Below are 113,587 nucleotides of genomic sequence, written 5' to 3'. Positions count from 1 at the left end.
TGAAGCCGGACGGGAAATCCGCGTCGCCCAGTTTCCCTTCACGGCCAATGGCCGCGCCATGACCATGCAGGCGGAGGAAGGCTTCGTGCGGATCGTGGCCCGCGCGGACAATCACCTGGTGTTGGGCATCCAGGCGGTCGGCCACGGGGTTGCAGAGCTGTCGTCCGCCTTCGCGCTCGCGCTCGAGATGGGCGCGCGGCTGGAAGACATCGCTGGCACGATCCACGCACATCCCACGCAGGGCGAGGCCTTTCACGAGGCGGCCCTGCGCGCTTTGGGCCACCCGCTGCACATCTGAGCTGTCTGGCCGCGCCTCTATTTCTTGGCGGTGCCGTCCTTGTTGAACAGGCCAGGCACCATGCTCGCCAGTTCCATCGGGAAGGGGAAGACGATGGTCGAGTTCTTCTCGCCGGCGATGAAGTTGAGCGAGGAGAGATAGCGAAGCTGCATGGCTTCGGGCCGCCTGCCGAGGATTTCGGCCGCTTCCAGAAGCTTGGCCGCGGCCTGCTGCTCGCCCTCGGCATTGATGACCCGGGCACGCCGCTCGCGCTCGGCCTCGGCCTGGCGGGCAATGGCGCGGATCATGCTCTCATTGATGTCGACATGCTTGATCTCGACATTCGCCACCTTGATGCCCCAGGCATCGGTCTGCGCGTCCAGGATCTCCTGAATGTCGTTGTTGAGCTTGTCGCGTTCCGACAGCATTTCGTCCAGCTCATGCTTGCCCAGTACCGAGCGCAGCGTGGTCTGCGCCAGTTCCGATGTCGCCTGCATGTAGTTCTCGACCTGGATGGTCGCTTTTTCCGGGTCGATGACGCGGAAATAGATCACCGCATTGACGCGGACTGAGACGTTGTCCTGGCTGATCACGTCCTGGCTGGGCACGTCGAGGACCAGCGTGCGCAGGTCGATGCGGACCATCTGTTGGATGTAGGGGATCAGCAGGATCAGGCCGGGGCCTTTGGTGCCCGTGAAGCGGCCGAGGGTGAAGACGACGCCGCGTTCGTATTCTCGCAGAATTTTGACGGCCGAGCCAAGGATGGCCAGCAGAATGACGAGTATGACGACGTAGAAGATGAGGTCGCCGAAAATATCCATGGTGTCGCTCCTGTCGGTCTGGTCCGGCAGTTCGTCAGCCGGTCGGGGTCTCTTGCGCCCCTTGGGTGTCTATCTTGAGGGTCAGCCCGTCGAGTGCGACGACGCGCACCGGCTGCCCGGGAATCATCGCCTGATCGGCAGTTGCCTGCCAGCGTTCTCCGTGCACGAAGACGTGGCCCTTCTGTCCCTTCCAGTCGAGGACTTCGGCCATTGCGCCGATCAGTTCCTCGCGGCCGCTGACCACCTTTGAGCGGGTCGAACGCAAGGCGAGGCGTGCGATAATGAGCGTCAGGATGAGGCTCGATGCCGCGACGCCGCCGATGACGGCCCAGGAGATTTCGATTCCGGGCACGTCGGTGTCGAAGAGGATCGCCGCGCCGAGCACGAAGGCGATCGCGCCACCGATGCCCAATATCCCGAACGAGGGTGCGAAGGCTTCCGCTACCATCAGTATAAGGCCCAGGATGAGAAGCCCGACGCCGGCATAGCTGACCGGTAGGACGGCGAGCGAGTAGAGGCCCAGGATGAGGCTGATGCCGCCGATCGTGCCGGGCACCAGTGTCCCGGGATTCATGAACTCGAAGATCAGCCCGTATACACCCACCATCATGAAGATCAGGGCCACATTAGGGTTCGTTATGATGGCCAGAAGCTGCGTTCGCCAGTCGGGCTCCACCACTTCGATCGTAAGCCCCCGGGTCTCGAGCACCGTCTCCGCCTGCCCGAGCTGGATCGTCATCCCATGTGATTTCTCGAGCAGGTCCTCGACCGAGGTTGCCGTGAAGTCGATGACGTTTTCCCGGCTGGCAGCGCTGGATGTCAGCGTGGCCGCCTCGCGCACGGCGCGTTCTGCCCAGTCGGCGTTGCGACCGCGCATCTCGGCCAGCCCGCGGATATAGGCAACGGCATCGTTGATGGCCTTGGCCTCCTGCGCGCTGGCCGGCGGACGGGCGGTGCCACCTGAATCATCCTCACCCTCGTCGTCCCTGCCGCCGAATGGCATGCCGCCACCGCCGATCGCCACCGGCGTGGCCGCGCCCAGATGCGTGCTGGGCGCCATGGCGGCGACGTGGCTGGCATAGAGAATATAGGTTCCGGCACTCGCCGCCCGCGCGCCGCTCGGGGCGACATAGGTCGCGACTGGTATGGGAGAATCGATAATTGCCCGGATGATCTGGCGCATCGAACTGTCGAGGCCGCCTGGCGTGTCCATTTCGATGATGACGATGCCTGCGTCACGCTCTGCCGCGCCATTAATACCGCGGATGATGTAGTCGGCACTGGCTGGCGTAACGGCGCCTTCGAATTTGAGAACTACGGCCGTCCGTTCGCTGCCTGAGGCCACTATGCCCCAGGCGCCCAGCAACGCCAGCATCGCCAGTACGAGGATGCGCGAGACCCTGAGAACGGACATGGGTCTTTGCATGGTCCGGACAGTGTTCGTCATGCTCACTATATATTTCAGTTGCCGCCAAATATAAGGGGCTGCGACCGTATGGGCTTGCCGACAGGGCAACCCTCCCGATACCAGCATGCCTGGACGGTCTGGGAGAAGTGAATGCTGGAGGCCCTTGAGGGTTGGTGGCCTTACATCGTGGCGATGGCGAGCGGCGTGATCGGAATCACCGCTGCCATTCACGCCGCCATGACGAAGGAGGACCCTCGCGCCGCCATCGCCTGGGTCGGCGTGATTCTGCTTTCGCCGTTTGTGGGCGCGGGGCTCTATCTCGTGGCCGGCATCAATCGCATCCGCCGCGTGTCGATCGGCAATAAGCGTTTCCGCGCCGAAAGCAGGCATCATCGTGCCCTCCATGGCGCGGGGGCTTCGACGGGCCTTATCCCGCCCGAGGCACGCTTCCAATCCATGAAGAAGCTGGGCGACCGGGTCGCGCCCTTTCCCCTGATCGGGGGGAACCAAATCGAGCCTCTGGTGGGAGGCGATGCGGCCTATCCCGCGATGCTGGAGGCCATCCGCTCGGCCAGGCGGCATATCGCTCTTTCCAGTTACATCTTCGACAATGACGGGATGGGGCGGCAATTCGCCGACGCGCTCGTGGCGGCTCGGCAGCGAGGCGTCGAGGTGCGCGTGCTGATCGACGCGGTGGGCGCGCGCTATTCGCGGCCGCCCATTATTGGCGCCTTGCGTGAGGGGGGCGTTTCAGCCGAACTCTTCCTCGGCGCATTGCTGGGGCTGAGGCTGCCCTATGCCAATCTGCGCAATCACCGCAAGATCATGGTTGTTGACGGTGAGACAAGCTTCACGGGTGGGATGAACATCCGGGCAGGATTCCACAGCGACTTCGCTGGCGCGGCGGTCGGTCGCGACATGCATTTCAGGGTGCGCGGTCCCGTCGTCGATCAGTTACTCGCGGTCTTCGCCGACGACTGGAGTTTCACCACCGGCGAGACGCTGGAGGGCGAGGCCTGGATGGGGGGGACAGCCAGACCGGTGGGCAAGTCGGCTGCGCGCTGCATCGTCTCCGGTCCCGACAGCTATCTCGCCGCCACCCACACGATGGTGATGGGCGCGATCTCGGTTGCCCGCCACCGTATCGCGATCTGCTCGCCCTATTTCCTGCCCGATCAGCAGCTCATTGGCGCCATCGGTGTCGCGGCTCGGCGCGGCGTGGAAGTGGACATCGTCATACCGGCTGCCAACAATCTGCGACTGGTCGACTTCGCGATGACGGCGCAGCTCGATCAGGTGGTTGCGGCGGGCTGTCGCGTATGGCGCACGCGCGGCACCTTCGATCATGCCAAGCTCATGACAGTTGATGGAAACTGGGCTCTGCTCGGCTCGTCGAACCTCGATCCTCGCAGCCTGCGGCTGAACTTCGAACTCGACATGGAGGTCTTCGACGCGGACCTCGTTGCGGGGCTCGACGCCCATATCAGCGCGCGCATGGGCGATGCATGGCAGGAGACCCTGGAAACTCTGGGCGCGCGGCCATTCTGGAAGCGGCTGAGAAACCGTGTCGTATGGCTGGCCTCTCCCTATCTTTAGGAACCCGGAACCTTTCCCGCGAATTGGACCAATTGTGACTACGATTTGAGGCAACAATCAGCTTAGGCTCGCGCATGCAACGGATTCGCCACGGACGGAATGAATGAAGAGGACCAAGCGGTTGACGCCGCGGCTGCTGACCGCATTGCAACCCATGCAAGGCCCCTATCTTCGCGCTCCGGAGGAAGGTGGCCACCGCGGCGACTTCCTCATCGCTTCCTACAACATCCATAAATGCGTCGGCTCGGATGGCCGGTTTGACCCTGGCCGGATCGCGGAGGTCATCGCCGAAATCGATCCGGACGTCATCGCTCTGCAGGAGGCCGACAAGAGATTTGGCCGCCGCGACGGACTTCTCGACATGGAAGCGATCGAAAAGCGCACGGGCCTCGTGCCCGCCTCCGTCTCGACGCTCGCCAGCGGCCATGGCTGGCACGGCAATGCGCTTCTCTACCGCTCGGGCGCGATCACCGGTGTGGAGCGGCTGAAACTGCCGGGCGCCGAACCGCGCGGTGCCATCATCGTCGATCTGGAACTGGAAGCCTCGCCCCTGCGCATCATCGCGGCCCATCTCGGCTTGCTGCGCCATTCGCGCAAGCGTCAGCTGCAGGCCATCAAGGCCCAGGTGAAGACCGATGGCCCGCCGACCCTGATCCTGGGCGATCTCAACGAGTGGCGCATTGGGGATCGCTCATCGCTGCTCACGCTCGATCCGCATTTCGGTCCGGTGGGCGCGCCAGTGCCAAGCTTCCCGGCACAGTTCCCGGTCTTTGCCCTCGATCGCGTGTTGAGCAGCCCCGGTGGGCTGGTAACGCGCATTGAGGCGCACGATTCGCCGTTGGCACGCGTCGCCTCCGATCATCTGCCGATCAAGGCCACGATCGATCTCGCGCGGATCACGTCAGGAAACGGCCAGTTCCCTCGCGATCCCGCCCTGTAGGGCAAATCTTACAGGGGCCGTTTCACCCACTTTGAGATCACGCCGACGATGCCTTCGCGGAACAGCAGGACGGCGATGACGAAAATCGTGCCCTGCACGATGGTCACCCAGGCGCCCCACGTCGCGAGATAGTTCTGCATGGTCACGATGACCGTGGCGCCGACGATGGGGCCAAAAACGGTACCCATGCCGCCGATCAGGGTCATCAGCACCACTTCGCCAGACATCGTCCAGTGGACGTCCGTCAGCGAGGCGAGCTGGAAGACAAGCGCCTTGGTCGCACCCGCAAGTCCGGCGAAGCCTGCCGAGAGAACGAACACGGCAAGCTTGTAGCGGTTGGTGCGGTAGCCGAGCGAGATCGCGCGCGGCTCGTTCTCGCGGATCGCCTTCAGCACCTGCCCGAAGGGGGAGTGGATGATCCGGTAGATGAACAGGATGCCACCGAAGGTGATGGCCAGCACCACGAAATAGAGCGTGAAATCCGGGCGCAGATTGAGGAGCCCGAACAGATGGCCGCGCGGTACGGCCTGGATGCCATCCTCGCCGCCCGTAAAGGGCGCCTGAAGGGAGAAGAAGAAGACCATTTGCGCGAAAGCCAGCGTGACCATCGCGAAATAGATGCCCTGGCGGCGAATGGCGAGCGAGCCGATGAGCACGCCGAGGATCAAAGCCGCCCCGGTGCCGGCCAGGATGGCGAGTTCCGGCGTCAGGCCCCATACCTTTGCGGCATGGGCCGCGACATAGCTCGCCGCGCCGAAATAGGCAGCGTGGCCGAATGACAGCAACCCGCCGAAACCGAGCAGCAGGTTGAACGCGCAGGCAAACAGCGCGAAGCACAGCACCTTCATCAGGAAGACAGGGTAGAGGAAGAAGGGTGCGATCAGGCCGGCAACAAGCAGGGCGGCGAAGATCGCCATGTGCAGGGTCGACATGCCTTTCGCGCCCCGCTGGGCGACGGGTGCGACATTTGAGGTAGTCTGAACATCGACGGCCATCAGGCGGTCCTCCCGAACAGTCCGGCTGGCTTGATGAGCAGCACGATGGCCATGATGACGAATATGACGACGGCCGAGCCTTCAGGGTAGAAGACGCGGGTCAGACCCTCGACGAGCCCGAGGCCGAAACCGGTCACGATGGCGCCCAGGATCGATCCCATTCCGCCGATGACGACCACGGCGAACACCACGATGATCAACTCGGCACCCATGTTGGGGTTGAGCGAATAGATCGGCGCGGCAAGCACGCCGGCAAGCGCTGCCAGCGCCACGCCGAAACCGTAGGTGAGGGTGATCATCAGCGGCACGTTGAGGCCGAAGGCGCCCGTCAGCGTGGGGTTCTCGGTGGCGGCACGCAGATAGGCGCCGAGCCGCGTCTTCTCGATGACGAACCAGGTGCCGAAACAGACGATGACGGAGACGAGGATGATCCAGGCGCGATAGTTGGGCAGGAACATGAAACCGAGATTCTGGCCGCCGGAAAGTTGAGGCGGTATCGAGTAGGGCAGGCCGGATATGCCGAAATTGTTGCGCAGCACGCCCTGGATGATGAGCGCCAGGCCGAATGTCAGCAGCAGGCCGTAGAGATGGTCCAGGTGGTAGAGCCGCGATATGAAGAGTTTCTCGATCACGATGCCGGAGGCGCCGACGATCAGCGGGGCCAGGGGGAGGGCCCACCAGTAGCTCAGGCCGAAATAGTGCAGCAGCGCCCAGGTCACGAAGGCGCCGAGCATGTATTGCGCGCCATGGGTGAAGTTGATGATGTTGAGAAGGCCGAAGATGATCGCCAGGCCGAGGCTCAGCATCGCATAGAACGAGCCGTTGATCAGGCCCAGAAGCAACTGGCCGAAAAGGGCCTGTGGCGTAATTCCCAGTAGCTCGAACATGGCTGCGTCCTGCCGGAAGGATGACTTTGGGGCAGGGCGCGCCGTTCAGCGCGCCCTGTTCGTGTTGTCAGTCGGTCACTGCACCAGCGGGCAATTGCCGTCTTCCATGGGGCGGAAGGCCTGAGCCGCAGGGATCGTGGACAAGGTCTCGTAATAGTCCCAGGGGCCCTCGGACTCCTCGGGCGTCTTCACTCTGAAGAGGTACAGGTCGTGGATCTTGCGCCCGTCCTGGCGCACCTCGCCCGGGCCGAACAGCGGATCGTCGGTCGGCATTTCCTTCATTGCCGCCACGACTTCTTCGGCATCCTTGCTGCCGGTTTCCTCGACCGCCTTCAGGTAGTGGAGTACGGAGGAATAGACGCCGGCCTGAACCATGGTCGGCATGTTGCCGGTGCCGAGTTCTTCAGCGAAGCGCTCGGACCATTCACGCGTGCCTTCGTTCAGATCCCAGTAGAAGCTTTCGGTCAGGACGAGGCCCTGTGCGGTCTCCAGCCCGAGCGCGTTGACGTCGGTGATGAAGACGAGCAGGCCCGCAAGTGCCTGGCCGGCCTGGGTAATGCCGAACTCCGCTGCCTGCATGATCGAGTTGGTGGTGTCGCCGCCTGCATTTGCCAGGCCGATGACGCTGGCGCCGGAGGCCTGCGCCTGCAGCAGGAAGGACGAAAAGTCCTGGCCGGGGAAGGGATGGCGGACGGTGCCGACGACCTCGCCGCCGGCTGCCTCGACCACCGCGGAAGTGTCACGCTCCAGGGCGTGGCCGAAGGCGTAGTCCGCCGTCAGGAAGAACCAGGTATCGCCACCCTGTTCCACCATCGCGCTGCCGGTGCCGTTGGCGAGCGCCCAGGTGTCGTAGGTCCAGTGGATGGTCGTCGCGTTGCAGGCGGGGCCGGTCAGATCCGACGTCGCGGCTCCGGATACGAGGAACACCTTGCCACGCTCGGCAGACAGTTCGTTGACGGCAAGCGCCGCCGAAGAGGTGGGAACGTCGACGATCACGTCCACGTCTTCCTCGTCATACCACTGGCGGGCCACGGTGGAGGCAACGTCAGGACGGTTCTGGTGGTCGGCCGAGACGATCTCGACATTGATGCCTTTCTCGGCGGCGCCGAAATCCTCGACTGCCATGCGGGCGGCAATCACGGAGCCTTCGCCCGAAAGGTCGGCATAAAGACCGGATCGATCGTTGAGGACGCCGATCTTGATGTTGATGTCGTCGGCATAGACAGCCGTGCTCATCAGCGATGCCGCCAGCGCGGCCAGGACGAAACCTGTCTTGTTCATGCTCTTCTCCTCCATTTTTGGCACCTTTTGGCGCCTGTTTGATCGCTGCTACACACCGAGATAGGCGTGCAGCTTATCGATATTGGCCTCCAGCTCCGCATTCTGGATCGTGTCGATCACCTTGCCCTGCTCGACGACGTAATGGCGGTCGGCGACCGACGAGGCGAAGTGGAAGTTCTGCTCGACCAGCACGATGGTGAAACCTTCGGCCTTCAACCGGGCGATTGTCGCGCCAATCTGCTGCACGATGACCGGGGCAAGGCCCTCGGTCGGCTCGTCCAGAAGCAGGAGGTTTGCACCTGTGCGCAGAATACGACCGATGGCCAGCATCTGCTGCTCGCCGCCCGAGAGCTTTGTACCCTGGCTTGACAGCCTTTCCTTGATGTTGGGGAACAGCTCGAAAATCTGATCGAGGCTCAGCCCGCCCGGCTTGACCCTTGGCGGCAGCATCAGATTTTCCTCGACGGAAAGCGAGGAGAAGATGCCGCGCTCTTCGGGCACGTAGCCCATGCCGAGCTTTGCGATCGCGCGCGCTGGCAGGCCGATCGTCTCGTGTCCGTCGAACACGACCGATCCCTTGCGTTTGGTCAGGATGCCCATCAGGGCCTTCATGGTCGTCGTCTTGCCGGCGCCGTTGCGCCCCAGCAATGTCACAACCTCGCCGGGTCTCACCTCGAAATCGATGCCGTGCAGCACATGGCTTTCGCCATACCAGCCTTCGAGGTTCGACACCTTCAGCAGCGGTGTCGCGACGTCCGTCCCCTGTACCTTGAGCGCTGCCTCAGCCATGTCCACCTCCGATATAGGCTTCGACCACGCGCGGGTCTTTCGATACGGTCTCGTAATTGCCCTCGGCCAGAACCTTGCCGCGGGCGAGAACCGTGATCGTGTCGGAAATGGTCGAGACCACCGAGAGATTGTGCTCCACCATCAAGATCGTCCGGTTGGCCCCGATGCGCTTGATGAGGGCTGCGACACGCTCCACGTCTTCGGGCGTCATGCCGGCCGTTGGTTCGTCCAGCAGCAGCATCTCGGGATCGAGGGCTAGCGTCGTCGCGATTTCCAGCGCGCGCTTGCGGCCGTAAGGCAGTTCCACGGCCTGGACGTTGGAGAATTCGGTCAGTCCGACATCCGCCAGAAGTTCCGCTGCCCGTGAGTTGAACTCGTTGAGCACCCTTTCGGACCGCCAGAAATCGAAACTGTCGCCGCGCTGGCGTTGCAGCGCGATGCGCACGTTCTCGATCGCGCTCAAATGGGGGAAGACCGCCGAGATCTGGAACGAGCGAACCATGCCGAGCCGTGCGATGTCGGCGGGCGACATGGCAGTGATGTCTTGGCCCTTGAAGGTTATCCGCCCCCGCGTCGGTGGCAGGAACTTGGTCAAAAGGTTGAAACAGGTGGTCTTGCCGGCGCCGTTCGGTCCGATCAGGGCGTGGATCGACCCCCGCTTGATGGACAGGTTCACGCCGTCCACCGCGAAGAAACCCTTGAATTCCTTCGTCAGATCCTCCGCCTGGAGAATCGTGCCTTCGCTTGCGGTCAAATTATCCTCCTCCATGGCCTCATCCGAACTCCCCTCTGGTCGGCCTCTCTGGGCAGATCCCGTGGTTCGCATGCGACACTGGTGAGAATGATGCACGGCTGGCTTGGAGATTCAAGCTAATGAAATCGCCACTCCGCTCGCCTGCCTGGCTTATCGAAGCGTGGAAAGGCCTGGAGTTCAGTATTCCCCTGCGGCATTCAACTTAAGTCTAATGCCGTCGGGCAGGCGCGACTTTCACTCCTGGCGTGTAGCTGGATCGATCCGCTCACCGTCCTCCTTGGTGAAGGTGCCGATATCGGGATTCGAGAGAATTTCCAGAACGGCTTCCGACGGTCTGCAGAGCCGGACGCCCTTCTCCGTGACCACGATCGGGCGGTTGATGAGGATGGGATGGGCGATCATGAAATCAATCAATTTGTCATCGCTCCATTTCGGATTGTCGAGACCGAGTTCATCATAGGGCGTGCCCTTGCGGCGCAGGAGATCGCGGGGCGAGATGCCCATAGCAGTGATCAATTCGACAAGCTTGTCGCGAGTCGGCGGCTGCTTCAGATACTCGATCACCTCCGGCTCCTCACCGGCTTGGCGGATCATGGCCAGCGTGTTGCGGGACGTGCCGCATGCGGGGTTGTGGTAGATGGTGACGGTCATTGGCCTTCACTTTCCTTGGGAAACCAGTGCTGTGTGCGGTTGGCGAAGGCGACGAGGGAAAGCATGACCGGCACCTCGACGAGCACGCCCACCACGGTGGCGAGCGCGGCACCCGAATTCAGCCCGAAAAGCCCGATCGCCACCGCTACTGCCAGCTCGAAGAAGTTCGACGTGCCGATCAGCGCGCAGGGCGCGGCGATGTTGAAAGGCACCTTCCAGGCCTTCGCCGCCGCATAGGCGACGAAGAAGATACCATAGGCCTGGATGAGGAGCGGTATGGCGATCAGCAGGATGACGAGCGGTCGTTCGAGGATAACGTTGCCCTGGAAGCCGAAGAGGATCACCACCGTTGCAAGAAGGCCGATTACCGAGGCGGGCTTGATGCGTGCGGTGAAGTCGGCAACGGTCTGGTTGCCTTCGCCGGCCGGCGACTGGGCGATGATCCGCTGACGGGTGATGATGCCGGCGAGGAGTGGCAGGAGAACGTAGAGACCCACCGACAAAAGCAGCGTTTCCCATGGCACCGTCAGGTCGGTCACGCCGAGCAGGATGGCCACGATGGGCGCGAAAGCGAAGATCATGATGACGTCGTTCACCGACACCTGCACCAGCGTGTAGGTCGGGTCGCCGCGCGTCAGCTGGCTCCAGACGAACACCATGGCCGTGCATGGCGCGGCGCCGAGAATGATCAGCCCGGCGACATATTGCTGGGCATCGGCCGGGTCGATCAGCGGGGCGAACACGTAGTCGAAGAACAGGACCGCCAGCGCCGCCATCGTGAAGGGCTTGATCAGCCAGTTGACCACCAGCGTGATGACCAGCCCCTTGGGCTTGGCGTTGACCTGGGCGAGGCTGGCGAAGTCGACATTGACCATCATCGGATAGACCATCGCCCAGATCAGGATGGCGACGACGAGGTTGACGGAGGCATATTCCATCGCCGCCAGCGTGCCGACGAGGCCCGGCGCCAGATTGCCCAGCACGATCCCGGCCGCCATGCAGATGGCCACCCAGACTGAAAGCCATTTCTCGAAGAAGCCTATGCCCGCGGGTGGTATGGGGGCGGCGACTGTTGCGTTTTCCTGGCTCATGCGCAAATCGGTCCTTGAATATGAGTGCCAACGTCAGGCGGCGTCGCCGTCTGCCCGGTCGTCCGTGCGGCCGATCGCGTCGAGCCGCGCCTTCAAGGCAAGCCGGTCGATAGTCGCAATCGGCAGGCTGAGGAAGATCGAGATGCGCGCCGAAAGCATGCGCCACGCCTCGGCGAACGCGAAATGGCGTTCGGCCTCCGTTCCTTCTGCCGCCGCCGGATCGGGCACGCCCCAGTGCGCAGTCATCGGATGGCCGGGCCAGACGGGGCAGGATTCGCCTGCGGCGTTGTCGCAAACGGTGAAGATGAAATCCATTTCCGGCGCGCCTTCTCCCGCGAACTCCTCCCAGCTCTTGGAGCGGGCAAAGCCGGTATCGACATGAAGCCGTTCCAGCAGTTGCAAGGCATAGGGGTGAACCTCTCCCTTGGGCTGCGAGCCGGCCGAAAAGGCGCGGAAACGGCCACCACCCAGCTTGGTCAGAATGGCTTCGGCGAGGATCGAGCGCGCCGAATTGCCGGTGCAAAGAAACAGGACATTGTAGACGCGCGCGCTCACGGCTTTTCTCCGATCAGTTGCTGCAGGTGATGGCTTCGATGACGGGCTGGCAAAGCTCTGGCGCGCCCTGACAGCAATCCTCCATGAGGAAGGCGAGGAGGTCGCGAAAGCCCGTCATGTCGGCCACGTAGCGGATCGAGCGCCCGTCCCGTTCCGCCCGGACGAGCCCTGCCGTTGAGAGGATCTTCAGGTGGGCGGACATGGTGTTCTGGACGGTGTCGAGCCGCTGGGCGATCTCGCCGGCTGGCAGGCCCGGTGTGCCGGCGCCGACAAGCAACCGGAACACGTCAAGCCGCGTCTCCTGTCCGAGTGCCGCAAGGGCGGCAAGTGCATCTCTCTTGTCCATATATCCAAATATCTAGATTAAACAGGAATTGTAAACCCCCGATGGTCGTCCGCCCTTGATCGTCATCACCGAGCGTGTATGTCCTTCCCGGCGGCACAGGAGCCTTCGCATGGATTTTCTCCCCCTGATCGATCTCTTGGACGAGAGCGGCGCGGCGATTGTCGGCGGCGCCGCCATCGGGCTTGTCTTCGGGGTCCTGGCCGAACGCAGCGCTTTTTGCACGCGAACTGCGGTTCTGGACATGGCCCGGGGCAGGGGGCTGAAAGCCATGGCCACATGGGCCCTCGGCTTCGCCTGCGCGCTTCTGGCGGTTCAGATCCTGATCGGGCAAGGCGATTTGCGGCTCGCCGAGACCCGCTTCTTTGCGACCCCTCAAAGCCTGTCGGGCGCCATGATCGGCGGTCTCCTCTTCGGCGTCGGCATGGCGCTGGCGCGCGGTTGCGTCTCGCGTCTCGTGGTCCTGACCGGCACCGGCAATCTGCGCGCGCTGTTCTGCCTGGCGGTCGTGGCCTTTGTCGGGATGGCCACCTTGTCGGGCTTCCTTGTTCCCGCGCGCGACCCGATCGCCGCCCTGTGGAGCACGGCAGCGATCGGCGGGAACGATCTTCTGGGTCATCTGCGTCTCGGACCCGTCGCCGGCATGGCGATGGGGGGCGTCGTCCTGGCGCTCGCCGTGGTTATGGCCTTCCTCGCCAGGATATCGGTCTGGCGCGCACTGGGGGGCGCAGGCATCGGCCTCTGCGTCGCCGCCGGTTGGTACTTCACCTACCATTTGTCGGCCCAGCTCTTCGACCCGATCCCGGTCGAGAGCCTGTCGTTCGTGCGGCCCGTTGCAACCACGGGTGCGTTGATCGTCGACTGGTCGCTCATGCCGGCAATGGACCAGGGGCTGGTGGCGGGCGTCATTCTTGGCGCACTGGCCGGGGCGCTGATCGGAGGCAAGTTCCGCCTCCAGTCCTTTGCCGAGCCGGGGACGCCTTCGGTTTTTCGTTATGCCGCCGGGGCGGCGTTGATGGGGTTCGGCGGTGTTCTGGCCGGCGGCTGCACGGTCGGCGCGGGACTTTCCGGCGGCTCCATCCTGGCTGTCACCGCGTTGCTGGCCCTGCTGTCCATGGCCCTGGGAGCCGTGGTGGCGGACCGCATCGTCGACCGCGAATTGCCGGCCGACGAGAAGCAGAGCTCCAGGGCGGCTTGACGTCTTTTCGAATGAAAGCGGCGGGCCGAAGCCCGCCGCAAGTCGCTGCCTGAGATGTGGGAGCCTGACGGCTCAGCTGAACATGTCCTCGATGATGCCGTCATACCAGCCGAGGCTTTCCTCGTAGGTCTCCTTGCGCAGTTCGTCGCTCTCGCCGGTCTGCGAGATGAAGGAGGAAACGCTTTCGATCTTCTCGTCGGTCGGCTGGTACTGCGCACCGACCTTCACACCATCGTCGGTCTCGATCAGCGACCAGCAGGTGTTGGCGTAGCGGGCCGGGAACACGTTGGCATCTGTCAGGTCGCCGCGAATGTTCATGGCAGCCACCTTGGCCTGGCTGTTGGCCGAGAAGCCGGATTTCGGCATGTCGCCGGCCACCGTCGCGTCGCCGAGCACGTAGACCTCCTCGTCCTCCTGGCTGCGCATCGTATAGGGGTCGATCGGCACCCAGCCGGCTTCGTTCGTCAGGCCCGCCTCGTGGGCGATGGCGCCCGCGCGCTGAGCCGGAATGATGTTGAGGAGCGCGCCTTCGAACGTGTCGAAGTCCGTCTCCACGATGCCGGCTTTCGCATCGACATTGAGAATGCCGCCATGGATGTCGGGGCCGTACCACTCGACCATGCCGGGGTAATGGCGGGCCCAGCCCTCTTCGAACAGCGCCTGCTTGGAAAAGGCCTCCTTGGGATCGATCACATAGATGCGCGAGTTCTCGAAACCCTTGCGCTTGAGCACATGGGCGAACATCGAGACGCGCTCGTAGGGGCCGGGCGGGCAGCGATAGGGGTTGGGCGGCGCAACCATGACGATGTGCTGGCCGTCTTCCAAGGCGTCCAGCTTTTCCTTCAGGATCTGCGTCTGGCGGCCGGCGCGCCAGGCGTGCGGCGCGATCTCGGAGACCTCTTCGGAATAGCCAGGGACTGAGTCATAGACGATGTCGATTCCGGGCGAGAGAACGAGCCGGTCATACTCGACCGTATCACCATTATCGAGCGTGACCGTCTTGGCCGCGCGGTCGACGCCGGTTGCGTAGGCCGTGATCTTGGTGATGCCGTGATTGGCGACAAGCTGGTCCCAGTTGTGGGTGATGTCGTCGAAGGATTGGAAGTCACCCAGATAGAGATTGGAAAAGAAGCAGGTCGTGAAGGTCTCGTTGGCGTCGATCAGGGTGACGTCGATCTCGCCATTGGAATCCTTGGCGATGTAGCGCGCCGCCGTCGCGCCACCCGGACCGCCGCCGACCACCACGACGCGCGGCCGCCCCTGCGCCCTCAGATAGGCCGGCATGGCCAGCGTCGCCGCGCCTGCACCCAGCAATGCGCCGAAATGGCGCCTCGTGATGCTGGTCTTGAATTTCTGCGTCATGGTCGGTTCCTCCGGAACATCTTGCCTGAATGATTACGTCTGTCAGCGTGCCGCACGGTCGGTGAAATGCGCGGCCAGCGCCGCGATCTCTTCGTCGGAAAGCCGCGCTGCGGTCGTGCGCATGACTTCGTTGGTGCGGATTCCCTCGCGATATTCGACCATGGCATGTACGAAGTGTTGCGGGTCGATCCCGCTGATCTGGGGAATTCCTTCGGCCGGTGCGCTGCGGCGATGGCAGGTCGCACATTCGCCGCCCAGATATTCGCCGAAGGCCGGGTCCCCGTCGATCGCCAGTATGCTCTCGACAATGACCTCGATCTCGGTCGCGTCCTCGGCCGCCACGGCTGCGGGAATGCCGGCAGCCAGCGCGGGCAGGACGATCGCCATGATGGCCACATTGAAACGCAGTCGCGGCACGCACTTCCTCCCTCGGGTCGTTCCGCCCAAGTCTTGCCTGATCCCGGCAATTTCCCACGGCCAGAGTTGGAATGCAGGGCAGAAGATACTCTATTTCGGCAGTTTTGCGCCAGATGGTTCTGGAAACACTGTCGATATGGGAATGGTGTTCCGCATTGGCGGTTCGTCAGCCCACGCTGATGGTACGCTCGTCCGTATAGACCGACCCATCGTCGTCATGCCACTCGAACTGGAAGGTGCCGCTTTCGGGCACCTTGGCGGTGAACTCGAAATACGGGTTGGCCGCGATCGCGGTATCGAGATCGCAGGCGAAGACCGGCTCGCCGTTAAACGCACAGGTGAAGCGGTGGATGATCTGGCGCGGCACGGTTTCGCCACTCGAATCGCGCCGCTGACCGTTTTCCATCACATGGCTGATGAGTGCGCGAATGGTGATGATTTCCCCTGCCTCGGCGGTGTCGGGAAGACTCACGCGGGGTCTGGACATGATTTCTCCTTCTCGTGGTCAGGTCACGCAACCGCCGATGGCGACATCGACGTCGCGGTCGGCGCGCCAGACGCTGCCGTCGGCCATGCGTGCGACCGCAACGACTTTCTGCGACGCGGCCAGGCGGACGCGGGTGGAAACGACCGCCGATCCGCTCAGCGCCGAGAAATGGAAAGTGGCCACGACGGGGTTCGGGTTCCCTTCACCGAGCAGCATGACGGATTCGACACGGTCGTCGCCTTCCATGGCGCTGTCGACCTCGATGGTCACCGGGACGGCGCTACCGTTTTCGACGCGGTCGGAGATCAGGAGGCGCACCTTGCCGCTCTGCGGCGTTTGCCCCTCGGCAAAGGTTGCGATTTCGTCCGCCACCGCTTCGGGGCTGGCAAGCGCCCGCGCGAAGGGCAGCAGCGCAAAACCGGTCGCGGCTGCGGTTAGTCCCAGCAAATGGCGTCGGGAAATCGATCCTGTCATGTTGCGTCTTTGTCCTGTCTCACCGTTCAAGCTGAAAGATAGGGCGCATCGCGCGCAAGCTCAACGGCTGAGCCCGGAACGGTTTCGCGGACGGGAAGGCGCATGTCGAACTCGCTTCCCATGCGGGCGGCCATTGTGGAACGGATTGCCTCGCAGGCTGTTTCTGTCGCATCCTGCCCGCCTGAAGCCCCCGGAGCCTGCAATCGACGTGGATGAACCCGAAGAACCCATCACGGAGGCCGAGCGCGCAAGCCTGGCATGGCGCACGGCCACGGTCGTCGGCGTCGTCCTTGCCATCACCATCTCGGTCTTCATCGTCATCTATGCCGCCAGCGGGTTCCTGCTCATCTTCGCCGGCATCCTGTTCGCGGTGTTCCTCGACGCGTTGACGACAGCGCTCGAGCGCGTCCTGCCGGTGCATCGCGCCATACGCCTGACGCTTGTCTGCCTGGTCACGGCCGCGGCCTTCGCAGCCTTTCTGGGCAGCGTGGGCACCGTCGCCGTCGGCCAGACGCCCGACCTCCTTGCCACGCTTGAGGAGGAACTGCGCGAATTGCAGCGGATGGTGCGCGAATTCGGTGCGGTCGACGAAAACGGCAACGAGCCAGCAGCCGATGAGAACGATTCTGACGGTGGTTGGTCAGACTGGCTGCCTGATCCGGCCGGGCTGTTCGGCCAGGTGAGGGTGGCGTTCGAAATGACCTTCGGCGTGTTGGGCAACATGGCCGTCGTCGTCGTGCTGGGCGTGTTCATCGCCGCGCAGCCGCCGCTCTACCGCGACGGCCTCGTCAAGCTCGTCTCTCCGCGCAGCCGCCGCCGCTTCGGCCAGGTTCTCGACGAGATCGGCACCACGCTGCGCTTCTGGCTTATCGGGCAGTTCGTTACCATGACGATTATCGGGCTGGTGGTGTGGGGTGCACTCGCCGCCGTCGGCCTGCCGGGAGCAATCCTCCTCGGCCTGACCGCCGGTATTCTCAATTTCGTGCCGATCATCGGCCCCATCCTGGCGGGCATCCCGATCGTCCTGGTCGCGATGGCCCAGGATTGGTGGATCGTGTTCTATGCGGTGGGCGTCTACCTGTTCATCCAGTTCCTGGAAGGAAACATCCTCACGCCGCTTATCCAGAGGCGCGCCGTCAACCTGCCGCCGGCTCTGATTATCGGGGCGATCGTCATAATGGGGCTCTTGTTCGGCCTGCCCGGCATCATCCTCGCCACCCCCTTTGCGGCGGTTGTGATGGTCGCGGTCAAGCGTCTCTACATCGAAGACGTGCTCAACGACTGGGGTTGATCGGCAATCCGCCCCCTCAGCAGGCGATCACGGCGTAGCCACCGCACGACCAGCATCACGGCAACCGCCGCAAGCCCGATGCAGAGGCCGAGCCAGATGCCGGCCCCGCCGAATCCCGCCCAGAAGGCAAGCAGGATACCGCTCGGCATGCCGATGCCCCAGTAGCCGATGGCAGCATAGAACATAGGGACCTTGGTATCGTGCAGGCCGCGCAGCATGCCGCCCGCGACCGCCTGTGCACCATCGACGATCTGGAACAGCGCGGCGATGGCCAGGAAGATCACGGCCAGGCTGATGACCTCGGCATTGGCCGGATCGTCGAGTTCGAGGAACGCGGAAATGAGTAGATGCGGCAGCGTCACCATCACGGTGGCGGCGACGGTCATGAAGGCGATGCCCAGCCCGAAGGCCGCCCATCCAGACAGGGTGATGCCCTGACGGGAGCCGGCGCCATAGGCCCGCCCGACGCGCACCGTCGCCGCCTGGGCGATGCCCATGGGCACCATGAAGGCGAGCGAGGCGAGCTGGATCGCAATCGCATGGGCTGCGAGCGAAGCCCCACCGATGAGGCCCATCAACAGCGCCGATGCGCCGAAAAGGCCGACCTCGAAGGTCAGGATGCCCGAAATCGGCAGACCGATGCGCAGCATCTCGCGGAATCGCGGCCAGTCCGGCCGCCAGAATCGGCCGAATACCTGATAGCGCCGGAACTTCCTGTGCAGGAGCACGACGAGTATCAGGCCGCCGCACATCAGTGTCGCCGACAGGGTGGTCGCGACCCCGGTCCCCACGATGCCAAGTGCGGGGAAGCCCAGATTCCCGAACATCAGTACCCAGTTGGCGAAGCCGTTGAAACTGACGGCCACAAGCATGATCGCGAGTGCCCAGCCCGGCCGCTCCAGCGCGGAGACGAAGGAACGCAGCACCACGAAGAAATAGAAGGGCAGAAGTGCCCACTGCATGGCGCGCAGATAGCCGCCCGCTGCCGCCGACAATTGCGGGTCTTGCCCCATTGAGACGAGGATCGCCTCGCCGTTCCACATGAGTACCCAAAGCGGCAGGGCAACCATCAGTGCGACCCAGAAACCCTGGCGCACGGTGCGGCGAACGTCGCGTACCGAATGGGCCCGGCGCCCGATCTCGAAGGCGACCATGGGTGCGACGGCCAGGAGCAGACCCATCCCGAAGATCATCGGGGTGAAGTAGATGTTGAATCCCAGCGTGCCGGCCGCCAACGCCTCCGGCCCCAGCCAACCCATCATCAGGACGTCGGTGGTCTGCATGGCGTTCTGGGCGAGGTTGGTCAGCACGATGGGCCATGCCAGCACGGCCATGGCCCGTATTTCGCGCCGCCAGGCCTCGCCGCCCGCGCCGATTGTCGTCGGTGACATGGTCATGGGCCTGCAATAGGCCGCACGCTCGATCGCGACAGGACCACCTGCGCCTTTCCGCTTGGCGCAGCCTTTACCCGGTCGGGATAATCAGTGGGTCAGGCGGGCGCGTTCGTCGGGACAAACGTCATGGCCAGGCCGTTGATGCAGTGGCGCTTGCCGGTCGGCGCTGGCCCGTCATCGAATATGTGGCCCAGATGGCCGCCGCAACGGCTGCAGTGGCACTCCGTGCGCACCATGAAGAAGGAGGAATCCTCCATCGTGCCGATGGCGCCTGGTTCTCCATCCCAGAAGCTCGGCCATCCCGTGCCGGAATCGTATTTCTTCTCGGAGGAGTAGACGGCCTGGTCGCAGCCGGCGCAGTGATACATGCCGGGTCGCGTCTCCTTGTCGAGCGGGCTCGAGAAGGCGCGTTCGGTGCCGTGGTCGCGCAGGATTGCATATTGCTCTGGCGTTAGGCGCTCTCGCCATTCCGCTTCGGAAAGGACGATCTCGAAATCGCCCTCGGGCGCGGCCTTGGCGGGGCTCGTCGTTCGCCAAAGCGCGGCGCCGCCGAACAGCGCCGCCAGCGCGGCGGCCCCGGCCGAGAATGCATGACGTCGGTTCATCGTATTCTCCTCATCTCGTGCAAATCTAGCATGACTGCGCGCCAAACCGGCAATCAACTCGTCTTGAGCCTGTCCGCCGGCTTTGGCTATGCGCGCCATCGGCGCGGTGTTAGACATCACCTCCTTCTACGAGACGATTGCCGGAAGAGTTTGCAATGGCCGCCGATTTTTTGAACCATCTCGCAACCGAACTGGACGGTCTGAAGGCTTCGGGGCTCTTCAAGAGCGAACGGGTCATCACGACCATGCAGTCAGCCGAGATCGAGGCCGATGGCAGGCGGGTGCTGAATTTCTGCGCCAACAATTATCTGGGCCTCGCCGACAACGCGGAACTTCGCGAGACAGCCAAGGCCGCGCTCGACCGCTACGGCTACGGCATGGCCTCGGTCCGCTTCATCTGCGGCACCCAGGAAGAACACAAGCAGCTCGAGGCACGCATTTCCCGTTTTCTCGGCTTCGAGGACACGATCCTCTATTCGTCCTGCTTCGATGCCAATACGGGGCTTTTCGAGACCCTTCTCGGTGAGGAGGATGCCATCATCTCGGATGCGCTCAACCATGCCTCGATCATCGACGGGGTGCGGCTCTGCAAGGCAAGGCGTTACCGCTACGCCAACAACGATATGGCCGATCTGCGCGCGAGGCTCGAGGAGGCCCGCGACGCGCGCTTCAAGCTGATCGCCACCGACGGCGTGTTTTCCATGGATGGCATCGTCGCCAATCTGAAAGGCATCTGCGATCTCGCGGAGGAGTTCGGTGCGATGGTCATGGTCGACGACAGCCATGCGGTCGGCTTCGTTGGCGAGAACGGGCGGGGCACGCCGGAGCATTGCGGCGTCGAAGGCCGTATCGACATCATGACCGGCACGCTCGGCAAGGCGCTCGGCGGCGCTTCGGGCGGCTACACTTCGGCCAGGCGCGAGATCGTCGAATGGCTTCGGCAACGCTCGCGGCCCTATCTGTTCTCGAACACGCTGGCGCCCGTCATCGCCGCGACCTCGCTCAAGGTCTTCGACATGGTCGAGGAGGGTGGAGACCTTCGCCGGCAGCTCTATGCCAATGCCGAGCGCTTTCGCGACGGGATGGGCCGCCTCGGCTTCTCGCTCGGCGGCGCCGGCCATCCCATCATCCCGGTCATGGTCGGCGATGCGGCGCTGGCGGGCCAGATGGCGGAGCGACTGCTCGACCACGGCATCTATGTGATCGGCTTCTCCTTCCCCGTGGTGCCCAAGGGCAAGGCGCGCATCAGGACGCAGATGTCGGCGGCGCACAGTTTCGAGGACATCGATCGCGCGGTCACGGCGTTTGGGCAAGTGGGGCGGGAATTGGGTGTGATCTCGTGATGCGTGTGGGCACGATACATCGGCCGCGAGCCTGGCTCCCATCCTCTCCCCCGGGCAGGGGGAGAGGTGGCACGCGAAGCGTGACGGAGAGGGGGTGCTTCAAGCAGCCCTGCGCCTTCTGCGGAATCACCTCATGAGCAAGACTATGCGCGCCCTTGTCAAAGCCCGTGCCGAACCCGGCATCTGGATGGAAGATGTGCCGGTTCCCGAGATCGGCCCGAACGAGGTGCTGATCAAGGTGCGGCGCTCGGCCATTTGCGGCACCGACATCCACATCTTCAACTGGGACCAGTGGGCGGCCAGGACCGTGCCCGTACCGATGGTGGTGGGGCATGAATTCGTCGGAGAGGTGGCCAAGCTCGGCTCTTCCGTTACCGGCTACCGCGTTGGCCAACGTGTCGCCGGCGAGGGCCACATCGTCTGCGGTCAGTGCCGCAACTGCCGCGCGGGCAGGGGGCATCTGTGCCGCAATACGCTCGGCGTCGGCGTGCAGCGCCCGGGTTCCTTTGCCGAATATGTCGCCCTGCCGGCGCATAATGTGGTCGCCATCCCAGACGACGTGCCCGACGAGATCGCCGCGATCTTCGATCCGCTCGGCAACGCCGTTCACACCGCGCTGTCCTTCGACCTGGTCGGCGAGGACGTGCTCGTGACCGGGGCCGGGCCGATCGGCATCATGGGCGCGCTGGTCGCCCAGGCCGTCGGCGCGCGCAAGGTGGTGATCACCGACATCAATCCCTACCGGCTGGATCTGGCCCGCCGGCTCGGCGTCCACCACGTCGTCGATGCTGCGCGCGAAAACCTGCGCGACGTCATGCGCGAGGAAGGCATGACGGAAGGCTTCGATGTCGGGCTGGAGATGTCGGGTTCGGCGGTCGCCTTCCGCGACATGATCGACGTCATGAACAACGGCGGCAAGATCGCCATTCTCGGCATCGCTTCGACTGCCTTCGAGATCGACTGGAACAAGGTCATCTTCAAGATGCTGACGCTCAAGGGCATCTACGGGCGGGAGATGTTCGAGACCTGGTACAAGATGATCGCCCTGGTGCAGGGGCCGCTCGACGTGTCGGGCATCATCACCCACCGGCTCGGTATTGATGACTACGCGGAAGGCTTCGCCGCCATGAAGAGCGGCGAGTCGGGCAAGGTTGTGCTGGAGTGGTAGGAGGCGTCCACACATGGCGCGTGGTCGTCGCATGACATTCATCATTCGCCGATAACCGGTGCGATCATGAAGCCCTTGGACGCCTACATGATCTGCACGGCGCCACGCAGCGGGAGCACGCTGTTATGCAGGATGCTGGCCGCCACCGGGGTGGCCGGCAAGCCGGAATCCTATTTCTTCGGGACCTCGCTGGAGGGCTGGCTTGAGGATCTCGACATCAAGCCCAAACGACCTGCCGGGGAGGCCGAACTCATTGCGGCTGCAGTCGACGCCGCCATTCGAGAGGGCCGGGCGGGAACCGGCCTGTTCGGGCTGCGCATGCAGAGCCACAGCTTCGGTTTCTTCCTAGAAAAGCTCGCCGTCATCCATCCTGCCGAAAAAGGCGCGCGTGAGCGGATCGACGCTGCCTTCGGCACCACGCTCTATATTCACCTCTCGCGGGTCGAGAAGGTGGAGCAGGCGGTCTCCTATCTTCGGGCGCAGGAGACCGGGCTGTGGCACGCCGCACCGGATGGCACGGAAATCGAGAGGATCGAGCCGCGCCGCGAGCCCGGCTACGACCGCGATGCGATCCGGGCCACGGTCGCGGAGATGATCGGCCAAGACCGGGCCTGGGAGGCATGGTTCGGCGAACAGGATATCGAGCCGCTGAGGATCACCTATGAGGAACTGTCGGCCGATCCTGCCCGTGAAATCCGCCGGGTTCTGGAGGCGCTGGGCGCCGATTCCGCTGCCGCCGCCGGCATGGCCCCCGCACTGCGCAAGCTGGCGGACGACACGAATGCCGATTGGATCGCCCGATACCGAGCCGAAGACGCTCTGGGCTGAGGTATTCGTCGGACTGCGAAGGGCGTGGCGGATGCGCGAAGACGGCGACAGTCAGGTTGCGTCGGCCTGTTGCACTTTGCACGCCTTGCCGCTATAAGCCGCGCCTGTCGAGCCGTCCGGCAGGGCATGCCGTGGCGGTTCCTAATGCTGAAAAGCTCACACTCATAGCGCAAGGCGTGGAGCGGTCTTTTGTCCGCAGCCGTGAAGACGGCAGCCCGCCGAGCCGTCCGCCAGGCGGACATGGCGTGGGCACGAGAAGAACGGAGTAGCAAAATGCCCAAGATGAAGACCAAGTCTGCCGCCAAGAAGCGGTTCAAGATCACAGGCACCGGCAAGGTCAAGGCGGCCGCTGCCGGCAAGCGCCATGGCATGATCAAGCGTTCCAACAAGTTCATCCGCGACGCGCGCGGCATGATGGTTCTGGCCGAGCCCGACGGCAAGAAGGTCGTAAAGAACTATCTGCCGAACGGCGGCGGACTTTGAGCCTGAGACGAATTTAAGGAGATCATGACATGGCACGCGTAAAGAGAGGCGTTACCTCCCACGCCAAGCACAAGAAGGTTCTCGCTCAGGCCAAGGGTTTCTACGGCCGCCGCAAGAACACCATCCGCATCGCCAAGCAGGCGGTCGAGAAGTCGCTGCAATACGCTTATCGCGACCGCAAGGTTCGCAAGCGCAATTTCCGCGCGCTCTGGATCCAGCGCATCAATGCCGCCGCCCGCGAGCACGGCCTGACCTATGGCCGCCTGATCGACGGTCTGGGCAAGGCCGGCATCGAGGTCGACCGCAAGGTCCTGTCCGATATGGCGATTCACGAGCCTCAGGCCTTCGCTGCCATGGTCGCCAAGGCCAAGGACGCGCTCGCCTACCTGAAGGACACGACCCCGAACGCTTTTGAGAGCGCTGTCAGAGCCTGACCAGCGCTTCCCAAGCATTCGAAAACTGTTATTGGGAAACCCGCGCTGGCAGGGCTGGCGCGGGTTTTTCCTTGTTCGCCGAAAGGACACGAGACAGGTGACCGAACAGATGAGCGACCTGAAGACACTCGAGGCCACGCTGATGGCCGAGATCGAGGCAGCCGGTGACGAGGCCGCGATCGAGGCGGTCCGCGTTTCCGCGCTCGGCAAGAAGGGCTCGATCTCCGAGCGGCTGAAGACGCTGGGTTCGATGTCCCCCGAGGAGCGGCAGCAGGCCGGACCCGCCATCAATGGGCTGAAGACCCGCGTCACCGATGCGATTTCGACCCGCAAGGCGGCACTGCGCGACGTGGCCATAGAGGCGCGGCTGGCCGCCGAGAAGCTCGACGTGACGCTGCCCGTGCGCCAGTCGCCGGCCGAGCGCGGCCGCATCCACCCGATCAGCCAGGTGATCGACGAGATCACCGCGATCTTCGCCGACATGGGGTTCTCGGTCGCCGAAGGTCCCGACATCGAGACCGACCACTACAATTTCACCGCGCTGAACTTCCCCGAAGGCCATCCGGCGCGCGAGATGCACGACACCTTCTTCTTCCCGCCCGACGAGACCGGCGAGCGCAAGCTCCTGCGCACCCACACCTCGCCGGTTCAGATCCGCACCATGGAGGTCCAGGAACCGCCGATCCGCATCGTCATCCCCGGAAAGACCTACCGGCAGGATTCCGACGCCACCCACACGCCCATGTTCCACCAGGTCGAGGGGCTCGTCATCGACAAGACGGCCAATGTCGCCAACATGCGCTGGGTGCTGGAAGAGTTCTGCAAGGCCTATTTCGAGGTGCCGTCCGTCAAGATGCGCTTCCGGCCGTCCTTCTTCCCCTTCACCGAGCCGTCGCTCGAGGTCGACATCCAGTGCGACCGTTCGAAGCCCGGCGAGGTGCGCTTCGGCGAGGGCAATGACTGGATGGAAATCCTCGGCTGCGGCATGGTTCACCCCAACGTTCTGCGCTTCGCCGGGCTCGATCCGGACGTTTATCAGGGATTTGCCTGGGGCATGGGCATCGACCGCATCGCCATGCTGAAATACGGCATGCCGGATTTGCGCGCCTTCTTCGACGCCGACGTGCGCTGGCTCCAGCATTACGGCTTCCGCCCGCTGGACATGCCGACCTTGTTTGCGGGGTTGAGCGCGTGACGGACCAAGCGCCCGACTGGCTATCCGTTGTTCAGGCGGCGATGCCATTGGTCGCGGCGCTCATAGCTGCCATTTTGGCAATTCCAGCGTATTTGATTAACGCCCGTATCAACAGAAACGAAACGCTACTGGCAAAAAGGCGAGAAGTATTTGCGACCTACGTCACCGCCGTGCAATTTAATATGATCGGCCAAAGAGAGCCCGCGATCTACCAAGAGGCCTATGCCAATATCTTCATCTACGGTACCGATGATGTCATCCGTGCCGTCAGCGCATTCCACGAGCAGATGGCAGATAAGGTTGGGCAGATTGACGGTACGCGCGCTGCGGATGCGTATGCACACATGGTGCTGACAATGCGCGCAGATTGCTTTGCCTCGTCCAAACTTAGTTTGCCCGAACTTAAAACCCTTCTGCCGTTCAAGTACCAGTAGGCTAACAATGAAATTCACCCTCTCCTGGCTCAAGGAACACCTCGAGACCGACGCCTCGCTCGATCAGATCGTGGAAAAGCTCACCATGATCGGGCTCGAGGTCGAATCCGTCGACGACAAGGCGGCGCTCAAGCCTTTCGTCATCGCGCGCGTGCTGACGGCGGAAAAGCACCCCGACGCCGACAAATTGCGCGTGCTTTCGGTCGACACGGGCTCGGGCGATCCTGTCCAGGTCGTTTGCGGCGCGCCGAACGCGCGGGCGGGACTGGTCGGCGCCTTCGCCGCACCCGGCACCTATGTCCCGGGCATCGACACCACGCTCTCTGTCGGCAACATTCGCGGCGTGGAAAGCCGCGGCATGATGTGTTCGGAGCGCGAATTGATGCTGTCGGACGAGCATGACGGCATTATCGACATCGTGGGCGACGCCCCCGTCGGCACGCCGTTTGCGACATGGGCCGGGCTCGACGATCCGGTGATCGAGATCGGCCTGACGCCGAACCGGCCGGACGCCACGGGCGTTTACGGCATCGCACGTGATCTGGCCGCCGCCGGCCTTGGTATGCTCAAGGACGGCGCGGTCGCGCCCGTGTCAGGGCAGGGGCCATGCCCAGTGAAGGTGACCATCGAGGCGCCCGATCTCTGCCCCGGCTTCGCCCTGCGTCTCGTGCGCGGCGTCAAGAACGGGCCGTCGCCCAAATGGCTGCAGCAGCGGCTGCTCGCCATCGGCCTGCGTCCCATCAACGCGCTGGTCGACATCACCAACTACATCACCTTCGACCGCGGCCGGCCGCTGCACGTCTTCGATGCCGCCAAGGTCAAGGGCAACCTCGTCGTCCGCCACGCCAGGAATGGCGAGAAGGTGCTGGGCCTCGACGAACGCGAATATGAGCTGACGTCGGAAATGTGCGCCATCGCCGACGAGAACGGAGTGGAATCCATCGCCGGCATCATGGGCGGCGAGCATTCGGGCTGCGACGAGAACACGACCGACGTGCTGATTGAATCGGCACTTTGGAACCCGATGGTCACTGCCAAGACCGGCCGCGAACTCGGCATCGTGACCGATGCGCGCTACCGTTTCGAACGTGGCGTCGATCCCGAATTCATGGTGCCGGGCCTGGAGCTGGCGACCAGGATGGTGGTGGAACTCTGCGGCGGCGAGCCGTCGGAGGCCGAAGTGGTCGGCTATGAGGGCTACACGCCGAACACCGTCTCCCTCCCGCTGGCAGAGGTCGAGCGCCTGACAGGGCTCGACGTGCCGCGCGCCGAAAGCCTGTCGATCCTCCAGCGGCTGGGCTTCACGCCCTCGGGCGAGGGCGACACGGTCGAGGTGTTTGTTCCCTCCTGGCGGCCGGATATCGAGGGCAAGGCCGATCTGGTCGAGGAGGTCATGCGCATTCACGGTGTCGACGAGATCGCGCCGCAGCCGCTGCCGGCCCACAACACGGTCAATGGCAAGGTGCTCACCACGCTGCAGAACCGCACGCGTGCGGCGCGTCGCGCGCTGGCCGTGCGCGGCATGATGGAGGCGGTGACCTGGTCCTTCATCCCGCACGAACATGCAAAACTCTTCGGCGGCGGTGCCAGGGCGCTCCAGCTCGCCAATCCGATCGCCGCCGACATGTCCGACATGCGGCCCTCGCTCCTGCCGGGCCTCATCGCTGCCGCCCAGCGCAACGCCGATCGCGGCTTCGCCGATGTCGCCCTGTTCGAGGTCTCGGGCGCTTATGAGGGCGATCATCCGGAAGGCCAACGTCGGCTGGCCGCCGGTGTCCGGCGCGGCACGGCGCGCATGGAAGGCCAGGGACGCCACTGGGCCGGCAATGCGGGCAATGTCGGCGTCTACGACGCCAAGGCCGATGCCATTGCAGTGCTGGAAGCCTGCGGCGCTCCGGTCGACAAGCTGATGGTCGAAGCCGGCGGCCCGGACTGGTATCACCCGGGCCGTTCCGGTTCGATCAAGCTAGGCCCCAAGGTGGTGCTCGCCACCTTCGGCGAGTTTCACCCCAGGGCGCTGGAGACGCTCGACGTGTCGGGCCCGCTTTGCGGCTTCGAGGTCTTTGTCGACGCGATCCCTGAGCCCAAGGCCAAGGCCACGCGCACCAAGCCCCGTCTCGACATTTCGCCCTTCCAGGCGGTCAAGCGTGACTTCGCCTTCGTGGTCGGCCGCGAGGTCGAGGCGCAGACCTTGGTGAAGGCCGCCGCCGGGGCCGACAAGAAGCTGATCACCGGCGTGCGCGTCTTCGACGTCTTCGAGGGCGCATCCCTTGGCGCTGACAAGAAGTCGGTGGCCATCGAGGTTTCCATCCAGCCCACCGACAAAACGCTGACGGACGAGGATTTCGAGGCGCTGGCCGCCCGCATCGTCGAGAATGTCGGCAAGCAGACAGGCGGTGAACTGCGCGCCTGACCAAACAACAGCGCCGCCGGGGCATGGCCACCGGCGGCGCTGTTGTTTCAACTGCTCAATCGATCAGAAAAACGCCTGTATCCCCGTCTGCGCCCGACCCAGGATCAGCGCGTGGACGTCGTGGGCACCTTCATAGGTGTTCACGGTCTCCAGATTGGCCGCGTGGCGCATCACGTGGTACTCGATCTGGATGCCGTTGCCGCCATGCATGTCGCGGGCCTGGCGGGCGATATCGAGCGCCTTGCCGCAATTGTTGCGCTTGACGATGGAGATCATCTCCGGTGCCATCTTGCCTTCATCGAAGATGCGCCCGACCCGAAGCGAGCCCTGCAGCCCCAGCGCGATGTCGGTCTGCATGTCGGCCAGCTTCTTCTGGAAGAGCTGGGTGGCGGCCAGCGGCCGGCCGAACTGCTTGCGGTCAAGGCCGTACTGGCGGGCGCGGAACCAGCAATCTTCCGCTGCGCCCATCACGCCCCAGGAGATGCCGTAGCGGGCGCGGTTGAGGCAGCCGAAGGGGCCCTTGAGGCCCGACACGTTGGGCAGAAGCGCGTCCTCGCCGACCTCCACGCCCTCCATGACGATCTCGCCGGTGATGGAGGCGCGCAGGCTCAGCTTGCCGCCGATCTTCGGCGCCGACAGGCCCTTCATGCCCTTCTCGAGCACGAAACCGCGGATCTGGTCGTCATGGGCGGCCGACTTCGCCCAGACGACGAAGACGTCGGCGATCGGTGCGTTGGAGATCCAGGTCTTGTTGCCGGTCAGCCGGTAGCCGGTGGCGGTTTTCTCGGCGCGGGTCTTCATGCCGCCCGGATCGGAGCCGGCATCGGGCTCGGTCAGCCCGAAGCAGCCGATCAGCTCGCCGGCGGCCAGCCCCGGCAGGTACTTCTTGCGCTGCTCTTCCGAGCCATAGGCATGGATCGGGTGCATGACGAGCGAAGACTGCACGCTCATCATCGAGCGGTAGCCGGAATCCACCCGCTCGACCTCGCGCGCGACCAGGCCGTAGGTGACGTAGCCGGCTCCCAAGCCGCCATATTCCTCAGGGATGGTGATGCCGAGCAGGCCGGCCTCGCCCATCTCGCGGAAGATCGCCGGGTCGGTCTTCTCCTCCATGTAGGCGTCCTGGACGCGGGGCGCGAGCTTGTCGGCGGCAAAGGCCGCCGCCGCATCGCGGATCATGCGCTCGTCTTCCTCCAGCTGGTCCTCCAGCAGGAAGGGATCGTTCCAGACGAAGGAGGCCTTGGCGCTCTGGGCTTTGACGTCGATGTTCATCGGGGTCTTCTTCTTCCTTCTTGGTGATGCGCCTACATTAGGGCGTCGCTTGCCCCCGCCAAAGCATTTTCGTCACGTGACGTCAAACCGTCGCGCCGATCACACCCGCAACGCGTATCTCAACCCGTCATAGATCGCGGCGTGGATGTTGCGCGAGGCGATGGCGTCGCCGATGCGGAAGAGGTCGAAGCGGCCTTCCGGATTGCGCTCCGGGCAGAGGCGCCCGCCGCCGATCAGCGCGGCGTGGTCCACCTCGCCCCAATTTCGCGATCGGGGCTTGAGCGCGAAGTACAGCTCGTCATTGGGCATGGTGCCATGCTCGACGACGATCTGGTTGACTTCTCGCTCGTCGCGCCAGCCCGGCGCATAGTCGGAGGCGAGCGTGGCCACCAGACGGTTGCCGTTGCGGCGGACCGCGATCAGGCGCGTATTGATGGTGATTCGCACCCCCGCCTCGTGGAAGGCGCGCATGTAGGGAACATGGTTCATGCCGCCCATTTCCGGCGCGAAGAAGCGTTCCGGCGACAGCAGTTCGAGCGTGACGCCGGCATTGGCGATCGCCTCGGCCGCCGACATGCCCTGATGGCCGCCATTGTCGTCGTAAAGCAGCACGCTGCCGGCGGGCTTGGCCGCGCCCGACAGGATGTCCCAGCTCGAGACGACCAGATCCGCGCCTTCTTCCAGTGGCGGCGATTGCGGCAGGCCGCCGGTGGCGATCACCACCACGTCGGGTTGAAGTTCCAGGACGTCGGAAGGCTCGGCCCAGCAATCGTAGCGGATCGGCACGCCCAGATGCTCGAGTTCGGCCAGTCGCCAGTCGACGATGCCGGCCAGTTCGCGGCGACGCGGCAGCTGGGTTGCGAGGTTCAGCTGGCCGCCAGCCTTGCCAGACGCCTCCAGCACGCTGACGACATGACCGCGTTCGGCCGCCACCCGCGCGGCCTCGAGCCCCGCCGGCCCGGCGCCGACCACGACGACGCGCCTGGGCACGCCCTCGGTCCTCGCGATGACATGCGGCATGGTGGCCTCGCGGCCGGTGGCGGCGTTGTGGATACACAGCGCCTCGCCGCCCTCATAGATGCGGTCCAGGCAATAGGTCGCGCCGACACAGGGGCGCACCCGGTGTTCGAGCCCGTTTGCCACCTTGCGTGCGATGTGCGGGTCGGCCATGTGGGGCCGCGTCATGCCGACCATGTCGAGTTTTCCTGCCGCCACCGCATGGCGGGCGGTCGCCACGTCGGCGATGCGGGCCGCGTGGAACATCGGGATCTGTGTCGCCTCGCGCACCTCGCCGGCAAAATCGAGATGCGGCGCCGAGCGCATGCCGGTGATCGGGATCACGCCGGTGAGTGCGGCGTCGGTGTCGATGCGGCCGCGGACGATGTTGAGGAAGTCGATCTGGCCCGATCCGGCCAGCCGCCGGGCGATCTCGACGCCCTCACTGCGGCTGAGCCCCGCCTGGCTGTCTTCGTCGGCGACCATGCGGATGCCGACGACGAAGTCGGGTCCGACGGAAGCGCGCACCGCGTCGATCACCCTCCAGGTGAAACGCAGCCGGTTGTCCAGCGACCCGCCAAAGGCGTCGTCGCGGCGATTGGTGGCCGGCGACCAGAAGGCATCCATCAGATGGCCATAGGCCTCGAACTCGATGCCATCGAGCCCGGCGGCCTGGCAGCGCTGGGCGGCACTCGCGTAGTCGGCCACGATGCGTTCGATGTCCCATTCCTCAGCTTCCTTGGGAAAGGCGCGATGGGCCGCCTCGCGCACCGGCGAGGCGGAGAGAACCGGAAGCCAGTCTGCCTTGTTCCAGCCGGTGCGGCGGCCGAGATGGGTGAGCTGGATCATCACCTTGCAGTCATGCGCGTGGCAGGCGTCCGTCAGCTCCGCCAGCCAGGGCACGATCTCGTCGCGATAGGCGTGGAGATTGCCGAAGGCCGCTGGGCTGTCGCGGCTGACGAGCGCGGAGCCAGCGGTCATGGTCAGCGCGATGCCGCCCTTGGCCTTTTCTTCATGATAGAGCCGGTAGCGCTCTTTGGGCAGGCCGTCTTCGGAATAGGCCGGCTCGTGCGCCGTCGACATCAGCCGGTTCTTGAAGGTCAGATGCTTCAGCTGGAAGGGCTGGAGCAGGGGGTCGCGGGAAGGGGATTGCGTCATCGATCTGCCTCTCGATCGCGCGATTGACAGAGCCGGCGCGCCGACGCTTTCATGCGGCTGCGTCCCAAGGAGGAAATCGATGTCACGGCTGCCACTCGCATTCTCGCTTCTCTTCCTGGTCGGGCTTCGCACGGCTTCCGGTTCCGACTGGTACACCGGCGACTATGAAAGATGCGGCGATCTGACGTCCACCCTGGAGATCGTCGAATGCGTGACCGAGCTTTACGATGAATGGGACGCCCGGCTGAACGCGATCTACAAGGTGGCTCTGGACGCCCAGCAGGGCGAACGCCGGACGGCTTTGCGTGACGTTCAGCGGGCCTGGCTGGCCTATCGGGACGCCAGTTGTACATTCTACCGTTCCGGGGAGGGCTCAATTGCCGCCATCGAGGGCAACACCTGCATGTTTGCGCTCACCAGGGACCGCGCGCTTGAGCTTGAAGCGATCTACGGCAACTAGGCCGGCACGGGAGACGTCGTGGCGGCGCGGTCCGGATCTCAATACCACGCATCCTCCATTCCGGCCTTGCGCCGAGCCATGAAGTCTTCGAGCCCGTCGGCAATGCCCGGGTCGAGCGGCGGCGCTTCATACTCGGCCAAGGTCTTCTTCCACTGCCGGTTCGCGCGTGTTGCGGCATCGTCTTCGCCAGCCTCGGACCACGTCTCGAACGGGTCGTTGTCTGCCAGACCCGATTCCCAGAAGGCGGTCTGGTAGTTCGCCATGGTGTGGGCGCAGCCGAAGAAGTGGTTGCCGGGGCCGACCTCGCGAAAGGCGTCGAGAGCGAGTTCGTTGTCGTCGATCTTGATCCCGTCGAGATAGGTGTGCAATGCGCCGCACAGATCGCAGTCGAGCACGAATTTCTCGTAGGACATGGACAGGAGCCCGTCGAGGAAGCCCGCCGAGTGCAGGATGAAGTTGGCGCCGCAGTGGATGGCGGCCAGCATCGACATGGTGCCTTCCGTCATGGCCTGGGCGTCGGGCAGCTTTGAGGTGGTGAAGTTTCCCGAGCAGCGCAGCGGCAGGGCGAGCCGCCGCGCGAGCTGGCCGATCACCATCGATCCGATGGCCGGCTCCGGCGTGCCGAAGGTCGGCGATCCCGATTTAAGCGCCATGGAAGACAGGAAATTGCCGAAGATCACCGGCGCGCCCGGCCGTTCCAGCTGGGTCAGTGCGCATCCCGCCATGGTCTCGGCCAGCGACTGGGCGATGGCACCGGCATTGGTCACCGGCCCCATGGCGCCGCCGAGGATGAAGGGTACCACGACGCCTGCCTGGTTGGCGCGGGCATAGGCCCTCAGCACCTTCGTCATGGTGCCGTCCCAGACGAGCGGCGAGTTGACGTTGACATTGCCGAGAATGACGCAGTTTTCCTCGACGAAGTCGCGGCCGAACAGGATGCGGGCCATGTCGATGGAATCTTCAGCCCGTTCTTCCGCCGTCACCGAACCCATGAAGCCGCGGTCGGAATATTTGATGTGGCTGAACACCATGTCGAGATGGCGCTTGTTGACGGGCACGTCCACGGGCTCGCAGATCGTGCCACCCGAATGGTGCAGCCAGGGCGAGGCCTGGGCGAGTTTCACGAAATTGCGGAAATCCTCGATCGTGCCGTAGCGGCGCCCCTGGTCGAGATCCATCACGAAGGGCGAGCCATAGGCCGGCGAAAAGACCACGTTGTTGCCGCCGATCTGGACCGAATGCGCGGGATTGCGCGCATGCTGGGTGAACTCGGCCGGCGCGGTCTTGAGGATTTCGCGCAGCATGCCGGGCTCGAACCGCACCAGCACGCCGTCGACATGGGCACCGGCACGTTTCCAATGGGCGAGCGTGTCGGGATCGTCGCGGAACTCGATGCCGATCTCGGCCAGGATGCGATCGGCGGTCGCCTCGATGCGGAGAAGGTTCTCCTCCGAGAGAATGTCGTAATTGGGGATGTTGCGAATGATGTAGGGCCGGCCAAGCCCTTGCGGTCCCTGTTCCCGCTCGGCGCGGCGCGCGCTGCGACCTGATCGCTGCGGCCTTGCATCTGTTGCCATAATGCCTGCTTCTGTCATCGAACACCGCTCCAGCACCAAATGCAGACTAGGCATGGGCTGGCGCCGTGTAACGCTGGAAAAGATTCATCGAGTTGATAAGCTGAATTTATGGAAACGCTCCGTCATCTCATCCCGTCGATCAACGGTCTTGTCGTGTTCGAGGCGGCCGGTCGGCTGGCAAGCTTCAGTGCCGCCGCGCGCGAGCTTGGCATGACGCAGGCGGCGGTCTCCTACGCGATCGGTCGGCTGGAGGTGCAGCTTGCCACCACGCTCTTCCTGCGCGAGCACCGGCGGGTGCGGCTGACCGCGGCCGGGCAGCGTTTTCATGCCGACGTGTCGCTGGGCCTGTCGCATATTCATCGCTCGGCGCAGGGCCTTCGTGCGGTCGCCGTCGGTGGCCATGTGACGCTCTCGGCATCGACCGCCTTCGCCGCGTTCTGGATGGTGCCGCGCCTGCAGCGCTTTCGCGAGGACCTGCCGGAGATCGACTTGCGCATCCAGACGGCCGACCGCGACCTGGACCTGGTGGGCGAGGGGATCCCGCTCGGCATACGCGGGGGCGAGGCGGGGGAATGGCCCCACTACAAATGTGAAATCCTGGCCCCGGAAGAGATCTACCCGGTCTGCGGCGTGAGCTACGTCGCCCGCTTCGGTCGCCCGGAGACAGTCGAGAATCTGCTGTCCCACCGCCTGATCCACCACGAGGAGCCTTTTCGTTCGACGGTCACCTGGAGCGAGTGGTTCGCTTCGGCGGGCATTGCCGGCGGCAACGCGCCGAAGGGCCTGCAGATCAACGACTATGTCGCCGTGATCCAGTCGGTCATCGAAGGTCAGGGGATTGCCCTTGGCTGGGGGCATCTTACCGACGGCCTGGTCGAGAAGGGCGTCCTGCTGCGCCTCACCGACCACAATCTCCTGACCGGCAAGAGCTTTCACGTAGCCTGGCCGAGGGGCAGGCCGCTCTCACCCTTGGCCATCCAGGTGCGCGACTGGCTCACATCGCCCCACAATCGATGAGGCGGGGATCGTGGCGGCCAACAACTTCCTGTCGATGCCGCCCGGTCGACCTATCGCAGCCAGGGCGAATCCGCCTATTGTGGTCCCATGCCCATCCGCCAGCTCCCAGAGACCACGGTCAACCAGATCGCCGCCGGCGAAGTGATCGAGCGACCGGCCAGCGTCGTCAAGGAACTCGTCGAAAATGCGCTCGATGCGGGTGCACGGCGCATCGAGATCGCGACGGCTGGCGGCGGGTTGTCGCTGATTCGCGTCACCGATGATGGGGCAGGCATGCCGATCGGCGAGTTGCCGCTGGCGATTGGCCGCCATTGCACCTCCAAGCTCGATGGCGGGATCGATGCCATCCACTCGCTCGGTTTTCGTGGTGAGGCACTGCCGTCGATCGGATCGGTGTCGCGGCTGACGATCCGCTCGCGCCCGCGTGACGCCGTGGAGGGTGCCGAGATTTCGGTCGAGGGCGGGCGGGCGATCGCGCCGCGCCCTGTCGCCGCCAATCCCGGAACGCTCGTCGAGGTGCGCGACCTGTTTTTCGCCACGCCGGCACGTCTGAAATTCATGAAGAGCACGCGCGCCGAGGCCACGGCCATCACGGAGGTGGTCAAGCGCATCGCCATCGCCTTTCCCGCCGTGCGCTTCATCCTGACCGGCACCGACCGCTCGACGCTCGATCTGGCGGCCGGCAGGGACGATGCGACAGGCCTTCGCGATCGGCTGGCCGACGTGCTCGGGCGTGAATTCGTGGAGAATTCTGTTGAAATCGCGGCCGAGCGGGAAGGTGTCCGCCTCACCGGACTGGCATCGATCCCGGCCTTCAGCCGCGGCAACGCGATGCAGCAATTTGCCTATGTGAACGGCCGGCCGGTGCGCGACCGTTTGCTCGCGGGCGCGGTGCGCGGGGCGTATGCGGATATGCTCGCCCGCGACCGGCACCCGCTGACGGCCCTCTTCATCGAACTCGATCCCGCGCTGGTCGACGTCAACGTGCACCCGGCCAAGGCCGATGTGCGCTTCCGCGATTCAGGTCTTGTGCGCGGCCTGATCGTCGGTGCTGTACGGCAGGCGCTTGCGGGGGAGGGAATTCGCGCCTCCTCGCAGGCAGGCGATGCCATGGCACAGACCTTTCGTACAGGGTCTGTCGTTCCCTTCGCCCAGAGACCGCCATCCGGGCCCAGCCGGGAGGCCGCCCACGCCTTCCACGCGCCGCTCGATCGCGGCTTTTCGGCAGGGCCGCAGGCCGCCTTCGACATCGGCGCGGTCGTCAGTGCGGATGTCCGGCCCCCGCCCGAGGCCGAGACCGCCGTCCTGCAGGCGCCACTCGGTGCCGCGCGCGCCCAGATCCACGAGAACTACATCATCGCGCAGACGGGCGACTCGCTCGTCATCGTGGACCAGCACGCCGCCCATGAGCGCCTCGTCTACGAAGCGATGAAGGAGGCGCTCTACGCCAGGCCGCTGGCTTCCCAGATGCTGCTGATCCCCGAAATCGTCGATCTGTCGGAAGAAGATGCCGACCGACTTGCCGCGCATTCCGGGTTCCTGTCGCGTCTGGGTCTGGGGCTCGAACGTTTCGGGCCGGGCGCCGTCATCGTGCGGGAGACGCCGTCGATGCTGGGCGAGGTCGATGTCCCCTCGCTGGTGCGCGACCTGGCCGATGAGGTTGCCGAGAACGACAGCGTGGACAGCCTCAAGGCGCGGCTCGACAGCATCGCCTCGACCATGGCCTGCCATGGCTCGGTCCGGTCGGGACGTCAGCTTAGGCCTGAGGAAATGAACGCCCTTCTGCGGCAGATGGAAGCGACGCCGGGTTCGGGCACCTGCAATCACGGCCGTCCTACCTATATCGAGCTGAAGCTTGCCGATATCGAGCGGCTGTTCGGCCGTCGATGACGGTTGCTTGACCTCTCCGGCATTTTGTGGCGGAACCGTTCCGCAAAGAGGCGATTGTCGATGAACCGTTTTGAAGGCCCGGGTGGGCGGGAAGCGCATATACGCTATCTGGATGGCGACTTTCAGGTGGTGACGCCCGGCGCATTCGTGCGGTGTGCCGTGACGGGCCGCTCCATTCCGCTCGACGAACTCAAATATTGGAGCGTTGCGCGCCAGGAGCCCTATGTGGACGCCGCTGCCTCGCTCAAGCGCGAGAACGAAACACTCGCACGCGACTGAGCCTGCGGCTTCGGCTGCTTCAGACCCGCTGGTCCTTGCGTTTCTGCCAAGCCGCGAGCGTCTCGCGAATGATCGTGGCCGGCGTTCCGGCCAGCTCGAAATTCGTGTCGATCTCGATCACCGTCACCGCCGCCGCCAGTTCCTCAAGAGCCTTGGAACCGTGCAGCAGCCTCACGGCATCCTTCTGCGTCGTCACCAGACGGCCGCCCAGCCGCTCGGCAGTGCGCAGGAGGTCGCGCGCTTCCTCGTCGGTATAGTGGTGATGGTCCGAATAGCCGCGTCTGAGCGCGATGTTGCCTCCCATCTTTTCGACCGTGCGGAAGAACTTCTCCGGATGCCCGATACCGGCAAAGGCGATCAGCGGAGCGTCGGTCAAGCCGGCGACGTGGCGTGGCTGCGTGGCGGCCTGGTGCACGGGCCGGCCCGCGCGCGCGGCCTGACGGACCACGTCGTCGGCGGCATCGCCCTCGCCGATCTTCACGATGGCATCGACGTGGCGCATCTGGTCCACCAGGCTGGCGCGCATCGGCCCGCCCGGCAGCGTGTGGCCGTTGCCGATCCCGCGATGCGCGTCGACCACGATGAGGGCGTAGTCGATATGGATGCGCGCGCTCTGGAAGCCGTCATCCATGATGATGAAGTCGCAGCCATGAGTGATCAGCAATTCTGCACCTGCGACACGATTGGGCGTGACGACTGTGGGCGCGGTGCGGGCCAGCACCAGCGGCTCATCCCCTACATGGCGCACGGTATCGGTGTCGGCATCCACCAGATGGGGTTGATAGACAGCCCCGCCATAGCCGCGCGACAGGAAACCGGGCTTGAGATTCTTGGTCTCGGCCTGCTTGGCGAGAGCGATGGCGACAGGTGTCTTGCCGGCGCCGCCGACGGTGAAATTGCCGACGCACAGGACGGGAGCCGAAACCGGGTGCCGTTGGGCCGTTTCCAGGCGGTGGCGCGCAGCTGCCCCGTAGAGGCGCGATGCCGGATAGAGCGCCCAGGCGCGCCAGTCGGCTTTTTGCCACCAGAAGGGAGGAGCCTCGCTGACCACGTCGCCTCCGACTAGCCGTCGTTGCCGTTGCGGCCATGCAGGCGCGACTTGACGACCAATGGTTGGATGAATGGTTCGAGCGCTTCGGTCGTGCGGGCAAGCGCGCCGCGCATGTCTTCGACCGTCTGCGCGCCGGAGCGCATCATGGCGCGACGCACCGGATCGTTGCCGAGGAGATAGTTCACCGCGCCGGCCAGCATCTCTTCGTCGCGCACCAGCTTGGCGCCGCCGCTTTCGAGAAGTTTCTGGTAGGAATCACGGAAGTTCTGCACGTTGCGGCCCGCAAGCACTGCCGTTTCCAGCATCGCCGGTTCGAGGGGGTTCTGTCCGCCCTCCCAGGTGAGCGAGCGGCCGACAAAGGCAATCTCGGTCAAGCGCAGATAAAGGCCCATTTCGCCGATCGTATCGCCAAGAAAGACGTCGGTATCGGCTTCGATGGGCGCACCGGAAGTGCGGCGCACGACCTTCAAACCCAATTGGGCCAGATCGCTTGCGATCGTCTCGGCCCGTTCGGGGTGACGGGGAACGATCACCGTCAGGATATCGCGATGGCGCGCCTTGAGGCGCGCGTGGACGCGGCCGGCAATCACTTCCTCGCCATCGTGGGTCGATACCGCCGCCCAGACGGGACGAGGCCCGATCTGGTCGACAAGTTGATCGAGCTGCGCCTGATCGACCGGCGGCGCAGGCGCATCGACCTTCAGATTGCCGGAAACCGTGACCGGTCGCGCCCCCAGGACCCGGAATCGCTCCGCGTCCACCTCGGATTGCGCCACCACATGCGAGAGGTTCTCGAACAGGGCCTCGGCCAGATAGGAACGCTTCTTCCAGTTGGCGAAGGAATTGTCCGACAGACGGCCATTGACGAGAATCTGGGGCACGCGCCGCGCGCCGAGCTCCAGAATGGTCATGGGCCAGATCTCGGATTCGGCAATGATGGCGAGATCGGGCACCCAGTGGTCGAGGAACCGGCTGACGGCGGGCTTTAGGTCAAGCGGCACATATTGGTGGATGACCCGCTCGCCCAGCCTCTCGCGCGCCACCTGCGCGGAGGTGACGGTCCCCGTGGTCAGCACGATGTTGATGCGATGGGACAGGATGTGCTCGATCAGCGGCACGACGGAGACCGTCTCTCCGACGCTGGCCGCATGCATCCAGATCAGCGGGCCCGGCGGTCTGGCGAATTGCGTCTTGCCGTAGCGCTCCTTGCGCCGTGACGTCTCCTCCTTGCCGCGGCTGGCGCGCCAGGCGACATAGCCGCCGATCAGCGGATAGACGGCCGCGCCCATCCAGCGATAGGTCGACAGCATGGCGCGGGCCCAGCGCTCGCTCATCGCGCGTCCACCAGGCGATAGGCCTCGGCCGTCGTCTCGTTGAGCCTGGTCGTGACCAGTTGCCGGAAGGTCTCGAGCGCTTCGGCATCGGCGTCGGCAGGAACGCTGATCGGATCGCCCATCAGCAAGGCGCACCGGCCGAATGGCAGGTTGATGGTGGTTTTGTCCCAAGTCGATTCCAGCACCTTGCGGCGACTGGTGGCGACGGCAATCGGGATGATCGGCCGGCCCGACAGTTTGGCTAGCGTGACGACGCCCAAACCCGCCTCGCGGGGCTTGCCGTGCGGGATGTCCGCGATCATGCAGACGCTGGTCCCGCGATCGAGCGTCTTCTTCATGGCGATCAGGGCCTTGGCGCCGCCCTTGTCGAGAACACTGGTGCCGGGCCTGCCGCCCGAACCGCGGATGACGGTGAGGCCGAGTTTCTCGGCGGCGAGCGCATTCAGTTCGGCGTCCGCGCTGCGCGAAAAAAGTGCGGCCAGGGGCAGGTTCTTCGGCTTGGCGATCGGCGCCATGAGGTGCTGGCCGTGCCACAGGGCGCCGATGGCGGGTGCAAGCTTGGCTGCCTCCTCATCGGCATTGTGCGAGCCTTCCACCCGGCGATTGGTCAGGTCGATAAAGCGCACGGCAAGGGCGATGCCCGAGGCGACCGCCTCCCTCACGAAGCGGGATTTGCCCAGAGGTCCGCGGATCGACTTCCACATCGCCTTGAGGGGCTGCGGCCGGCGGGCGGGGCGCGCTTTCCGGCGGTGTTGTGGGGAGGCGACCGGTTTTTCCTGCATCGATTTCAGGACTGACCGTCTTTCGGCGTCTCCGGGTCGAGCAGGCGGTGGAGGTGGACGATGAAGTAGCGCATATGCGCATTGTCCACGGTCTGCTGCGCCTTGGCGCGCCAGGCCAGTTCGGCCGATTTGTAGTCCGGGAAAATCCCGACAATGTCGAGATCCTCGAGATTGCGGAAATCCACGCTCGTCAGCGACTTGAGCTCGCCGCCGAAAACGAGGTGCAGGAGCTGCTTTCGTTCGGTGTCTTGGGTCATGGTGCCTATCTTCGCGCGCGGCGGGTCGTTTCCCGCTCACCCTCCCGAATTCTACTGCGTGGGCTGTAGATGAGTTCGCGCCATTTTGGAACCACGTATGCGGCGATTCAATGGTCCAGCGCGGCGATCGTGAGCGACAATCTGCTCAGCAGTTCGCCGCTGCCGGCGACGAGCGTACCGTGCCGGGGATCGGTGTCGAAATAGAGCGGTGGCCGACCTTCACGTGTCAGAAGGCTGCCGCCGGCCTCGGCGAGGATGAGATCTGCAGCTGCCAGATCCCAGTCGTGGGAGTTCGGCCGCACGAAGCTGGCATCGAGACGCCCGCTTGCCACCATCGCGATGCGGTAGGCCAGCGAGGGGACATAGGGCGCACGGTCGATCTCGCCCGGCGCCATGCCCAACCTGTCGACGAGTTCCTTGGGGCCGGTGATGCGGGCCGGGCCGCGCGGCGGAAGGACTCCCAGGACCTCGCCATTCTTCCAGGCGCCGCGTCCCCGGACCGCCCAGAAACGCTCCTCGCGGGCGGGGCAATCGAGCACGCCGGCGATGGGGCGCCCATCCTCGACGATGGCGACACTCACGCACCACGTCTTGCGGCCTTCGATGAAGGCGCGGGTGCCGTCGATCGGGTCCACGACGAATGCCCGACCGGACTGCCCGTTGGTCCGCGCATCCAGGGTTTCTTCCGACAGCCAGCCATAGTCGGGCCGCGCCTTCAGAAGCGCTTCCCGCAGGAAGGTGTCGACGGCGATGTCGGCCTCGCTGACCGGCGAATCGCCCACCTTCATCCAGACGCTGGGATCGCGCCGATAGTAGCGCATGGCGATGTCGCCCGCCCGTGCGGCCGCGTCCGAAAGAAGCGCGATCTCGCCTTCCAGAGGTTTTGCCAGGTCATTCACCGGCAATGGTCATTCCTTCCACGAGCAGAGTAGGGGCTGCGGTCCCATGGTTGCGGTCGACATCACTGGCAGGGACCATGTTGAGGAACATGTCCTTCATGTTTGCCGCAATCGTGATCTCGGAAACGGGGTAGGCGAGTTCGCCATTCTCGATCCAGTAGCCGGAGGCGCCGCGGCTGTATTCGCCGGTGACCATGTTGACTCCCTGCCCGAACACCTCGGTCACGTAGAACCCGGATTTCACCGAGGCGATAAGATCCTGCGGGCTGGTCTCGCCCGGCTCGATGGCAAGATTGGTCGAGGACGGCGAGACCGAGGAAGCCGAGCGCGAGCCGCGCCCGTTGGTCTCGAGACCCAGTTCCCGGGCCGTGGCATGGGACAGGAACCAGTGCGCAAGCACCCCTTTCTCGATCATGACCAGGGCCTCGCCCTCTACGCCCTCGCCGTCGAAGGGGCGCGACGCCAGTCCCCGGCGGCGCAGGGGATCGTCGGTCACCGTGATGGCCGACGAAGCCACCGGCTGGCCCATGCGGTCGCGCAGGAATGACGTCTTGCGCGCCACGGAAGCCCCGTTGATGGCGCCGGCCAGATGTCCGGCGAGCCCGCGCGCAACGCGCGGGTCGTAGATCACGGTCGCGGGGCCTGTCTTGGCCTTGCGGGCGTTCAATCGGCGGACTGCGCGCTCGCCGGCGCTGCGGCCGATCGCGGCGGGCGCCTCGAGGTCGGTCTGGTGCAGCCGCATGGAATAGTCGTAGTCGCGTTCCATCGCCGTGCCTTCACCCGCGATCACGCTGACGGATCGGGAGAAGCGGGAGCGCGTGTAATGGCCGACAAATCCTTCGGAGGTGGCCAGCACCAGCCCGCCGAGGCCCGAACTTGCCGACGCGCCGCCGGAGTTCTTCACCCCCTCGACCGCGAGTGCGGCCTCTTCCATCTCCAGCGCCGCGGCGCGTAGTGCTTCCGCCGAGATTTCGGTCGCGTCGTAAAGGTCGAGGTCCTTCGGCGCGCGGGTCAGGCGTGTCGGATCGACGAGGCCCTGGAACGGGTCTTCCGGCGAGACCCGCGCCATGGCGACGGCGCGCTCGGCGATCGCGGCGGGATCGGAGGTGGCATTGGCCGAGACGCTTGCCGTGCGCTGGCCGACGAGCACCCTGAGGGCGACGTCGTCGCTTTCGGCGGCTTCCGTGCTCTCGACCTTGCCGAGCCGGACCGTCACGCCCTGCGAGCGGGAGCGCAAGGTCACGGCATCGGCTGCATCGGCACCGGCGCGGCGCGCCGCCTCGACCAACCGTGTCACGATGTCGGTCAGCCGGGTCGTGTCCGTCATGTCATTCATGGAAAGCCGTTCGTCTTTTTTCTTGGGATGGAAGCCATCGTGGATACCCACCACATCTATTGTCCGCGGACGCGCCGTGCAATGGTCGGGGCGCCCGACCCACTGGATCACTTTGAGCCATGACGCCATTTCACCTTGCCTTCCCGGTCCGCGACCTCGATGAAACCCGACGCTTCTATGGCGAGGTGCTGGGCTGCAGGATCGGCAGGTCGTCCGAAACATGGGTCGATTTCGACTTGTTCGGGCACCAGATGTCGGCGCATCTGCGGCCGGGACAGGGCCTTGCCGAAGGGGGCGGGAAGGTAGATGGGGTCGAGGTGCCGATCCCGCATTTCGGGGTCGTGCTGCAAATGGAGCAGTGGCGCGAACTGGCCGCCAGGCTTCAGGCCGAGCCCGGCATCGCGTGGATCGAGCGGCCGATGGTGCGCTTCGAGGGCCAGCCCGGCGAACAGGCGACGCTCTTTATCCGCGATCCCTCGGGCAATGCGCTCGAGTTCAAGGGTTTCGCCGACATGGCGGCAGTCTTCGCCAGCTGAGGGGCGCAATCAGTTCCGAACCGCCTTCTCCTTGGTTGATGGCGACTGGCGGTCTTCGCGTTGCCTGCGCAGTTCCAGCCTCTTGCGGAAGCCAGACCGCGTCGTCTCCTCCCGGTCGAGTATCTGGGCACCCCAAGGCGTCCATATGGTGACAGTCTTGCGCTCGATGGGCCGCATGTTCGTGTTCATCCTCGTTTCCTCCATGACCATCTGGAACGAGATTGTGGCGATAGTCGCAATTTTAAAGATTAAATCGCGGTAATGTGAGTTTCGGCGTCACGCTTGTTCGATCTCTTCTTGCAGGGCTTCCATGTGTGCGGCGGCGGCCTCGTTGGCGGCGCGTTCAATGGCGCGGTAGCGCGTGATCACCGCCATGCCAACGGGCGTGAGTTCCGCGCCGCCGCCGCGCCGGCCGCCCTTCTGCGCTGCAATCACCGGCTTGCCGAAGATGCGGTTCATCTCGACCACCAGGCCCCAGGCCTGCTTGTAGGACATGTTCATGCGCCGTGCGCCCGCCGAGATGGAGCCGAAGGCGGCGATATGCTCGAGAAGTTCGATCTTGCCCGGGCCAATCCGGCCATCGGGATCAAGGTCGATGCGCAGGCTGAGCTGGGGCATGGCGCGACAATCCTCCTCAGGTCGCCGGGTCGGCGCGGACATCGTCGCGCGCGACCGCCATGGATTTGACGACGGCAAAGCACGGCGTGCCGGGCGCGAGCGCCAGGACCCTGACCGAGCGCGCCGTCAGCTGCGCCAGGATCGGGCTGCCGCCGACATCCAGGCGCACGATCACACCGGGCCCGTCGCCGCCGTCGATGGCGGTCACGGTGGCCGGGAGCATGTTGAGCGCGGAGATGCCTGCTGGTTTCTCGCGGGCGATGATGACGTCATGCGCCATGATGCGCAGGCTGACGGCGGTGCCGGGTTCGCCTTCAACGCGTGGCAGCCAGACGGGGCCTGCCGCGGCTCTGAGACGCGTCAACTCGTCATCCTCCTGCGCCTCGATGACGGCCGGCAGGCCGGAGCCGAGTTCGCGCAGCCCCATCGCGCGAAGGGCGACGGGGTCGGACATGATCTCGGCCGTCGAGCCGGCGCCCGCGACGCGCCCGTCCTCGATCACCACCATGCGATCCGCCAAGAGGCGGGCTTCCTCGAGATCGTGGGTGACCAGCACGGTAGGCATGGCGAGATGGGCGCGGAGCTGCCGGATTTCCTCGTAGAGACGGTCGCGTGTGGCGCGGTCGACGGCGGAGAACGGCTCGTCCAAGAGCAGGGCAGACGGCTCGCGGGCCAGAGCGCGTGCGACCGCCACGCGCTGCTGCTGGCCGCCGGAGAGCGTGGCCGGCTTGCGGGCTTCGAGCCCCTCGAGATTGACGAGGCCGAGAAGTTCGCGGGCTCGTCCCTGGCGATCGGTTGACGGCAGATGCCCCATGGCGGCCATGACGTTGGCCAGCGCGCTCATGTGCGGAAAGAGTGCATAGGACTGGAAGACGATGCCGACCCGGCGCCGGTGCGGCGCCAGATCGATCCCGCTGGACGTATCCAGCCATGTCTCGCCATTCACGCTGACACGGGCCTCGGTCGGGCTCCACAGGCCGGCGATGGTGCGCAGCATCGTCGATTTACCCGAACCGGAGTGGCCGACGAGCGCCAGTAATTCGCCGGGCTCCACGCGGAAGGCGATGTCGAGCGGGATGGGCGTTGTGGCCCTGGCCATGACCTCCAGCGCCATCAGGACAATCTCCGCCCGATGCGCGAGGACAGCCAGAAGGTGATGGAGATCGTGGCCAGCGATATGGCCAGCAACGTGGCCGACATGATGCCCGCTGAACGGTCGTCGAACGCCTGGACGCGGTCATAGATGGCGATGGCGATGGTCTTGGTCTCACCCGGAATCGATCCGCCCACCATGAGCACGATACCGAATTCGCCGAGCGTGTGAGCGAAGGTCAGCACCATCGCGGTGAGCACGCCGGGCCAGGCCAGCGGCAGCTCGACCCTCGCCAGAGACTGCCACGGGGAGAGCCCGGAGCATTGAGCGGCCTCACGGACCTCGACCGGTATCGCCTCGAAGCCACGCTGGGCGGGCTGGATCGCAAAGGGCAGGTTGAAGATGACGGAGGCGACCATCAGTCCCTCGAAGGTGAAGACCAACTGATGCCCGAAGGTTTCGCGCCAGAACTGGCCGATCGGGCTGTTGGCGCCGAAAGCGACCAGCAGGTAGAAGCCGAAGACGGTAGGGGGCAGTACCAGGGGCAGTAGTACCAGCGCCTCGACCAGCCCCTTTGCGCGGAACTGGCGATAGGCGAGGAAGCGGCCCATCAGGACCGACACCGGAAGCAGGATCAGAACCGTCCAGCCGGCCAGCCCGAGCGACAACCAGAGCGCTGTCCAATCCATGCCCTATTCGTCCTCAGGCAGGCCGAAGCCGTAGCGGACCATGATCTCTCGCGCCGACGGTCCGTTGATGTAGTCGTAAAAGGCTTCCGCCACGGGTCCGGCATTGTTGAGCAAGGCCATGCGCTGGCGCAAGGGCGCGTGCCAATCCTCGGGGATCAATTCGTAGGTGCCGAGTTCCTGGACATTTGGCGCAAGCGCCAGCGAATAGGCGATGATTCCGCCATCGGCATTGCCCGATAGCGCGAATTGCGCGGCCTGGCTGACGTTTTCGCCCAGCACCATGAAGGGCTGGAGATCGTCCCACAGTCCCTTGTGGCGCAATGCCTCGGCAGCGCGCATGCCGTAGGGGGCGTGCTCGGGATTGGCGATGGCGAAGCGGTTGATCTCGCCCGCTTCGAGGGCCGCCGCCAGTGTGTCGAGCTGGCCGTCGGTGACGAGAGACGAGCCGTGAGGGACCATCATCACGATGCGACCGATCGCATAAAGGTCGCCTTCGTCACGCGTGAGCCCGTCGGCATGCAGATCGTCGATGAATTTTTCGTCGGCTGCCATGAAGATCTGGAACGGCGCGCCCGCGCGAATCTGGCGAGCGAAATTTCCGGTCGAACCCATCGACAGACGAACCCGCATGCCGGTTTCCGCAGCGAAAGCGGCGGCGATCTCCTCAACCGCGAATTGCAGATCAGACGCTGCAGCGATCACCGGAGGGTCGTCTTGGGCGCTTGATGCAGTGATCCCGGTAGCAAATGCCCACCATGCAATCAGCCCGATTGCCGCTCTCCTGCGGATTTCGTGAAGCATTGTTGGTCCTGCCGATATGTCTGGTCGGACATATCAAGATGACGGCCGGCAGATTGGCAAGCGTAAAGTGAAAGCGCGGAGAGGATGGCGACGCTTTTGCCGGCGCAGACCCTTCATCCTATGTCTCCTCATCCACCCCGCGAAATGCGAAAGACCCACACCGGCCCGGTCTTCTCCTGCGACAGCATCTTGTGGCCGTCTTCGGTCACGAAATGCGGCACGTCGATGGCCGAGACGGGGTCGGTGCATTCGAGCACCAGCACGTCGCCGTGCGACAGCGACCGCATGGCCTTGCGCGCCTTGAGCACGGGCAGGGGGCAGTTCAGCCCGCGCAGATCCAGCCGTTTTTCCGTCATTCTTTCGCGACCCTCGCCCGCACTGGCCGTGATCTAAGGCAGTGCGGGCGGCGGAGCAACGATGTCGCTCACGCCTTGCCGTAGCCGCCGGCGGTCGGCGTGACGACGGTGACAGCCTCGCCGGCCTCCAGAATCGTCTGGTCGCAGGCCCTGAGGCGTTCGACCGTGCCGTCCAGCCGCCTGACCTCGGTGCGGCCCGGCAGGCCCTCGCCTCCGCCCTCGATGCCTTGCGGGGCAAGGGTACGGTGGGAGGAGAGGATGGCGCAGTCCATGCGCTTGAGGAAGCGCAGGGTGCGTGTCGTTCCGTCGCCTGCCGGACAGGCGCCCTTGCCGCCGGATCCGGCCCGCAACGCGAAATTTTCCAGCATGACGGGGAAACGCATTTCGAGAATTTCCGGGTCGGTCAGGCGCGAATTGGTCATATGCACATGGACGCCCGAGGTGCCCCGGAAACCGCGGCCGTCGTTCATGCGACCGGCGGGCGAGCCCGAGCAGATGGTCTCGTAATACTGGTACTCGTCATTACCGAAGGTCAGGTTGTTCATCGTGCCCTGGCTGTTGGCAATCGCCCCCAGCGCACCGAAAATGGCGTTGGTGACGTGCTGGGAGGTCTCGACATTGCCGGCAACGACCGCGCGCGGATAGGCGGGCTTCAGCATGCAGCCCTCGGGGATAACGATCCGGATTGGCCGCAGACAACCGGCATTCATGGGAATCGGGGATTCCACCATGACGCGGAAGCAGTAGAGCACCGCCGCACGCGCGACCGGCTCGGGCGCGTTGAAATTGTTCTCCATCGCGGCGGACGTGCCGGTGAAGTCGACGGTCGCCTCGCGCTTCTTGCGGTCGACGGTGATTTTCACCTTGATCACCTGGCCGGTATCGGTCGGGTATTCGTATTCGGCATCCTCCAGCCGCCCGAGCAGACGGGCGACCTCTTCGGCCGCGTTGTCCTGCACATGGCCCATATAGGCCTGCACGACATCAAGGCCGAACTCGCTCACCATCTTGCGCAGTTCGGCGATGCCGCGCTCGTTGGCGGCGATCTGGGCCTTGAGATCCGCAATGTTCTGCGCCGGATTGCGGCAGGGGTAGGGGTGGTCGGTCAGGAGGTGGTGCAGCTCCTTCTCGCGGAACGAACCCTGGTCGACGAGGCGGAAATTGTCGATCAGCACGCCTTCCTCGTCCACCGTGGTGGCGAGTGGCGTCATCGAGCCGGGGGCCGTGCCGCCGACATCGGCATGGTGGCCGCGCGAGGCGACCCAGAAGAGGATCTCCTTGCCTTCTCCATCGAAGACCGGGCTCACCACGGTGATGTCGGGCAGATGGGTGCCGCCATTATAGGGGGCGTTGAGCGCGAAGACGTCGCCGGGCCGTATCTGGCCCTCGTTGAGGCGGATGATGGTTTCCACCGAGCGGTCCATGGAGCCCAGATGCACCGGCATGTGCGGCGCGTTGGCCACCAGCGCGCCGTCGGCGTCGAAGACGGCACAAGAGAAGTCGAGCCGCTCCTTGATGTTGACCGAATGCGCCGTGTTCTGCAGCGCCACGCCCATCTGTTCGGCGATGTTCATGAAGAGGTTGTTGAAGACCTCGAGCAGGATCGGGTCGGCCTGTTTCGTGCCGATGGCCTGGCTGCGCTGCATCTTCTCGTGGCGGGACAGGACGACATGGTCGGCATCGGTGATGCGGGCGGTCCAGCCGGGCTCGATGACGATGGTCTGGTTGGCCTCGATGATCAGGGCAGGGCCCTTGACGCGGTTGCCAGGGGCTAGCCCCTCGCGGCGGTAGATGCCGGCCTCGCGCCACTCGCCGCCGGAGAAGATGCGGCGCGTGGTGTCGGTCGACGCATCGGCTTCCTGCAGGTCCGACTTCGTTTCGGCAGCCGCCGCATCGGCGATCTCGGCGCCCTCGACCTCGACCGCCTCGACGGTGATCGGCTTGTCGGGTGTGATGAAGCCGAACTGCGCCTTGTGCATCTCCTCGAAGATCTTGCGCACGGCATCGAGATCGCCGTCGAAGACGACGTCGAGCGTGGTGTCGGTGCCGTCATAGCGCAGATGCAGCTTGGTGCGGGTCATCACCTCTTTGTCGGAGATGCCCTGCTCGGCGAGTTCGGTGCGCACGGCTTGCGTCAGCTCCGCCTCGAGGGCCGACATGGCTTCACTGCTTTGCGGCGACAGCGGCTGGACGAGACCCTGCTGGCGGCTGGCGGTGACTGTGGCAAGCCCCATGCCGTAGGCCGACAACAGGCCGGATAGCGGATGGATGAGGATGTTCTCCATGCCGAGCGAATCGGCCACCAGGCAGGCATGCTGGCCGCCGGCACCGCCGAAGGAGTTAAGCAGATAGCGGGTGACGTCGTAGCCGCGCTGGACCGAGATCTTCTTGATGGCGTTGGCCATGTTCTCGACGGCGATCTTGAGGAAGCCTTCGGCGACCTGCTCGGGCGAGCGGCCTTCGCCGACATCGCGCGCGATGTCGGCGAATTTCCCGGCAACCGCCTCGCGGTCGAGCGGCTGGTCCTGGTCGGGGCCGAAGATGGCGGGGAAGAATTCCGGGTTGAGCTTGCCCAGCATCACATTGGCGTCGGTGACTGTCAGCGGGCCGCCCCGACGGTAGCAGGCGGGACCCGGATCTGCCCCGGCCGAATCCGGGCCGACGCGGAAGCGGCCGGGATCGGCGTGCAGGATCGAGCCGCCTCCGGCTGCCACGGTGTGGATGCGCATCATCGGCGCGCGAATGCGCACGCCGGCAACTTCGGTGTCGAAGGCGCGCTCGAACTCGCCCGCCGAATGCGCTACGTCAGTCGAGGTGCCGCCCATGTCGAAGCCGATGACGCGCGGGAAGCCGGCGAGCTCGGCCGTGCGAACCATGCCGACGACGCCGCCGGCAGGGCCAGACAGGATCGCGTCCTTGCCCTGGAACTTCTCGGCCGCCGTCAGCCCGCCCGACGACATCATGAACTGCAGCGTCGGGCCGGGCTCGCCGGGCGGGGTGGCGCCCAGCGTGTTTGCCACGCGCTCCACATATCGGCGCAGGACCGGCGAGAGATAGGCATCGACTACCGTCGTGTCGCCACGCCCGACCAGCTTGATCAGCGGCGAGACCTCGTGGCTGACCGAGACCTGCGCAAAGCCCATTTCACGCACGAGCTTGGCAAGGGCCGCCTCGTGCTGCGGGTTCTGCCAGGCGTGCATCAGCACGATGGCGACGGCCTCGATTCCGTCCGCACGGGCCTTCTCCAGGGCAGGGCGCACGGAATCCAGGTCCAGCGGCACTTCGAGCGTGCCGTCGGCCATCAGACGCTCCTCGACCTCCTCGACGCGCTCGTAGAGCTGTTCGGGAAGCACGATCTCCTTGGCGAAGATGTCGGGGCGGGCCTGATAGGCGATCCTCAACGCATCGCGGAAACCGCGCGTGATGAGCAGCAGCGTGCGGTCGCCCTTGCGCTCCAGAAGCGCGTTGGTGGCGACCGTCGTGCCCATGCGCACCGTGCCGATGATGTCGGACGGCATGGCGGCGCCGGCCGCGACGCCGAGCAGGCGTCGGATGCCCTCGATCGCGGCGTCCTCGTAGGCCTCCGGGTTCTCCGACAGGAGCTTGAGGGGCTGGATGTCGCCGGCCGGATCGCGGCCGATCACGTCGGTGAAGGTGCCGCCGCGGTCGATCCAGAAATCCCAGCGTCCGTGCGTGCCCTGACCTGAACTCGACATAAGATTCTCTCCGATCCCACCCCCGCGACACGTCGTTGCATCGCTCACTTACAAATCGTTGACAAATTGCGAATGAGCAGTCAACCTCCGATTTGACGCCACGTAATGGCGCCGCGAAGGAACAGCCTCCTTCGCAACCAACAGAGGGAGACTTCAGGTCATGAAACACTTCACCAAGGCCGCACTGACGGGAGCCGCCATGGCCGCGCTGATGGCGGCGCCGGCAATGGCACAGACTGCCTGGGACATGCCGACCCCCTATGGCGACGGCATCTTCCACACCCAGAACATCATGCAGTTCGCCGACGATCTCCGGGAGAAGTCCGACGGCGCGATCGACATCACCGTCCATTCGGCCAATTCGCTGTTCGGCCATGCCGAGATCAAGGACGCGGTGCGTGATGGGCTCGTGCCGATCGGCGAGATCCTCCTGTCGCGTCTTGCCAACGAGGATCCGATCTTCGCGCTCGATTCCATCCCCTTCCTTGCGTCGTCCTATGACGAGGCAGAGGCACTGTGGGAGGTCTCGCGTGAGGCCGTCTCCGAGGCTCTCGCAGAGCAGGGCCTGACCGTCCTCTACGCCGTGCCGTGGCCCGGTCAGAGCCTCTATCTGCGCCAGGAGGTCACCGACCCCGCGCAGATGGAAGGCCTCTCCTTCCGTGCCTACAATGTCGCCACCGAGCGGCTGGCCGAGCTGCTGGGCGCCACCCCGACCCAGGTCGAGGAGACCGACATCCCGACCGCCTTCTCGACGGGCCGCGTGGAAGCCATGATCACTTCGCCCTCGACCGGCGCCAACGCGCAGGCCTGGGATTTCGTCACGCACTACATCGACACGCAGGCCTGGCTGCCCAAGAACATCGTCTTCGTGAACACGGATGCCTTCGAGGCGCTGTCTGACGAGGAGCGCGCGGCGCTGCTCGAGGCAGCGGCGGAAGCAGAGACCCGCGGCTGGGAGATGTCGCGCGCCGAGACCGAAGAGAAGATCGCGGCGCTGGAAGAAGGTGGCATGGAGATCATGCAGCCCTCCGAGGCGCTTTCGGCCAAGCTGCAGGAAGTCGGCGCGACCATGACCGCCGAGTGGGAAGCGCAGGCCGGCGAGACCGGTGCTGCGGTTGTCGAGGCCTACCGCAGCCGATAGTCTTCCAACACGGGCGGGTCCTTCGACCCGCCCGAACTCTTTCTGGGACAAGCCGATGCGCAAGGCTCTGGACGGTCTCTATGCGGCCGCGCTCGCGGGCGCGTGCCTGGCGATGGTGATCATCGCTTCACTCGTATTCGTACAGGTTCTCGGCCGCATGGCAGACCGCGTCGGCGTCTGGCTCGGTGTCGGCCGGTTCGGCCTTGCCGTGCCGTCGCTGGCCGAACTCGGCGGCTTCCTTTTCGTGGCCGCCGCGTTCCTGGCGCTGCCCTACACGCTGCGGGCCGCGGGCCACGTGCGCGTGACCCTCATCCTGAGGTTCCTGCCGCCTGCCGCTGACCGCTGGATTTCGGCGCTGGTGCTGCTCGTCGCCATCGGCCTGATGTGTTTCGCGACCTGGTTCATGGGATGGCAGACGGTCGCCTCGTATGATCGCGGGTCGGTCTCGTACGGGCTCATCCCGATCCCGCTCTGGCTGCCGCAAACGGTCATGACGCTGGGCCTCGTCATCTTCGTGGTGGCGCTTGTCGACGAATTCGTCGCCGTCATGCGTGGCGAGGGGGCCGCCTTCCGCAAGGCCGAACTCGAACGCGAGCAGGCGGAGGGCTACCGCTGATGGATATGGGCCTCCTTTCCATCATTCTCGTCGTCGTGCTGTTCGGCTTCCTCCTGTCCGGACTGTGGGTCGGCTTCGCGCTGATGGCGGTCGGGCTGGTCGCCATGGAACTGGCGACTTCCGCACCCGTCGGCCAGGTCTTCGCCCGCCGCGTCTGGGGCGCGCTGAACAGCTGGGATCTCACCGCGCTGCCCATGTTCATCTGGATGGGCGAGATCCTGTTCCGGTCGCGATTGTCCTCCGACATGTTCGCTGGGCTGGCGCCGCTGACGCGCCGGCTGCCAGGGCGGCTGCTGCACGTCAACGTCTTCGGCTGCGCGCTCTTTGCCGCCGTCTCGGGCTCGTCTGCCGCCACAACGGCGACGGTGGGCCGCATGTCGCTGCCGGAGCTTAAATCGCGCGGCTACGATGCCCGCATCGCCATCGGCACGCTGGCGGGTTCGGGCACGTTCGGCTTCCTCATCCCGCCCTCCATCATCCTGATCGTCTATGGCGCGGCGACCGAGCAGTCGATCGCACGGCTGTTCCTGGCCGGCGTCATACCCGGCATCATGCTGGCGGCGATGTTTGCGGGTTACATCATGCTGTGGGCGCTCCTGAACAAGAACAAGATGCCCGAGCCGGAGCCCGCGCCGAGCTGGCGGGAAAAGATACACGCCTTCACGCTGCTCCTGCCGACGGTGGGTCTCATCATCGCGGTGATCGGCTCCATCTATGGCGGGCTGGCCTCGCCCACGGAGGCGGCGGTGGTCGGCGTGGTGGGCGCGCTGGCGATTTCCTGGGCAACCGGCGGGCTGGACCGGTCGAGCTTCGTGGCCTCGCTGCGCGGATCGGCGATCACCACCTGCATGATCGCCTTCATCCTGGCTGGCGCCTCCTTCCTGACCGTCGCGATGGGCTTTACCGGCATCCCGCGGGCGCTGGCGGCCTGGATCGGAGACCAGGGCTATTCGCAGTTCGCGCTGCTGGCGGCGCTGCTCGTCTTCTTCATCGTGCTTGGCTTCTTCCTCGACGGTATTTCGATCGTGGTGCTGACGACGTCGGTCATCCTGCCCATGGTGCTGGCGGCGGGCATCGATCCGATCTGGTTCGGTGTCTTCCTGGTGCTGGTGGTGGAGATGAGCCAGATCACGCCGCCGGTTGGCTTCAACCTGTTCGTCATCCAATCGATCACGGGGAGGGGCATCTTCGAGATCGCGCGTTATGCGCTGCCCTTCTTCCTGATCCTGGTGCTGGCAACCGCTATCCTGTCCATCTTTCCGGAGATCGCGCTATGGCTTCCGAGCACGATGATGAACCGATGATCGCGCCCGGCATCGGGCCGGTCGTCTCCTCGGCGCATCTGGCCAATTCCAGCCTGCCGGCCCTCTCGGAGGTGGAGTTCGCGCTGACGATGGCCAACAACGCCTTCCAGCGCTGGATCGTGCGCTGCATGGGGGCGGCCGGCGGGCCGGCCATGTCACCGCTCGAAGTGCTGATCGTTCATCTCGTCCATCATCGTGAGCGGCCCAAGACGCTGGCCGACATCTGCCTCGTCTTGAACATCGAGGACACGCATCTGGCCAATTACGCCATCAAGAAGCTGGTCGAGCACGGGCTGGTGAAGGCAGGACGCAGCGGCAAGGAAAAGACCATCTCGATCACCGAGAAGGGTGCAAAACTCTGCGCGCGCTATGCGGAGGTGCGGGAGGCGCTGGTGGTGCGCGCGGCCCGCCAACTCGGCCACGACCCTGCCGACATCTCGCGCATGGCGGCGCTGATGCGCACCCTGTCCGGTGCCTACGACCAGGCCGCCCGCGCCGCCGCCTCGCTCTGATCGATGCTGGCGGCTCTCCGCTTCCTGTCGCGCCACGGCAAGCTGGTGCTCATCGCCGGCTTGGTGGCCGGGGCGGGCCTGCCCGATCTCGCACAGGCGCTGAGGCCGGCGATCGCGCCGATGATCGTCTCGCTGCTTTTCCTGGCCGTGTTGCGGCTGGGACCCGAGGGGCTGAAGGCCGGCATGAAGGGCATGCACCGGGCGGCAGGCCTGGCGCTCGTCCTGCAACTGGCTCTTCCGGTGTCGGCGGCACTGGGTTTCGCCGCACTCGGCTGGCTGGCCCATCCGCTGGCGATGGGCGTGATCCTGGTGCTGGCGGCTGCCCCCATCACCGGCAGCCCCAACATCACGCTGATGGCGGGCGGCGATCCGGCACCCGCCTTGCGCCAGCTCGTCATCGGCACCGCGCTCCTGCCGCTGACCGTCATCCCCGTCTTCTGGCTGATGCCGGCCTTCGGCAGCCCGGTTGCGGTGGCGCGCGCCGCACTCGAATTGCTGGGGCTGATCGCGCTGGCGGGCGGGGCGGCGCTGGCGCTGAGGCACTTTCGTATCGTGCCGGGGAGCCAGAACGCCTATGACGCCATGGACGGGCTGGCGGCGCTGCTTCTGGGGCTGGTCGTAATCGGGCTGATGTCGGCCATTGGTCCCGCGATCCTCAACGACCGGCGTGACCTCCTGCTCGCGATGGCGGCGGTGTTCGCGCTCAACATACCGCTGCAGATGGTCACGAGCCTCGTCGCGCGCCGGGCCGAACCGCGCGCCGCGCCCGCGCTCGGCGTGGTGGCCGGCAACCGCAATGTCGCGCTGTTCCTGAGCGTGCTCCCGGCGCAGACAGCCGAGGAACTGCTGCTCTTCATCGGCTGCTTCCAGGTGCCGATGTATGTGACGCCCTTCCTGCTCGCCCGCTGGTACCGCTGGACGGCCAGGCCCTAGCCCCAGGGACCGACGAGTTCGTGGCGGGTCTCGCGCAGGATCTGCTTGTCGTCCTTGGTGTAGATCGGATCGGACTTCGGATCGAAGCGCGGGTCGAGTGCGCGGATGCGCTGGTCGAGCGGCGGATGGGTGGAAAACAGCCCCACGAAAGAGCCGGTGGCCTGCGCGAAGAACATGTGGCGCGCCTCTTCGGCATGCCCGTTCTCGACATGGCTGCCGGCTGCCGTCGCCCCAATCTTCTTCAGCGCGTTGGCAAGCCCTTGCGGGTTGCGCGTGAACTGCACGCCGGTCGCATCTGCCAGATATTCGCGCTTGCGCGACACCGCGCTCTGCAGGATGCGTCCGCCGAGCACGCCCAGCGAACCCAGCACCACCATGGCGATCCCGATGGCCAGCATCGGCGCCGCGCCCCTGTTGTCGCGGCTGCCGCCGCGCGACAGGGCCGCGCTGCGCAGCACGACGCGGCCGATCGTGTAGAGCGCCACGAGCCCGAAGACCATGCCCATCAGGCGCACGTTGAGCCGCGTGTCGAGATTGGCGATGTGCGCCATCTCGTGGGCGACGACGCCGGCAAGCTCCTCGCGGTTCAGCTTGACCAGCGCCCCATGCGTCACGCCGATGGCGGCCTTCTCGGGCGAACCGCCTGCGGCAAAGGCGTTGATGCCCTGCTCATGCTTGACGACGAAGGCCCGTGGGCGCGGCAGGCCGGCGGCGATCGACATCTCGTCTATGATGTTGAGATAGCGCTTCTTGAACGGGTTCTGGGTGTCTTCCGTCACCTCCTCGGCGCCGAGCGACTGCGCGACGCGCGCGCCGTCCGAGCCCAGGCTGGCGATCTTGAAGAAGGAGACGGCGAAGATGACCGCCATCACAACGAGCGAGACGCCGATGGCAAGTTCAGGCACCACCCGAAGCTCGTCAACCTGGGCCACCTGTTCCTCGACGAGGAAGATCGAGGCAAGCGTGCCCAGAATGCCGGCGATCAGCGCCACCATGACCACGAACAGCGCCACGAGCACGAAGCTCATGCGGCGAGACCGCTCCTGCTGGGCCCTGAAATCAAAGCTGGCCATGTGGGGTCAGGTCCGCCGGGTCAGCTGAACGACACCTTCGGCGCCTGCTGGATCGCCTCGCGGTCCTCGAATTCCAGCATGCCGACCTCGCGGAACCCGAAGGTGCTGGCCACGAAGTTGGAGGGCACGCTCTGAACGGCATTGTTGTAGGACATGCCTGCGTCGTTATAGGCCTGCCTTGCATAGGCGACACGGTTTTCCGTCGAGGTCAGCTCTTCCTGGAACTGCATGAAATTCGCGCTGGCCTTGAGATCGGGATAGGCCTCCGACAGGGCGAAAAGGCGGCCGAGCATGCCGCCGAGAGCGCCTTCCGCCTGGCCGAGCTGGGCCATGGCCTTCGGATCGCCGACCGCATTGCCCACCGCCTGGCGGATCTGTTCGGCCTGGTTGCGGGCCTGGATCACCGCCTCGAGCGTCTCGCGCTCGTGCTTCATGTAGCCCTTCACGGTCTCCACCAGCTGGGGGATCAGGTCGTGACGACGCTTCAACTGCACGTCGACCTGGGCAAAGGCGTTGATGTAGGCGTTCCGGAGCCGGACGAGGTTGTTGTAGAGAACGACAACAAAGACGACCAGCGCCACGATGACGAGCAGGACGATGATGAGTTCCACGCTGGGTCTCCTTGAAATGGGCTGGGCCGGCGCCGAAGCGTGCGACGCATGTTGGCGCGAACATAATCGCGGCGCAGCAGCGCGTCCAGACGTCGGGGCGGAAGTCCGGCTTCAGGCGAGCCGGCGCGGCGCCTCGGGGTCGCAATAGATGCCGTAGAGCGTCTCGAGAACGCGCTCCACCTCGCTCGAGGCCAGCGAATAGAAGATCTGCTGTGCCTCGCGGCGCGTGGTGACGAGCTTCATGGCCCTGAGCTTGGCCAGTTGCTGGGAGACCGCGGTCTGGTTCATGCCCAGGCGCTCGGCCAGGGTGCCGACGGTGCATTCGCCGTCCAGCAGATAGCACAGGATCATCAGGCGGTTGGTGTTGGCCATCGCCAGAAGCAGTTCGGAGGCTTCTCCAGCCACACGCGTCATCTGCGCGGCATCCATCTTGCGTTTATTCATATCTTCGCATATATGCAGTTTCGTTGATTTGTACAACTGCATTCTGGCACCCCCCGACCCCGATGACCATGGGCGATTCCGGAACGGTGCCGGAAAAGGCACCAGCGCTTGCGAGAGGAGACCGACATGAACCAGATCCTGCCCTTTGCCCCGCACACGAGCCTCAAGCCGGAGGTCGTCGCCTTCTTCGACGAACCGACCAACACGATCTCCTACATCGTCAAGGATCCCGGTTCCGACGCCTGCGCGGTGGTGGATTCGGTGATGGACATCGACTACGCAGCGGGCCGCATCACCTATGATGGCGCCGACGCGATCATCCGCTACATTGAGGAGAAAGGCTGGAAGCTGGAGTGGATCATCGAGACCCACGTCCATGCCGACCATCTCTCGGCAGCGCCCTACATCCAGCAGAAGCTGGGCGGCAAGCTCGGCATTGGCGAAAACATCACCATCGTCCAGGACACGTTCGGCAAGGTCTTCAACGAGGGCACGGAGTTCCAGCGCGACGGCTCGCAGTTCGACCGCCTGTTCAAGGATGGCGATTCCTACACGATCGGCACCATGACCGCTTATGCGATGCACACGCCTGGCCACACGCCGGCCTGCATGACGCATGTGGTGGGCGATGCGGCCTTTGTTGGCGACACGCTGTTCATGCCCGATGGCGGTTCCGCACGCGCCGACTTCCCCGGCGGCGATGCGCGCGAGCTCTACCGCTCGATGAAGCGTGTTTTGGCGCTGCCCGATGAGACGCGGCTCTTCATGTGCCACGATTACGGGCCGAACGGGCGCGACATCGAGTGGGAAACCACGGTCGCCGAAGAACGCGCGCACAACATCCATGTGAAGGACGGGGTCAGCGAGGACGAGTTCGTGGCCATGCGCGAGGCGCGAGACGCCACGCTCGCGATGCCCAAGCTCATCATCCCGTCGCTGCAGGTCAATATGCGCGCCGGTCAGCTGCCGCCGAAGGACGAAGGCGGCAAGACCTTCCTCAAGGTGCCGGTCAACACGCTCTGACCGGCACGCCCCAGCCCCCCGAAAGGAACCACGAAATGAGCATCACCAAGATCAGCGACGATTTCTTCGTCGGCCCCCAGATCGAACCGTCGGACGTGGCCGCGCTGGCGCAAAACGGCTTCCGGTCCGTCATCTGCAACCGGCCGGACAACGAGCAGGCCGGCCAGCCAAGCGCCGAGGCCATGGGCAAGGCGGCTACGGAGGCGGGCCTGGCTTTCCACTACATCCCTGTCGTTCCGGGCCAGTCCGGCCGGGCGGAGGTAGAGGCCATGGCCAAGGCGCTGAAGGCGGCCGACGGACCGGTCTTCGCCTATTGCCGCTCGGGCGCGCGCTCGGCCGGCCTGTTCCAGGCCGCGCGTGCGGCCGTGACCTGACGGGAAACCGTCCCGTTCGCGAAGGCGCGGTTGACGGCGATCAAGGCGATTGCCGGCCGGCGGGGCGAGAATGAAGCGAGAGAGCGGGCGGCGCCCACGGGAGGAGACCATGTCAGACATCCATAGTGATCACCCCATGCCCAGCCGGCGTGCGTTCCTGAAGCTCGCGCTGGCGGCGGGGGCCTCGACGGGCCTTCTGGGATTGGGGCAGGCCCGGGCCGCCATCCGGTCCAATGCCCGCATCGTCATTGCCGGGGCAGGGGCCGCCGGTCTCGCCATGGCCAACCGGCTCAACTCCATGCTGGACGGCGCCAGGATCACGCTCATCGACGGGCGCAAGGCGCATTACTACCAGCCGGGTTTCACGCTGGTGGGCGCCGGTCTCAAGCCGGCATCCTACGTCGAATCCACCACCGGCGAGTTCGTGCCCCGCAATGCCGAATGGATCGAGGAGGCGGTCGCCGAATTCGATCCGGACGGCAATGCCGTAGTGACTTCCTCCGGGCGACGGGTCGAATACGACTTCCTGGTGATCGCTACCGGCCTGTCGCTCGACTACGAGGCGATCCAGGGCATGTCGCCCGACCTCATTGGTCGTGACGGCATCGGCTCGGTCTATGCGGGGCCGCAGGCGGCGGCAGCCACCTATGCCGAGATGTCGCGCTTTGCCGATACGGGCGGCGTGGGTCTGTTCGGCCGGCCGGCCACCGAAATGAAATGCGCCGGCGCGCCGCTGAAATATGCCTTCATCACCGAGGACACGCTTACGCGGCGCGGCAACCGCTCCAAGGCGGAGCTGATCTATGCCGCCCATGGCGGCGCGCTGTTCGGCGTGCCGATCGTGAGCGAGAAGGTGCGCATGCTCTTTGCCGAGCGCGGCATCGATACGGTCTACCGCCACGTGATGACGGCGATCGATCCGGTGCGCAAGATCGCCACCTACGATACGCCGGACGGCACACGCGAACTCGGCTACGACTTCATCCATGTCGTGCCGCCGCAGCGTGCGCCGCAGGCGGTTCGCAACAGCCCGCTTCCCTGGCAGGACGGGCCGCTGGCAGCCGATGGCTGGGTCGAGGCCAATCGCCAGACGCTGCGCCATCCCCGATATGACAACGTCTTCGCCGTCGGCGACATCGCCGGCGTGCCGAAGGGCAAGACGGCGGCCAGCGTGAAATGGCAGGTGCCGGTGGCGGCCGACCATCTCGTCGGCACCATTACCGGCACACCCGCCACCAGCGTCTACAACGGCTACACATCCTGCCCGCTGATCACCCGCATCGGCCGCGCCATGCTGATCGAGTTCGACTATGACGACAACCTCGTCCAGTCCTTCCCCGGGCTGGTCGCGCCGCTCGAGGAATTGTGGGTGTCGTGGGTGATGAAGGAAACGGCGCTGAAGCCGACCTATTACGCGATGGTTCGCGGTCTGGCCTGAGGAGGATATCATGCAGGAACTTGATCCATTCGTCTTCTTCGCCGTCTTTCAGGAGATGCTGGGCTTCTGGCTCTGGCTGCTCCTGGCGGTCGCGGCTCTGGGGATCGGAAGCTTCGTCTATGCGCTGGTCAAGGACCGGGGCATCCGGGCCGGGCGCTTTGTCTATGCCCAGATCGTCGGCATCGCCGGCGGCTTTGCCGCGCTGTTCTTCATGTGGTGGATCACCAGTTCGTCGATCCGCGATGTCGGTGGTGCGATCGACGTGGTGCTCGTCCTGGCGATCTGGGTGGGTGGTTTCCTCGGCGGAACCATTCTGAGCTACGGGCTGATGGGCCTGACCGGGAGATCGCGCCGCGAGACGCCGGTCGTTACCCGCATCCCAGCAGATACAAAGGCGGCCTGAAATCAGGCCGCGGCGACGAAGAGAAGCGTTGCCGCGGCCAGCCCGGCGCCGATCGACAGGAACCCCAGCGTCCGGCGCCGGTCCTGGCGCGATGCGGCGCCGCCGCCATAATCGAACCGCTCGTAGACGATGTTTGCCATCGGCAGGCCAAGGTCGAGCAGCGTGTCGGACACCGCCGTCACCATCGGGCCGGGCCCGCAGATCAGCGCGACCGTGCGCTGGCGGTCCAGTCCCTCCAGAAGCTCGCCGAGACGGTCGCGGTCGAGACGGCCGATCAGGCCCTGCCAATCGGGGCCGTCCTCCTCGCTCAGATACATCGTGCGCAGGTCGAGCCCGGACTTGGTTGCCTCGATCTCGTTGAGGCAGGCGAAGTTCTCCGGGATACCCGCCGCATATGCCAGCCTCACCGGCCGGCTGTCTGCGCGCGCGTGCATGTCGCGCAACAGCCCCATGATTGGCGCGATGCCGACCCCGCCCGCAAGCAGCAGCACCGCGTCGCAATCATGCGATTCAAGGGTGAACTCGCCATAGGGACCGTCGATGCCGATCGGCGTTCCCGGCGGGATCGACCCTATGGTGCGGGTAAAGTCGCCTGCCTCCTTGATGATCAGGCTGAGGCCTGGCCTTTGCGGGCTGTCGGCGATGGAGAAGGGGTGGTCGAAGATCGGCGCGCGCCGCGACCCTTCCGTCATCCAGACGAACTGGCCGGCATGATAGCGTCGCGGCGGCGTTTTCGGCTCTGGCTGGATATCGAGTTCCCACATGCGGTCGGCTCGCTTCGTGACGCTTGCGAGACGCCAGGGGTGGCGGTGCAGTTTCCACCAGCGCCAGCCATGCAGGATGAGGATGATGACGATGACCGCCACGCCGAGCGCCAGCCAGTAGGCATTCAGCAGACCGTGCATGCTGAACCGTCCCACGGAGACGGCATGGTGCAGCCCGCCGACGACGGCCACGAGTGCCAGCAGCACATGGCTCAGCCGCCAGGCCTCATAGGGCCAGGGCAGGCGGTCGCGCAGGATCGAACTGACGATCAGAAGCAAGAGCGCGCCCAGCGCCACAAGCCCGCTGCGATAATGCGGAAGCGTCAGATAGGCGACCAGGCGCTCGGTGCCGAGGGCGGGGTTCTCGAGCCAGGTCGGAAGCACGTAGAGGAAGGGGTGCAGGACCAGCGCCAGCAATACCCAGACCGCCGCCTGCTTGTGAAAGGCCATGATCTTGTCGATACCGAGCCTGCCGGAGACGGCCTCGAAACGGCCGGAGGTCACGAACTGGACCGCCATGGCGGCAAGTCCCACCAGACCGAGCGCAGCTGCCGCCTTCTCCCAGGCATCGAAAGGCGCGACCGCGCGGCCGACCGCCAGCATCAGCGCCGCGCCGCAAAAGGCAATATAGACAAAGGCAAGCGCCATTCCCGGCAAGCGAAAATGCGCGCCGCGCGTTGGCTTTTCCTTGCCGATTTCGGTTTCAGGAAAGGTCATGGGTTCCAACATTACCGGGGAAATGCCAGCATAGTCCAATGGGGTCGGCCAATATGCCTTGATGCTCGTCAAGGCGGACCTCGATTTGATTGCGCATGCTTTGCTGCTGCGATCAATGACCGGAGGAGATATCATGCCGAATGCACGAACCATTCAGAAGATGCTCCTTGCCATGCTGGCGGTGACCTGGCTGGTCATGCCGGCTGTCGCCCAGGACGACGATCCGCTGGCCGCGCTGGTCGATGCCTGGCTGTCCTCGCCGCATGGCGACTATCATTCTCCCTCCTTTACCTATTGGAACGCTGACGGCGAGGTGCCCGTTGCCTGCGCCGCCTGCCACTCGCAGACCGGTTTCATCGATTTTCTGGGCGCCGACGGCTCGACGCCCGGCGAGGTGAACCATCCCGGTACCATCAATTCGCCCATCGGCTGCGCCGCCTGCCACACGACGGCCGCGCATGAGTTGGACAGCGTCACCTTCCCGTCCGGCGTCCAGGTCTCGAGCCTGGGCGATTCGGCGACCTGCAGCGTCTGTCATGGCGGCCGGCAGTCCGGCGACGCGGTGACAGCTGCCACCGGCGCCATCGGCGAGGACGACGTCTCCGGGGATCTGGGCTTCATCAACATCCATTATGGCGTCGCGGCATCGGTGATGCACGGCGCGGAGGTGCGTGGCGGCTATCACTACCCGGATCGGCCCTATGCGGGGCGCTTTGCCCACGTGCCGAGCGCCAACACCTGCACGGACTGCCACGACCCGCATTCCACCCGCGTCGCGACCGATTCCTGCATGGCATGTCATCGCGGCGTCGAAGACGTGCGCGACATTCGCACCCGCCACGGCGATTTCGATGGCGATGGCCATACGGCGGGCGGCATCCATGCCGAGATCGTGGGGTTGCATGGGCAGCTCTATGCGGCGATCCAGGCCTATGCCCGGGATGTCGCGGACACGCCCATCGCCTATGCGAACCGCTTCCCCTATTTCTTCGTCGATGCGGATGGCGACGGCGAGATCGCCCTTGAAGACGCCATCATGCCCAACCGCTATGCCAGCTGGACGCCGCGACTCCTGAAGGCGGCCTACAACTATCAGGTCGTCAAGAAGGACCCGGGCGGCTATGTGCACAATCCGACCTATATCCTGCAGCTGCTGCATGACAGTCTGGAGAGCCTGGCGGGCGAGGTCGATATCGACATGTCCGCCATGCAGCGGCCCTGACGGCGGGGTCGTCTGGGGTGGCTGACCGTCGGGGCGAACCAGACAATGGTTGACGGCACCCGCAACACTGCCGCCGCCGGCTGGGATCAGGCCAGCCTCCTGACCGCCGTCACGGGTGCAGGCATGGTCTTGGCCATGGTCGGCACGTGGGTCCTGCCCGACCCGGTGGGCGCACCGCTTGCGCTCGCAGGTCTCGCCGCGGTCTATGCGGCAGGCGGCATTCCGGCCGGTTTGCGCGCGCTGAGAGCGCTCATTTTCGAGCGCGTCCTCGACATCGATCTGCTGATGGTCGTTGCGGCGCTGGCCGCCGCGGCCGTCGGGGCGCCGCTCGAAGGGGCGGTGCTGCTGACGCTGTTCAGCATCTCCACCACGCTCGAGGCGCGCGCATTGGGTCGCGCTCGGCGCGCCATCGAGGCGTTGATGGCACTGCGGCCGGAAACTGCGTTACGCAAGATGAAAGGCGGCGGAGAGGAGGAAGTGCCGGTCGCCCTGCTCGCGCCCGGCGACCTGGTGGTGCTGCGTCCGGGCGCCCGGGTGCCGGCCGACGGCGTGATCGTGGAAGGTCAGGGCGCGCTGGACGAATCGACCATCACGGGCGAATCCATGCCTGTCCACAAGCAGCCCGGCGCGCAGGTCTTCGAGGCGACCGTCAATCTCGATGGCGTGCTGGAAATCCGCGTCTCCAAAGCGCTTGCCGAAAGCACGGTGGCGCGCATGATCGCGCTGGTGACGGAGGCGCAGGCCGCAAAGGCGCCGTCAGAACGTTTCAGCGCCTGGTTCGGCCAGCGTTATACGATCGCCGTCATGGTTGGCGCGACGCTGGCCTTTCTTGCCTTCCTGTGGCTCGGCCGCGGCTGGGAGGAGGCGCTTTACCGGGCCGCCGTGCTGCTGGTGGCCGCGAGCCCTTGTGCCATCGTGATTTCGGTGCCCGCCGCGATCCTTTCGGCACTGTCGGCGGCGGCGCGTGGTGGCGTCCTGTTCAAGGGTGGCGCGGCGCTGGAGACGCTTGCCACGGTCACGAGCTTTGCCTTCGACAAGACCGGGACATTGACCACCGGCACGGCCGAGGTCACGGATGTCGTCGTCATGGAGGACGAAGAGATGGAACTCCTTGCCGTTCTGGCGGGACTGGAGGCCCATTCCGAACACCATGTCGGCGCAGCGATCCGCCGCCATGCCGAAGCCACAGGCACCGTGCCGGCCCGTATCCGCAACGTCGTCTCAAGACCCAGCGAAGGGATCGAGGGCCACGACGGAATAGGTGTCGTATGGGCCGGCAATGCGCGCCTTGCCGAACGGATGCAGGCCCGGCTTGATCGGCCTGAACTCGCCGATCTTCAGGGCGGCGCCCAGACCATCATCTATGTCGGGCGCGGCGATCGGCTGCTTGGCGCGGTGGCGTTGGCCGATACGGTGCGCGCCAGTTCCGCCCGGGCCATCGCGGCGCTGCGCGCCTCCGGCGTGCGGGAAATCGTGATGATGACCGGCGACCGCAAGCCGGTGGCGCGCAGGATCGGCGCCGAACTAGGGCTCGCATCCGACGCCATACATGCCGACATGCTGCCGCAGGACAAGGTGCGTGAAGTCGGCGAGATGTCGGCGCGCGGCAAGGTGGCTTTTGTCGGCGACGGGGTAAACGACGCCGCGGCGCTGGCCAGGGCCGATGTCGGGATCGCCATGGGTGCCGCCGGATCGGAGGTCGCGCTACAGGCGGCCGACGTGGCGCTGCTGTCGCAGGACATGACGCGGCTGGCTGCCGCCCACCGTCTGTCGCGTCGCGCGGCAACCGTCATCCGCCAGAACCTGATCTTCGCCATCGGGGCGATGCTCATCCTGGTGACCGGCGGGCTCTTCTTCGACCTGCCCCTGCCGCTGGCCGTGATCGGCCATGAAGGCGGCACCGTGCTGGTGGTGCTGAACGGCCTGAGGCTTCTCGCCGATCCGATCCGTGCGGATCGCGACAAGCCTGCCCGGGCCGCAGCGGGGTTCGCGCCGGGCCACCGGCTGCATGCGCGCCGGGTGCCGCGCTAGCGGCGTGCCCCACTCTCTGTCAGGATCCGCCTTGCCCAGTCGCGCACTTTGGCGGCCATGGCGTCGAGGTGGTCGGCATGGGAAAGGCCGGTCAGTTTGCGGCGCGGCCTGAGGTCGTGGTCGCCATCCTCGAGCCAGAACAGTTCGATCTGCCGCGACAGACGGTAGGACGCAACCTCCTCGCGTGTGCCGAACGCGTCGCGCGTGCCCTGGCAGATCAGACAGGGAGTGGCCAGGGCTTCCAGGTGGGTCGTACGCAATTGCTGCGGCTTGGCGGGTGGATGGAACGGGTAACCGAGGCACAACACACCTGCAACACGGCCTTCTCGGTGCAGCGGGTCGGCGATCATTGAGGCCACGCGTCCGCCCATCGACTTGCCGCCGATGAAGAGCGGTCCCGGCAACGACACGGCGTCGATGGCCGCAAGGTATTCGTCGCGCAGCAATTCCGCCTTCGGCGGCGGCTTGCGCGCGCCCAGGCGTCGCGCTTCCATATAGGCGAATTCGAAGCGCGCGACGCGGAAGCCCGCCGTGGCAAGCACGCGCACAAGCGCGTTCATGCCGTCCGAATCCATCGCCGCACCGGCCCCGTGGGCGAGGATGAGGCTCGCGAAGGCGTCTTCCGGTCCGTCGATCAGATAGTGCACTTGCAGGGGTCTTTCATGGGCGGTCGCCGCTGGCATTGGTTTCCTTTACCCATTATCCGGGCGGGAGAGAAAGTCTGCTTGGGCCAAGGAGCCGATAGAATTGACCGACTACGTATTTCCGCCGGCCGAGCCGGCCAGTGTCGCGATCGCCGGTTCGGCGGCGCGTTTTCCGGTGCGCCGCATCTTCTGCGTGGGGCGCAACTATGCCGCCCATGCGATCGAGATGGGCGGAGACCCCGAGCGCGAGGCACCGTTCTTCTTCACCAAGCCTTCCGATGCGGTGGTCGACAGCGGAGTGACCATCCCCTATCCGGCGCTCACCAGCGACGTCCATCACGAGATCGAGCTGGTGGTAGCGATCGGCAAGGCCGGTTTCGAGATTGCGGAAGACGAGACCTTCGACCATGTCTGGGGCTATGGCGTCGGCATCGATCTCACCCGCCGCGATCTGCAGGGCGAGGCCAAGAAGGCGGGACGCCCCTGGGACTGGGCCAAGGGTTTCGACAATTCCGCGCCCTGCGCGCCGCTGCATGAAAAGGTGGGCAACGACCATCCGCGCGCGGGCCGTATCTGGCTGGCCGTCAACGGCGAACTTCGCCAGGACGCCGATCTTTCCGATCTCGTCTGGAACGTCGCCGAGATTGTCGCGATCTGCAGCCGCGCGGTCGAACTGCGAGCCGGCGACCTGATCTATACGGGCACGCCGGCCGGTGTCGGCCCGGTTGCGCGCGGCGACGTGGTTACGGGCGGTATTGAGGGCTTCGGTGAGATCGAACTACGGCTCGAATAGGCTGGGGTGGGCATTTTCAGGTGGTCGTCTCTGCGGCCCGCAGCCGAACCCGCTCGCCAATCAGGCGCCAGATGGTCTGGCCGGCGGGCGAGAGCGTCCGCGCATGCGGGCGCAGCATGGCATAGGCCGTCACCGCCAGATCGGTCGCGACGGGCAGGAGCGCGATGCGGGCATTGAGCCCGTCGCGGTCCGAAAAGAAGGTGGCGACGGCGCGCGAGACCGGCGCAATGGCGTTGGACTGCGAAATCAGCGCTAGCGTCATCAGCATGGAAGAGGTCGACAGGATGCGGGCCGGCAGCTCCAGTCCGCGCTCCAGGAGATGGGTCTCCACCGTGTGGCGCAAGAGCCCGCCCGGGGCCTGCAGGACCCAGTCGTAACCCACGCAGTCGTCCAGCGTCGTCGCCCCCGTCCGCAGCAGCGGATGGCCCTCGCGCACGACCAGCGCCACGGGCTCCTCGCCTACCGGCTCGGCGGCGAAGAGCCCATGGTCGAAATCCTGCGGGATGCGGCCGATGTAGAAGTCGAGTTTTTCCGAGACCATCAGCTCGGCGAGCTTGTCGCTCGTGTCGACCGTCACATTGCTCAGAATGCCGGGATGGGTCACCCGCACCTGGCGCAGCACCGGCAGCACCAGCTCGATGGCGGGGCCGGTTACTGCCCCGATCGCGACCGTACCTCTCAGCCCCGTCTCCACCTCCGCGATCTGGCGCCCCGCCGCGTCGAGGTCGCGCATCAGCTTGCGCGCCCAGCGGGCCAGCGCCAGCCCGCTGTCGGTCAGCGTGATGCCGCGCGAATGGCGCCGATACAGGGCGGCCTCGGCAATCCGGTCGAGCTCTCCGAGAAGCCGCGAGGCGGCGGGCTGCGACATTGCGAGCTGCCCGGCGGCGGCGCTGATCTGCCCGGTTTCGGCCAGGGCCGCGATGAGCCTCAGATGCGCGAGCTTCAGGCCCCGTCGAACCAGCCGGTCGCGGCCCTGGCCTGTCAGTCCGTCGGGGTCGGGCATGTCGATCATGGTTGCGATATAGCACAAACGCATATCACTTCCCAGATTGCGAATTTGACCTCGCATATCGCGCGTCGATAGCGTCGTGGTCCCGATGCTGATCGGGAGGAGGATCGCCGCGCCTGTCGGGCTGCGGCGAAAGGTTGAAAAAGCACCTTGGGAGGAATCAGGATGCGCTTCTTCACGGCCGCGCTCGCGGCAACGGCAATGACGGCGACCCTCATGGCGACGCCGGTTCTCGCTCAGAACAGCGGCTATGTCGGCATCGCGATGCCGACCCAGTCCTCGGCGCGCTGGATATCGGACGGCAACTCCATGGTGGAGCAGTTCGAGGCCGCCGGCTACACCACCGATCTGCAATATGCCGAAGACGACATTCCCAACCAGCTGGCGCAGATCGAGAACATGATCGTGCGTGGCGTCGACGCGCTGGTCATCGCCTCGATCGACGGCACCACGCTGACCAACGCGCTCGAGACGGCGGCAGCCGAGGGCATTCCCGTCATCGCCTATGACCGCCTCATCCGCGGTTCCGAGCATGTCGACTATTACGCGACCTTCGACAATTTCCAGGTCGGCGTGCAGCAGGGCCAGTCGCTGCTCGACGGGCTCGATATCGAAAACAACGAGGGACCGTTCAACCTCGAGGTCTTCGGCGGCTCGCCGGACGACAACAACGCCTATTTCTTCTACGACGGCGCCATGAGCGTGCTGCAGCCCCATATCGACGACGGCACGCTGGTCATCCGCTCCGGTCAGACCGGCATGGACACGGTCGGCACGCTGCGCTGGGACGGATCGCTGGCCCAGGCCCGCATGGACAACCTCCTGTCTGCTCACTACTCCGACGAGCGCGTCGATGCCGTGTTGTCGCCCTATGACGGGCTTTCCATCGGCATCATCTCCTCGCTGAGGGGCGTGGGCTATGGCGACGAGGACATGCCGATGCCGATCGTCTCCGGCCAGGATGCCGAAATTCCTTCCGTCAAGGCGATCCTCGCCGGCGACCAGTACTCCACCATCTTCAAGGACACCCGCGAACTCGCGAGGGTCACCGTGGGCATGGTGCAGGCATTGCTGGAAGGCGGCGAGCCGGAGATCAACGACACCGAGACCTATGACAACGGCGTCAAGGTCGTTCCGTCCTACCTGCTCGTTCCCGTACTCGTGACCGCCGAGAACTGGGAGGAGGTCCTCGTCGGCTCGGGCTACTACACACGCGAGCAGATCGTCGACTGACGCAGTCATGGACGTGAAGGACACGGCGGCTCGACCGCGCCGCCGTGTCCTTGAGACATCCCACAGGCAGAAATCGGAATCGGTGCACAATGACCGTCATTCTCGAAATGAAGGGCATCACCAAGACTTTTCCGGGCGTCAACGCGCTCGACAATGTCAACATGACCGTCGAGCAAGGCGAGATCCACGCCCTGGTGGGCGAGAACGGCGCCGGCAAGTCGACGCTGATGAAGGTCCTGAGCGGGGTCTACCCGCATGGCGACTATGACGGCCAGATCTTCTTCGACGGCGAGGAACGCCGGTTCTATTCGATCGCCGACAGCGAGCGGTGCGGCATCGTCATCATCCACCAGGAACTCGCCCTGATCCCGCTGCTCTCCATCGCCGAGAACATCTTCCTCGGCAATGAATGCGCCAGGGGCGGCATCATGGACTGGAACGAGACCTACAGGCGCACCCAGCACCTGCTCGACCGCGTGTCCCTGAACGAGAACCCGCGCACCAAGGTCACGCATCTGGGATTGGGCAAGCAGCAGCTGGTCGAGATCGCCAAGGCGCTGTCCAAGGAAGTGAAGCTCCTGATCCTCGACGAGCCGACATCGAGCCTGAACGAAAAGGACAGCGAGAGCCTGCTCGAACTCCTGATGGAACTGAAGCGCAAGGGAATCGCCTCGATCCTGATCTCCCACAAGCTCAACGAGATCACCAAGGTCGCCGACCGGATCACGGTCCTGCGCGACGGCGCGACGGTCTCTACCCTCGATTGCCACAGCCAGGAGATCAGCGAGTCCGACATCGTGCGCGACATGGTTGGCCGGGCGCTGAAGGATCAGTTTCCGCCGCGCAAGCCGGTGATCGGGGAAACCATATTCGAGGTGCGCAACTGGACTGCCTATCACCCGATCCATGACGGTCGCAAAGTCGTCGACGACGTCAGCCTCCATGTGAAGGCCGGCGAGATCGTCGGCATTGCCGGGCTGATGGGCGCCGGGCGAACCGAACTCGCGATGAGCGTCTTCGGGCGCTCCTATGGCAGCAACATTGGCGGCGAGGTTTTGATCCACGGACGACCGACCGACGTGTCGACGGTGCCCAAGGCCATCAAGGCCGGGCTCTGTTATGCCACGGAAGATCGCAAGACATACGGTCTGGTGCTCATCAACGACATCCGCCAGAACATCCCGCTTGCCAATCTGAAAGGGATCGCCAACGGGATCGTGGTCGACAATCGTCGCGAGCGCGAGGTGGCGCAGACCTACCGTGCGCGCATGTCGATCAAGAGCTCCGGCATCGACCAGAAGACGGTCAATCTGTCGGGCGGCAACCAGCAGAAGGTCGTGCTCAGCAAGTGGCTTTATGCCGAGCCCGACATCCTGATCCTCGACGAACCGACACGCGGCATCGATGTCGGCGCGAAATATGAAATCTACACCATCATCAACGACCTCGCGGCCGCCGGGAAGGCCGTCATCATCATCTCGTCCGAGATGCCGGAACTGCTCGGCATGTCGGACCGGATCTACGTGATGAACGAGGGCCGGTTCGTTGGCGAGCTGGCTTCTGGCGAAGCCTCGCAGGAGCGCATCATGGGCATGATCCTGCGCAGCGGCCGCTCCGTCACCGACCATCCCCCGACCGAAAAGACTACGGAACTGGACCTGCAATACCATGGCTGACACTACCCAGACCCGCGCCCAGCACGCGCAAATGCCAGCGATGGCCTATCTGCGCACGCATATCCGTGAATACGGCATCCTGTTCGCCCTGATCGCGATCATGGTGTTCTTCACAATCGCGACCGATGGCATCCTTCTGCGGCCGACCAACCTGACCAATCTGGTGCTGCAGAATTCCTACATCGTGATCATGGCGGTGGGCATGCTCATGGTCATCGTGTGCGGCCACATCGACCTGTCTGTCGGCTCGGTGATGGGCTTCATCGGCGCGCTGTCTGCGGTGCTCATCGTGCAATGGGGCATACCCTATCCGATCGCGGCCCTGATCTGCCTCGCAGTCGGGGCCGCCATCGGGGCTGCCCAGGGCTACTGGATCGCCTATTGGCGCATTCCCTCCTTCATCGTCACCCTGGCTGGCATGCTGGTCTTCAAGGGCATGATGATGGTGCTCCTGAAAGGGCAGTCGGTCGGCCCGTTCCCCAACGAGTTCCGCGCGCTTGCCTCGGGCTTCATCCCCGACGTGACCGGCTTCGACGGTTTTCACATGACCTCGATGCTGCTCGGCATCCTGACTGCGGCCATCCTGGTCTATGTCAGCGTCCGCTCGCGCCAGAAGGAAGCCAGCTTCGGCACGCCCGAAGAGCCCTTCGCCTTCTTCATCGGCCGCAATGCGATCGTGACGGTGGCGATCGTCTACCTGACCTACCTGCTGGCGACCTCGCGCGGACTGCCCAACGTCTTCATCGTGATGGCGGTGCTGATCGCAGGCTACAGCTTCATTGCCCGCCAGACGACGATCGGCCGACGCATCTATGCGGTCGGTGGCAACAAGAACGCCGCCAAGCTTTCCGGCATCAATGCGGAGCGGCTGACCTTCCTGACCTTCGCCAATATGGGCATGCTGGCGGCACTCGCAGGGCTTGTCTTTGCCGCGCGCCTCAACATGGCGACGCCCAAGGCCGGCGAGACCTTCGAGCTCGACGTGATCGCGGCCGTCTTCATCGGCGGCGCCTCGATGGCCGGTGGCGTCGGCACGGTGGTCGGCGCGGTGGTCGGGGCCTTCATCATGGGCGTGATGAACAACGGCATGTCGATCATGGGCATCGGCATCGACTGGCAGCAGATGATCAAGGGCCTGGTGCTGCTCGCGGCCGTGGTTTTCGATGTCTACAACAAGAACAAGACCTGAGGAACGAGCATGCTGCTGTCACAGATCAAACGCACGGACGGCTCGCTTGCCGTCGTCGCACGCGAGGGTACCGAGGCCTACGAGGTCAAGGGGGCTTCGAGCGTCTACGACCTCGCCACCAACTGCGCGGAGAACGGAACCGGCATTGCCGCACGCATCGACAGCCTCGGCTTCGGACGCGCCGTCGACCTTGAGGCGGCGTATGAGGAGGGCCGTCTCCTCTCGCCGATCCACCACCCGGATCCAGCCCACCTTCATCTGACCGGGACCGGTCTCACCCATCTCGGCTCCGCCGCGACCCGCGACGCGATGCATCGCAAGGCGAATGCGGAGGAAGAGGAGACGTTGACCGATTCCATGAAGATGTTCCGCATGGGCCTGGAGGACGGAAAGCCGGCCAACGGCCATGCCGGGGTCCAGCCCGAATGGTTCTACAAGGGCAATGGCGCCAATGTCGTGGCGCCGGGGGCAGCGCTGCCGTCGCCTGCCTTCGCGGAAGATGCGGGCGAGGAGCCGGAGATCGCCGGCATCTATCTGATCGGACAGGACGGCACGCCGTTCAGGATCGGTTTCGCGCTCGCCAATGAATTCTCCGATCATGTCATGGAGCGGCGGAACTATCTCTACCTCGCCCACTCAAAGCTGAGGCCGGCCGCTTTCGGGCCCGAGATCCGCATCGGACCACTACCCGCCGACATTCAGGGCACCTCCCGCATCCGCCGGGACGGGGAGGTGATTTTCGAAAAGCCGTTTCTCTCGGGCGAGCAGAACATGTCGCACAGCATTGCGAATCTGGAACACCACCACTTCAAATATGCACTCTTCCGCCAACCCGGCGACGTCCACGTCCACATGTTCGGCACCGCGACGCTGTCCTTCGCGGACGGCATCTCGACGAGGCGCGGCGACGAGTTCGAAATCGAGGCTCCGGGCTTCGGCCTGCCTTTGCGCAACCGGCTTTCGGTCGATGATGCGGTCGGCAGGCAAGCCGTCCTCGTTCACGCCCTCTGAGAGCGAGGCACAGCGAGGATGACCTTTCGAAAGGCTGAATGGCCGCGCAGGCTGCGCTCCGCCGAATGGTTCGGCGGGACCTCCCGCGATCATATCTATCACCGTTCCTGGATGAAGAACCAGGGATTGCCGGCCGACCTCTTCGACGGCAGGCCCGTGATCGGCATCTGCAACACCTGGTCCGAACTGACGCCCTGCAACGCGCATCTGCGCGATCTCGCCCAGCGCGTGAAACACGGGATCTACGAGGCCGGCGGGTTGCCGGTCGAGTTCCCGGTCTTCTCGACGGGCGAGAGCGCGCTCCGGCCCACGGCGATGATGTACCGCAATCTGGCGGCCATGGATGTGGAGGAGGCGCTGCGCGCCAACCCGCTCGACGGCGTCGTGCTCTTGGTCGGTTGCGACAAGACCACGCCGGCGCTGCTCATGGGGGCCGCCAGCGTTGACATCCCGGCTATCGCGGTCTCAGGCGGGCCGATGCTCAATGGCTGGTTCCGCGGCGAGCGGGTCGGCTCCGGCACGGCACTCTGGCAGATGAGCGAGGCGATCAAGGCCGGCACCATGTCGAGCGAGGATTTCCTCGAAGCCGAGCAGGCCATGAGCCGTTCGCCCGGCTCCTGCAACACGATGGGCACCGCGTCGTCGATGGCGTCGATGACCGAGGCGCTCGGCATGGCGCTGTCGGGTAACGCCGCTATTCCGGCGATCGATTCCAGGCGCCGCGTGATGGCGCATCTGACCGGCCGGCGCATCGTCGAGATGGTCAAGGACGATCTGAAGCCCTCCGACATCCTGACCCGCGAGGCGTTCGAGAACGCGATCCGGGTCAATGGCGCGATCGGCGGGTCGACCAACGCGGTCATCCATCTGCTCGCCATTGCCGGCCGTGTCGGCATCGACCTGACGCTCGATGACTGGGACCGGCTCGGCCGCGACGTGCCGACGCTCGTGAACCTCATGCCGTCGGGCAAGTACCTCATGGAAGAGTTCTTCTATGCGGGCGGCCTGCCGGTCGTCCTTCGCATGCTGGGCGAGGCGGGTCTGTTGCACAGGCAGGCGCTCACCGTCTCGGGGCAGGGGGTCTGGGACGAGGTCGAGGGCGCCCGCAACTGGAACGAGGACGTCATCCGCCCGGTCGACAAGGCGCTGACGGCCCAGGGCGGCATCGCGGTGCTGAGGGGCAATCTGGCGCCGGGCGGCGCAATCCTGAAACCCTCGGCCGCCAGCCCCCACCTCATGCAGCACCGCGGCCGCGCCGTCGTCTTCGAGGACATCGACGACTACAAGGCAAGGATTGGCGACGAGGCGCTCGACATCGACGAGACCTCCATCATGGTGCTCAAGAATTGCGGCCCACGCGGTTATCCTGGCATGGCCGAGGTCGGGAACATGGGCCTGCCGCCAAAAGTGCTGAGGAAGGGCATCACCGACATGATCCGCATTTCGGATGCCCGCATGTCGGGCACGGCCTACGGCACGGTGATCCTTCACACCTCGCCTGAAGCCGCCATCGGCGGGCCTCTCGCCATCGTGCGCACCGGCGACATGATCGAGGTGGATGTGGCCGCGCGTCGTCTGCATCTCGACGTGGCCGAGCACGAGATCGTGGCCCGTCTCGCCGCCTGGCGGCCGACCGTCCAGGCGCCTGCGAGCGGCTATGCGCGGCTTTTCCACACCCATGTGGAAGGCGCCGATACGGGCGCCGATTTCGACTTCCTCAAGGGCCGGCGCGGCAATGAGGTGCCCCGTGACAGCCACTGAGATCGCGATCGTGGGCGTCGGCAAGATCGCCCGCGACCAGCACCTCCCGTCGATCGCGGCCAACGCCGCCTTCCACCTCGCCGCCACCGTCAGCCGCAGCGGCGGCATCGACGGCGTCGAGAACCACGCCACGCTGGAAACGCTGCTGGCCGCGCGTCCCGACATCGGCGCCGTCGCGCTCTGCATGCCGCCGCAGGTCCGCTACGAGGCAGCCCGCGCAGCCCTTCTTGCCGGCCGCCACGTGCTTCTTGAAAAACCGCCCGGCGCGACGCTGGCCGAGGTGGAGGCGCTGAAGGCGCTGGCCGCGCAAAAGGGCCTGGCGCTCTTCGCCACCTGGCATTCACGCTTCGCGGCAGGCGTCGGGCCGGCGCGCGACTGGCTGGCCGGCAAGGAGATCAGCAAGGTCGAGATCGTCTGGAAGGAGGATGTGCGCCGCTGGCATCCCGGCCAGGACTGGATCTGGCAGGCGGGCGGACTCGGCGTCTTCGATCCCGGCATCAACGCGCTGTCGATCCTGACCGAGATCCTGCCCGTGCCGGCTCATGTCACCTCGGCAATGCTCGAGTTTCCCGAAGGCCGCGACGCCCCCATCGCGGCCGAACTGCGCCTGCGGGGCGCCACGGGCTTCGACGTGCAGGCGGAGTTCGACTGGCGCCAGACCGGGCCGCAGACCTGGACGATCGAGGTCGTGACAGGGGAGGGTCGCCTGCTACTGTCGCAGGGCGGCGCCGAGCTCGACATCGAGGGCGAGGCGCCGTTGCGCGACCGCGACCACGAATATGAGGGCATCTACGCCCGCTTCGCCGAACTGGTGGCGGCGGCCAAGATCGATGTCGATCTTGCGCCGCTCACCCATGTGGCCGATGCCTTCATGCTGGGGCGGCGGGTCGTCGTCGAACCTTTCGAGGACTAGGAACGGATATTGGAGATTTTGCAGTGACCGAGACATACCAGCCGCATGGCCGCCACCTGATCGCGGGCGAATGGGTCGAAGGCACGGAGACTTTCCGTTCCGATCCCGTTTCGGGCGCGGCATCCGCCTTCGCGGTGGGCGGGGCCGCGGAGATCGATCGCGCCTGCAAGGCGGCCGAGGCGGCCTTTGCCACCTATGGCTGGTCGCGGCGCGAAGAGCGCGCGGCCTTCCTCGAGGCGATCGCCGATGCGATCGAAAAGCGTGGTCCCGCCATCACTGACATCGGCACGCGCGAGAGCGGGCTTCCCGCCGCGCGGCTCGAAGGTGAGCGCGGCCGCACCACGGGCCAGCTCCGGCTCTTTGCCAGCCATATCCGCGACGGCGCCTATCTCGACAGCCGCCACGACGCGGCCATGCCCGACCGCAAGCCCGCGCCGCGCCCGGAAATCAGGCTCGTTCAGCGGCCGATCGGCCCGGTCGGCGTGTTCGGCGCGTCGAACTTCCCGCTGGCTTTCTCGACAGCCGGCGGCGACACCGCTTCGGCGCTGGCCGCCGGTTGCCCGGTCGTGGTCAAGGGTCATCCTGCCCATCCCGGCACGGCGGAAATCGTTGCGGAAGCGATCCTGGAGGCGATCGAGGCGACGGGCCAGCCGGCTGGCGTCTTCTCGCTGATCCAGTCCAACACCAATGCGGCCGGCGAGGCACTGGTGAAGCACCCCGCCATCAAGGCGATCGGCTTCACGGGCTCGCTGAGGGGTGGGCGGGCACTGTTCGACCTCGCCGTCGCGCGCGAGGAGCCGATCCCCTTCTATGGCGAGCTCGGTTCCGTCAATCCGGTCTTTGTCCTGCCGCATGCAGCCGCCGCCCGCGCGGCCGATATCGGCCGCGACTGGGCCGGCTCGCTCACCATGGGGGTGGGACAGTTCTGCACCAATCCGGGCGTGGTCATCGTGCCGGCGGGCGACCCGGCCCAGCGTTTCGAGGCGGCCGCGGGCGAGGCGCTCACCGCTGCCGGTCCACAGCCGATGCTCACGCAGGGCATCGCCAAGGCCTATCGCGAGGGTGTGGCGCGTGTGGGCGCCAGCAACGCCGTGCGCACCATACTGTCGGGAGCGACCGAGGGCCGCGAGGCCCTGCCGGCCCTGTTTGCGACCGATGGCGAGACCTTCGCCTCCAATCCCGAACTCGGCGAAGAGGTGTTCGGTCCCATGGGCATCGTCGTTGCCGTGGGGTCGGATGACGAGATGGTCGCGGTTGCCGGCCGCCTGCACGGGCAGTTGACCGTCACGCTGCAGATGGATGCCGACGACAGGGCGCTGGCGCGGCGCCTGCTGCCGCTGATTGAACAGAAGGCCGGCCGCATTCTCGCCAACGGTTTTCCGACCGGCGTGGAAGTGGTCGATGCCATGATGCATGGCGGGCCCTATCCGGCCAGCACCAATGCATCGGCGACCTCGGTGGGTACGCTGGCGATCAGGCGCTTCCTTCGCCCGGTCTCCTTCCAGAATTTGAGCGAGGAGCTTCTCGACGGCTATCTGGACGCCTGAGCCTGCTGCCGGTCGCGGCGGGCGTTAGCCCAGCAGCCCGCGGCCGGCCAGATTGCGCATCAGTGCGCCCGTCCCGAAGGTCCATTCGGGCGCCTCTGTGGAAAGCCGCACGGTGTTGACCAGCGCGCCCAGTTCCGGCGTGGCGATGTTCACCACGTCGCCGGCATGGTGGGTGAAGCCCTGGCCCGGCGCGTCTCGGTCCTTCACGGGCGCGAACATCGTGCCCAGATAGAGCATGAAGCCGTCAGGATACTGGTGGTGGCGCCCGCGTGTCTGGGCCACCAGATCAGCTGGATCGCGGCTGATCTCGGCCATGGAGGAGCGGCCGTCGAGCACAAAGCCGTCTTCGCCCTCCACCTTCATGGTCAGTTCCATCGCCCGCACCGTGTCGAGCGTGAAGTCATCGTCGAAGAGGCGGATGAAGGGACCTATGCTCGCCGAGGCGTTGTTGTCCTTGGCCTTGCCGAGAAGCAGCGCGGAGCGGCCCTCGACATCGCGCAGGTTCACATCGTTGCCGAGCGTGGCACCGACGATGCGGCCCGTGCTGTCGACGGCCAGCACCACTTCGGGCTCGGGATTGTTCCAGCTCGATGCCGGGTGCAGGCCGACGCTGGCGCCCCAGCCCACCGCGCTCATGGCTTGAGCCTTGGTGAAGACCTCGGCGTCCGGGCCGATGCCGACCTCGAGATACTGGCTCCACAGCCCCTCGGCCTGAAGCAGCGCCTTGACCTTCGCCGCCTCCGCGGAGCCGGGCACCAGGTCGCGCAGGCTCTCGCCGACCGCGCCTGCGATGCGCGTACGGATTTCCTCGGCACGCCCGGCGTCGCCGCCCGCGCGCTCCTCGATGACCCGTTCCAGCATGGAGCGGGCGAAGGTAACGCCGCACGCTTTCACCGCCTGCAAATCGCAAGGGGCGAGCAGGCGCGTGGCGTCATCGGGGCCTTCCCGGCTGGCTGCGGCGGCCTCGTCGAGCGAGCCGATATCCTCGCCCTCGACCGAGCCGACGAATTCCGCGAGGTCTTCGCGCTCCAGAAGGTCGCGCATCGTTGGCGCGGCCGGGGTGGTGATGTCGACCAGGCGCCCGTCGCGAAGGGTGACGACGGCCGGGCCGATGCCGGCGCGCCAGACGCGGCCGACGAACGATCCCTCGGAAGGAAGCCGGATCATCTCATTCTCCTTGTTCGAAAGCCTCTTCGCGCTTCGCAGCGCGCCGTTCGCGCACCAGCAGCAACAGGCCCGCGCCGATGATGATGCCGCCGCCGATCAGCATCAGGGCGCCGGGCACATCGGCGAAAAACAGCCAGCCCAGGATGATCGCCCATGGCAGAAGCGTGTATTGCAGCGGCGCCACCAGCGCGGCATCGGCCAGTTTCAGCGCGCGGTTGACGCAGAGATGCGCGCCCATGGCGACGACGCCCAGAAGGCCGAGCAGCATCCAGTCGATGCTACCGGGCGCCGCCCATTCGAAGGGTGCCAGCACCAGCCCCGCGACGCCCGCGCCGACCAGTTGCCAGAAGACGAGCGCGGTATCGGGCGTGCGCCTGAGTGTGCGGCCGGTCAATACCATCAGGGCGAAACAGAGCGATCCGACCAAGGCGGTGGCGGTAGCGAAGAGCGAGACTTCTCCCGATGGCGTCAGCGCCACCAGCACCCCGACGAAGCCGATGGCGATCGCCGTCCATCGGATCGCGCCGACGCGCTCGCCGAGCAGGAAGGGGGAGAGCGCGGCAACATAGATGGGGACGGCCAACCAGTAGGTCATCACGTCGGCGAGCGGCAATTCGCGCACGGCGGCGTAGAAACAGAACACTTCCGCGGTCGAGAACACGACGCGCATGGCCTGCACCTTCGGCCGCTCCAGGCTGAAGAGGCGCGCCGGTCCGAACATCCACAGAAAGGGCGCCAGGATGATGAGGGCCGCCAGGCTGCGGATGAGAAGCACCTGGCCCACGCCGTAGCTCGCCACCATCCACTTGCCCATCGCGTCGTTGAGCGAGAACAGGAACATGCCCACGAACATCAAGAGGACGCCGATCACCGGCGCGCTGAGAAGAGGCTGTTGCGCGGTGCCAACCGGTTGCATGCTGGGAATCCGAACGGGGTGGGGCAGGGGAGCCGGGGCGCGCGGGGCACCCCGGCATTTTCGTGATGGCCTATTCGCCGCGGATGCGGGCCAGCTCGGCCTGCATGCGCTCGATCACGTCGGCGCCGATGGTCTCGGCATGACGGTCATAGACGCCCGCCACCTCTTCGCGGATGCGGGTCATCTGGTCGGTATCGATCTCGTTGAAGGCCATGCCCTCTTCCTGCACCTTGGCCAGCGACCGGTCTGACAGCTCGCGGCTGACCCGCCGCTGCTCGTCGCGGCCGACCACCGCGCAGTCGCGCAGGATCTGCTGCTCTTCTTCCGAATAGGTGTCGAACATCGGCTTGGAAAACAGCACCATGAAGGGCGTGTAGGCGTGCTGCGTGGCCGACAGATAGTCCTGCACCTCGTAGAACTGCGAGGTGTCGATGGTCACATAGGGGTTCTCCTGCGCGTCGATGGCGCGCGTCTCGAGCGCCGTGAATACCTCACCGAAGGCCATCGGCGTGGCGTTGGCGCCCAGCGTCTGGAACGTGTCGAGGAAGATGTTGTTCTGCATCACCCGCACGCGCATGCCCTGGAAATCCTCGAGCGAGGTCACGGGCCGCACCGAATTGGTGAGGTTGCGGAACCCGTTCTCCCAGAAGGCGAGGTTCACCAGGTCGGATTCTTCCATCTTCTCGGCGATGAAGTCGCCGAAATCGCCATCGAGGACGGCGTCGGCCTCGGCCGCGTCGTTGAACAGGAACGGCAGGTCGAAGACGCCGAGTGCCGGTTCGATGCCGACCAGCGGCGAGGAAGAGGAGATCACCATTTCCTGCGTGCCGGAGCGCAGCGCCTGGGTGGCGGTAAGATCGTCTCCCAGTGCCGACGACCAGAAGGCGTTGAGTTCCCACGCGCCGTCGGTGCGCTCGGTCAGGCATTCCTCCATGGCGGCCACGCCATTGCCGACCGGATGGGTCTCGGCAATGCCGTTGGAGATGGTGATGGTGCGGCTCGAGATTTCCGCTGCGGCCGGCAATGCCACCAGCGCGGCGAGCGCGGTCGTCGCCGTCAGGGCCAGATAGGTCTTCATCGGTTCATTCCTCCCAAAAAGGTTGCGGTGTTCTTGTGCCTTCTTCTCAACGCAGCCACGCCAGCGGCGTGAGAACAAGCTCGGGGAACGCGATCAGCAGCAGCAGCACGGCGACCTGCGCGCCAAGGAAGGGCCACACGCCCCCGATGACCTTGCCGAGCGGCACGCGGGCCACGCCGCTGACCACGTTCAGGACGACACCCACCGGCGGCGTCAGAAGGCCGATGCAGGTGGTCATGACGAAGATGACGCCGAAATAGATCGGGTCGATGCCGGCAGCCCGGATCACCGGCATAAGGACCGGCGACAGGATCAGGATGGTGGGCGCCAGATCGAGCACCGTGCCCACCACCAGCACCAGAAGCACGATCACGAGCATCAGGAGCTTGGGATTGTCCATGACCGGGGCCAGGAAGCGGGTAATCTCGTTGGGAATGTTGGCCCGGGTGATGAGCCACGAGGTGACGAGCGCGGCCGACACGAGGAAAAGCACGACCGACGTCGTCTTGGCGGCGCGCAGCAGCACGAAATAGAGGTCGGCGGGCTTGAGTTCGCGGTAGATGAACATGCCCACGAAAAGCGCGTAGACGGCGGCGATCACGGCTGCCTCCGTCGGCGTGAAGATGCCGAAGCGAATGCCGCCCAGAATGATGACGGGCATCATCAGGGCCCAGCCAGCCTTGACGGTGGCCTGGAGGCGCTCCTGGCCCGAACGGCGCGGCAGGGGCTCGACGTTCTCCCGGCGCGAGACGATCATCCAGGCGCCGACCAGCGCCAGCGCCATGATCAGGCCCGGCACGATGCCGCCCATGAAAAGGCCGGTGATCGAGACATTGGCGGCGACGCCGAAGATGATGAAGGCGATCGACGGCGGGATCACGGGTGCGATCACGCCGCCGGCCGCCATCAGGCCCGCCGCACGGGGAACGTTGTAGCCGGCCTGGCGCATCATTGGGATCAGGATCGCCGCGAGCGCGGCCGAGTCGGCCGCGGCCGAGCCCGACAGCGAGGCCATGATGACGGCCGCGATGACGGCGACGATGCCGAGGCCACCCTTGATGTGGCCCACGAGCGCGGTCGCGAAATCGACGATGCGTCGCGACAGGCCGCCGGCATTCATCAATTCGCCGGCGAGCAGAAAGAAGGGGATCGCGAGAAGCGTGAAGGTATTTGCCCCGGTCACCATCTGCTGGCTGATGATCTGCGGGTTGAAGATGCCCATCCAGGTCATCAGCACCACGCCGCAAAACATCAGCGCGAAAGCGACGGGAACACCGACGGCCAGCGTGGCAAAGAGCGTGCCGAGGAAGACGCCAAGGATCATCGCTTGATCTCGCGCGCGGTGTCGCTTGCTTCAGGAATGTCGTACTCGCCGGTGAACTGGGCCATCTCGGCCTCCGTCACCCGTCCCGTCACGGCGCGCACGAGCCGGATCGCGGCGATCAGCGCGATCGCGGCGCCGGTGAAATAGGTGACGCCATAGACCCAGATCATGGAAAGCCCGATCACGGCCGCGCTCATCGAGGCATTGATGCCATGCTGCATCCAGGTGCCCCACAGGAGCACGACGGCGCAAAGCAGGATGATGGCGTTGGAGAGCGCGAGGCAGACGATGCGGCCCTTCGGCCCGAGCAGGCGCACGAAGGTCTCGACGCCGATGTGACCGTGCTCGCGGAACGTCAGCACCGCGCCGATGAAGGTCAGCCACACGAAAAAGTAGCGCGACATCTCCTCGGAGAAATTGATGCCGCTGTTGAAGCCATAGCGCAGGACGACATTGGTGAAGACCATTGCCACCATACCGGCCAGCAACGCCACCAATACGACCTCCGTCAACCGTACGATGACGGTCTCGAGCTGGGCGATTCTGCTCAAGCTTCCTCCCGATGTCATGCTTCGGCTGCGGTGGACGCGGCCGATCTCCTCTTGTGTCGAATTAGATGACAGCGTAAATCATTGTCAACAGCAGGCATCGATTATTGTTCGGATATCTCTTCTGAATGTCATCAAAAGATACTAGAAAACAATATCTTACGCTTAATGATGTGGCGCGGGAGGCGGGTGTTAGCGCAATCACGGCTTCGCGGGCCCTGCGCACGCCGGACATCGTGTCTTCGAAGACACGTGCACGGGTCGAGGCCGCCGTTGAGACGCTGGGATATGTGCCCAACCCGGCCGCGCAGGCGCTGGCTTCGGCGCGCTCGCGCCTGCTCGGCATCATCATTCCGTCGGTCACCAACCAGATCTTCGCCGATTTCATGGCCGGCATCATGGATGCGACGGAGGGCGGCCGCTTCGAACCGCAGTTCGGCAACACGCGTTATCGCATGCAGAGGGAGGTGGAGCTCCTGCGGCTTTTCGCAACGCAGCGGCCGGCCGGCATGGTGGTCACCGGCATCGACCAGTCGCCCGAAGCCCGGCGCATCCTCAAGCAGATGGCCTGTCCCGTCGTGCAGGTGCTGGAGGTCGGGAGCGATCCCATCGACATGATGATCGGCTGCGACCAGACGGAAGCGGGGCGTGCCGCGGTTCGCCACCTGATCGATCAGGGCTACCGGCGGATCGGGTTCCTGGGTGCACGGATGGACCCGCGCGCGCAGCGGCGTCTCGCCGGCTACCGCGACGTGCTGGCGGCGGCGGGGCTCGACGATCCCTCGCTCATCGTGACGACGCCGCAGCCCTCCTCGGCCAGCCTCGGCGGGCGTCTGATGGCCGATCTCCTGGCAGCGGCACCCGATCTCGATGCGGTCTTCTGCAACAATGACGACGTCGCGCTCGGCGCGCTGTTCGAATGCCAGCGTCAGGGGATCAGGGTGCCGAGCCAGGTCGGCATCGTCGGCTTCAACGATCTCGACGTGGTGTCGGTATCCGTCCCCTCGATCACTTCCGTGAGGACGCATCGCTACGACATGGGGGTTGAGGCGGTGCGCATGATCGAGGCCGCGATCGACGGCAACCCGCCGGCCATGGCGGTCATCAATCAGGGTTTTTCCCTGATGATCCGTCAGAGCACCCAGCGACGGCCGGAGAACGGTGCCGGCTAGAGCTTGGCTTCCATCCGGTAGCCGGGCGCATAGGTCAGTCTTACGAAGGTGATCGTGGCGGTGGGATTGCGGGTGGTCCGTTCGATCGCAAAGAGTGCGGCACCCTCCGCGCATTCCAGCTTGCCCGCCGCGTCCCGGTCGGCGGCCAGAGCATGGAAACCGATCTTTCCCCCGGAATAGGCGATGTTGCGCACGAGCCATTCGTTGGCGCTCAACGTACCGAATTCCACCTCACCCATCTTCACGATCTGCGGGTTTAGCCATCGGTCTTCCAGGCAGAACGGTCGTCCCTCTGCGAAGTGCAGCGCTGTCACATGGCGTAGGACCACATCCCGCGAGGTTTCAAATTCCGCCAGGACCTCGGCGGGTGGCGCCGCGAGCCGGTCGTCGATCAGGCGATAGCCATATTCCTGCGACCTGCCCTCGATGTCCTGCCGGATGATCGCGATCTCGAAGGTGGCCTTTCGCACCGGCGTTGTGGGGACGCGGGTGCCGCCCTTCCGGCGCCGTTCCAGAAGGCCGTCCTCGGCAAGGCTGCGCAGCGCGCGGTTGACGGTGGCTCTGGCGCAGCTGAACTCGGCCGCGAGCTCGGCCTCGTCGGGGATTCGCGCGCCGGGAGACCACAGCCCCGTATGGATGCGCCTCAGCGCTTCGGTGCGGATCGCCTGCCAGGACGCCGGACGCTTCATCAGGAGGCCTGCAGCCGCCGCGCGGTCTGGCGGTAGCGCTTCGTGATGGCGTCATGGTCGACGTGCCTTCCTGCGCGCACCTGGTGGCGCCCCGCCGCCCAGACGTCGCTGATGGCACGGTCGTCGGAAGCAAAGATCCAGCTGTCCAGCAGCGTGTCGCCCCGGCGTCCCTCGAGATCGATCCGGTCGGTGTCGAGTGCCATGAGATCGGCCAGCCGTCCGGCCTCGATCACGCCGGCATCGCGGGCCGTTGCCTGCGCCCCGCCGCGCGCGGCACTTTCCAAAAGCACTCGGCCGGTCGAACGGTCGGCGGTCGCGAGGGCGGCGCGCGAATGGTCGCGCAGGCGCTGCGAATGGTCCAGCGTGCGCAGCTCCTCCGACAGCGTGATGCGGATGTTGCTGTCCGACCCCACGCCGAAGGCGCCGCCGGCACCGGTCCATGCGACCCCGTCGAAAATCCCGTCGCCGAGGCTCGATTCCGTGATCGGGCACAGCCCCGCCACCGCCCCCGTTGCGGCCAGCTGCAATGTCTCCGCGCGCTGCATCTGGGTGCAATGGATCAGGCACCAGTTCCTGTCAACGGGCGCGTTGGCGAGGAGCCATTCGGTCGGTCGGGCGCCATAGGCTGCCTGCACCTCGTCGACCTCCGCCTCCTGTTCGGCCAGATGCATGTGGATCGGCCCGCTCTCGCGCAGGCCCAGGCAGGTGGCAAGCCCCTCTTGCGATACGGCGCGCAGGCTGTGCGGGGCAATGCCCAGCCGGGTGTCCTCGGGAAGTGCTGCCAGGGCGGCCTCCGCCTCCTCGAGAAGGCGGGCGAACCGTTCAGGATCGTTGCCGAACCGGATCTGGCCGGGGCCCAGCGGACGCCGGTCGCAGCCGCCATACTCGTAAAGCACCGGCAGCAGCGTCAGTCCGATTCCCGAGTGTGCCGCAGCTGCCGCGATGCGCTCCGACATTTCGCCCAGCCGCGCATAAGGTACCCCGCCAGGGGCGTGGTGCAGATAGTGGAACTCGCCCACCGCCGCATAGCCGGCTTCCAGCATCTCCATCTGTACGAAGGCTGCGATCGCCTCGACGTCGTCCGGGGTCAGTTGATCGAGGAAGCGGAACATCAATTGTCGCCAGGTCCAGAAGCTGTCGCGGGGGTCTGGGCCGCGGCGTTCGGTCAGGCCGGCCATCGCGCGCTGGAAGGCGTGGCTGTGCAGATTAGCGGGTGCCGGCAGAAGCGCGCCCACGCGGTGCGCATCGCCTGGAGGCGCGGTATTCGCCGCGATCCCGGCGATGAGATTGCCGTCGATCTCGACCGTGACATCCCGTGCCCAGCCATCGGCGGTAAGTGCCTGTTCAGCCCATACGATGTGCATGACAGTCCCCATTGACTCGAAAAATAAGTGTAGACATAATTTGCCATGCCGTGAGGGTAATCAAGTGAATTCACAGCGTCGCACCTTAACAAACGCGCGGTTGGCGGGGCCAGGAATGCCCGTCGAGGGTCTCGCCGCCATTGTTGTGGAGGGCGATCGTATCGCTTGGATCGGACCGGTGGCCGATCTTCCCCCCGGCCATCATGCGGCGGAAACGACCGATCTCGAAGGTCGCCTGGTCACGCCGGCACTGATCGATTGCCACACTCATATCGTACATGGCGGGAACCGCGCGGGCGAATTCGCGATGCGGCTCGAAGGCGCGAGCTACGAGGAAGTGGCACGCGCGGGCGGCGGCATCGTTTCCACCGTCAGTGCGACGCGGGGCGCCAGCGAAGACACGCTGCTTGCCCAGGCGCTGCCGCGTCTCGACGCGCTTCTGGCCGAAGGTGTGACGACGATCGAGGTCAAGTCCGGCTACGGGCTCGACCTGGAGACCGAGCTTCGCATGCTTCGCGCGGCCCGTCGGCTGGAAGAGTTGCGTCCCGTCCGGGTGCGCACCAGCTTCCTCGGCGCGCACGCCCTGCCGGCCGACTATAAGGAGCGTCCCGACGCCTATCTGGACGAGGTTTGCCTGCCGGCGCTGCGCGCCGCCCATGCCGAGGGACTGGCCGACGCCGTCGACGGTTTTTGCGAGAACATCGCCTTCTCGGCACAGCAGATAGAGCGCGTTTTCGTGGAGGCGCGCGCGCTGGGGCTGCCGGTCAAGCTTCATGCCGAGCAGCTTTCGCATCAGGGTGGAACGGCGTTGGCGGCCCGCTTCAACGCTCTTTCGGCCGATCATGTGGAATATGCGACCGAGGCGGATGCGCGCGCCCTGGCGGCTTCCGGCACCGTCGCCGTGCTCCTGCCCGGCGCCTTCTACTTCCTGCGCGAGACGCAGGCGCCGCCGATCGAGGCGTTCCGCGCCCACGGCGTGGCGATGGCGCTCGCCACCGACTGCAATCCGGGCTCCTCGCCGCTGACCTCGCTTCTGTTGACCATGAACATGGCGTGCACGCTTTTCCGCCTCACGCCCGATGAGGCGCTACGGGGTGTCACGATCAACGCGGCCCGCGCGCTCGGGCTCGATGATTGCGGCGAGATCGCTGTCGGCAAGCGCGCCGACCTTGCGGTCTGGGATGTCGAGACCGCGGCGGAACTCGCCTACCGGATCGCCTTCAACCCCCTGCATTCGCGCTATTTCGGAGGACGCCCATGCTGACGTTGACGCCCGGCGCCACGTCGCTTGCCACGCTGGAAACCCTGTGGCGGGAGGGCCTGCCGTGCCGGCTCGACGGCGCGGCACGTGCCGGGGTCGAGGCGGCTGCGGCACGCGTGCAGGAGGCAGCCGAGGGCGAGGTGGCCGTCTATGGCGTCAATACCGGCTTCGGCAAGCTTGCCTCGGTGAAGATCGCGGGAAAGGATACCGCGACCCTCCAGCGCAACCTCATCCTCAGCCATTCTTCCGGCGTCGGCGAGCCGATGGATGTCGCGACCACGCGTCTGATGATGGCGCTCAAGCTGCTCAGTCTGGGTCGCGGCGCCTCGGGTGTTCGCTGGGACGTCATCGCCCAGATCGAGGCGATGCTGGCGGCGGGCGTCACCCCTGTCGTGCCGTCTCAAGGGTCGGTCGGCGCCTCGGGCGATCTGGCACCGCTTGCCCATATGAGCGCGGTGATGATCGGCGCAGGCGAGGCGATCTACGAAGGCGCGCGCATGCCAGGCGCCGACGCGCTCTCCAAAGCCGGTCTCACGCCCCTCACGCTCGGCCCCAAGGAAGGCCTGGGCCTCATCAACGGAACGCAGTTCTCGACGGCGCTTGCGCTTGTGGGCCTCTTTGAGGGCTGGCGCAGCGTTCAGGCGGCGCTCCTCACCTCATGCCTCAGCACCGACGCGATCATGGGTTCGACCGCGCCGCTGGAGGAAGAGATCCACGGCCTGCGCGGCCATCGCGGCCAGATCGAGGTGGCAGGCGCCATGCGCGGGCTGATGGCGGGCTCGGTGATCCGCGAAAGCCACCGCGAGGGCGACGCGCGGGTCCAGGATCCCTATTGCATCCGTTGCCAGCCCCAGGTGCTGGGCGCTGCCGTCGACCTTCTGCGCTTCGCCGCGACGACGCTCGAGACCGAGGCGAACGCGGTGACCGACAATCCGCTGGTAGTAAGCGCCGGCATCCTGTCCGGCGGTAATTTCCACGCCGAGCCGGTGGCTTTTGCCGCCGACATCATCGCGCTCGCACTGGCCGAGATCGGGGCCATCGCCCAGCGTCGCGTGGCACTGATGGTCGACCCCACGCTGAGCCACGATCTGCCGCCCTTCCTCACCCCGGATGCCGGGCTGAACTCCGGCTACATGATCGCCGAGGTGACGACGGCCGCGCTGATGAGCGAGAACAAGCATCTGGCGAACCCGTGTTCTACCGACTCCACGCCGACCTCGGCCAATCAGGAGGACCATGTCAGCATGGCTGCCCACGGTGCGCGGCGCCTGTTGCGCATGAACGCGAACCTGTCGGTCATTCTGGGAGTCGAGGCCTTGTGTGCCGCGCAGGGGATCGACTTCCGCGCCCCGTTGAAGACGGCCCCGCGCCTTCAGGCCGCGATCGACGCGCTGCGCACCGAAGTAGCGACGCTCGATCAGGACCGTTATCTCGCGCCCGACATCGAGGCGGCGGCGCGTCTCGTCCGCGACGGCGCGCTCTGCCGCGCCGCCGAATTGGAGTTCGCCCTGTGAAGCCGGTCGAGGTGTCCCGCGGGGAGGGGCCGCTCGTGCTTGGACTGCCGCATACCGGGACCTGGCTGCCGGACGACATCTGGCAGAAGCTCAACGAACGTGGCCGGCTCCTTGCCGATACCGACTGGTATGTCGATCGTCTCTATGAGGGGCTGCTGCCCGGCGCCACCACGGTACGGGCCAGTTTCCACCGCTACGTGATCGATGCCAACCGCCCCCCAGACGATGAAAGCCTCTATCCTGGGCAGAACACCACCGGGTTGGTGCCGACGACCGATTTCGACGGCGAGCCGATCTGGATCGAAGAGCCGGATGCCGAGGCGATCGACGCGCGGCGGGTCGCCTACCACGCACCCTATCATGCTGCGCTTGCAGCCGAACTCGAGCGGGTGAGGTCACGGCACGGCATTGCGATCCTGTATGACTGCCATTCGATCCGCTCGCATATCCCGTTCCTCTTCGAGGGCGTGCTTCCCGATCTCAATATAGGCACCGCCAATGGCACGACTTGTGACGCGCGGTTCGAGCAGGCGGTGACGGAAATCTGCGCCCGTGCCGAAGGTTACACCAGCATCCTCAACGGGCGATTCAAGGGCGGCTGGACCACGCGCTGTTACGGCCGCCCGGCGGAGGGACTGCATGCGATCCAGATGGAGCTTGCGCAATCCACCCATCTGGACAGCGAAGAGCCGCCCTTTTCCTATTCCGAGGCAAAGGCGGCGCGCCTGCGACCCCTGCTTGCCGACATCCTCAACCGACTGGCCGATCTGGCCCTGAAAGCAAGGACCTGACATGTCCAATCCGCGCCACAACATCCGCGATGTCTTCCCGCCGACCGGCACCGAGATCAGCGCCAAGAGCTGGCTCACCGAAGCGCCGATGCGCATGCTCATGAACAATCTGCACCCCGACGTGGCCGAGAACCCGCACGAACTGGTGGTCTATGGCGGCATCGGGCGGGCGGCGCGCACCTGGGACGATTTCGACCGCATCGTCGCCGCGCTGAAGGAGCTGGAAAGCGACGAGACGCTGCTGGTGCAGTCGGGAAAACCCGTTGGCGTGTTTCGCACCCATGCGGACGCACCGCGCGTGCTGATCGCCAACTCCAATTTGGTGCCGCATTGGGCGACTTGGGAGCATTTCAACGAGCTCGACCGCAAGGGGCTGGCCATGTACGGCCAGATGACCGCCGGCAGCTGGATCTATATCGGCACGCAGGGCATCGTGCAGGGCACCTACGAGACCTTCGTGGAGGCCGGGCGCCAGCATTATGGCGGTGACCTCAAGGGCAAGTGGATCCTCACTGCCGGGCTCGGCGGCATGGGCGGCGCGCAGCCCCTGGCGGCCGTCATGGCGGGCGCGTGCTGCCTCGCCGTCGAATGCGATGAGACGCGGGCCGATTTCCGTATCCGCACGCGCTATTGCGACGAGAAGACCCACAGCCTCGACGAGGCGCTGGCGATGATCGAGCGCTGGACCAGGGCCGGCGAGGCGAAGTCCGTCGCGCTGATCGGCAATGCGGCCGAAGTGTTCCCCGAACTCGCCAAACGCATGAAGGAAGGCGGGCCGCGCCCCGACATGGTGACCGACCAGACATCGGCCCATGATCCCCTGCACGGTTATCTGCCGGTCGGCTGGAACGTCCCGGAATGGCGTGCCCGGCAAGAAAGCGATCCCAAGGCGGTCGAGAAGGCCGCGCGCGCCAGCATGAAGACCCATGTGGCCGCCATGGTCGAATTCTGGAACGCTGGCGTGCCGACGCTCGATTACGGCAACAACATCCGCCAGGTCGCCAAGGAAGAGGGGCTGGAAAATGCCTTTGCCTTCCCCGGTTTCGTGCCGGCCTATATCCGCCCGCTTTTCTGCCGCGGCATTGGCCCCTTCCGCTGGTGCGCGCTGTCGGGCGATCCGGAGGACATCTACAAGACCGACGCCAGGATGAAGGAGCTCTTCCCCGAGAACGAGCATCTCCATCGCTGGCTCGACATGGCGCGCGAGCGCATCGCCTTCCAGGGGCTGCCCGCCCGCATCATGTGGATCGGCCTCGGCGACCGGCACAAGGCGGGGCTGGCCATCAACGAAATGGTGCGCAATGGCGAATTGAAGGCCCCGGTCGTCATCGGCCGCGATCATCTGGATTCAGGCTCCGTCGCCTCGCCGAACCGCGAGACGGAGGCGATGCAGGATGGCTCGGACGCCGTCTCCGACTGGCCGCTTCTCAACGCGTTGTTGAACTGCGCGTCGGGTGCCACCTGGGTCAGCCTGCACCATGGCGGCGGCGTGGGCATGGGCTTCTCCCAGCACTCGGGAATGGTCATCTGCTGCGACGGCACCGCAGATGCCGACCGGCGCATCGCCAACGTGCTCTGGAACGACCCCGCGACCGGCGTGATGCGCCACGCCGACGCGGGTTATGAAACTGCCATCGACTGCGCGCGCGAACACGGGCTGAACCTGCCCGCAATCCTGAAAGACTGAACCCAAGAAAAGGAGAGGGACATGAAAAGACGTACATTTCTCACCGCCGCAACGGTAGGCGCTGCAGCAACCACGCTGGCCGCGCCCGCAATTGCGCAGGATGTCATACGCTGGCGACTAGTTTCGGCATGGCCACGCAACCTGCCGGGGCCGGGTATCGCCGCGCAGATGCTCGCCGACCGCATCACCACGCTGTCGGGCGGACGTATCGAGGTCGAGCTGTTCGCAGCCGGCGAGATCGTGCCGGGTCCCGGCGTATTCGACGCCGTCGGAGAAGGCACGGCCGAGATCTACCACGCCGTCCCGGCTTACTGGGGCTCGAAGTCCAAGGGCATCCTGCTCTTCGGCTCGCAGCCGCTCGGCCTCAACGCCATCGAGCAGCACGGCTGGATGCTGCATGGCGGCGGTCAGGAACTCTATGACGAGATGTATGCCCGCTTCAATCTGAAGCCCTTCCTGTGCGGCAATTCGGGTCCGCAATGGGCCGGCTGGTTCCGCAACGAGATCAACAGCGTCGACGATCTGCGCGGCCTGCGCTACCGCACGACGGGTCTCAACTCCGAGGTGATGTCCAAACTCGGCGTTGCCGTCGAGGCGATGCCCGGACCGGCAATGTTCCAGGCGCTCCAGTCGGGCGCGCTCGATGCGGGCGAGTTCATCGGCCCGTGGTCGGATTCCGCGCTCGGCTTCCAGCAGGTCGCGCCCTATTATTACGACAACGGCGTCGGCGAGCCTTCGTCGGCCGAGGAATGCGCCATCAATCTGGATGCGTGGAACGCGCTCGATGACGATCTGAAGCGGGTCGTCGAATTCGCCGCCGAGAGCCTCTACAACCCTGTTCTCACGGAATACAACACCATGCATGCGCGTTCCCTGCGCGAGCTGGTTGCGGCGGGTACCGAAGTGCGCCAGTGGCCCGAGGAGATCATCGTGGCGATGGGCAACGCGATGGGAGAGGTGATGGACGAGCTTCTGGCCGACAGCGACGAACTGGTCGTGCGCATCGCCGAGAGCTTCCTCGAGTACCGCAACCTCATGGTCGAGTATATGAGCCATTCGGAGACCGCCCAGCTTGCCGCGCGCGAGCTCGACTTCGACTATGGCGGCAGCAACTGACCTTGAACTTCAGCGGCAGGCGGGCATCCCGCCTGCCGCTCATTGACGGAAAGCCGCCATGACGCGCATCGCCGACGGACTGGACAACATCAACCGCGCCACGGGTGCGGTGGTGATGTGGCTTGCGCTGGCCATGGTGCTCCTGCAGTTCACCCTCGTCCTCTTGCGCTACGTCTTCGGTGTGGCCTCGATCTTCTGGAGCGAGGGTGTCCTCTATCTCCACGCATCCATCTTCATGCTCGGCGCCGGCTACACGCTGTGGGTCAACGGCCACGTGCGGGTCGACATATTCTATGCGCGCTTCTCGCCGCGCGGGCAGGCGGCCATCGACATTTTCGGCCATCTGGCGCTTCTGGCGCCTGCCCTGATCATGCTGCTCTACTGGTCCTGGCCGATGGTGCAGCGCTCCTGGGCGATCCGCGAGGGGCCGATCTCGGTCGGCGGCATCCCGGCGGCCTTCCTGCTCAAGTCGCTGGTGCCGGCCTTCTGCATCCTGCTTCTCATCCAGGGCACCTCGGCGCTCATCCGCGACCTCATCCGCCTCAAGAGGGGGGACGATGCCGCTTGATCTCCTGATGTTCGCCGCGCTCATCATCTTCATCCTGATGGGCTATCCGGTGGCCTTCACCATTGCGGGCATCGCCTCGGCCTTCGCGCTGTTCGGCTGGTGGATGGACGCCTTCCCCATCAATCTGATGGGCGCGCTTGGCCAGCGCTTCTTCGGCGTCATGACCAACCCGGTGCTCACCGCCATCCCGCTCTTCGTTCTCATGGGCGTCGTTCTGGAGAAGTCGCGCATCGCGGAGGAATTGCTGGAGACGATGGGCCGGCTTTTCGGCCAGATCCGCGGCGGGCTCGGTGTCTCGGTCATGGTGGTCGGGGCGCTGCTGGCCGCCTCCACCGGCATCGTGGGCGCGACGGTGGTGGCCATGGGCCTCATCGCGCTGCCGGCAATGCTGCGCAATGGCTATGATCCCAGGCTGGCGGCCGGTGCGGTCTGCACGGCCGGCACGCTGGGCCAGATCATCCCGCCGTCCACGCTCCTGATCATCCTGGCCGAAGTCATGTCGTCGGCATTCCAGCAGGCGCAATACTCGCAGGGACGCTTCTCCATCGAGACGATTTCGGTGGGCCAGACCTTCGCCGCCGCCCTGGTTCCCGGCCTGCTCCTGGTCGCGATCTATATCGGCTACATCCTCGCCCGCGCCTTGTTGCGGCCCCAGGATGCGCCTGCGATGCGCGAGAGGGTTGAGGAAGTCTCCACCGCGCAGGTCCTCGGGGCAATCCTGCCGCCCGTCATCCTCATCGTTGCGGTGCTGGGCGCGATTCTGGGGGGCATCGCCTCGCCGAACGAGGCAGCCAGCGTCGGCGCCGTCGGCGCGATCCTCCTGGCCGGTTATCGGCGCGGCGCCCCGCGCTGGCTGATCCTGTCGGGTGCCCTGGCGCTGCTGGCGCTGGCGGTTGCGGCCGGCATCGCGCCCGTCCGGCTCCAGCGCAGTGATGCCGGCGCGCTGCAATACACGGTTGGCGCCATTTACGGCCTGCTCGGCCTCTGGGGCATGGTGGCGGTGGTCTTCGGACTTCTCGCGCTCGCGCGGCAGAAGATGATCATCCCCGCGCTGGCCCAGACCCTGAGCGTCACCGCGATGATCTTCGCCACCATCCTGATGGCCTCCTATTTCAGCCTGGTCTTCGTCGGGCTGGGCGGCGAGCACCGCGTGGCCGCTATCATCGATGCCTTGCCCGGCGGCCCCACCGGGGCACTTCTCTTCGCCATGGCGTTCATCTTCCTGATGGGCTTCTTCCTGGATTTCGTCGAGATATCGGTGATCCTGCTGCCGCTCCTGATCCCGCCGCTCATCCTCATGGGGCACGATCCGATCTGGCTTGCCGTGCTGATCGCGGTCAATCTGCAGACCTCGTTCCTCACGCCACCCTTCGGGTTCTCGCTCTTCTATCTTCGCGGGGCGGCGCCCAAGAGCGTGACGACGGGCATGATCTACCGTGGCGTGGTGCCCTTCATTCTCCTGCAGGCTGTCGCCATCCTCATCATCTGGATGGCACCGCCCATCGCCACCTGGCTGCCCAACGCCCTGTTCTGAGTGGCCGGTACAAGCCCGCGGCCGCAAGGATGGGATCGAATAGGCAACGGCCAGCGAGGGTCGGTGCTGGTCAGGTCGGCGCGATGGCAACGCTTCCCGATGGTGGCGGCCGGCTCGATCAGCGAGCCGAATCTCCCGTTGGACGATAGTTCGCCAACAAGAAATGGATGGCAATGCCCAAAGCGGCAATTACCGCTGCCGCCACCGACAGCAATGTGACGTGGGCGGCGCTGAAGGCGGCCTTGCCGGCCGCGATGAGCGCCGCACCCTGTTCGGCCGGCAGTTGATTGGCCACCAGATAGGTGTCCCCGATCGAACGGCTGGCCTGTTGGGCCAACGGCAACGCCAGGTCCGGTGGCAGATCGATCGCGCGGCTGAAGACGCTTGCCATGAACACGCCGAACAGCGTGATACCGAGGCCTGTGCCCAGTTCGTAACCCGTGCCCTCCAGCGATCCCGCCGCACCGCCTTTTTCAGCTTCCACAGATCCCATGATGGCGATGGATGACGCCGTCAGTCCGATGCTCAGGGTAAGGCCGACAAGCGCGAGAGCGGCGGGAACGGCTAATCCCGGATTATGGAAGTCGGCACTGCCAAGATAAGCCAGCGACCCGGCACCGATCAGCAACGACATTGTCGCCACCGGGCGCAGGCCAAAACTGTTCGACAAGAAGCCTGCGGCGGGACCGCCGATTGCGGCCGCCACCATGATCGGGATCATGAAAATGCCCGCTTGGAGAGGCGTCTTGCCGATCACATATTGCAGTTCCAGAGCCAATGTCAGCTCGACACCAGCCAGGGCACCCGTGGCAACCAGCGCCATGATAATGCCGGCCAGGATGGCGGGGTGGGAAAACAGGGACAAGTCCAGCATCGGACCGTCCGATCGCAGCTGCTTTCTCACGAAGAGCAACATCATCACGACCCCGAACGCCACGATCGGAAGAGCAAGGGCGAGCGGTTGGCCGCCGCCGAACCCGGCCTTTGCGGCGTAAACAAGAGAGATAATGCCGGCGATCAGCAACAGCGCCTGACCGATGTGCCATTTGCCCGGCGTCATTGCTTCCGTGCGTGGCAGAAGAACATAACAGGCCGGCGCGACCACGAGCATGATCGGTACGTTTATGAGGAACACCGAGCCGAGACCTGCCTCGCTCAAGCGGCGCCATTCTCGATGACCGAAATCGAAGGAGATCTGTCTTGAAGCTCAGCGCTCCCTCCAGAGCCGACGTCATCTCGGGTCTCGTTGTCACCGTCATGGGTGTTGCCGGGCTGGTCGAGTCATGGCGCATGCCCCGATTTGAGAACCGCAACGCCGATCCGTTCACCGTGCCTGGCCTCACCCCCGGTCTGATCAGTATTGCATTGGCGGTCCTGGGACTGGTGCTGGTCTTGCGTGCGCTCTCCAGTGGCGGCGCGAAGGACCTGCCGATCCTGCATTGGACGGCCACGAGCGCGGCCCGAACGGCTTTCACGCTCGTCACCGTTGGGGTGTACGGATTCTTCCTGTTTGGGCAGGTTCCGTTTCTCGTGGCCACGGCACTGTTCATATTTGTTTTCACGGTCGGTGCGGAACTCCTGAACCGGGAGCGTCGACTGGCTCTTCTGCCACTGATTGCGGGCGCGCTTGTGCTGTCGGTCTGCGTCGCGTTCACGGTCCGCTTCGTGTTCGTCGAGGTCTTCCTCGTGAGGTTTCCCGGATGAGACACGCCCGAATATCGCTTTGCAACGAAGTGCTGGCGCCGCTGTCGTTCGAAGAGCAATGCGCTCTGGCCGCCCGGCTTGGCTATGTCGGGCTCGAGGTCGCACCCTTCACGCTGTCGGACGATCCTGCGCGCATCCCAGCAAGCAGTCGCGCTGAGCTGCGTCGCGCGGCCGAAAACGAAGGCATCTCGATCACCGGGCTGCATTGGCTGCTGAACGTGCCTGCCGGGCTCTCCCTGACCAGCGATGACATGGCAACCGTTTCACGAACCCGTGCCCATATGACCGCCATGATCGAGCTTTGCGCAGATCTGGGCGGCCGCGTGCTTGTCCACGGGTCGCCACAGCAGCGCCGTCTTGCCGACGCGCGCGACCCCCGGCGCGCCCGCGATGCGGCAGTCGCCCATCTGCGCCATGCGGGAGAAGCCGCGGCGCAGCACGGCGTCACCTATTGCCTTGAACCGCTCGCCCCGACCCTGACCGATTTCGTCAACACCATCGACGAGGCAGCGGAAGTCGTAGCGGAAGTGGCATCGCCCGCTTGCGGCACCATGATCGACACGCTGGCCGCCTGGGGTGGCGAGGCGGAGGAGCCGGACATGCTGATCCGTCGGCATTTGCCCGCCGGCCATATCCGCCATGTCCATCTCAACGATGACAACCGTCGTGCGCCGGGACAAGGCGCGCGGCGCTTCGCGCCTATCATGCGCGCCCTCCACGATCTCGACTATGACGGCATCATCGCGGTGGAGCCGTTCGACTATTTTCCCGATGGCTCGACCGCAGCCGCGCGCGCCATCGGCTATCTCCAGGGTATTTGCGAAGAGTTCGGGAGCCGCACATGACCACGCCACGTGTCAGGTTGGGCGAAACCAGGTTGGGCATAGACAACGCCTTCGCGCGTATGCCTTTCCGTTTTGGCGTAATCACGATGGAGGCTGCCGCCTCTCTCTCGCTCGAACTCGACGTCATTATCGACGGCCGCAAATTTGTCGGCCGGGCGTCGGACCTTCTGGCCTACAAATGGTTCGACAAGCGGCCCGAGAAGACGCCCGCCGACAATGTTGCGGACCTTTTGTGGGTCGTGGAAGTTGCATCGTCGTTGGCGCGCGATCTGCCGGAAGGGACGCCATTCGAACTCTGGCGGCAACTTGACGCCGCCGTCGACCGCGCTGCGGTGGACGGCGGCTTTAACAGGCTCGGAGCGTCTTTCGGTGTCTCTATGATCGAGCGCGCGATGATCGACGCCGTGGGCAAGGCACGGGGCATGAGTTTCCGACGCATGCTCTCAGCCGACACGCTTGGACTGCGTCCGGGCGAGGTTTTCCCCGAACTGGAAGGGATCGGGGTCGACGAGGTGCTGCCGGCATCCCCCCTGTCGCGACTGGATCTGCGTCACACGGTCGGGCTCGTTGATCCGCTGACGTCGCACGACAGTCTTGACCCGGTTGGGGACGGATTGCCCGAGACGCTTGAGGATTATCTCCGCCACGACGGTGTCCGTTATCTCAAGATCAAGGTCGGCGGCGACCTGACGGCGGATCAGGAGCGTCTGGAAGCCATTGCGGGGCTGCTCTCGGTTGGCGGATTCCGCGTTTCCGTCACGCTGGACGGCAACGAGCAATATCGCCGCCTTGAAGATTTCGCGGCGCTTATGGAAGCGGTCCGTACCCGCCCGTCACTGGCTGATCTCTATGGGTCGATCCTGTTCGTCGAACAGCCGCTGGAACGGTCGGTGGCGCTTTCGGGAACCCTGGATCGCGCGGCGCTGGACACGATCGGGCGGCCGCTGTTGATCGACGAGGCCGACGGTTGGACGAGCGCCTTCCGCGAGGCAATCGATCTCGGCTATCGCGGCGTGAGCCACAAGAACTGCAAGGGCGTGATCCGCTCGGTCCTCAATGCCATGCTTGCCGCCCGCCATAGCCGAATTGCCGGCGAGCCGGGTGCCTATTTCCAGTCGGCCGAGGATCTGACATGCCTTCCGGTCGTGTCGCTTCATGCCGATCTGGCTGTGGTTGCTGCGCTCGGCATCACCCATGTCGAGCGCAACGGGCACCACTATTTCCGGGGCCTCGACCACCTGCCCGCGCAGGAGGCCGAAGCCGCGCTGGCGGCCCACCCCGACCTTTACGAACGAGCCGGCGAGCGCATCCAGCTCGCCATTCGCGACGGCGCGCTTTCGGTCGCCTCGCTCGATACGCCGGGTCTGGCCTCTACTGTCCAGCCCGATCTCGCCCGTCGCGTGGCACCAAAGGATTGGTCCTTCGCGATGTTGAACGACAAGAAAAACGCTTGATAATCAAGGGAATACTGAAATGAATGCTTGGCCGATCGAAATCCGCAACGAAGACGAACTGGAAGAGTTGCTGTCGCGCCCGAGCGATCAGCTCGTGAAGACGCTTGCCGGCGTGGACGGCGACATCACGATCCTAGGCGTCGGCGGCAAGATGGGGCCAACGCTGGCGCGCATGGCCAAGCGGGCAGCGCCGGGCAAGCGCGTCATCGGCGTGGCCCGCTTCTCCGAGCCGGGACTGAAGGACAAACTACATCGCTGGGACATCGAGACGGTGGAATGCGACCTGCTCGATCCTGCGGCGGTGGAGAAGCTGGAAAAGACGGCCAATGTCGTCTTCATGGCCGGGCGCAAGTTTGGATCGGCCGGTAACCAGTCGCTCACATGGGCCATGAACGTGCATGTGCCGGCAATCGTTGCCGAAGCCTTCCAGGAAGCGCGGATCGTCGCGTTCTCGACGGCCTGCGTCTATCCCTTCGTGGACATTGCAGGGCAGGGCGCGCGGGAGGATCTCGAACTCAACCCGCCCGGCGAATACGCCAATTCCTGCGTGGGGCGCGAGCGGATGTTCGAGCATTTCTCGCGCACCCGTGGCACGAAGGTGTCGCTGATCCGCCTGTCCTATGCCATCGACCTGCGCTATGGCGTCTTGCACGATGTGGCGAGCGCGGTCCAGGCGGGCGAACCGGTGCAGATCGACAGCGGACATTGCAACGTCATCTGGCAGGGCGACGCCAATGACATCGCGTTGCAATTGCTGGCGCATGCGGACTCCCCGCCCTTCGTGCTCAACCTTTCGGGTCCCGAACTTGTCAGCGTGCGCCGGCTTGCCGAGAAATTCGGCGAGAAATTCGGAACAGAGCCGGTTCTTGCCGGCCGAGAACAGGATATGGCCTGGATCGTGGATACCAGCCTTCAGCAGCAGCTCTTCGGCTATCCAAGCGTTCCGCTGCCGCGACTGATCGACTGGACCGCCAGATGGCTGTCGGACGGCGGACGCTCGCTCGGCAAGCCGACGCATTTCGAGGTGCGTGATGGCACCTACTAGGAACGAAGGCACCCGAGACGGGCCGGACAAGCAGCATCCTGACGAGCCCGAAAAGCCTCGCCAACAGCGCGATGCTGCGGCGACGCGCGCCCGTATCCTCAAGGCGGCGGAGAAGGAATTCGCTCGCAAGGGGCTGAAGGGCACGCGCATCGACGCGATCGCCCGTCTCGCCAGATGCAACAAGGCGATGATCTATCACTACTTCGGGAGCAAGGAGGATCTCTTCAGTGCGGTGCTGGAAGAGACCTACAGCAAGATCCGAACTGCGGAACACGCCCTCGATCTCGCGCACCGATCGCCGCAAGAGGCGATGCGTGAACTGATCATCTTCTCATTCGACTATGTGAGCCAGCATCCCGAGTTCATTTCCCTGATCAACGACGAGAACATGCACGGTGGGGTCCACGTCTCGCACTCCGCGCGCGCGCGCGATCTCAACAGCCCCCTCGTTGCACTGATCGCGGAGATCCTGAAGCGTGGAGAAGCTGATGGCGTTTTTCGCTCCGGGGTAGATCCGGTGCAGCTCTACATCTCGATCGCGAGCATTTGCTATTTCTACGTCGCCAACAGGCACACCCTGTCCGCCATCTTCGATCTGCCCAAGACCCAGGAGACGCTGGAGATTCGCCGGCAGCACGTCATTGAAGTCATCCTCGGATATCTCCGCCCCGTCGCTTCGCCAACCGAAGACTGAAAGCGCTCTCCATGAAGATCCACGACATCCCTGCCACTCCGCTTGCCGCCTTGCGCAAGGGGGGCGTGATCCCGGCCCACCCACTGGCGCTTGACGCCACGCGCACGCTCGACCCGCGCCGGCAGCGGGCGCTTTCGCGCTACTATCTCGATGCGGGTGCGATTGGCCTTGCGGTGGGCGTCCATACCACCCAATTCGAAATCCGCGACCATGGCCTGCTCGAGCCTGTGCTGTCCCTCGCCGCCGAGGAGGCCGCGCGGCACATGAGCGAGCCGTTTCTCGTGGCGGGCGCCGTCGGCAAGACCGGGCAGGCGGTGGCCGAGGCCAAGCTTGCGCGCGCCAAGGGCTATCATGCGGTTCTGCTGGGCCTTGCTGCCATGAAGGATGCCGGGGAGGACGAGTTGATCGCGCATTGCCGCGCGGTGGCTGAGGTCATGCCAGTCATCGGCTTCTACCTCCAGCCGGCAGTGGGGGGACAGGTGCTGCCGTACCGATTCTGGCGGCGCTTCGCCGAGATCGACAATGTCGTGGCCATCAAGATGGCCCCTTTCAACCGATACCGTACTCTCGACGTGGTGCGGGCCGTGGTGGATGCCGGCGCGCAGGATCGCATCACGCTCTATACCGGTAATGACGATCACATCGTCGCCGACCTCCTGACCCGTTTCAGTTTCCCACGCAACGGCGAGACAGTCAGCGTTCGCATCAAGGGAGGACTGCTCGGCCACTGGGCCGTGTGGACGAAGCGCGCGGTTGAATTGCTCGATGACATCCACAATCGCGAGGCGGCCCGCTCCCCCTCGCAGTGGCTGGAGCTGGACGCGCGCACCACGGATGCCAATGGCGTCCTGTTTGATGTCGCCAATGATTTCGCCGGTTGCATTGCCGCAATCCACGAAGTGCTCCGTCGTCAGGGGCTTCTGGAAGGTATCTGGTGCCTCAACCCGGATGAGACGATGGGGCCGGGCCAGAAGGCGGAACTCGACCGGATCGCCCGCGACTATCCAGAACTCAACGACGACGATTTCGTGCGCGCAAATCTGGGGCGCTGGCTTTCATAATCGTCGCCAGGTGTCCGTCGTTCCAAACGCAAGACGTGCAGACCTCCCCATCTTCGAGGTCCCAGAAGCGCTGGCCTGGGGTCGGCATGTCAGCGACCATCGCGACGCCTGGGAAATCGTTCGCCGGGCTGACCACGCATCGATTGGGCTCATCCTCGAGAGGCGCGGCGGCTATCGCGGATATGGCGCACCCAACCCAGGCAAATGGCAAGTGCCAGGCCTGGGGATCAAGTTTGGGAGCCGACCGGCGAGGGGCATGGCGGCTACGCTCGAACCTTGCTCATCTCCGGGTCGTAGAGCGGACGCGGATGATACCGGCATGGAACGAGCCTGCCGGCAACCTCCAGTTCGTACTCGCCTGCAGCCAGATAGGCAGCATCGATACCATCGGGATTGCGGACATAGCCGTAACCGATATTGCAGTTGAGCGTGTAGCCCCAGCCGCCACTGGCCAGATAGCCTGCCTTCTCCCCGTTTCGGAAAATCGTCTCGCGCCCGAGCAGGACGGTTTCCTTGTCGTCGACCGTGAAGCAGGCAAGACGCTTGCGCACGCCATCGCGGCGTTGAGCTTCCAGCGCCGCGCGCCCCTGGAAAGGGATATCGGTCGCGAGCTTGACCGCGAAGCCGAGGCCGGCCTCGAGCGGCGTGTCGTCGCTGGTGATGTCGCTGCCCCATGCCCGGTAGCCTTTCTCCAGCCTGAGCGATTCAATGGCTCGATAGCCGGCATTGGCAAGGTCGAAGTCGGGGCCCGCCTCGGTCAGGCGGTCGAACACTGAAGCTGCCGTCTCCGTCGGCATGTGCAGTTCCCATCCCAATTCACCGACATAGGTGACCCTGAGTGCGCGCACCGGCGCGCCGGCAATGAAGATCTCGCGCCAGGTGGCGAAGGGATGGGCTTCGCTGGAAAGATCGGCGCCGGAGACCGATTGAAGGAGCGCGCGGGAATTGGGACCCATGACGGACAGCACCGCATTGGCCGAGGTCACATCAACCAGACGCGCATCGAGGGCCGGATCGATGTTGCGTGTGATCCAGTCCCTGTCACGCGTGGCGTGGCCGGTACCCGTGACGATGTAGAAACTGTCCTCGGCCAGCCTCGATACGGTCAGGTCGCATTCGATGCCGCCGCGCCGGTTGAGCATCTGGGTATAGGTGATTGTGCCGACCGGGCGGTCCACGTTGCCGGCGCAGATCCAAGAAAGGGCCCGCACCGCATCCCGCCCGATCACCAGGAATTTGGCGAAGGATGTCTGGTCGATCATGCCGACTGCCTCGCGAACGGCGCGGTGTTCCCGGCCGACGGCGTCGAACCAGTTCTGCCGGCCGAACGAGTAGACGTCACACGCCGTCTCACCCTTGCCGGCGAACCAGTTGGGGCGCTCCCAGCCCAGCTTTTCACCGAAACAGGCACCGGCGGCAGCGAGGCGACCATAGAGGGGAGAGGTGCGCGCCGGGCGTCCGGCTTCGGGTTCCTCGTGCGGCCATGCCATCGTGTAGTGTTTGGCGGTTGCTTCCACCGTGCGCTGGCGTACCCATTCCCGCGAGCGGTGCGGCTGGCCGAAACGGCGGATGTCCACGGCAGCCAGATCCATGGGCGGCTCGCCGTTCACGACCCATTCCGCTAGCGCCCATCCCGCTCCGCCAGCCGAGGCGATGCCGAAGGCGTTGAAGCCGCAGCCGACAAAGAAGCCGCCGATCTCGGGCGCATTCCCGAGGATGAAGTTACCGTCCGTCGTGAAGGATTCGGGTCCATTCAGCAATTGGCGGATACCCGCCGTCTGGAGGGCCGGAACGCAGCGCAAAGACGATTCCATCAGCGGCTCGAACTGTTCGAAATTCGAGCCGAGCAGCTGGAACTGAAACCCTTCGGGTATGCCATCGATCGCCCACGGCAGCGGCGAACGTTCGTACCCGCCCATGACGAGGCCGCCGACCTCTTCCTTGAAGTAGATCAACCCATCGGGATCGCGCAGGGTCGGAAGGTCAGGCGTTACGCCCTCGATCTTCTCGGTAATCATGTACTGGTGCTGCATGGATTGCAGCGGCACGTTCACTCCGGCCATGCGTCCGATCTCCGGCGCCCACTGCCCAGCGCAGTTGACGACGGTCTCGCAGGCAATCTCGCCCTGATCGGTGACCAGTCCAACCACACGCCCGCCCTGGGTGCGGACCGCGGTAACGGCGACGTCCTCGACGATACGCACGCCTTGCATGCGCGCGCCCTTGGCCAGGGCCTGGGTCAGATCGGAGGGGTTGGCCTGCCCGTCGGTCGGCAGGAAAGCGGCGCCGACCAGATCGGAGATGTCCATCAGCGGCCAGAGCTGGCCGGCTTCCTGCGGTGAAAGAAGGTGCATTTCCAGGCCGAAGGAATGGGCCATGGTGGCCTGGCGTCGGATCTCGATCATGCGCTCGGCATTGCGCGCCAGCCGCAAACCGCCATTCTGCTTGAAGCCGGTCGCCTGGCCGGTCTCGGCTTCCAGCTTCTGGTAGAGTTCGACGGAGTATTTGAGCAATTTCGTGATGTTGGCGCTGGAGCGCAACTGGCCGACCAGGCCTGCTGCGTGGAAGGTCGTGCCGCTGGTCAGCTTGTGCCGCTCGATCAGCAACACGTCCCGCGCGCCGGCCTTGGCCAGATGATAGGCGGTGGAGCAGCCAATGATGCCTCCTCCGATGACGATGTATTGGGCGCTCGAAGGAAGCTTGCTCATGTCGATTTCCTGTCGCGAACGGTCAGCGCTCGAACTCGGCCATGGCGGCCGCGAAGCGGTTCAGATTTTCTTGCGTGTAGTCGGCAAAGTTGAACTCGATGGACGAATGGATCTCGGAAACCATGCTCCACATGGCCTCTCGCAGCGCCGAGACCGCCTTCATCGCGCGATAGGCGCGCCACAGTGATGCATCGGGTCGGCTGCCAAAATACTGCTCGAGGAGGAAGGTTTCGTGCGCCAGCTCGAGCTGGCAGTTGGCTGCCAGCCCGCCCAGATCGAAGAGCGCCGAATTGAAGCCGGCATAATCCCAGTCGACCAGCCAAAGGCGGCTGCCATCGTCGATGAAATTGGCGGGGAGCAGATCGTTGTGCCCGAATACCGGCGTTATCGGCCCAACCGCGCGCTCCAGCTCATCGGCCTTCTCGAGCAGAAGGGGCAAGCGTTCGTGATAATTGCTGCCGCCGCCGCGCAGCACTTCCGCGTAGTGCCGAACGACATGAAATGGCCAGAACATCAGCACCGGGGCGGATACGCGACGCGCCACCTCCTCATGGCACTTGCGCACAAGTGGAACTACGCGGCTCAGCATGGCCTCGTCGCGAAGGTCCTCCTCGCCCAGGGTCCTGCCCTCGATGAACGCCGTCACCAGAACGCCCGGCTCGGCATGCAGGACGGCGGGCGTGATGCCGGCCGCGTGAGCGGCACGGGCGGCCGCCAATTCGTTGAAGCGCATGACCCCATGAACCGGAATGTCGCTGCCGATGCGCACGAAATAGCGCCGGCCAGCGTCCTCGACCATGAAGTTGGTGTTGGTGATCCCTCCGGTCATCGCGACGGGCGCGACCGCGCCCTTCCAGATTGGCAGACCAGCCACGCGCTCTTGGAGAGTGGGTGAGGGCAGGCTCATCTTTCCTCCATTACGTCAGTCCCAACAGTCGTTTCCGCCTGTCCGCCCAGGCGCCGATCAGCCGGTCCGCCACGATGGCGATGAAAGCCACGCAAACGCCCGCGACGATTCCGTGACCGATGTCGGCCCGGGTGAGCGCGATGTAGACTTCCTGGCCGAGATCGTTGGTGCCGACGAGGGCCGTGATGACGAGCATCGAGAGCGCCATCATGATCGTCTGGTTCACGCCGAGCATGATGGCCGGCATGGCCAGGGGCAGCCTGACCTTCGCCAGGGTCTGCCACGGCCGGCACCCCGACATTCTGGCCGCCTCGATGATCTCGGGCGAAACGCCCCGCAAGCCGTGGTCCGTATAGCGGATGGCCGGGGCAAGCGCATAAAGGACGATGGCGATGATGGCGGAGAACTCTCCGACCTGGAACAGCATCACGACGGGGATCAGATAGACGAAGCTCGGCAGGGTCTGAAGCGTGTCCACGATGGCCTGCACCAGCCGGTGCATCCGCTCGCTGCTGGCGCCCAGAATGCCGACAGGAATGCCGATCGCCGTGGCAATGATCACCGAGATGCCGCACAGATAGACGGAGATCATGGCGTTCCGCCAGTTGCCGGTGATGGCGATGAAGAGGACCAGCAGCGTGACGACGACCGCCAGGCGGGGGCCACCCAGGCGCCAACCGGCGAACCCGACAAGGAGGGCGACGCCCGGCCAGGGCGCTTCCATCAACGCACGCTTGATCGGGATCAGTACATAGATCAGCAGCGTCGACTTGAACGCATCCAGATAGTCGTAGAGGTGGATGTTCACGAGCCGCACCAGCTCGTCCCAGAATGGCCCGGTACTCACCGCGAACTGCTGCGGAAAGACGGCGAGAGACGGCATCGCCGTGCCGACGAGGTAGGATGCGGCGAGTATGGCGATCATGCCCACACCGATGCTGACGCTGGCGAGCGGACCACGTCTGCCCCGCAGCCGCGCAGGCTTCGCCTGATATTCGGCGGTCGCCTTGCTCAGCCTGTCCAGCGAGATCGCCAGCAGCGTGATGGCCAGCCCCGCCTCCAGGCCGCTGCCGATCGCCAGACGCCGTAGTGCCGTCAGGACATCGTGGCCGAGGCCGCCCGCCCCGATCATGGAGGCGATGATGACCATGTTGAGCGAGAGCATGATCACCTGGTTGACGCCGACCATCAGGCTGTGACGGCTGGCCGGCAGCAGGATCTTCCACATCAGCTGGCGTGACGTGCAGCCCGCCATGCGGCCGAACTCGGTGATCTCCACGGGTGCGGTCTTCAACGCGAGCAGGGTCACCCGCACCATTGGCGGCATGGCATAGATGATGGTGGCGATCATCGCCGACACAGGTCCGAAACCGAACAGGAACAGGACCGGGACCAGATAGGCGAAGACAGGGACGGTCTGCATCAGATCCAGAATTGGCGTGATGGCCTTTTCCACGCTGCGGTGGCGGTAGGCCAGGATGCCCAGCCCGGCACCGGCCACGACACCCAATGGCACCGCCACGAGAATGGAGGACAGTGTCACCATGGCGCTTTGCCATTGGCCGAAAAGCACCAGATAGCCGAAGCTGCAGCCGACAAGGATCACGAGGCCGCGATCACCCACCCGCCATGCGAGATAGACCATGGCACTCAGCACCCCGATCCAGGGCAGTGGCGGCAAACGAAGGCCGCCTTCGCCAAGCGGCAGGACGATGCCGTGAGCGAGCAGATGGAGGCAGGCCTGCAGCGGGATATCCAGCAGCCATGCAAATGCTCGGGTCAGCTCTCGGAACGTGAAAAGTCCGAAACTGGCTTCACGCACCAGCCAGCGCATGAAGTCGCTGATCCAGTATCGGAGCGGAATGATCCAGTCCTGGGGATACTGCGTCAGCCAGCGATACTCGCCGGCCAGATACCAAAGGATCGAAAGGATTCCGAGCACCGCGAGCCAGCCGGCCCAGGCGGGCGAGAGAGCCATGGCATTCCGGCGGGAGGTCGCTCGGGCTGCAACGCTCACGGGATCATCCCTCGTCTGCCAGGACATTGATGATGGCTTCGCGATCGAGTTGGCCGAGGAGGTGACCGTCGCTGTCGCGCACCGCATAGGGCTTGTCGTCGTGGATGATCCGGCCGGCAATCTCCGCGATCCGGGCTCCCGGCGCGACGTCGCCGCCAAACGACACATCGGATTGGGCGGGTGACATTACCGTGGCAGCCGTCATGACCTTTGCCCGCGTTACCCCACGGGTGAATTCCGCCACGTAATCGGTGGCCGGCTTGATCACCAGTTCCTCGGGTTTCCCGATCTGGACGATCTCTCCGTCCTTCATGATCGCGATACGATCGGCGAGCCGGATCGCCTCGTCGAAATCATGCGTAATGAAGACGATGGTCTTGTTGAGCAATTGCTGGAGGCGCAGGAACTCGTCCTGCATCTCGCGCCGGATAAGCGGGTCAAGTGCGGAAAACGGCTCGTCGAGGAACCAGATTTCGGGTTCCACGGCCAGGGACCGGGCGATACCCACCCTCTGCTGCTGGCCGCCCGAGAGTTCGCGCGGGAAGTAATCCTCGCGGCCTTTCAAACCGACCAGTTCGATGACTTCGCGTGCTCGGGTCTCGCGCCTCGCGCGGTCCATGCCCTGGATCTCGAGCGGAAAGGCGACGTTGCTCAATACGGTGAGATGCGGCAGCAGCGCAAAATGCTGGAACACCATGCCCATCTTGTGCCGGCGAAGCTCGATCAGTTCGTCCTCCGAACAGGCAAGCAGGTTCTGCCCGTCAAGCAGGATCTCGCCTGCCGTCGGCTCGATCAGGCGAGACATGCAGCGCACGATGGTGGACTTGCCCGACCCCGACAGCCCCATGATGACGAAGATTTCGCCGACATGAACGTCGAAACTCGCATCGCGTACCGCCGCGATATGGCCGGCTCGCGCGACGTCATCGGGGCTGGGCGCATGCCCGTGTTCAGTCAGAAAAGCCTGGCCACCGCTGCCGAACAGCTTCCAGACATTGCGGCAACTGAGTTTGGGTTCCTTCAAGAGGGCTATCCTGAGAGATCATTTGGGAAATTCGCGCCCGACTGGCCCTGTTCTTGGGTGCGTCGGATCGAAGAAGATGAGCTGCCCGGTGATCGAGTGATCACCGGGCAGGTTGGTTTCTTCAGTTTTGCGGGACCCAGGCGCGCCAGGCTTCCTCGTTGGACTGCATCCACTCCTGAACGGCGGCCTCGGTCGGCATGCCGTCGAGATCGATCTTTCCGATGAGATCGCCCATTTCCTCGTTGGTGATCTGGAAGTTGCGAATGGCCTCGTATGCGGCCGGCCATTTCTCCTCGCCGCCCGCCCAGCCTACGGCCTTGATCCAGCCGCGCGGCTTGCCGCAATCATAGGCCATGTCGGGATTGATGCCCCAGCTGGGATCTTCGTAGCAGGCGTCTTCGTAAGGCGGGAATTCAACCCATTCGCCTTCGAACTGGATCGGGGCCCAGTGGGGCGTGTAGATCCAGGCCAGGATTGGCTGCTGCCGCTGATAGGCCGACTGTACTTCGGCGAAGAGCGCGGCATCCGTGCCGGCATGGACGACCTCGAAATCCAGTCCCAGAGCTTCGACCCGTTCGTCGTCATATCCGCCCCAGGTCACCGGGCCGCCAAGGTAACGTCCCTTCGGGCTCGTCTGCGCCGTCGCGAAAAGTTCAGCGCAATCGTTGAGGGCCTCCCAGTTGGGAAGACCCGGGCAATCCTCCTTGACGTAGAGTGGGTACCACCACTCCTCGATGGCCTCCATGCCCGTCTCGCCCAGGTCCACCGTGTCGCCGGTCGCCAGGGAAGCGTCGAGCGCATCCTTGCCGGTCGTCTCCCAGATTTCCATGGCTACGTGCAGATCGCCGCTCTCGAGACCGGCGAACTGAGCCAGATAGTCGGCCTGGATGTATTCGACGTTGTAGCCCATCTCCTCGAGAACCGAGCCCATGATGCGCGAAGTGACGTGCTGGCCCGTCCAGTCGTGAAGCGTGATGCGGATGGGGTCGGACGATTCGGGATAATCCTGCGCGTGCGTCGCCAGGCTGCTTGCAGCAAGAAGGCCGGCCGATGCGAGTGCAAGGATGCCTGTCCTTATGGTGGCTGTAGGCTTGCTCATGTCGTTCTCTCCGTTTCTTGTTCCCTCTGGGCGACGCGATGTTGGCGCGCCGCGTCGCAGGCTTGGACGAGAACAGAACCGGCGGCTCATGAACTCCGAGCAGGCCCAGCACTCCCTGCGGGTCTGCACCCGTTCGCCGTTTTAGCGCTCCGGACCCTGCCCCTGACTGCGTCACAAATAAGACGACTGAACTCCACACTAGTCAATCCAGAACCCACAAATTGCCACAGAATGACTTGATGAGTGCATCGTGCAACGCCAAGATGGCGTCAGCAGCACCTTACTGAGCCGGAACCCGAGACGCCGATGATGCATTGGACCGCACGCCACAGGGCGATCATGACCCTCGTCCAACAAAACGGCTCATGCCGTGTTGCAGAGCTCATGCAGCACCTCGGCGTCTCCGACGAGACAGTCAGGCGGGACCTCAGAGTCCTGGCGGACAAGGGTCTCGTCGACAAGGTCCATGGCGGTGCGATGATGCCAGCCTCCCGCCTCCATGAAGATCCGTTTGCGGCACGGCTGCGGATGAATGCACAGGCGAAGCGGATGATCGCCGAACTGGTGGCCGCCGAGGTCCATGATGGCGACAGCCTGATGCTAGACACGGGCAGCACGACGGTCTTCGTGGCCCGCGCCCTGACGCGCCGCCGCAATCTTGTTGTCATCACCAATAATGGTGAGATCGGCCGCATCCTGGCGGGCGGGCAAGGCAACAAGGTCTATGTGGCCGGCGGTGAAATCCGAGGCGATGACGGCGCGGTGTTCGGCGAAGCGGCGATCGACTTCCTGACGCGCTTCCGCGTCGACCGCGCCATCCTGTCGGCGGGGGGGATCCATCCCGAAACCGGCTTGATGGACTACCATCTGCCGGAAGCTGAAACGGCGAGAGCCATGGCCGCGCGGGCGGAACGCACCATGGTGGTGGCCGACCACAGCAAGTTCCTGTTGCGCGCTCCGGTCGCCGCGCTCGCCCTGGAGCGGCTTGACATGATCGTCACGGACAGGGCGCCGCCGCCCGTCACGCAAGAGGCACTGGAGCGTGAAGGCGTCGTGATCAGAACGCCTGCCGGCGACAGCCGGCCGATCGATGCTGCCCTCACCCCCGCCTGACGGCTGCAAGGTGAGCGGCGAAAGCGGGCTCTGCCATCAGCTGCTTGCAGCGCTCGAAGCGGGTGATCGAATAGGCCCAGAAATCCTCGGCGGGGTTGTTGTTGGCGTGCTGGATGAGGCCCCACAGCGTCCATAGGAGATCGCACATCGCCTTGTAGATGACCATGCGCCCGAATGCGGCCTCCGAAACGGTGGTGCCCATATAGGCGGTCATCATCTCCTCGTCCTGTGCTGCGTCGAATCCCGCCTCGACTGACAGGTCTCCGAGATCCCAGAGCGGATCGTTCATGCCGGAATACTCCCAGTCCACGATCCACATCCGGCTGCCGGTATCGAGGAAGTTCTCGCAGAGCGGGTCGCAATGGCACGGCGCGAGCCTGGCCGGATGCGCCTCGATCGCTTCACGCACGGAAGCCGCCTCGCTGACGACGTCATGATAGCCTTCGGGCAGCTCGGCGCCGAGCCGGGCCAGCACCTTGAGATAGTCTTCGATCATCGCGAAGAGCTCGAAACGGAACTCGAATGTCTCGCCGCTCTGATGCAGCTGCTTGAAGGCGAGGGCCGCGCGGGTGGGACCACCTGGGGTCGATCGAAACAGGTCCGGCGTCATCGTCGTCCCGGCCACATGGCGCGTGAGCATGATGCCGGACGCGGGATTGCAGAAGAAGACCTCGGGCGAAACCCCGGCGCGATACGCCGCACGCGTGTTGTGGGCCTCGACGTCGCGATCGATGTATTCTTCGGTCCCTTCGCCGGGGATGCGCAGCACCATATCCCCGTCAGCGCCGTCGAGGACGATGCGATAGACCCGGTTGGTCATGCCGCCGAGCCGCTCGACGCCTTGGGGCGAAACGTGCTCGTAACCTGGAATTTTGCGCAGTGCCTCGACAGCCTCCGATCCACTCATCCTGTCCCATTCTCCTTGGTTGATTGCGGGACGGGGACCATAGCAGGCGAGGCGCCGATGGGAAGGTTGCGAGGCCCCTTCAGGGGGCGTCCGGTTCCAATGCGAGGCGAAGGAGGGTATCAACCGCACGGACAACATGAGAAGGAGCAGCGAATGTCTTCCCCCCGCAAGGCAGAAAATCTCGATAGCGTTTATGACGCGAGCAGCCCGGAAGACGTTGCGCGCCGATACGACGCATGGGCCGAAAACTACGATTCCGAAATGTCGTCGCTCGGCTATCGGCACCCGACGATCTGCCTCGCCCTGCTCTGCCGTCACCTGGGCCACGGCTCAGGCCCTATCCTCGATGCCGGCGCCGGCACCGGGCTGATTGGCGAATGGCTGAAGATCGTGGGCTATTCGGGCGCCGAGGCGCTCGACATCTCGGAAGGCATGCTTGAGGTCGCACGCCGCAAGGGCGTCTACGATGCGCTTCACAGCGCCGCGATGGGGCAGGAGCTGCCACTGCCGACCGACCATTTCGCGGGGGCGGTCTGCGCCGGCGTCTTCACGGTCGGACATGTGGGCCCGGAAGGGCTCGACGAACTCATTCGTGTGGTGCGCCCTGGCGGCGTCATCGTGATCACGGTCAAGGATCGCCTCTGGGAGGACGGTTTCAAGGCGCGCGTGGAGCAATTGCGGGCGTCCGGGACATGGGATGTTCTGGAGGAGACGCCGAGCTACGTCTCCATGCCGGGGCGAGCCGATACGGTGCCAAGCCGGGCACTCGCATTGCGGATACGTTAGGGGGCGGGACGAACATCCCAGGAGCTGTCATGCGGCTGCCGAGGCAGGATCGCTTTGCCTCGGCTGATGGCCAAGCAGCGTCCGCTTCCAATGGACGGCAAGATCGAGATCTATGACTGAGCTGGGCGCGCGCATCCATCGCGGCAGGTGAGGGGGGCTTTGCGGCCGCCGGGACGGGCGAGATCTCGGCCAGAGTGCGAGGCAGAATGTCAGTTGCCAACTGAGGGGGCACTCGACAGAAATCCGGCTTTGGATCAATACCGGAGGAGAGTTGTGCTCCTGGGGGAGTGGTTCAGTGAAGCTGCTGTTCAGCCGGAATCCCAATCCGCGTCTCGCTGTCGCCGTGGCAAAATATCTGAGCGCCGATATCGAGTTCGAATTTGCCGCTCCACTCGCTCCTGGAAACGCTGGCAGGTTCCGCCATCTCAATCCCAATCTCAGGCTGCCCATTCTGCTGGTGCCCGAAGGCAGTGTCTGGGAAGCCGATGCGATTGCCTGCCGGCTTGCCAGGGAGCAGGGACATGCGTTCTGGCGCTCGGGAAGCGGGGAGCCCGAAATGATTCAATGGCTCAGCTGGGGCAAGGAAAACTTTGTGAGGGCCTGCGACATGGTGCATTTCGAGCGCGGCACCAAGCAGCGTTATGGAATTGGCCCTGTCGACGATGCCGCGGTGTCGGCCGGGCTTTCCCTTTTTGAGGAAAGTGCTGCGCTTCTGGATGCCGCCTTGGAACATCGCGCATGGTTGCTGGGCGATGAAGTCTCCTACGCGGACTTCCGGATGGCGACCTTTCTTCCGTTCAACGACGCCGCCCATCTCCCCCTTCAGCGCCATGCCTCTATCGAACGCTGGTACCGGCAACTGGAGGCTATACGAGCCTGGAGCGACCCTTTCGAGGGCCTGACCGCGCCGGCATTGCCACCCCATGATCCGGGAGAAGGCTAGAACCGGCAGTGTCCCAATCCAATTTTCACCCGGCAAGACAACGTTGCGCATAGCGGCAGACCAACTGCCCCCAAAGATCGGAACGCTTATGGATCCACATGCCTTTCTGGACGCCTTGATCTCGCCCGCGGCCCACGCCGACGTCCCGGACGCCCAAAGGATATTCGAGCCGTTCCTCGGCAGTTGGGCGCTCGTCGTGCGGTGGTTCGGCCCGGACGGCGATCTTGTGAGGCAGGAGGACGGCGAGTGGCATTTCTCCCGGGTGCTGGAAGGCCGTGCCATCCAGGATGTCTGGATTGTCCCGCCGCGTGGCAAGCGCGACGTCGGCGCCTATGAGTATGGCACGAGCCTGCGCTTCTATGACGCTTCGCTCGGCGGATGGCGCTCGACCTGGATCGGCCCCATGCACGGAGCCGTCTTGACCTTCGTTGCACGGCAGAAGGGCGATATGGTCGTATTGGAGACCACAGAAGGGATCCAACCCGCGCGCCGGTGGACCTTCCGCGATATTTCTTCGTCCGGATTCAGCTGGATCCATGAGGAAGAGGCGGGCGAGAACTGGCGCATCGTCCAGACATTCGCGGCACGGAGGCCGGACGTCGCCAGTTCCTCGCCGCAATAGGCGAACACTCGGCCGGTGTCCGGCGGACAGGCAGCCGCCAGCGATGGGACACCGTCATGATGCGTGCCCGGCCAGAAGCAGACGGGCAGCATTCTGGAGCAAGGGAATGGCCTCTTCCGGTGCCAGCATTCCGGCGCTGACGAAAGCTCCGTTGATCAGAAGCGCAAGCTGCCCGGCCAGCTCATCGGGGCGGTCGGAGCCCAGCCGAACCGCAATCGTCTTCAACCGCCGCCGCATCTCTGCCTTGTGGTCCGCAGCAATTTTCCGCGCCGGGTGCTTCGGGTCCGAGAATTCCGCTACGGCGTTTATCTGCGGGCAGCCGCGGTAATTGGGGCGTGCGAGCCGCGCTCCGATCCATTCCAGATGCGCGTCGAGTTCCGCCCCGGCATTGTCCGCGTAGCGGTCGGCAACTTCCTGCCAGGTCTGCCAGAACTGCTGGTCCTCGCGGCCGAGAAACGCGGCGATGAGATCGTCCTTGGTGCGAAAGTGGCGGTAGAGACTGGTCTTTGCCACCCCGGCCTCCGCCACGATCAGGTCGACGCCGACCGCACGTATTCCGTGCGCGTAGAACAGCGACGACGCGATTTCGAGAAGGTGATCCTTGAGGGCGGTCTGTTCGCTGGGGGCCATAGGGCTTTCGATATCACATATCGATTGACGGCGTACAGACCGGTTTGTATCGTTCAGAACAGACAGGTCTGTATCGCGGAGTTGCGCAGTGACACATCACGCCAGCAGGAAAATTGCCGTCATTGGGGCTGCGGGCCATACCGGTCGTTTCGTGGTTGCCGAACTCCTGCGGCGCGGCGCGGCGCCGGTCGCGGTGGGCAGGGATCGAAACCGGCTGATTGCCGCCGGCTTCCCGCCCCAACAGGTCGAGCTGCGGGAAGCATCGGCCGACGTCCAGGCGTCGCTTGACCTCGCCTTCGACGGGGTCGACGCGGTGATCAACTGTGCCGGACCCTTCCTGGACACGGCAAGGCCGGTGGCGTCGGCGGCATTGCGAGCGGGCATTCACTATCTGGATGTGAGCGCCGAGCAGGCGAGTACGGCCGCCATCTATGAAGAGTTTGGCGTTGCCGCTCGGGAAGCCGAACTGGTGTTTCTGCCCGCCATGGCTTTCTTTGGCGGCTTCCCGGACCTGTTGCTGTCGGCACTTGTCGAGAATGAGCCGGACATCAGCGATGTGACGATTGCCATCGCCCTGGATCATTGGCACCCCACGGAAGGCACGCGGCGGACCGGCCGAAGGAACACCGCACCACGACTGCAAATATCTGGCGGAGAGCTCGTCCCTCTGGCTCAGCCTTTGGAGGAGGCGCAGTGGGATTTTCCGGCACCGTTTTCGAGGCAGCGTGTCGTGGATCTGCCCTTCTCGGAAGTGCCCGTCATCGCCCGGCATCTTCGCCTGTCCCGGCTGCGAACCTATCTGACCAGCAACGCTCTGGCCGACATTCGCGACCCCGAAACGCCGTCTCCTGTCCCCGTCGATCAGACCGGACGCTCCGCGCAGAAA

The 113,587-nt window shown here is 65.0% G+C and carries 110 protein-coding genes (2 of these 110 cut by a window edge); 56 read left to right on the top strand and 54 right to left on the bottom strand.

Features of this window, described 5'->3' with window-relative positions; genetic code table 11:
• Positions 1-298, top strand: partial view of a dihydrolipoyl dehydrogenase gene (lpdA, locus tag GRZ55_RS09220; RefSeq protein ID WP_169286600.1) — the 3' portion only. The gene continues 1,100 nt to the left of window position 1, outside the view; only the last 298 of its 1,398 coding nucleotides appear in the window; the start codon falls outside the window, past its left edge; it ends in the stop codon at positions 296-298.
• A 17-nt stretch (positions 299-315) separates the two neighbouring features.
• Here the strand turns inward: lpdA and GRZ55_RS09215 are convergent, their stop codons facing one another.
• Complete coding sequence (locus GRZ55_RS09215; protein ID WP_169286599.1) at positions 316-1,098, bottom strand: slipin family protein; 783 nt, start codon at positions 1,096-1,098, stop codon at positions 316-318.
• Positions 1,099-1,132: 34 nt separating this feature from the next.
• Complete coding sequence (locus GRZ55_RS09210; protein WP_169286598.1) at positions 1,133-2,512, bottom strand: nodulation protein NfeD; 1,380 nt, start codon at positions 2,510-2,512, stop codon at positions 1,133-1,135.
• A 144-nt stretch (positions 2,513-2,656) separates the two neighbouring features.
• Here GRZ55_RS09210 and GRZ55_RS09205 point away from each other — a divergent pair, with 144 nt between their 5' ends.
• Both GRZ55_RS09205 and GRZ55_RS09200 read left to right on the top strand, forming a co-directional pair.
• Complete coding sequence (locus GRZ55_RS09205; protein ID WP_169286597.1) at positions 2,657-4,102, top strand: phospholipase D-like domain-containing protein; 1,446 nt, start codon at positions 2,657-2,659, stop codon at positions 4,100-4,102.
• 154 nt (positions 4,103-4,256) lie between these two features.
• Positions 4,257-5,042, top strand: a complete 786-nt coding sequence (locus GRZ55_RS09200; RefSeq protein ID WP_246734642.1) for an endonuclease/exonuclease/phosphatase family protein — start codon at positions 4,257-4,259, stop codon at positions 5,040-5,042.
• 8 nt (positions 5,043-5,050) lie between these two features.
• Here the strand turns inward: GRZ55_RS09200 and GRZ55_RS09195 are convergent, their stop codons facing one another.
• From GRZ55_RS09195 to GRZ55_RS09155, 9 genes are all read right to left on the bottom strand, one after another.
• Complete coding sequence (locus GRZ55_RS09195; protein ID WP_246734640.1) at positions 5,051-5,959, bottom strand: branched-chain amino acid ABC transporter permease; 909 nt, start codon at positions 5,957-5,959, stop codon at positions 5,051-5,053.
• Between the two features lie 77 nt (positions 5,960-6,036).
• Complete coding sequence (locus GRZ55_RS09190; RefSeq protein ID WP_169286594.1) at positions 6,037-6,924, bottom strand: branched-chain amino acid ABC transporter permease; 888 nt, start codon at positions 6,922-6,924, stop codon at positions 6,037-6,039.
• A gap of 75 nt (positions 6,925-6,999) precedes the next feature.
• Positions 7,000-8,160 carry an ABC transporter substrate-binding protein gene (locus tag GRZ55_RS09185; protein WP_246734639.1) on the bottom strand — a complete coding sequence of 387 codons (1,161 nt, stop codon included), beginning with the start codon at positions 8,158-8,160 and terminating at the stop codon, positions 7,000-7,002.
• Positions 8,161-8,253: 93 nt separating this feature from the next.
• The gene (locus tag GRZ55_RS09180) at positions 8,254-8,994 is read right to left on the bottom strand and encodes an ABC transporter ATP-binding protein (protein WP_169286592.1); all 741 of its coding nucleotides are present in this window, start codon (positions 8,992-8,994) and stop codon (positions 8,254-8,256) included.
• Positions 8,987-9,709: an ABC transporter ATP-binding protein gene (locus tag GRZ55_RS09175; protein WP_246734638.1), complete on the bottom strand. Its 723-nt coding sequence runs from the start codon at positions 9,707-9,709 to the stop codon at positions 8,987-8,989. The genes GRZ55_RS09180 and GRZ55_RS09175 overlap by 8 nt, the downstream gene beginning before the upstream one ends.
• Before the next feature lie 273 nt (positions 9,710-9,982).
• Entirely contained in the window at positions 9,983-10,399 is a 417-nt protein-coding gene (gene arsC, locus GRZ55_RS09170) for an arsenate reductase (glutaredoxin) (RefSeq protein WP_169286590.1), read from the bottom strand.
• On the bottom strand, positions 10,396-11,490 hold the full coding sequence (arsB, locus tag GRZ55_RS09165) for an ACR3 family arsenite efflux transporter (RefSeq protein WP_169286589.1): 1,095 nt from the start codon (positions 11,488-11,490) through the stop codon (positions 10,396-10,398). The genes arsC and arsB overlap by 4 nt, the downstream gene beginning before the upstream one ends.
• Positions 11,491-11,523: 33 nt before the next feature.
• A complete protein-coding gene (locus tag GRZ55_RS09160; protein ID WP_169286588.1) occupies positions 11,524-12,045 on the bottom strand; it encodes an arsenate reductase ArsC in 522 nt (173 codons plus the stop codon).
• Between the two features lie 13 nt (positions 12,046-12,058).
• The gene (locus GRZ55_RS09155) at positions 12,059-12,391 is read right to left on the bottom strand and encodes a helix-turn-helix transcriptional regulator (protein ID WP_169286587.1); all 333 of its coding nucleotides are present in this window, start codon (positions 12,389-12,391) and stop codon (positions 12,059-12,061) included.
• Between the two features lie 109 nt (positions 12,392-12,500).
• Here GRZ55_RS09155 and GRZ55_RS09150 point away from each other — a divergent pair, with 109 nt between their 5' ends.
• Complete coding sequence (locus GRZ55_RS09150; protein ID WP_169286586.1) at positions 12,501-13,586, top strand: YeeE/YedE family protein; 1,086 nt, start codon at positions 12,501-12,503, stop codon at positions 13,584-13,586.
• A 72-nt stretch (positions 13,587-13,658) separates the two neighbouring features.
• On the opposite strand, the gene GRZ55_RS09145 is transcribed toward GRZ55_RS09150, so the two are convergent.
• The 4 genes from GRZ55_RS09145 to GRZ55_RS09130 form a co-directional block, all read right to left on the bottom strand.
• On the bottom strand, positions 13,659-14,948 hold the full coding sequence (locus GRZ55_RS09145) for an NAD(P)/FAD-dependent oxidoreductase (protein WP_169286585.1): 1,290 nt from the start codon (positions 14,946-14,948) through the stop codon (positions 13,659-13,661).
• 42 nt (positions 14,949-14,990) lie between these two features.
• A complete protein-coding gene (locus GRZ55_RS09140; protein ID WP_169286584.1) occupies positions 14,991-15,365 on the bottom strand; it encodes a hypothetical protein in 375 nt (124 codons plus the stop codon).
• A gap of 166 nt (positions 15,366-15,531) precedes the next feature.
• Complete coding sequence (gene soxZ, locus GRZ55_RS09135; protein WP_368856604.1) at positions 15,532-15,855, bottom strand: thiosulfate oxidation carrier complex protein SoxZ; 324 nt, start codon at positions 15,853-15,855, stop codon at positions 15,532-15,534.
• A 15-nt stretch (positions 15,856-15,870) separates the two neighbouring features.
• Complete coding sequence (locus tag GRZ55_RS09130; protein ID WP_169286582.1) at positions 15,871-16,326, bottom strand: thiosulfate oxidation carrier protein SoxY; 456 nt, start codon at positions 16,324-16,326, stop codon at positions 15,871-15,873.
• Between the two features lie 208 nt (positions 16,327-16,534).
• Between GRZ55_RS09130 and GRZ55_RS09125 the strand changes: the two genes are divergently transcribed.
• On the top strand, positions 16,535-17,617 hold the full coding sequence (locus tag GRZ55_RS09125; protein WP_169286581.1) for an AI-2E family transporter: 1,083 nt from the start codon (positions 16,535-16,537) through the stop codon (positions 17,615-17,617).
• Here the strand turns inward: GRZ55_RS09125 and GRZ55_RS09120 are convergent.
• Positions 17,584-19,008: an MATE family efflux transporter gene (locus GRZ55_RS09120; protein ID WP_246734617.1), complete on the bottom strand. Its 1,425-nt coding sequence runs from the start codon at positions 19,006-19,008 to the stop codon at positions 17,584-17,586. The genes GRZ55_RS09125 and GRZ55_RS09120 overlap by 34 nt on opposite strands.
• Before the next feature lie 98 nt (positions 19,009-19,106).
• On the bottom strand, positions 19,107-19,616 hold the full coding sequence (gene msrB, locus GRZ55_RS09115; RefSeq protein ID WP_169286580.1) for a peptide-methionine (R)-S-oxide reductase MsrB: 510 nt from the start codon (positions 19,614-19,616) through the stop codon (positions 19,107-19,109).
• A 155-nt stretch (positions 19,617-19,771) separates the two neighbouring features.
• On the opposite strand from msrB, the gene GRZ55_RS09110 reads away from it, so the two are divergent.
• From GRZ55_RS09110 to pheT, 8 genes are all read left to right on the top strand, one after another.
• A complete protein-coding gene (locus GRZ55_RS09110) occupies positions 19,772-20,959 on the top strand; it encodes a glycine C-acetyltransferase (protein WP_169286579.1) in 1,188 nt (395 codons plus the stop codon).
• Between the two features lie 133 nt (positions 20,960-21,092).
• Positions 21,093-22,127 carry an L-threonine 3-dehydrogenase gene (gene tdh / locus GRZ55_RS09105; protein ID WP_169286578.1) on the top strand — a complete coding sequence of 345 codons (1,035 nt, stop codon included), beginning with the start codon at positions 21,093-21,095 and terminating at the stop codon, positions 22,125-22,127.
• Between the two features lie 66 nt (positions 22,128-22,193).
• Positions 22,194-22,955 carry a Stf0 family sulfotransferase gene (locus GRZ55_RS09100; protein WP_169286577.1) on the top strand — a complete coding sequence of 254 codons (762 nt, stop codon included), beginning with the start codon at positions 22,194-22,196 and terminating at the stop codon, positions 22,953-22,955.
• Positions 22,956-23,228: 273 nt separating this feature from the next.
• Entirely contained in the window at positions 23,229-23,438 is a 210-nt protein-coding gene (rpmI, locus tag GRZ55_RS09095; RefSeq protein WP_169286576.1) for a 50S ribosomal protein L35, read from the top strand.
• 29 nt (positions 23,439-23,467) lie between these two features.
• Positions 23,468-23,872 carry a 50S ribosomal protein L20 gene (rplT, locus tag GRZ55_RS09090; RefSeq protein ID WP_169286575.1) on the top strand — a complete coding sequence of 135 codons (405 nt, stop codon included), beginning with the start codon at positions 23,468-23,470 and terminating at the stop codon, positions 23,870-23,872.
• Between the two features lie 109 nt (positions 23,873-23,981).
• Complete coding sequence (pheS, locus tag GRZ55_RS09085) at positions 23,982-25,067, top strand: phenylalanine--tRNA ligase subunit alpha (RefSeq protein WP_169286574.1); 1,086 nt, start codon at positions 23,982-23,984, stop codon at positions 25,065-25,067.
• Entirely contained in the window at positions 25,064-25,501 is a 438-nt protein-coding gene (locus GRZ55_RS09080; protein ID WP_169286573.1) for a hypothetical protein, read from the top strand. Before pheS ends, GRZ55_RS09080 begins: the two co-directional genes overlap by 4 nt.
• Positions 25,502-25,508: 7 nt before the next feature.
• Entirely contained in the window at positions 25,509-27,914 is a 2,406-nt protein-coding gene (pheT, locus tag GRZ55_RS09075; protein WP_169286572.1) for a phenylalanine--tRNA ligase subunit beta, read from the top strand.
• A gap of 63 nt (positions 27,915-27,977) precedes the next feature.
• Here the strand turns inward: pheT and GRZ55_RS09070 are convergent, their stop codons facing one another.
• Both GRZ55_RS09070 and GRZ55_RS09065 read right to left on the bottom strand, forming a co-directional pair.
• On the bottom strand, positions 27,978-29,186 hold the full coding sequence (locus GRZ55_RS09070) for an acyl-CoA dehydrogenase (RefSeq protein WP_169286571.1): 1,209 nt from the start codon (positions 29,184-29,186) through the stop codon (positions 27,978-27,980).
• Positions 29,187-29,285: 99 nt separating this feature from the next.
• The gene (locus GRZ55_RS09065; RefSeq protein ID WP_169286570.1) at positions 29,286-31,340 is read right to left on the bottom strand and encodes an NADH:flavin oxidoreductase; all 2,055 of its coding nucleotides are present in this window, start codon (positions 31,338-31,340) and stop codon (positions 29,286-29,288) included.
• Positions 31,341-31,419: 79 nt separating this feature from the next.
• Here GRZ55_RS09065 and GRZ55_RS09060 point away from each other — a divergent pair, with 79 nt between their 5' ends.
• Positions 31,420-31,800 carry a lysozyme inhibitor LprI family protein gene (locus tag GRZ55_RS09060; protein ID WP_169286569.1) on the top strand — a complete coding sequence of 127 codons (381 nt, stop codon included), beginning with the start codon at positions 31,420-31,422 and terminating at the stop codon, positions 31,798-31,800.
• A 38-nt stretch (positions 31,801-31,838) separates the two neighbouring features.
• On the opposite strand, the gene GRZ55_RS09055 is transcribed toward GRZ55_RS09060, so the two are convergent.
• Positions 31,839-33,377, bottom strand: coding sequence for a trimethylamine methyltransferase family protein (locus tag GRZ55_RS09055; RefSeq protein WP_169286670.1), 1,539 nt, complete (start codon positions 33,375-33,377; stop codon positions 31,839-31,841).
• A gap of 108 nt (positions 33,378-33,485) precedes the next feature.
• Between GRZ55_RS09055 and GRZ55_RS09050 the strand changes: the two genes are divergently transcribed.
• The 3 genes from GRZ55_RS09050 to GRZ55_RS09040 all read left to right on the top strand — a co-directional run bounded on the left by GRZ55_RS09050 (position 33,486) and on the right by GRZ55_RS09040 (position 36,563).
• Positions 33,486-34,394, top strand: coding sequence for a LysR substrate-binding domain-containing protein (locus GRZ55_RS09050; RefSeq protein WP_169286568.1), 909 nt, complete (start codon positions 33,486-33,488; stop codon positions 34,392-34,394).
• 87 nt (positions 34,395-34,481) lie between these two features.
• Positions 34,482-36,284 carry a DNA mismatch repair endonuclease MutL gene (mutL, locus tag GRZ55_RS09045; protein WP_169286567.1) on the top strand — a complete coding sequence of 601 codons (1,803 nt, stop codon included), beginning with the start codon at positions 34,482-34,484 and terminating at the stop codon, positions 36,282-36,284.
• Between the two features lie 60 nt (positions 36,285-36,344).
• Complete coding sequence (locus GRZ55_RS09040; RefSeq protein ID WP_169286566.1) at positions 36,345-36,563, top strand: DUF2093 domain-containing protein; 219 nt, start codon at positions 36,345-36,347, stop codon at positions 36,561-36,563.
• A gap of 19 nt (positions 36,564-36,582) precedes the next feature.
• On the opposite strand, the gene lpxK is transcribed toward GRZ55_RS09040, so the two are convergent.
• The 6 genes from lpxK to GRZ55_RS09010 all read right to left on the bottom strand — a co-directional run bounded on the left by lpxK (position 36,583) and on the right by GRZ55_RS09010 (position 42,222).
• The gene (lpxK, locus tag GRZ55_RS09035; protein WP_169286565.1) at positions 36,583-37,614 is read right to left on the bottom strand and encodes a tetraacyldisaccharide 4'-kinase; all 1,032 of its coding nucleotides are present in this window, start codon (positions 37,612-37,614) and stop codon (positions 36,583-36,585) included.
• Positions 37,615-37,625: 11 nt separating this feature from the next.
• Complete coding sequence (waaA, locus tag GRZ55_RS09030; RefSeq protein WP_169286564.1) at positions 37,626-38,948, bottom strand: lipid IV(A) 3-deoxy-D-manno-octulosonic acid transferase; 1,323 nt, start codon at positions 38,946-38,948, stop codon at positions 37,626-37,628.
• Positions 38,945-39,652: a lysophospholipid acyltransferase family protein gene (locus GRZ55_RS09025; protein ID WP_246734636.1), complete on the bottom strand. Its 708-nt coding sequence runs from the start codon at positions 39,650-39,652 to the stop codon at positions 38,945-38,947. The genes waaA and GRZ55_RS09025 overlap by 4 nt, the downstream gene beginning before the upstream one ends.
• Before the next feature lie 83 nt (positions 39,653-39,735).
• On the bottom strand, positions 39,736-39,987 hold the full coding sequence (locus GRZ55_RS09020; protein WP_169286562.1) for a DUF4170 domain-containing protein: 252 nt from the start codon (positions 39,985-39,987) through the stop codon (positions 39,736-39,738).
• 107 nt (positions 39,988-40,094) lie between these two features.
• Entirely contained in the window at positions 40,095-40,892 is a 798-nt protein-coding gene (locus GRZ55_RS09015; protein ID WP_246734616.1) for a 3'(2'),5'-bisphosphate nucleotidase CysQ, read from the bottom strand.
• On the bottom strand, positions 40,879-42,222 hold the full coding sequence (locus GRZ55_RS09010) for a TldD/PmbA family protein (protein WP_169286561.1): 1,344 nt from the start codon (positions 42,220-42,222) through the stop codon (positions 40,879-40,881). The genes GRZ55_RS09015 and GRZ55_RS09010 overlap by 14 nt, the downstream gene beginning before the upstream one ends.
• Before the next feature lie 119 nt (positions 42,223-42,341).
• Here GRZ55_RS09010 and GRZ55_RS09005 point away from each other — a divergent pair, with 119 nt between their 5' ends.
• Positions 42,342-42,758, top strand: coding sequence for a VOC family protein (locus GRZ55_RS09005; RefSeq protein WP_169286560.1), 417 nt, complete (start codon positions 42,342-42,344; stop codon positions 42,756-42,758).
• A gap of 9 nt (positions 42,759-42,767) precedes the next feature.
• Here GRZ55_RS09005 and GRZ55_RS09000 read toward each other — a convergent pair whose 3' ends face one another.
• The 7 genes from GRZ55_RS09000 to GRZ55_RS08970 all read right to left on the bottom strand — a co-directional run bounded on the left by GRZ55_RS09000 (position 42,768) and on the right by GRZ55_RS08970 (position 50,031).
• Positions 42,768-42,947 (bottom strand): hypothetical protein, encoded by a 180-nt coding sequence (locus GRZ55_RS09000; protein WP_169286559.1) that lies wholly within the window; start codon positions 42,945-42,947, stop codon positions 42,768-42,770.
• Between the two features lie 87 nt (positions 42,948-43,034).
• Positions 43,035-43,376, bottom strand: coding sequence for a winged helix-turn-helix domain-containing protein (locus GRZ55_RS08995; RefSeq protein WP_169286558.1), 342 nt, complete (start codon positions 43,374-43,376; stop codon positions 43,035-43,037).
• A gap of 16 nt (positions 43,377-43,392) precedes the next feature.
• A complete protein-coding gene (gene modC, locus GRZ55_RS08990; protein WP_169286557.1) occupies positions 43,393-44,490 on the bottom strand; it encodes a molybdenum ABC transporter ATP-binding protein in 1,098 nt (365 codons plus the stop codon).
• Positions 44,490-45,158, bottom strand: coding sequence for a molybdate ABC transporter permease subunit (modB, locus tag GRZ55_RS08985; RefSeq protein WP_169286556.1), 669 nt, complete (start codon positions 45,156-45,158; stop codon positions 44,490-44,492). Before modB ends, modC begins: the two co-directional genes overlap by 1 nt.
• Before the next feature lie 3 nt (positions 45,159-45,161).
• The gene (gene modA / locus GRZ55_RS08980; protein ID WP_368856602.1) at positions 45,162-45,860 is read right to left on the bottom strand and encodes a molybdate ABC transporter substrate-binding protein; all 699 of its coding nucleotides are present in this window, start codon (positions 45,858-45,860) and stop codon (positions 45,162-45,164) included.
• A gap of 227 nt (positions 45,861-46,087) precedes the next feature.
• A complete protein-coding gene (locus GRZ55_RS08975) occupies positions 46,088-46,315 on the bottom strand; it encodes a sulfurtransferase TusA family protein (protein ID WP_169286554.1) in 228 nt (75 codons plus the stop codon).
• Positions 46,316-46,383: 68 nt separating this feature from the next.
• Entirely contained in the window at positions 46,384-50,031 is a 3,648-nt protein-coding gene (locus GRZ55_RS08970; RefSeq protein WP_169286553.1) for a hydantoinase B/oxoprolinase family protein, read from the bottom strand.
• Between the two features lie 160 nt (positions 50,032-50,191).
• On the opposite strand from GRZ55_RS08970, the gene GRZ55_RS08965 reads away from it, so the two are divergent.
• The 5 genes from GRZ55_RS08965 to GRZ55_RS08945 are packed head-to-tail and all read left to right on the top strand — an operon-like array spanning position 50,192 to position 54,537.
• Positions 50,192-51,172: a TRAP transporter substrate-binding protein gene (locus GRZ55_RS08965; protein WP_169286552.1), complete on the top strand. Its 981-nt coding sequence runs from the start codon at positions 50,192-50,194 to the stop codon at positions 51,170-51,172.
• Positions 51,173-51,227: 55 nt separating this feature from the next.
• Positions 51,228-51,788, top strand: a complete 561-nt coding sequence (locus GRZ55_RS08960; RefSeq protein WP_169286551.1) for a TRAP transporter small permease — start codon at positions 51,228-51,230, stop codon at positions 51,786-51,788.
• Positions 51,788-53,092 (top strand): TRAP transporter large permease, encoded by a 1,305-nt coding sequence (locus tag GRZ55_RS08955; protein WP_169286550.1) that lies wholly within the window; start codon positions 51,788-51,790, stop codon positions 53,090-53,092. Before GRZ55_RS08960 ends, GRZ55_RS08955 begins: the two co-directional genes overlap by 1 nt.
• Positions 53,062-53,604, top strand: a complete 543-nt coding sequence (locus GRZ55_RS08950; RefSeq protein WP_246734615.1) for a winged helix DNA-binding protein — start codon at positions 53,062-53,064, stop codon at positions 53,602-53,604. The genes GRZ55_RS08955 and GRZ55_RS08950 overlap by 31 nt, the downstream gene beginning before the upstream one ends.
• A 3-nt stretch (positions 53,605-53,607) precedes the next feature.
• Positions 53,608-54,537: a hypothetical protein gene (locus GRZ55_RS08945; protein ID WP_169286549.1), complete on the top strand. Its 930-nt coding sequence runs from the start codon at positions 53,608-53,610 to the stop codon at positions 54,535-54,537.
• On the opposite strand, the gene GRZ55_RS08940 is transcribed toward GRZ55_RS08945, so the two are convergent.
• The 3 genes from GRZ55_RS08940 to GRZ55_RS08930 form a co-directional block, all read right to left on the bottom strand.
• A complete protein-coding gene (locus GRZ55_RS08940; RefSeq protein WP_169286548.1) occupies positions 54,534-55,565 on the bottom strand; it encodes a M48 family metallopeptidase in 1,032 nt (343 codons plus the stop codon). The genes GRZ55_RS08945 and GRZ55_RS08940 overlap by 4 nt on opposite strands.
• A gap of 65 nt (positions 55,566-55,630) precedes the next feature.
• Entirely contained in the window at positions 55,631-56,221 is a 591-nt protein-coding gene (locus GRZ55_RS08935) for a LemA family protein (protein ID WP_169286547.1), read from the bottom strand.
• 111 nt (positions 56,222-56,332) lie between these two features.
• A complete protein-coding gene (locus tag GRZ55_RS08930; protein ID WP_246734614.1) occupies positions 56,333-56,665 on the bottom strand; it encodes a metalloregulator ArsR/SmtB family transcription factor in 333 nt (110 codons plus the stop codon).
• Between the two features lie 126 nt (positions 56,666-56,791).
• Between GRZ55_RS08930 and GRZ55_RS08925 the strand changes: the two genes are divergently transcribed.
• From GRZ55_RS08925 to GRZ55_RS08910, 4 genes are all read left to right on the top strand, one after another.
• Positions 56,792-57,688, top strand: coding sequence for an MBL fold metallo-hydrolase (locus tag GRZ55_RS08925; RefSeq protein ID WP_169286546.1), 897 nt, complete (start codon positions 56,792-56,794; stop codon positions 57,686-57,688).
• Between the two features lie 35 nt (positions 57,689-57,723).
• A complete protein-coding gene (locus GRZ55_RS08920) occupies positions 57,724-58,062 on the top strand; it encodes a TIGR01244 family sulfur transferase (RefSeq protein ID WP_169286545.1) in 339 nt (112 codons plus the stop codon).
• A 109-nt stretch (positions 58,063-58,171) separates the two neighbouring features.
• Positions 58,172-59,500 carry an NAD(P)/FAD-dependent oxidoreductase gene (locus GRZ55_RS08915; protein WP_246734613.1) on the top strand — a complete coding sequence of 443 codons (1,329 nt, stop codon included), beginning with the start codon at positions 58,172-58,174 and terminating at the stop codon, positions 59,498-59,500.
• A gap of 10 nt (positions 59,501-59,510) precedes the next feature.
• A complete protein-coding gene (locus GRZ55_RS08910; protein WP_169286543.1) occupies positions 59,511-59,903 on the top strand; it encodes a DUF5368 domain-containing protein in 393 nt (130 codons plus the stop codon).
• A 2-nt stretch (positions 59,904-59,905) separates the two neighbouring features.
• Here the strand turns inward: GRZ55_RS08910 and GRZ55_RS08905 are convergent, their stop codons facing one another.
• A complete protein-coding gene (locus GRZ55_RS08905) occupies positions 59,906-61,384 on the bottom strand; it encodes a ferric reductase-like transmembrane domain-containing protein (RefSeq protein WP_169286542.1) in 1,479 nt (492 codons plus the stop codon).
• Positions 61,385-61,517: 133 nt separating this feature from the next.
• Here GRZ55_RS08905 and GRZ55_RS08900 point away from each other — a divergent pair, with 133 nt between their 5' ends.
• A complete protein-coding gene (locus GRZ55_RS08900) occupies positions 61,518-62,606 on the top strand; it encodes a polyheme membrane-associated cytochrome C (RefSeq protein ID WP_246734612.1) in 1,089 nt (362 codons plus the stop codon).
• A 45-nt stretch (positions 62,607-62,651) separates the two neighbouring features.
• Positions 62,652-64,637: a cation-translocating P-type ATPase gene (locus GRZ55_RS08895; RefSeq protein ID WP_169286541.1), complete on the top strand. Its 1,986-nt coding sequence runs from the start codon at positions 62,652-62,654 to the stop codon at positions 64,635-64,637.
• Here the strand turns inward: GRZ55_RS08895 and GRZ55_RS08890 are convergent.
• Entirely contained in the window at positions 64,634-65,290 is a 657-nt protein-coding gene (locus tag GRZ55_RS08890; protein WP_169286665.1) for an alpha/beta family hydrolase, read from the bottom strand. The genes GRZ55_RS08895 and GRZ55_RS08890 overlap by 4 nt on opposite strands.
• Positions 65,291-65,384: 94 nt before the next feature.
• Between GRZ55_RS08890 and GRZ55_RS08885 the strand changes: the two genes are divergently transcribed.
• Positions 65,385-66,074 (top strand): fumarylacetoacetate hydrolase family protein, encoded by a 690-nt coding sequence (locus tag GRZ55_RS08885; protein ID WP_169286540.1) that lies wholly within the window; start codon positions 65,385-65,387, stop codon positions 66,072-66,074.
• 16 nt (positions 66,075-66,090) lie between these two features.
• Here the strand turns inward: GRZ55_RS08885 and GRZ55_RS08880 are convergent, their stop codons facing one another.
• On the bottom strand, positions 66,091-67,110 hold the full coding sequence (locus GRZ55_RS08880) for a LysR substrate-binding domain-containing protein (protein ID WP_210257283.1): 1,020 nt from the start codon (positions 67,108-67,110) through the stop codon (positions 66,091-66,093).
• A gap of 138 nt (positions 67,111-67,248) precedes the next feature.
• On the opposite strand from GRZ55_RS08880, the gene chvE reads away from it, so the two are divergent.
• The 7 genes from chvE (at position 67,249) to GRZ55_RS08845 (ending at position 76,413) form a co-directional block, all read left to right on the top strand.
• Entirely contained in the window at positions 67,249-68,316 is a 1,068-nt protein-coding gene (gene chvE, locus GRZ55_RS08875; protein ID WP_169286539.1) for a multiple monosaccharide ABC transporter substrate-binding protein, read from the top strand.
• A gap of 89 nt (positions 68,317-68,405) precedes the next feature.
• Positions 68,406-69,992 carry a multiple monosaccharide ABC transporter ATP-binding protein gene (gene mmsA / locus GRZ55_RS08870; RefSeq protein WP_169286538.1) on the top strand — a complete coding sequence of 529 codons (1,587 nt, stop codon included), beginning with the start codon at positions 68,406-68,408 and terminating at the stop codon, positions 69,990-69,992.
• Complete coding sequence (gene mmsB / locus GRZ55_RS08865; RefSeq protein ID WP_169286537.1) at positions 69,985-71,181, top strand: multiple monosaccharide ABC transporter permease; 1,197 nt, start codon at positions 69,985-69,987, stop codon at positions 71,179-71,181. Before mmsA ends, mmsB begins: the two co-directional genes overlap by 8 nt.
• Before the next feature lie 9 nt (positions 71,182-71,190).
• Positions 71,191-72,192, top strand: a complete 1,002-nt coding sequence (gene araD1, locus GRZ55_RS08860) for an AraD1 family protein (protein ID WP_169286536.1) — start codon at positions 71,191-71,193, stop codon at positions 72,190-72,192.
• An 18-nt stretch (positions 72,193-72,210) separates the two neighbouring features.
• Positions 72,211-73,953 (top strand): L-arabinonate dehydratase, encoded by a 1,743-nt coding sequence (gene araD, locus GRZ55_RS08855; RefSeq protein ID WP_169286535.1) that lies wholly within the window; start codon positions 72,211-72,213, stop codon positions 73,951-73,953.
• The gene (locus tag GRZ55_RS08850) at positions 73,940-74,866 is read left to right on the top strand and encodes a Gfo/Idh/MocA family protein (protein WP_169286534.1); all 927 of its coding nucleotides are present in this window, start codon (positions 73,940-73,942) and stop codon (positions 74,864-74,866) included. The genes araD and GRZ55_RS08850 overlap by 14 nt, the downstream gene beginning before the upstream one ends.
• A gap of 23 nt (positions 74,867-74,889) precedes the next feature.
• Positions 74,890-76,413 (top strand): aldehyde dehydrogenase (NADP(+)), encoded by a 1,524-nt coding sequence (locus GRZ55_RS08845; protein ID WP_169286533.1) that lies wholly within the window; start codon positions 74,890-74,892, stop codon positions 76,411-76,413.
• Positions 76,414-76,437: 24 nt separating this feature from the next.
• Here GRZ55_RS08845 and GRZ55_RS08840 read toward each other — a convergent pair whose 3' ends face one another.
• The 5 genes from GRZ55_RS08840 to GRZ55_RS08820 form a co-directional block, all read right to left on the bottom strand.
• Positions 76,438-77,580 carry a fumarylacetoacetate hydrolase family protein gene (locus tag GRZ55_RS08840; protein WP_169286532.1) on the bottom strand — a complete coding sequence of 381 codons (1,143 nt, stop codon included), beginning with the start codon at positions 77,578-77,580 and terminating at the stop codon, positions 76,438-76,440.
• Position 77,581: 1 nt separating this feature from the next.
• A complete protein-coding gene (locus tag GRZ55_RS08835) occupies positions 77,582-78,496 on the bottom strand; it encodes a DMT family transporter (RefSeq protein ID WP_210257281.1) in 915 nt (304 codons plus the stop codon).
• 70 nt (positions 78,497-78,566) lie between these two features.
• Entirely contained in the window at positions 78,567-79,574 is a 1,008-nt protein-coding gene (locus tag GRZ55_RS08830) for a TRAP transporter substrate-binding protein (RefSeq protein ID WP_169286531.1), read from the bottom strand.
• A 46-nt stretch (positions 79,575-79,620) separates the two neighbouring features.
• Entirely contained in the window at positions 79,621-80,898 is a 1,278-nt protein-coding gene (locus GRZ55_RS08825) for a TRAP transporter large permease (protein ID WP_169286530.1), read from the bottom strand.
• The gene (locus GRZ55_RS08820; protein ID WP_210257292.1) at positions 80,895-81,374 is read right to left on the bottom strand and encodes a TRAP transporter small permease; all 480 of its coding nucleotides are present in this window, start codon (positions 81,372-81,374) and stop codon (positions 80,895-80,897) included. Before GRZ55_RS08820 ends, GRZ55_RS08825 begins: the two co-directional genes overlap by 4 nt.
• A 200-nt stretch (positions 81,375-81,574) precedes the next feature.
• On the opposite strand from GRZ55_RS08820, the gene GRZ55_RS08815 reads away from it, so the two are divergent.
• Positions 81,575-82,618, top strand: coding sequence for a LacI family DNA-binding transcriptional regulator (locus tag GRZ55_RS08815; RefSeq protein WP_169286528.1), 1,044 nt, complete (start codon positions 81,575-81,577; stop codon positions 82,616-82,618).
• Here GRZ55_RS08815 and GRZ55_RS08810 read toward each other — a convergent pair.
• Both GRZ55_RS08810 and GRZ55_RS08805 read right to left on the bottom strand, forming a co-directional pair.
• Positions 82,615-83,307, bottom strand: coding sequence for a GntR family transcriptional regulator (locus tag GRZ55_RS08810; protein WP_169286527.1), 693 nt, complete (start codon positions 83,305-83,307; stop codon positions 82,615-82,617). The two genes, GRZ55_RS08815 and GRZ55_RS08810, sit on opposite strands and share 4 nt — an antisense overlap.
• Positions 83,307-84,671: a formimidoylglutamate deiminase gene (locus GRZ55_RS08805; RefSeq protein WP_169286526.1), complete on the bottom strand. Its 1,365-nt coding sequence runs from the start codon at positions 84,669-84,671 to the stop codon at positions 83,307-83,309. Before GRZ55_RS08805 ends, GRZ55_RS08810 begins: the two co-directional genes overlap by 1 nt.
• A gap of 115 nt (positions 84,672-84,786) precedes the next feature.
• Between GRZ55_RS08805 and hutI the strand changes: the two genes are divergently transcribed.
• The 7 genes from hutI to GRZ55_RS08770 are packed head-to-tail and all read left to right on the top strand — an operon-like array spanning position 84,787 to position 93,142.
• Positions 84,787-85,935, top strand: coding sequence for an imidazolonepropionase (hutI, locus tag GRZ55_RS08800; protein WP_169286525.1), 1,149 nt, complete (start codon positions 84,787-84,789; stop codon positions 85,933-85,935).
• Positions 85,929-87,446, top strand: a complete 1,518-nt coding sequence (hutH, locus tag GRZ55_RS08795) for a histidine ammonia-lyase (protein ID WP_169286524.1) — start codon at positions 85,929-85,931, stop codon at positions 87,444-87,446. The genes hutI and hutH overlap by 7 nt, the downstream gene beginning before the upstream one ends.
• Entirely contained in the window at positions 87,443-88,237 is a 795-nt protein-coding gene (hutG, locus tag GRZ55_RS08790; protein WP_169286523.1) for an N-formylglutamate deformylase, read from the top strand. The genes hutH and hutG overlap by 4 nt, the downstream gene beginning before the upstream one ends.
• Before the next feature lies 1 nt (position 88,238).
• The gene (gene hutU / locus GRZ55_RS08785; protein ID WP_169286522.1) at positions 88,239-89,924 is read left to right on the top strand and encodes a urocanate hydratase; all 1,686 of its coding nucleotides are present in this window, start codon (positions 88,239-88,241) and stop codon (positions 89,922-89,924) included.
• A 21-nt stretch (positions 89,925-89,945) separates the two neighbouring features.
• Complete coding sequence (locus GRZ55_RS08780) at positions 89,946-91,040, top strand: TRAP transporter substrate-binding protein (protein WP_169286521.1); 1,095 nt, start codon at positions 89,946-89,948, stop codon at positions 91,038-91,040.
• Between the two features lie 58 nt (positions 91,041-91,098).
• A complete protein-coding gene (locus tag GRZ55_RS08775; protein WP_169286520.1) occupies positions 91,099-91,608 on the top strand; it encodes a TRAP transporter small permease subunit in 510 nt (169 codons plus the stop codon).
• Entirely contained in the window at positions 91,598-93,142 is a 1,545-nt protein-coding gene (locus tag GRZ55_RS08770; protein WP_210257280.1) for a TRAP transporter large permease subunit, read from the top strand. The genes GRZ55_RS08775 and GRZ55_RS08770 overlap by 11 nt, the downstream gene beginning before the upstream one ends.
• A 118-nt stretch (positions 93,143-93,260) precedes the next feature.
• Here GRZ55_RS08770 and GRZ55_RS08765 read toward each other — a convergent pair whose 3' ends face one another.
• On the bottom strand, positions 93,261-94,301 hold the full coding sequence (locus tag GRZ55_RS08765; protein WP_210257279.1) for a hypothetical protein: 1,041 nt from the start codon (positions 94,299-94,301) through the stop codon (positions 93,261-93,263).
• Between the two features lie 41 nt (positions 94,302-94,342).
• Between GRZ55_RS08765 and GRZ55_RS08760 the strand changes: the two genes are divergently transcribed.
• Genes GRZ55_RS08760 through GRZ55_RS08735 form a run of 6 tightly spaced genes read left to right on the top strand, consistent with a single transcriptional unit; the run spans position 94,343 to position 99,945 of the window.
• Positions 94,343-94,846, top strand: coding sequence for a tripartite tricarboxylate transporter TctB family protein (locus GRZ55_RS08760; RefSeq protein ID WP_169286519.1), 504 nt, complete (start codon positions 94,343-94,345; stop codon positions 94,844-94,846).
• Positions 94,843-95,691, top strand: a complete 849-nt coding sequence (locus GRZ55_RS08755) for a sugar phosphate isomerase/epimerase (RefSeq protein WP_169286518.1) — start codon at positions 94,843-94,845, stop codon at positions 95,689-95,691. Before GRZ55_RS08760 ends, GRZ55_RS08755 begins: the two co-directional genes overlap by 4 nt.
• Positions 95,688-97,145, top strand: a complete 1,458-nt coding sequence (locus GRZ55_RS08750; protein ID WP_169286517.1) for a mandelate racemase — start codon at positions 95,688-95,690, stop codon at positions 97,143-97,145. Before GRZ55_RS08755 ends, GRZ55_RS08750 begins: the two co-directional genes overlap by 4 nt.
• 19 nt (positions 97,146-97,164) lie before the next feature.
• Positions 97,165-98,190 carry an NAD(P)-dependent oxidoreductase gene (locus tag GRZ55_RS08745; RefSeq protein WP_169286516.1) on the top strand — a complete coding sequence of 342 codons (1,026 nt, stop codon included), beginning with the start codon at positions 97,165-97,167 and terminating at the stop codon, positions 98,188-98,190.
• Entirely contained in the window at positions 98,177-98,884 is a 708-nt protein-coding gene (locus GRZ55_RS08740; RefSeq protein ID WP_169286515.1) for a TetR/AcrR family transcriptional regulator, read from the top strand. The genes GRZ55_RS08745 and GRZ55_RS08740 overlap by 14 nt, the downstream gene beginning before the upstream one ends.
• An 11-nt stretch (positions 98,885-98,895) precedes the next feature.
• A complete protein-coding gene (locus GRZ55_RS08735; protein WP_169286514.1) occupies positions 98,896-99,945 on the top strand; it encodes a dihydrodipicolinate synthase family protein in 1,050 nt (349 codons plus the stop codon).
• A 263-nt stretch (positions 99,946-100,208) separates the two neighbouring features.
• Here the strand turns inward: GRZ55_RS08735 and GRZ55_RS08730 are convergent, their stop codons facing one another.
• From GRZ55_RS08730 to GRZ55_RS08710, 5 genes are all read right to left on the bottom strand, one after another.
• Positions 100,209-102,653, bottom strand: coding sequence for an FAD-dependent oxidoreductase (locus tag GRZ55_RS08730; RefSeq protein ID WP_169286513.1), 2,445 nt, complete (start codon positions 102,651-102,653; stop codon positions 100,209-100,211).
• Between the two features lie 22 nt (positions 102,654-102,675).
• Positions 102,676-103,560, bottom strand: a complete 885-nt coding sequence (locus tag GRZ55_RS08725; protein WP_169286512.1) for a choline/ethanolamine kinase family protein — start codon at positions 103,558-103,560, stop codon at positions 102,676-102,678.
• Between the two features lie 10 nt (positions 103,561-103,570).
• Positions 103,571-105,538 (bottom strand): proline/glycine betaine ABC transporter permease, encoded by a 1,968-nt coding sequence (locus GRZ55_RS08720; protein WP_169286511.1) that lies wholly within the window; start codon positions 105,536-105,538, stop codon positions 103,571-103,573.
• Between the two features lie 43 nt (positions 105,539-105,581).
• The gene (locus GRZ55_RS08715) at positions 105,582-106,601 is read right to left on the bottom strand and encodes a glycine betaine/L-proline ABC transporter ATP-binding protein (protein ID WP_169286510.1); all 1,020 of its coding nucleotides are present in this window, start codon (positions 106,599-106,601) and stop codon (positions 105,582-105,584) included.
• Positions 106,602-106,722: 121 nt separating this feature from the next.
• Positions 106,723-107,700: an ABC transporter substrate-binding protein gene (locus GRZ55_RS08710; RefSeq protein ID WP_169286509.1), complete on the bottom strand. Its 978-nt coding sequence runs from the start codon at positions 107,698-107,700 to the stop codon at positions 106,723-106,725.
• Between the two features lie 306 nt (positions 107,701-108,006).
• Here GRZ55_RS08710 and GRZ55_RS08705 point away from each other — a divergent pair, with 306 nt between their 5' ends.
• Positions 108,007-108,813: a DeoR/GlpR family DNA-binding transcription regulator gene (locus GRZ55_RS08705; protein ID WP_169286508.1), complete on the top strand. Its 807-nt coding sequence runs from the start codon at positions 108,007-108,009 to the stop codon at positions 108,811-108,813.
• On the opposite strand, the gene GRZ55_RS08700 is transcribed toward GRZ55_RS08705, so the two are convergent.
• Positions 108,800-109,720 (bottom strand): choline/ethanolamine kinase family protein, encoded by a 921-nt coding sequence (locus GRZ55_RS08700; protein ID WP_169286507.1) that lies wholly within the window; start codon positions 109,718-109,720, stop codon positions 108,800-108,802. The two genes, GRZ55_RS08705 and GRZ55_RS08700, sit on opposite strands and share 14 nt — an antisense overlap.
• Before the next feature lie 153 nt (positions 109,721-109,873).
• Here GRZ55_RS08700 and GRZ55_RS08695 point away from each other — a divergent pair, with 153 nt between their 5' ends.
• From GRZ55_RS08695 to GRZ55_RS08685, 3 genes are all read left to right on the top strand, one after another.
• Positions 109,874-110,506, top strand: a complete 633-nt coding sequence (locus tag GRZ55_RS08695; protein WP_169286506.1) for a class I SAM-dependent methyltransferase — start codon at positions 109,874-109,876, stop codon at positions 110,504-110,506.
• Between the two features lie 295 nt (positions 110,507-110,801).
• The gene (locus GRZ55_RS08690) at positions 110,802-111,449 is read left to right on the top strand and encodes a glutathione S-transferase family protein (RefSeq protein ID WP_169286505.1); all 648 of its coding nucleotides are present in this window, start codon (positions 110,802-110,804) and stop codon (positions 111,447-111,449) included.
• Positions 111,430-112,071: a hypothetical protein gene (locus GRZ55_RS08685; protein ID WP_169286504.1), complete on the top strand. Its 642-nt coding sequence runs from the start codon at positions 111,430-111,432 to the stop codon at positions 112,069-112,071. The genes GRZ55_RS08690 and GRZ55_RS08685 overlap by 20 nt, the downstream gene beginning before the upstream one ends.
• Before the next feature lie 54 nt (positions 112,072-112,125).
• On the opposite strand, the gene GRZ55_RS08680 is transcribed toward GRZ55_RS08685, so the two are convergent.
• Complete coding sequence (locus GRZ55_RS08680; protein WP_169286503.1) at positions 112,126-112,701, bottom strand: TetR/AcrR family transcriptional regulator; 576 nt, start codon at positions 112,699-112,701, stop codon at positions 112,126-112,128.
• 88 nt (positions 112,702-112,789) lie between these two features.
• Between GRZ55_RS08680 and GRZ55_RS08675 the strand changes: the two genes are divergently transcribed.
• Positions 112,790-113,587: the 5' portion of a trans-acting enoyl reductase family protein gene (locus GRZ55_RS08675; protein WP_368856601.1), read on the top strand. 282 nt of this gene lie beyond the right edge of the window; the window shows 798 of its 1,080 coding nt (coding positions 1-798); the start codon lies at positions 112,790-112,792; the stop codon falls past the right edge of the window.

It is taken from the genome of Chelativorans sp. ZYF759 (assembly GCF_012911015.1).
GTDB lineage: Bacteria > Pseudomonadota > Alphaproteobacteria > Rhizobiales > Rhizobiaceae > ZYF759.
The sequence above is the reverse complement of the archived record's forward strand: the minus strand, read 5'-3'. Positions and strand labels throughout refer to the sequence as shown.

Coding starts and splice junctions, on each gene's coding strand:
- GRZ55_RS09215 (WP_169286599.1), bottom strand. CDS start 1,098: ATGGATATTTTCGGCGACCTCATCTTCTACGTCGTCATACTCGTCATT.
- GRZ55_RS09210 (WP_169286598.1), bottom strand. CDS start 2,512: ATGTCCGTTCTCAGGGTCTCGCGCATCCTCGTACTGGCGATGCTGGCG.
- GRZ55_RS09205 (WP_169286597.1), top strand. CDS start 2,657: ATGCTGGAGGCCCTTGAGGGTTGGTGGCCTTACATCGTGGCGATGGCG.
- GRZ55_RS09200 (WP_246734642.1), top strand. CDS start 4,257: ATGCAAGGCCCCTATCTTCGCGCTCCGGAGGAAGGTGGCCACCGCGGC.
- GRZ55_RS09195 (WP_246734640.1), bottom strand. CDS start 5,959: ATGGCGATCTTCGCCGCCCTGCTTGTTGCCGGCCTGATCGCACCCTTC.
- GRZ55_RS09190 (WP_169286594.1), bottom strand. CDS start 6,924: ATGTTCGAGCTACTGGGAATTACGCCACAGGCCCTTTTCGGCCAGTTG.
- GRZ55_RS09185 (WP_246734639.1), bottom strand. CDS start 8,160: ATGAGCACGGCTGTCTATGCCGACGACATCAACATCAAGATCGGCGTC.
- GRZ55_RS09180 (WP_169286592.1), bottom strand. CDS start 8,994: ATGGCTGAGGCAGCGCTCAAGGTACAGGGGACGGACGTCGCGACACCG.
- arsC (WP_169286590.1), bottom strand. CDS start 10,399: ATGACCGTCACCATCTACCACAACCCCGCATGCGGCACGTCCCGCAAC.
- arsB (WP_169286589.1), bottom strand. CDS start 11,490: ATGAGCCAGGAAAACGCAACAGTCGCCGCCCCCATACCACCCGCGGGC.
- GRZ55_RS09155 (WP_169286587.1), bottom strand. CDS start 12,391: ATGGACAAGAGAGATGCACTTGCCGCCCTTGCGGCACTCGGACAGGAG.
- GRZ55_RS09150 (WP_169286586.1), top strand. CDS start 12,501: ATGGATTTTCTCCCCCTGATCGATCTCTTGGACGAGAGCGGCGCGGCG.
- GRZ55_RS09145 (WP_169286585.1), bottom strand. CDS start 14,948: ATGACGCAGAAATTCAAGACCAGCATCACGAGGCGCCATTTCGGCGCA.
- GRZ55_RS09130 (WP_169286582.1), bottom strand. CDS start 16,326: ATGACAGGATCGATTTCCCGACGCCATTTGCTGGGACTAACCGCAGCC.
- GRZ55_RS09120 (WP_246734617.1), bottom strand. CDS start 19,008: ATGTCACCGACGACAATCGGCGCGGGCGGCGAGGCCTGGCGGCGCGAA.
- msrB (WP_169286580.1), bottom strand. CDS start 19,616: ATGAACCGACGTCATGCATTCTCGGCCGGGGCCGCCGCGCTGGCGGCG.
- GRZ55_RS09110 (WP_169286579.1), top strand. CDS start 19,772: ATGGCCGCCGATTTTTTGAACCATCTCGCAACCGAACTGGACGGTCTG.
- tdh (WP_169286578.1), top strand. CDS start 21,093: ATGAGCAAGACTATGCGCGCCCTTGTCAAAGCCCGTGCCGAACCCGGC.
- GRZ55_RS09100 (WP_169286577.1), top strand. CDS start 22,194: ATGAAGCCCTTGGACGCCTACATGATCTGCACGGCGCCACGCAGCGGG.
- rpmI (WP_169286576.1), top strand. CDS start 23,229: ATGCCCAAGATGAAGACCAAGTCTGCCGCCAAGAAGCGGTTCAAGATC.
- rplT (WP_169286575.1), top strand. CDS start 23,468: ATGGCACGCGTAAAGAGAGGCGTTACCTCCCACGCCAAGCACAAGAAG.
- pheS (WP_169286574.1), top strand. CDS start 23,982: ATGAGCGACCTGAAGACACTCGAGGCCACGCTGATGGCCGAGATCGAG.
- pheT (WP_169286572.1), top strand. CDS start 25,509: ATGAAATTCACCCTCTCCTGGCTCAAGGAACACCTCGAGACCGACGCC.
- GRZ55_RS09070 (WP_169286571.1), bottom strand. CDS start 29,186: ATGAACATCGACGTCAAAGCCCAGAGCGCCAAGGCCTCCTTCGTCTGG.
- GRZ55_RS09065 (WP_169286570.1), bottom strand. CDS start 31,340: ATGACGCAATCCCCTTCCCGCGACCCCCTGCTCCAGCCCTTCCAGCTG.
- GRZ55_RS09060 (WP_169286569.1), top strand. CDS start 31,420: ATGTCACGGCTGCCACTCGCATTCTCGCTTCTCTTCCTGGTCGGGCTT.
- GRZ55_RS09055 (WP_169286670.1), bottom strand. CDS start 33,377: ATGGCAACAGATGCAAGGCCGCAGCGATCAGGTCGCAGCGCGCGCCGC.
- GRZ55_RS09050 (WP_169286568.1), top strand. CDS start 33,486: ATGGAAACGCTCCGTCATCTCATCCCGTCGATCAACGGTCTTGTCGTG.
- mutL (WP_169286567.1), top strand. CDS start 34,482: ATGCCCATCCGCCAGCTCCCAGAGACCACGGTCAACCAGATCGCCGCC.
- GRZ55_RS09040 (WP_169286566.1), top strand. CDS start 36,345: ATGAACCGTTTTGAAGGCCCGGGTGGGCGGGAAGCGCATATACGCTAT.
- waaA (WP_169286564.1), bottom strand. CDS start 38,948: ATGAGCGAGCGCTGGGCCCGCGCCATGCTGTCGACCTATCGCTGGATG.
- GRZ55_RS09025 (WP_246734636.1), bottom strand. CDS start 39,652: ATGTGGAAGTCGATCCGCGGACCTCTGGGCAAATCCCGCTTCGTGAGG.
- GRZ55_RS09020 (WP_169286562.1), bottom strand. CDS start 39,987: ATGACCCAAGACACCGAACGAAAGCAGCTCCTGCACCTCGTTTTCGGC.
- GRZ55_RS09010 (WP_169286561.1), bottom strand. CDS start 42,222: ATGAATGACATGACGGACACGACCCGGCTGACCGACATCGTGACACGG.
- GRZ55_RS09005 (WP_169286560.1), top strand. CDS start 42,342: ATGACGCCATTTCACCTTGCCTTCCCGGTCCGCGACCTCGATGAAACC.
- GRZ55_RS09000 (WP_169286559.1), bottom strand. CDS start 42,947: ATGAACACGAACATGCGGCCCATCGAGCGCAAGACTGTCACCATATGG.
- GRZ55_RS08995 (WP_169286558.1), bottom strand. CDS start 43,376: ATGCCCCAGCTCAGCCTGCGCATCGACCTTGATCCCGATGGCCGGATT.
- modC (WP_169286557.1), bottom strand. CDS start 44,490: ATGGCGCTGGAGGTCATGGCCAGGGCCACAACGCCCATCCCGCTCGAC.
- modB (WP_169286556.1), bottom strand. CDS start 45,158: ATGGATTGGACAGCGCTCTGGTTGTCGCTCGGGCTGGCCGGCTGGACG.
- GRZ55_RS08975 (WP_169286554.1), bottom strand. CDS start 46,315: ATGACGGAAAAACGGCTGGATCTGCGCGGGCTGAACTGCCCCCTGCCC.
- GRZ55_RS08970 (WP_169286553.1), bottom strand. CDS start 50,031: ATGTCGAGTTCAGGTCAGGGCACGCACGGACGCTGGGATTTCTGGATC.
- GRZ55_RS08965 (WP_169286552.1), top strand. CDS start 50,192: ATGAAACACTTCACCAAGGCCGCACTGACGGGAGCCGCCATGGCCGCG.
- GRZ55_RS08960 (WP_169286551.1), top strand. CDS start 51,228: ATGCGCAAGGCTCTGGACGGTCTCTATGCGGCCGCGCTCGCGGGCGCG.
- GRZ55_RS08955 (WP_169286550.1), top strand. CDS start 51,788: ATGGATATGGGCCTCCTTTCCATCATTCTCGTCGTCGTGCTGTTCGGC.
- GRZ55_RS08950 (WP_246734615.1), top strand. CDS start 53,062: ATGGCTTCCGAGCACGATGATGAACCGATGATCGCGCCCGGCATCGGG.
- GRZ55_RS08945 (WP_169286549.1), top strand. CDS start 53,608: ATGCTGGCGGCTCTCCGCTTCCTGTCGCGCCACGGCAAGCTGGTGCTC.
- GRZ55_RS08940 (WP_169286548.1), bottom strand. CDS start 55,565: ATGAGCTTCGTGCTCGTGGCGCTGTTCGTGGTCATGGTGGCGCTGATC.
- GRZ55_RS08930 (WP_246734614.1), bottom strand. CDS start 56,665: ATGAATAAACGCAAGATGGATGCCGCGCAGATGACGCGTGTGGCTGGA.
- GRZ55_RS08925 (WP_169286546.1), top strand. CDS start 56,792: ATGAACCAGATCCTGCCCTTTGCCCCGCACACGAGCCTCAAGCCGGAG.
- GRZ55_RS08920 (WP_169286545.1), top strand. CDS start 57,724: ATGAGCATCACCAAGATCAGCGACGATTTCTTCGTCGGCCCCCAGATC.
- GRZ55_RS08915 (WP_246734613.1), top strand. CDS start 58,172: ATGTCAGACATCCATAGTGATCACCCCATGCCCAGCCGGCGTGCGTTC.
- GRZ55_RS08910 (WP_169286543.1), top strand. CDS start 59,511: ATGCAGGAACTTGATCCATTCGTCTTCTTCGCCGTCTTTCAGGAGATG.
- GRZ55_RS08905 (WP_169286542.1), bottom strand. CDS start 61,384: ATGACCTTTCCTGAAACCGAAATCGGCAAGGAAAAGCCAACGCGCGGC.
- GRZ55_RS08900 (WP_246734612.1), top strand. CDS start 61,518: ATGCCGAATGCACGAACCATTCAGAAGATGCTCCTTGCCATGCTGGCG.
- GRZ55_RS08895 (WP_169286541.1), top strand. CDS start 62,652: ATGGTTGACGGCACCCGCAACACTGCCGCCGCCGGCTGGGATCAGGCC.
- GRZ55_RS08880 (WP_210257283.1), bottom strand. CDS start 67,110: ATGCGTTTGTGCTATATCGCAACCATGATCGACATGCCCGACCCCGAC.
- chvE (WP_169286539.1), top strand. CDS start 67,249: ATGCGCTTCTTCACGGCCGCGCTCGCGGCAACGGCAATGACGGCGACC.
- mmsA (WP_169286538.1), top strand. CDS start 68,406: ATGACCGTCATTCTCGAAATGAAGGGCATCACCAAGACTTTTCCGGGC.
- mmsB (WP_169286537.1), top strand. CDS start 69,985: ATGGCTGACACTACCCAGACCCGCGCCCAGCACGCGCAAATGCCAGCG.
- araD1 (WP_169286536.1), top strand. CDS start 71,191: ATGCTGCTGTCACAGATCAAACGCACGGACGGCTCGCTTGCCGTCGTC.
- araD (WP_169286535.1), top strand. CDS start 72,211: ATGACCTTTCGAAAGGCTGAATGGCCGCGCAGGCTGCGCTCCGCCGAA.
- GRZ55_RS08840 (WP_169286532.1), bottom strand. CDS start 77,580: ATGATCCGGCTTCCTTCCGAGGGATCGTTCGTCGGCCGCGTCTGGCGC.
- GRZ55_RS08835 (WP_210257281.1), bottom strand. CDS start 78,496: ATGCAACCGGTTGGCACCGCGCAACAGCCTCTTCTCAGCGCGCCGGTG.
- GRZ55_RS08830 (WP_169286531.1), bottom strand. CDS start 79,574: ATGAAGACCTATCTGGCCCTGACGGCGACGACCGCGCTCGCCGCGCTG.
- GRZ55_RS08825 (WP_169286530.1), bottom strand. CDS start 80,898: ATGATCCTTGGCGTCTTCCTCGGCACGCTCTTTGCCACGCTGGCCGTC.
- GRZ55_RS08820 (WP_210257292.1), bottom strand. CDS start 81,374: ATGGTGGCAATGGTCTTCACCAATGTCGTCCTGCGCTATGGCTTCAAC.
- GRZ55_RS08815 (WP_169286528.1), top strand. CDS start 81,575: ATGTCATCAAAAGATACTAGAAAACAATATCTTACGCTTAATGATGTG.
- GRZ55_RS08810 (WP_169286527.1), bottom strand. CDS start 83,307: ATGAAGCGTCCGGCGTCCTGGCAGGCGATCCGCACCGAAGCGCTGAGG.
- GRZ55_RS08805 (WP_169286526.1), bottom strand. CDS start 84,671: ATGCACATCGTATGGGCTGAACAGGCACTTACCGCCGATGGCTGGGCA.
- hutI (WP_169286525.1), top strand. CDS start 84,787: ATGCCCGTCGAGGGTCTCGCCGCCATTGTTGTGGAGGGCGATCGTATC.
- hutH (WP_169286524.1), top strand. CDS start 85,929: ATGCTGACGTTGACGCCCGGCGCCACGTCGCTTGCCACGCTGGAAACC.
- hutU (WP_169286522.1), top strand. CDS start 88,239: ATGTCCAATCCGCGCCACAACATCCGCGATGTCTTCCCGCCGACCGGC.
- GRZ55_RS08780 (WP_169286521.1), top strand. CDS start 89,946: ATGAAAAGACGTACATTTCTCACCGCCGCAACGGTAGGCGCTGCAGCA.
- GRZ55_RS08775 (WP_169286520.1), top strand. CDS start 91,099: ATGACGCGCATCGCCGACGGACTGGACAACATCAACCGCGCCACGGGT.
- GRZ55_RS08770 (WP_210257280.1), top strand. CDS start 91,598: ATGCCGCTTGATCTCCTGATGTTCGCCGCGCTCATCATCTTCATCCTG.
- GRZ55_RS08755 (WP_169286518.1), top strand. CDS start 94,843: ATGAGACACGCCCGAATATCGCTTTGCAACGAAGTGCTGGCGCCGCTG.
- GRZ55_RS08750 (WP_169286517.1), top strand. CDS start 95,688: ATGACCACGCCACGTGTCAGGTTGGGCGAAACCAGGTTGGGCATAGAC.
- GRZ55_RS08745 (WP_169286516.1), top strand. CDS start 97,165: ATGAATGCTTGGCCGATCGAAATCCGCAACGAAGACGAACTGGAAGAG.
- GRZ55_RS08740 (WP_169286515.1), top strand. CDS start 98,177: ATGGCACCTACTAGGAACGAAGGCACCCGAGACGGGCCGGACAAGCAG.
- GRZ55_RS08735 (WP_169286514.1), top strand. CDS start 98,896: ATGAAGATCCACGACATCCCTGCCACTCCGCTTGCCGCCTTGCGCAAG.
- GRZ55_RS08730 (WP_169286513.1), bottom strand. CDS start 102,653: ATGAGCAAGCTTCCTTCGAGCGCCCAATACATCGTCATCGGAGGAGGC.
- GRZ55_RS08725 (WP_169286512.1), bottom strand. CDS start 103,560: ATGAGCCTGCCCTCACCCACTCTCCAAGAGCGCGTGGCTGGTCTGCCA.
- GRZ55_RS08720 (WP_169286511.1), bottom strand. CDS start 105,538: ATGGCTCTCTCGCCCGCCTGGGCCGGCTGGCTCGCGGTGCTCGGAATC.
- GRZ55_RS08710 (WP_169286509.1), bottom strand. CDS start 107,700: ATGAGCAAGCCTACAGCCACCATAAGGACAGGCATCCTTGCACTCGCA.
- GRZ55_RS08705 (WP_169286508.1), top strand. CDS start 108,007: ATGATGCATTGGACCGCACGCCACAGGGCGATCATGACCCTCGTCCAA.
- GRZ55_RS08700 (WP_169286507.1), bottom strand. CDS start 109,720: ATGAGTGGATCGGAGGCTGTCGAGGCACTGCGCAAAATTCCAGGTTAC.
- GRZ55_RS08695 (WP_169286506.1), top strand. CDS start 109,874: ATGTCTTCCCCCCGCAAGGCAGAAAATCTCGATAGCGTTTATGACGCG.
- GRZ55_RS08685 (WP_169286504.1), top strand. CDS start 111,430: ATGATCCGGGAGAAGGCTAGAACCGGCAGTGTCCCAATCCAATTTTCA.
- GRZ55_RS08680 (WP_169286503.1), bottom strand. CDS start 112,701: ATGGCCCCCAGCGAACAGACCGCCCTCAAGGATCACCTTCTCGAAATC.